Origin of the sequence: Corynebacterium sp. 212_CJEI, from assembly GCF_001055915.1 — a bacterium.
Taxonomy (GTDB): domain Bacteria; phylum Actinomycetota; class Actinomycetes; order Mycobacteriales; family Mycobacteriaceae; genus Corynebacterium; species Corynebacterium jeikeium_D.
In genome coordinates this window covers 1-112,275 of record NZ_JVPT01000050.1, presented here as the reverse complement: position 1 = coordinate 112,275, position 112,275 = coordinate 1, and the positions used below count along the sequence as shown (strand labels likewise).

Below are 112,275 nucleotides of genomic sequence, written 5' to 3'. Positions count from 1 at the left end.
CACTCGGGAGGGTGTGGGAGAGTAGGTCGCCGCCGGCATAAAAAATTTATTGTGTGGGTCGTGGTAGCCAGTTCCCGTGTGGGGTGGGCTGCTGCGGCCTACTTTTTGTTACCCACGAGTAAACAACATTCAACGACGGTTGTTGTGGTAAGGCGTGGCTCTATACCAGATACTTCTGGCGCAATTGGTTGATGTCAGCGTCGGAAAGCCCGATGCCTTGTCGGACGAAGTTGTCGAAAGTACCGTAGTTCTCTTCGATAGCGTCCCACGACATCTTGAGCCACTTTTTGTCTACCGCGTCTTCACGATTGAGGTAAGCGTTGCTGGCAAGGAAGTCCTGCTCGATTGCTTCGTAACTAACTCCCAAGATGGCCAAGAGGAACGCGGCACCGAGGCCGGTTCGGTCTTTGCCAGCACTGCAGTGGAAAACGACGGCGCCGTCTTCATATGCGAGTGCTTGGAGAAGATCCTTCCAAGCGGTTCGCGGTGCTTCTCCGGTAATCATCAATTCATAGCCGAGCAGTTGGCCGAAGTATTTCACTTCATCGTCGAAAATCTCTGCATCACGCGCTTTGATGCTGTCTCCCGCTGCTTCGTAGAACTCGGGCGCGTGGCCGTAAAGCTGCTCGCCAGTAGTTGCGACAGGACTCTTCACGAAGCCTAAGCCATTGCGAACATCGATGATGTCCGCTACCTGGTAAGTCACGCCGTCGGGCAAGACGTCTGGGCCTTCGCTGCGCTCTTTAATGTTTCGCAAATCGACGACGCGTGTCACGCCTGCCTGCGTCATGCGGGCAAGATCTTCGTCGCTTGGCTCCCGTAAGGCGTTTGACCTGTATGCGAGGCCTTGGCGGATGCGGCGACCGTCCTCGGTCGTGATTAGGTTGGCGCTACTGCCCGCTACATCGCGGAAGTTGCTGAGTGAGGATAGTGAGCCGGACTCGATAGGGGTTGGAGATCCGGTTGGTGCCGTGGCGGTAGTAGTCTGACCGGCGTCCTGTGTTTCGGTCGCGCTAATCCCTGGTGTGACTGCATTAAACAACGCGGTGTCAGGGCTAGCCAACGCGGGCGATGGGGCAATAGTGCCGAGTGGTAGCAGAAGGGCCGCGGTTAGGGCAGAGACTTTAGCGCGATGATTCGCGCGGCTTAGGTTAGTTGGATTCACGGGTATTGAGGTTAGTGTGCTTCAGGTTTTCGGCAACTTATAAGAAAAGCTCTTTCCTGCATAGTCTTGCCCGCGCGCCCGCATAGCCATGCCCGCGCAATAGGCCCCTCTGGAACGCGGTAAGAACGTAACGGGGGTACCTGGCTGCACTACTCGGAAAAGGTCCGCTACCAGTCCAAATTAGCCAACACTAAGACAAGTTCGAAACATGCCCTAAATATTGCGCAATTTCATAACGTATTTACTTGTTAAATAGGGAACCCTAAGCTAATGTCTCACAGGTAATGATTACCTAAGTAAGTGATTGGGTAACGGCGTCTAAGTCGCGTTTGTTTAACAATCCTACTGTGACCGAAGGGATGCCTTTAAGTGGCGCGTTCTAACTCCGGCCGTATTCGCAATATCGTAGTTGCATCTGTTGCGAGCCTTGGACTTGTTCTTGGTGCATGTTCTACTGATGCCGGTAACGAGGATAAGTCTGCAGCTGCAGGCAACGGGTCTACTATTACCGTTACTGATAATCATGGTGAGCAGACCGTACCTGCCGAGATTGACTCTGTTGTGGCGACGGATAACCGTTCCTTCGAGATGCTCGATCAGTGGGGTATTAAGCTGGCTGCAGCTCCTAAACCGATTATCCCGTTCACGGTTTCCGACTACAAGGACAATCCTGACGTTCAGGACATCGGCAATCACCGCGAGCCGAATCTCGAAATTGTTGCTGCTGCTGACCCGGACCTGATTGTGAACGGTCAGCGTTTCGGCAAGTACTACGATGACCTGAAGAAGCTCGCTCCGAACTCCGCGATTGTGGAGTTTGAGCCGCGCGAGGGCAAGCCGCTGGACGAGGAGCTCAAGCGCCACGCTAAGGGCCTGGGCACCATCTTCGGTAAGGAGAAGGAAGCCGATCAGCTCATCGCAGACTTTGACAAGGCTCTGGAGCGCGCTCGCAAGGCTTACAACCCGGACGTGAAGGTCATGGCGCTGAACTCGTCGGGCGGCACCCTCGGTTACATTGCTCCGACTGTTGGTCGTACCTTCGGCCCGCTGTTCGACCTGATTGGCATGAAGCCGGCGCTGGAGGTCGACAAGGCCAGCGATGACCACCAGGGTGATGAGATTTCCGCCGAGTCCATCGCTGAGGCAAACCCGGACTTCATCATGGTGCTTGACCGCGATGCTGGCACCTCTGTCCGCGGTACCGATGAGTACCGTTCGGCACAGTCTGTGGTCGAGGAAGCCGCTCCGCTGAAGAACGTGAAGGCAGTCAAGGAGGGCAAGATCTACTACGCCCCAGAGGACACTTACACCAACGAGTCCATCATCACGTACACGGAGATTCTGAACGGGCTTGCCGACGCCTTCGAGCAGGCCTAATAGTTCTCTGACCAGTCACAGGAGTACCTCACCAACTCTATGCAGAAGTTACTGGATTCCCGACTAGCCATCGGGATTGCCTTTGTGGCAGTCCTGGTGGCTATGTCGCTGTTTGTAGGCCAATACGACATCCTGGGCGCCGACGACGGCTGGGAGATGTTCGCCACTACGCGTATACCGCGCACCATTGCACTAGTGCTCTCGGGTGCCGCGATGGCGATGTGTGGCTTGGTCATGCAGCTACTTACGCGCAACAAGTTTGTCGAACCCACCACCACGGGAACCACGGAGTGGGCTGGTCTCGGCCTGATTTTCGTGATGTATTTCTTTCCTTCGGCCTCGATGCTTGGCCGGATGGGTGGGGCAATCATCTTCGCTTTCATCGGCACGGCAGTGTTCTTCCTGTTCTTGCGCCGTGTCGCTTTGAAGTCAAGTCTGGTTGTGCCCATCGTGGGCATCATGTTGGGTGCGGTAGTCAGTTCGATTTCGACTTTCTTTGCGTTGCAGACGGACATGCTGCAGTCGCTAGGCGTGTGGTTCGCAGGCTCTTTTACTGCCATTTATAAAGGGCAGTACGAATTCCTGTGGCTGGTCGTCATCGTGGTTGCAATCGTCTTCGTATTCAGCGATCGGTTAACGGTTGCGGGGCTTGGTGAGGACATTGCCACCAACGTCGGTCTGAACTACAAGCGAATCGTGTTCCTGGGAACGGGGCTGATTGCAATCGCAACAGGTTTGGTCACCGTCGTGGTGGGCAACCTCCCATTCCTGGGGCTCATCGTCCCGAATATCGTCTCCATGTTCCGTGGCGATGATCTGCGCTCCAATCTGCCCTGGGTATGCCTGGTGGGCATTGCCATTGTGACGGTCGTGGACCTGATTGGCCGCGTCATTATCGCCCCGTTCGAGATTCCAGTATCGGTGATTCTCGGCATCCTGGGTGCTGCCATTTTCGTCTATCTGATTGTGGAGCGGCGTCGTGCTTAATCTCAGTTCAACTCATACGGTGGCCGACCCGGCTGGGGCGCAAACGACGTCGTTTAGCACGGGTGCAGCGGCGCGCAGGTACTGGATTATCATTGCTGTGCTGGCGGGCTTGGCGACGTTGTTTACCGCGGGTCTGCTTGCATGGGACAATCCGTTGCCGTTTGGTACGGACGGCTTTTGGCTGATCGCGCGTCGGCGCCTTGATGCGGTCATTGCGATGATCGTGGTTGCCTGCTGCCATGCCGTCGCGACGGTGGCGTTCCAGTCGATTGCGAATAACCGAATTATTACGCCGTCGATTATGGGTTTTGAGGCGCTGTACGTGGCTATCAGTACCGCTGCAGTGTACTTCTTCGGTGCGACCGGCCTGATGAAAGCTGGCTCGGTTGGCGCGTTTGTGCTGCAGCTCGCGCTGATGGTGGGGCTGTCGCTGGTGCTGTATGCGTGGCTGCTGACCGGGCAGGGCGCGGATATGCACAGCATGCTGCTGGTGGGCATTGTCATCGGTGGCGGACTGGCTTCGCTGTCGACGTTCATGCAGCGCATGCTCACGCCTTCGGATTTTGACCTGCTGACGGCGCGGCTGTTCGGCTCTGTCAACAACGCTGACCCGGAGTTTTTCCCGGTGGCGATTCCGCTCGTGATAGGGGCGATCGTGGTGATCGCGTTGCATTCGCGGGCCCTCAACGTCATGTCGCTCGGCCGCGAAGTCGCGACGAATCTGGGTGTGAACTACCAGGTTCGGTCCATCACTGTGCTGGTCGCGGTGTCGGTGCTGATGGCCGTATCGACGGCCATGGTCGGCCCGATGACCTTCCTCGGCTTCCTGGTCGCGACCATTGCGTACCAGGCTGCGGATACCTATGACCATCGCTTTGTGCTGCCGATGGCGGCGCTGATCGGCTACGTCACCTTGGCCGGTGCGTATTTCATTCTCAATCACGTTTTCTATGCCCAGGGCGTGGTGTCCATCATTATCGAGCTGGTTGGCGGTTCGATCTTCCTCTACGTCGTTTTGAAGAAGGGACGGCTATGATTCTCCTCGACAGTGTAAGCAAGAGCTATACCAGTGAGGTGTCGATTGGCCCCGTTGACCTGGAAATTCCAAACAACGCGATCACGGCGCTGATCGGACCGAACGGTGCGGGCAAGTCCACGCTCTTGACTATGATTGGCCGCCTTCTGGCCGTCGATTCCGGCGACATCAACGTCGGCCCGTACAACGTGGGCAAGACCAAGTCGAAGGATCTGGCGAAGGTGCTGTCGATTCTGCGCCAGGACAACCACTTCGTCACGCGTCTCACCGTGCGCCAGCTGGTCAGCTTCGGCCGCTTCCCGTACAGCCAGGGGCGCCTGACCGCCGAGGATGAGCGCATCATCTCTCAGTACATCGAGTTCCTCAACCTCGAGTCGCTCCAGGGCCGCTACCTCGACGAGCTCTCGGGCGGTCAGCGTCAGCGCGCGTATGTCGCAATGGTGCTCTGTCAGGAGACGGATTACGTGCTTCTCGACGAGCCGTTGAACAACCTAGACATTTCTCATTCGGTCGACATCATGTCGTACCTGCGCACTGCAGTGCGCGAGTTGGGGCGCACGATGGTGGTGGTGTTGCATGACATCAATTTCGCGGCTCGCTACGCCAATTACATTTGTGCGGTGAAAGACGGCCAGATTGTTGAGCACGGCCCAACCTCAGAGCTGATGCGTTCGGAGGTGCTGAGCCCAATCTTCAACACTCAGATTGACATCGTCGAGGGCCCGCACGGCCCGGTCGCCTGCTACGGCTCTTAAGCCAATTCCAGGCCGGGTCCACGCAGCCGATACAATCTAGCCTCATGACTATTACTGCTGCCGTTGACGGTTCCGCCCTCCACAATCCCGGACCTGCCGGGTGGTGCTGGTATATCGACGACAGCTGCTGGGCCGCCGGCGGATGGAAAGAGGGAACCAACAACCGCGGGGAGCTCACCGCTCTTGCCGAGCTGCTCCGCGCCACCGCTCACATCCCCGATGAGCCACTGTTCGTCCTGTGCGATTCGCAGTACGTGATTAACTCCGTTACCAAGTGGATGCCGGGATGGAAGCGCAAGGGCTGGAAGAAGCGCGACGGCAAACCCGTCCTCAACGTGGACATCTTGCAGGGCATCGACCAGCTGCTCATTGGTCGCAACATTCATCTCGAATGGGTCAAGGGCCACTCTGGCCACGACATGAACGAAGCTGCAGATCAGCGCGCCCGAGCCGCCGCCACCGCGTATCAGAAGGGCACCGCCGTACCCGAGGGGCCAGGGTTCGCTGGCGCGGGTAGTCGCGCGCAGACGAAGACTGCGCCGACAAAAACCGCGCCCGCCGCGCCTAGTTCCGAGCCCAAGACGCCCAAGGCCGCAACCTTCGAGCAAGAAGGCCTCTTTGACCTCGCCGTCGACACCACCGTGACACCCGAGGATGCCGCCAAGGAAGCGCTCACCATTTTCCGCCGCGCCGCACATCGCGCTGAACAGGGCAATGCCCGCGCACTCAAGGCATTGCTTAACGACGCGCTGGGCGCCAACCTCGACGTGCCAGACGGACTTTCGGATGCCGAGCATGAGCTCCGCGTCGAGGGAACCACCGCCACCGCGCAGTTCACCACCGACGACTGGGTGGGCCTGGCTGTCTGGGATTTGTCCCAGGCAGTGGGGAAGGCCACAGGTTCCGCACGTTTGCTGGGCTGGAATGTGGGCAGGTCTTAGCGGTAGTATGAAAGTTTGGTCTTTTAGGTAGACCACCAGGCAATCCGGGGTTACTGGTAGCCTGAAAACACATAAATTCTTTTACTCATTACTTATAAGGAGCTCCGACTTCATGGCTGAGCACGAAGGTCCTCGTTCCGGCGAAGGCCGAGGAAATCGCGGAAACCGCGGGTCTAACCGTTCCCATGGTCGTGGCGAGGGCGGCTTTAACGGGCGCAACCGCAACGATCGTCGTGGACAGGGTGGTGGCCCAGGTGGTCGTGGCCGTGGTGGTCACGGTGGTCATGGCGGTAACCGCGATTCCCGTGGTTCGCGGGGCTTCCGTCGTGATGATCGCGATGATCGTGACTTTAACCGCGGCGACCGCAATGAGCGCGGTGGCCGTGGCGGTCGTGGTTACAATCGCGATGACCGCAATGATCGTCGCGGCCCGGGCGGACGCGGTGGCCAGGAAGGTCGCAACTTCGACCGTCGTGGTGGCAAGCCACGTCGCTCCAACCGTGGTGGCCGCTTCCAGGATGAGAAGCGTACGCACCGCACCGGTCCGCAGCGCCCAGGCTTCCGCGAGGAGCGCATTGAGGCCCGCAAGAACGAGCCGAAGCTGCCAGATGACATTCGTGCAGATGAGCTCGACCCGAGCGTGCGCCAGGATCTGAAGAGCCTGGCTAAGGACAACGCCGACAAGGTCGCTCGTCACATGATCATGTCCGCAATCCTGATGGCTGAAGACCCGCAGCGTGCCCTGGAGCACGCCCGCGCAGCGAAGGACCGCGCAGGTCGCGTCGGTGTCGTTCGTGAGACCGCTGGTGTTGCCGCCTACCACGCAGGTGAGTGGAAGGAAGCCCTGGCTGAGCTGCGTGCGGCTCGCCGCATCTCCGGTGGCCCGGGCATGCTCGCGGTCATGGCGGACTGTGAGCGCGGCCTCGGCCGCCCAGAGAAGGCCATCGAGCTGGCTCGCTCCGAGGAAGCCAAGCAGCTGGACAACGAGTCCAAGACTGAGCTGGCTATCGTCGCCGCAGGTGCTCGCCGTGATATGGGCCAGATCGATGAGGCTCTGGTCGAGCTGGAGACCCAGGATCTGAACCCGGACCGCGAGGACTTCGAAGCAGCTCGTCTGTTCTACGCCTACGCCGATGCGCTGGCGGAGGCCGGTCGTAAAGACGATGCCAAGGTGTGGTTTACCCGCTGCGCCAAGATCGATGTGGACCAGATGCTCGATGCTCGCGAGCGCATCGAAGAGCTGAGCAAGTAATCAGCCCAGCTGCCCGGCTCGCAAAACCAGTCACCGCTGGCGCAATCGGGCTGCGCATCTACAATTCGTCGTAAAGCGTTCCCATTTCGTAACGTTCCCATTTCGTAAAAGGAGAAATGAACCCACATGGCTTCTGTCGCTTCTTCCTATGATGCCGCTCTGCTGGATTTGGATGGCACGATTTACGAGGGCGGCGCGGCGATTCCGAACGCGCTGGAGGGGCTGACTGAGGCGGTGCTGCCGATGGTGTTTATTACGAACAACGCTTCGCGCGCGCCGCAGACGGTGGCGGATCAGCTCAATGGGCTGGGCTATGACGTTCACGCGGACGATGTGATGACGTCGGCGCAGGCGGCCATTGAGATGGCGGCGGAGGTCATTGAGCCGGGCTCGAACGTTTTTGTGTTGGGTGCGGACTCGTTTAAGCAGTTGGCTCGTGAGGCGGGGTACACCGTGGTGGATTCCGCTGATGACAACCCTGCGGCGGTGTTCCAGGGACTCAACCGTGAGATGACGTGGAAGCAGATGTCGGAGGCGGCGCTGGCGGTGTCGCGAGGTGCGCGCTTCCTGGTGTCGAATTTGGATACGACGCTGCCGTCGGAGCGCGGTTTCCTGGTTGGCAATGGTTCGGTCGCTGCGGCGATTTCGACGACCACGGGCGTGGCGCCGCTGTCGGCGGGCAAGCCGAAGCCGCCGATGTTCATTAAGGCGGCGGAGCGTGTGGGTGCGAAGAATCCGCTGGCGATCGGTGACCGTCTGGATACCGACATCGCGGGCGGAAATGCGGCAAAGATGGACACGTTTATGGTGGTTACGGGCGTTTCCACGCATATGGACGTCGTCGCAGCGCCGCCTGAGCACCGCCCGACGCTCATCGGTGCTGACATGACCGCCCTGAATCGTGAGCTGGATCAGGCACGTCCGGCTCCGCAGGCTGGTTTCACCGCGCGTTACGACGACTCGGAGGCCGGTGTCATCGTTCTTTCTGGCGGTGACATGGAAGATCCTCGGTTGGCGAACCCGGCGGAGGCCGCGGTGGCGGCGCTGCTGACGGTCGTGGATGTGGTGTGGAACTCTGAGGCTGGTCGTGCTGGCGCAGTCGAGGTAGCGCAGGTCCGCGCGGAGGGCCCGGCTGCTGAGGCGGCGCTGGCTGCCTGGCGGAAGTGATAGCCGATGAGTGAGGTTGCACCGAAGCCGGGGCAGGGGCTGGGGCAGGGCGCTGGTCCTGTGCCGGGGCCGAAACCCGGCCCTGCATCTGTACCGAGCCCTGCGCCTAGCCCGGCGGCGATGCCCGGTGCGCGCGAGGTAACTCCGGAGGACGTCCGCGAGCAGGTGGCGGCCGCACTGTCGGCGCCCGCGCCGACTCCGCAGGAGAGAGTCGCGCAGTTCGAGCGGGCGCATGAGATTTTGTATGAGGCCCTGGGCTCGTCACGCAGGGAAGGAAAGTGAACGCGGTGGCAAAGAAAGCTCCTAAGCGCAGGCTCGATGCGGAGCTGGTGCGAAGGAAGATTGCTCGCTCCCGTGAGGCGGCAGTGGACATGATTAAAGCCGGTCGAGTAGAGGTCGGTGGTTTTGTCGCCTCCAAACCTGCGACTGCGGTGACAGGCGATGTGTCCATTCGCGTCAGTGGTCTGGAAGAAGACGAGAACTGGGCTTCGCGCGGTGCACACAAGCTGCTCGGCGCGCTGGAAGCTTTCGAGCCGCAGGGCCTGGACTTGAAGGGCCGGAAGGTGCTGGATGCCGGTGCCTCCACAGGCGGTTTCACCGATGTGTGCCTGCGCCGCGATGTCGATACCGTCTACGCCGTCGATGTCGGCTACGGTCAGCTGATTTGGCGCCTGCAGGATGACCCGCGGGTGGCTGTGCTCGACCGAACTAACGTCCGCACGCTGACCCCGGAGATCCTCGGTGGCACGGCCGATGTCATGGTTGGCGACCTGTCGTTTATTTCTTTGAAGCTGGTCCTGCCCGCGATTGTCTCCTGCCTGGACGAAGGCGCTGACCTGCTGCCGATGGTCAAGCCGCAGTTCGAGGTGGGCAAGGAGCGCCTTGGCTCCGGTGGTGTCGTGCGCAGCGATGCGCTGCGCCAGGAAGTCGTCCAGGAAGTCGCCGAGTACGCCCGCACGCTGGGGCTGTCCTTCCGCGCAGCCGTGGCCAGTCCGCTGCCGGGTCCGAGCGGCAACGTGGAGTTCTTCCTGTGGCTAGTGAAAGACGGCGGCGCCAGCGATATTGGTGATGAGGCTATGGCTGCGGCCATCGCCAAGGCTGTTGAGGAGGGGCCGCACAATGACTAGCTCACGGACTAGCTCACGGACTAGCTCACCGACCAGCACCAAAACGAGCTTACGGGATAGAAAGCCCAAGACCAGCGCCGGCAAGCGTGAGATTCTGCTGGTTCCACACACCGGCCGTAGCGCAAACCTGGAAATGGCCGCCGAGGCTGCAGAGCTGCTTGAGGCCGCGGGTATCGATATCCGCGTCCTGGCCGGTAAGAACCCGGAGGCACTGGCCGCGCACCCAACGCTCGGCAAGTACCCGCGCTACTGGCATTCGCCGCAGGCTGCGTCGGGATGCGAACTCGTCCTCGTCCTCGGCGGCGACGGCACCTTCCTGCGTGCCGCTGATATTGCACACTCGGCTGACCTGCCGGTGCTCGGCATCAACATGGGACACGTGGGCTTCCTCGCCGAGTGGGAGCAGGAGTCCATGACGGAGGCGATTAGTCGCGTCATCAAGCGTTCCTGGCGTATTGAAGACCGCATGACCATCCGCGTCACCGTCCGTGACACCACCGGCCGCGTCATTGGCTCGGGCTGGGCGCTGAACGAAGTCAGCATCGAAAATGTCAACCGCCGTGGCGTGCTGGACGTCATCTTGGAAGTCGATGGTCGCCCGGTGAGTTCCTACGGTTGCGATGGTGTGCTAATTTCCACGCCGACCGGCTCCACCGCGTACGCCTTCTCCGCAGGTGGTCCCGTACTCTGGCCGGAGCTCGACGCTATGCTCGTCGTGCCCAACAACGCCCACGCGCTGTTCTCCCGCCCGCTGGTGATCTCACCGCATTCGACTATCGCGATTGAGACCAACCACGACACCGCCGAGGCCATCGCGGTGCTCGACGGCTTCCGCAACATCACCATGCCGCCGGGTAGCCGCATCGAAATCGAGCGCGGCGCGCAGCCGGTTCGCTGGGTGCGTCTGGACGATCAGCCGTTCGCCGATCGTCTGGTGCACAAGTTCCGCTTGCCGACGTCCGGGTGGCGCGGCCCCGCCGAAGCCCAATAGCCTCCAAACACGGCAGACAAGACCCCACACTTCAAGGGAAGGACTGATTGCAGGCGCCATGCTGACTGAGATTTCCATCCGCGACCTCGGCGTTATCCCGGACGCGACGCTTGAATTCAGCCCAGGCCTGACCGTACTGACAGGTGAAACCGGTGCGGGTAAGACCATGGTGGTCACAAGCCTCAAGTTGCTCTGTGGCGCGCGTGCCGACGCCGGCCGCGTGCGCACCGGCGCAGACAAGGCGTTGGTGGAAGGTCGCGTGTCCACCGAGCACCTCTCGGAGGAAGAGTCAGCGACCATCGATGCTGTGGTTTCTGAACTCGGCGGCGAACGCGATGAGAATGACGAGTACCTGCTTGCCCGTCAGGTCTCCGCGAAGGGACGCTCCCGGGCGTGGGTTGGCGGTCGCAGTGCGTCGGCTGCGGCGTTGGCGGATGTCTCCACCCGTCTGGTTGCCATTCATGGCCAGAATGATCAGCTGCGCTTGCAAAGCGCTGATGAGCAGCGTGCGGCCATCGACCGCATGGATGCCGACACCATCGCACCAACGCTGGAAACCTACCGGCAGCAGCGTGCACACTGGCGCGCCCTGGTCAAGGAACTGGAAGAGAAGACCTCCAAGCGCCGCGAGCTGGCCATGCGTGCCGACCAGCTCAGCTTCGCCATCGAAGAAATCGATGCGGTCTCACCCGAACCGGACGAAGACCAGGACCTGGCCTCCCAGATCCGCCGCATGCAGGATCTGGACGGCCTCCGCGATGCAGCAGCCGTGGCGCTGGCCGCCATCGATGGCGCCGCCGCCGTGAGCACGACCGGCATGGATGCCGCCACCGGAGACTCCGGTGCCGCCGAACTCCTCGGCGCCGCCGCGAATGAGCTCGCTGCCGCAGACGACGAAGAACTCACCGAGTTTTCCAACCAACTCAATGAACTGACCAGCCAGCTCTCCGAGATCTCCGCTGGCCTCGGCGCGTTTCTCTCCGGCCTGCCGGAGGAAACCGAGTCCTTGGACAAGCTCATGCAGCGCCAGGTGGAGATCAAGAACCTCACCCGCAAGTACGCCCCGGACATCGCAGGTGTCTTGGCCTGGCGGGATAAGGCGGAGCGCAAGCTCGCCACGCTGGATGTCTCCGGCGAAGCGCTGGACAAGCTCACCGCGGAGATTAAGACCGCGGAGAAGAAGCTCGGCACGACCGCGCGGAAGCTCTCGAAGGCCCGCGCAAAAGCCGCAAAGCGCCTGGAACAGGCCGTGACCAAGGAACTCAAGGGCTTGGCCATGCCGCACACTTCGCTGGTGGTGGAGATTACCAAGGCCGAGACCTTTGGCCCCGCTGGCGTGGACAACATCGAGTTCAAGCTCCGTGCCCACGAAGGTGCCGAGCCGCGCCCGCTGGCCTCATCCGCATCCGGCGGTGAGCTCTCCCGCATCATGCTGGCATTGGAAGTTGTCCTCGCCGAAGGACAGGCCGGGCACACGATGGTTTTCGATGAGGTCGATGCCGGTGTTGGTGGGCGCGCGGCTGTGGAAATTGGCAAGCGCCTGAAGCAGTTGGCGGTGAATAACCAGGTGATCGTCGTCACGCACTTGCCTCAGGTGGCGGCGTTTGCGGATACCCACTTGGTGGTCAGTAAGGATGCCCGTTCGGGCGCGGTGTCGTCGAAGGTGACGAGCTTGGGCGATGAGGAGCGGATTGACGAGCTCGCGCGGATGATGGCGGGCTTGGACGATTCGGACTCCGGACGCGCGCACGCGCAAGATCTTCTGGATCAAGCTCGGCGCGCCTTCGCGGCCAAGTAGCTGCACTTATGTTTGACTAAGTGCCATGAGTCTGTTCTCTCGGAACGAAAAAGATCTTCCTGGCATTTCGGGGACTGTGCGGGACGGTTCCCGCCTGGAGCGTGCGCTCAAGCGCATGGGCGAAGGCGACATCGTGGTGATTGATGCGCCGGATATCTCGCGTCCACTGGCACAGCAGTTGATTGATGCCAAGGTCGCCGCAGTGGTGAACACCGGCGCGTTTACCACGGGTTTTGTGCCGAATTACGGCCCGCAGATGATGCGCGATGCCGACATTGCGATGGTGCAGAACGCCGGCGCCGAGGTCTTCGAGAAGCTCAAGGACGGCAAGAACGCAAGGCTTCACGACGGCAAGCTCTACCACGGTGACCGCCTGATTGGGCAGGGCGACGAGGTCGACCAGGACGAGCTCGAGCGCGCCTTCGATGAGGGCCGCACCAGCATGGTCGACCGCCTGGAGGCGCTCTCCGGCAACTTGGTGGAGTTCGCCAAGACCGAGTCTCCGCTCTACATCGATGGCTTGGGCATTCCGGACGAGACAGAGCCACTGCACGGCCGCAAGGTCGTTGTGGTCAGCCCCGGTGAGGGACACCGCAAGACGCTGGAAGATCTAAAGAATTTCATCCGCGAGTACGAGCCGCTGCTCATCGGCGTCGATGCAGGTGCCGACACGCTCTTCGACCTGAAGTACGAGCCGGACTACATCATCGGTGATCCGGAGAACATCAACTCGGAGGCGCTGCGGTCCGCTGGTTGCGTGATTCTGCCCGCTGACCCGGACGGTCACGCGGTGGGCCTTGAGCGCATTCAGGACCTCGGCATTGGCGCCATGACATTCCCGGCGCTGTCCGATTCCGCCACTGACTTGGCGCTGGTCTTCGCCGCGCATCACGACGCCGACATGGTCGTCTCCGTCGGCGCCCCGCAGAACATCGACAGCATCTACCACGCTGAGAATCAAAGCGGTGTGCCGTCGGCGTTGCTGTCGCGTTTGAAGGTCGGGGAGAAGCTTGTCGACGGTCGCATGGTCGCCGACCTCTACCAGGTCAATAGCCGTGGTTTCGGTGTGGCCTGGGCAATCCTGGCTATCTTTGTCGCCGTTGCGGTGATCTTCGCTATCGCTGGTACCTCCGGTGATGGTTCTGTCAGTGAGAATCTGATTGATACGTGGAACTCCATTGCACTGTGGTTCCAGGGGCTGTTTAAGTAGTTTTAGCGGTATTCGAGCACTAGGAGCGCCTAAAAGTTTTCGGCTGTCAGAGCTGATTGAGGCGTCGGCGAAAGGAAAAGGGACGGGCGATGGGGAAGAAGCGCAGGAGCGGGAAGTTCACAGCTGGTGTGACAGGTGCTGCCCTCGGTGTTGCGGCAGGTGCTGCGCTGGGTGCTTATGTGCTGAACCCCGCTGGTGCAGGCATTGATTTCGGCACGGGTGCCGCGTCCGAGCGCGATGAGGCTGTCGCGCGTGCCGATGCGCAGCAAGCGCGTGCCGATGAAGCAAACCGCATCATCGAGCCCATCGTCGGCGAGATTGTTAAGGACTCGTTGCAGGATGTTCCCGTCCTTGTTGTCGCCACTCCTGATGCCACGGATGAGCAGCTGGCAGGGGTTTCCGAGACCCTGCGCGCTGCTGGCGCCCCGGATGCGGGCGTGCTGAAGCTGACCGATAAGTTCCTCTCTTCCGCTGGTGCGGACGAGCTGAAGGACACGGTTTCTACCTCGCTGCCGGCTGATGTCCAGCTGGACCCGGAGCGCCGCGAGCCAGGCCGCCAGGCTGGTCAGGCGCTGGCTCCGGTGTTGGAGCTGGATAAGGATGGGGGAGAGAGGGCTTCCGCTGCTGACCGAAAGCTGTTACTGGAGGCCCTGAAGGGCGGCGGGTTCGTCGAATATGAGGAGGGGACGCTGCGCCCGGCTGCTGGCATTGTGATTGTTGGTAATCACGGCACTGTGTCGCGCGCTGCGATTGATAAGGGCGAGGACCCGGAGTTCGGTGCTGGCCTGGTGGCGGATCTGGCTGTGGCACTTGCTGAAGGCTTTGGCGCTGGTGAGGATGCTGCTGGTCACGTTGTGGTGGGGACGGACGGCTTCGGTAAGAAGGGCATCAGTGCTCTGCCTGATGAGCGCTGGGGTGCTGACCCCGCCGTGAAGCGTGTGGATGCTGTGTCGGATGCTGCGGGGCAGGTTGGGGTTGTTGGGGAAGGATTAGCGACCTCTAAAACTAAGTGACTTTAGCTATAGATTTCGTTTTAGGGCTGGAGATAAAGCGATATGGCACGAAAAGCTCATCCTAATTATGAAAAACAGTACAGACATTGTTTGATGTAAAAACCTATTCGGAAAGGAAACTGTTAAATCATGGATCAACTAAAAGACATCTTCCTCGAAATTAATTCAGTGGAAAGCGATTGCATTGAAAAGACATTTAATAGTAAACGGAGAGAATTTGGTGAAATTAACCTAATTGACCACAGTCTAAGTAGTTGGCTTCCATTTTTAAATGAGTATGCAAAAGAAGACTTAATCACTTCTCGTAAAGAGTTTGCACTTGCTCAGTATTGTGCTGCATCTGGCTTGTATCGACAGGCATATTCGAGTTTACGGACATTTCTCGAGTTAGGTTTCGCCTCAGTATACTTTTCTGCAAACGAACTGGAGTATAGAGAGTGGAAAAATAATCGAATAGATTACCATTGGTCTGCGGGGGTTTTAGGTGACAAGGGAGTTCTTTCTTCTAGATTCATAAATGCATTTAATCCCAAACTGAGATCGGCCTCTAAGTGCTACGCTGATTCTGTTGGAGACGTCTATCGTACATGTTCAGAATTTGTGCATGCAAAGGCGGCATTTACTTCATTGTTGCCTGAGAATATTGTTTATTCAGAAAAAAATATTGACGATTGGTGTAAACGTGCCTTGGATGCCGGAAAGGGATTGCTATTTGCCTTGCTGGTAAGGTATGGCGAAGGTATAATAAGTGAAATATATTCAGTGCAAAGGCATAATAGAAATCAAGAACCTATTTTGGATGCCGTGTTGGATGATATTCAACATTATTTTTCTCATATTCCAGAAGTGCGTGAGATGATTGGAGTAGCAAGTGATCAATAAGACAGAGTTCCGTTTTCGAACTGAAGACTTTCAAGATGACGAGCTTGTCAACTGTTATGTTGGCACAGATACATTGGAAGACATAGTTGACGAGTTGTGTTCTGCGTCTACGATCCTTTTGCGCGGCAGCCGCGGCGTTGGAAAGTCGTTTTTGATTAGAATTGCTCAGGAGCGTTTGCGGAAATCGTTACACAATAGAGATGAAGAATCCGTATTACCTGTATATATTTCATTTGCCAGGTCTGGTTTAATGTGGAATGTCGAAGATAAATTTATTCCATGGATGTTGAGTAAGATTTCCCGGAGTATTAAAAACGAGGTCGCCAAAAATGGACTCCGGGTTTCGGATAAAAGCGCTCTATACTCTCTTACTGGTGATGACAAGAAAGTTGTAAAGGCTTACGAACTTTTTGGTGGCAAAGGGGTTGATATTGATACAATTCTCAGCGCACCGGATGTTGAAGATTTGAAGGAGTTTGCTGAGAGGCTTTGTAAGGATTGTAATCTGTCTAGAATTAATCTCTATATCGACGAAGCTGCACACGCGTTCATGCCGCCGCAGCAGCGTCAGTTTTTCACCTTAATGCGGGACCTGCGGAGTCCGTTTCTTTCTGTGAAAGCCGCGGTTTACCCAGGAACAACTTCCTATGGAGATACATTTGAACCAAGTCATGATGCCTCAATAATTGATGTTGAGCGTAACATCAGTGCCGATGGTTACATTGATCAGATGAAGGAAATTTTAATTAAGCAAGACGTTGGCTTAAAACCAGTGGTTGATCGCCAAAGGGAATACTTCAAAGTCCTTGCTTTCGCTTCGATGGGGAATCCCCGAATTCTTTTGAAGCTATTTTCAAATATGGAAAAGTGGAACAGCACTAGTTTGAATAGAGTTGTTAAACAATATTTCCGTGAAACATTGTGGGCTGATTTTATGGCGTTAGCTGATCGATATCCCGGACACTCAGAACTGATCATGTGGGGACGAGATTTTATTGAGAGGGACGTTTTACCCAAGCTGCTAGCCCGTAATGAAGAGAAAGATGATAAGGCCGGCGCGTTCTGGGTTCACCGGGCCGCCCCTAAATCAGTCCGTGCGGCATTAAATTTGCTTTCCTATAGTGGTATTGTCATAGAGGATCAATCGGGTATCCGAGCAACTAGGCGCGAGATTGGTACTCGGTATCTTGTTAACTTCGGAATGCTCTTTGCTAGTAATGATAATATCGTTCCTTACGGTCAAGAATTTGCATCTCACTTCAGTATAAAGCGAATGATTGAATTCGGTGCAAACCATCCTTGCTATGAAACAATTCAAAGGATTTCGCCCGATGAGCTTGACACATCTAATAATGAGGCGTTGAAGAGCCGGTTTGAAGAAAGTACGTCGATTCTGGAACTTACTGGCTTTCTTCGGTCTGCTCTCGACGAACTTGGGTTATTGACTGTTGGTGACGTACTTAGAACGTCTGAGGAAGATTTTCAAACCGTTAGGAATATCGGTGAGAAACGAGCACGTCGTATTAAAAATGCGGCGGAGACTGCGGTAATTGAATATGTGTCTGGTTAATTATTCTGGTGCTTAACAAACCGCCTGGGTCTCGATCTAAAGTCAGAACGGAGTGATTGACACGTGTAAACTGACTCTGAGGTTGATAATCTTATGGAATGAATCATTCTCAAATGTATCTGCTAACTGGAGGCGATGTAAGCGCCACCGTCGGGTCTTCTTGTCCGCCGGGGAGATGGTTACGGAGCAACCTCAGGAACTGATTGAAGAACTATATCGTTCTCTCGCCTGAGGCATGCAGATTGAAGCGGCTTTTGACGTACAGTTATCGGAGTCAGCATTGAAAGAGACCGAAGGTCAAGTTGCGGAGCTTGTTATGGATGTGTGAGGTTTTAGCGATACTCGTTATTCAGCTGTCGAGCTATCGGGCGGGCTGGGTTTTTGCCGAATAGCGGACTGCGGGGTTTTCGCGCAAAGAAAGCGCTGGTTCACGCGGCTGCTGGTGAATAGTTGCGTTCTGTCCAAGAGGTTAGGAGAGACGAGAATTGTCCCGCCTCGCGTGAAGACTGCTTGACGTCAGCAGTCAGTTGTTACCCGCTCGCTATCGCCGATGAACGGATTAATTTACGCTTTGCATTTGGCACGCTGATTCCCTGCAGATTTAACCTGTTGTTACACGCATGTAACCATACTTCAGTCGTGGATATACTGATGTGACCGATTTAAAACTAACAGGTAAAGGGTACTGCATCATGGATAAACGACAACTCGCATCGCGCATCTGGGAATCTGCGAACACCATGCGCTCCAAAATTGAGGCGCAGGAGTACAAGGACTACATTCTTGGCTTCATCTTCTATAAGTTCCTCTCCGATCAGGTCGAGCAGCTGATGTACGCCAATGATGTGGAACCCGATGAGCTTGCTGCGGTTCTCGTCGAAGACGACCCCGAAATTGTCGAGTTCGTACAGCACCGCCTGGGCTACTTCATCGCTTACAACAACCTCCACTCCACGTGGCGCGCTGCAGGCAGTGACTTCGGTGTTGCTGATGTGCGTGATGCGCTAGCGGCATTTGACCGTCTCATCCTGTCGAGCCGCAGTCATGTCTTCAAAGACATCTTCCGCACTCTTGAGACGGGACTGTCGAAGCTGGGTAGCAACGCCACGTCGCAGACCAAGGCTATTAAGGACCTGCTGGACCTTATTAACGACATCCCGACTGATGGCACACAAGGCTACGATGTGCTTGGGTTCATCTACGAGTTCTTGATCTCGAAATTTGCGGCTAATGCGGGAAAAAAGGCGGGAGAGTTTTACACCCCGCATGAGGTCTCTGAGATCATGAGCCGCATCGTTGCAGCACACACCCAAGGCCGCGAGACCTTGACCATTTACGACCCGACCTCTGGCTCTGGTTCACTGCTGCTAAATATCGGCCAAGCTGTTGCACGTCATATGGGTGACCCAGACGCGATTAAGTACTTCGCTCAAGAGCTTAAGGACAATACTTTTAACCTCACGCGCATGAACTTGGTGATGCGAGGGGTTAAAACGGACAACATTGTCGCGCGCAACGGCGACAGCCTTAAGCACGACTGGCCAATGTTCGACGAGTCTGACCCGGAAAACACCTACTCCCCGCTGTTTGTTGATGCTGTTGTGTCGAACCCTCCCTATTCACAGAAGTGGGAGCCGGAGGGTATGGAGACCGATCCGCGCTTTACTCAGTATGGGCTAGCCCCCGAAACCAAGGCTGATTATGCCTTCTTGCTGCATGAGCTTTTCCACGTCAAGCCGGATGGCATTATGACCATCGTTCTGCCGCACGGTGTGCTCTTTCGGGGTGGCACAGAAGAAACGATCCGTGCCCGCCTTATCGAGGCCAACAACATCGACACCATCATTGGCCTGCCGGGATCAATCTTCTACGGCACCGGTATCCCAACCATCATCATGGTGTTGAAAAAGCAGCGCTCTAGTGATGACGTGCTGTTCATCGACGCTTCCCAAGGCTTTGTAAAGGACGGCAAAAACAACCTGCTGCGTGCCCGAGATATTGAGCGCATCGTTGATACTGTTCATGAACGTCAAGACGTCGAGCACTTCGCACGGGTTGTGTCTCGTGATGAGATCCGCGAGAACGACTACAACCTGAACATCCCGCGCTACGTCTCGGCATCGCTGCCGCCAGAGCCTGTGGACTTCTTCGCCACCATCAACGGCGGTGTCCCTGTAAGCGAGATCGACACTCTCGCTGAGTACTGGAACGTGCTGCCGGGCCTGCGTGAAACGCTGTTTGATGAAGATAGCAACGGGTATGCAACCATCCGCACCGACGATATTCGCAAGACTGTCCTTGAACACAGCGCTGCCAAAGCACTGGCAGACACGATGAACACGGCTCTAGACGGTTTTGCTGAGTCTTTGGAAGCAGACCTCATCGACAACGCAATGGCTGTTCCAGTCAACACCGCCGAGGATGCGATTAAGGCTGACCTGTTTACGCGTCTGGCGCCTGTTTCACTGGTTAACGAGTACCAGGGATATCAGCTGCTGCATGAGAAGTGGCTTACCATTGCCAACGATCTGACGATCCTGCAGACCGAGGGCTGGGACGCAATGCGGGTCATTGACCCGGTCATGGAATGGAAAACCAAGGACAAGAAGAAGGTCTACGAGTGTGTGGGACATGAAGGCCGCGTTGCGACCTTTGAGGTCATCCGCGACCTGTACCTGCCCGAGCTTAAGCGTCAAGTATCTGACTTGACCGATGAGCGCGACAGCATTGACGCTGAGCTGTCAGCTCTTATTGAGGGCTTAGGCGAAGAAGACAAGGCCGACCTAGCTGATGTGCTCAACGCTAAGGAAGATGGCTTCCGCAAGGGCGACCTCAACAAGGCAGTCAAAGCACTTCCGAAGGATCAGCAGTGGTCAGAAGGCAGTGTTGAGGCTATTCAAATCGAAGCGAAGCAGTTGCTTGATCGCCTGACAAAGGCGAAATCGCAGCTCAAGAAGACCGACGAAGAGCTTGAGGCCAAGACACACGAGACTGTTGAGAACCTTACCGACGATCAAGTCGTAGAGGTGCTCTCGATGAAGTGGGTTGCAGCGCTCATGGTCCAGCTCGCGCTGCTGCCATCGCTTGCGTTGCGTGAACTCGCTGACCAGGTACTGCACTTGCAGGATAAGTACGCCACGCCACTGACTGAGTTGGATGAGAAGATCGCTACCACTGAACGCAGCTTGCTTACATCGCTGGACAAGCTCACTGGCTCGAATGCGGACCTGCAGGCTGTCGCAGCACTGAAGCAGATGCTGGGAGGTGGTCAGCGTGACTAGAAACAACACCCCGGCACTGCGGTTTGATGGATTCGATGGTGAGTGGCGTTGGGCCAAATTAGGCGATTTTGGACGCGTGGGGATGAATAAACGCATCTTCAAACACCAAACTGCTCCTACTGGCGACATTCCTTTTTATAAAATCGGGACATTCGGTAAAGCACCGGACGCCTTTATTCCGCAGTCTCTTTATGACGCTTACAGAGCCAAATACCCGCACCCATCTGTAGGCGCCGTCCTAATTTCTGCGTCAGGAAGTATTGGTAGGACCCTTGTCTACAACGGACAACCTGCATACTTCCAAGACTCCAACATTATCTGGCTTGACCACAATGGGGGGTTGCTTAACTCCTATCTCGAACAGTTCTATTCAATAACCGATTGGAATGGGATTGAAGGGACGACGATTCGACGTCTTTATAACGAACAGTTCCTTGCAGTACCGATTCCAGTGCCTCCTGCCATTGAAGAACAACGCGCCATCGGTGAACTCCTCTCTGATCTTGATGTGCTTATCGAGCATCGCCGCGACAAGCACGCGAACCTGAATCAGACCAAGACTGCGCTGTTGCAGCGGATGTTCCCGCAAGACGGTGCCGATGAGCCGGAGTTACGGCTCGGTGGGTTCAGCGGGGCGTGGGAAGCGAAGCCGCTTAAGAACCTTGGGTCGTCCTACGGCGGACTAACTGGGAAAACCAAGGAAGACTTCGGCCACGGCGATGCTCGCTACATCACGTACCTTGACGTTTTCGAGCGTGCACTTATTACCGATGCAAGCCGGTTAGGCACAACCGATATCGACAATCGCCAGAACGAGGTAAAGATCGGTGACGTGCTTTTCACCGTGTCTTCTGAGGTTCCAGAAGAGGTCGGTATGAGTGCTGTTTGGCTAGGCCAAGGCCGAAGCATTTACCTCAATAGCTTCTGCTTTGGTTTCCGGCCAATTGCAGAGCTGGACAGCAAATTCCTTGCCTATGTTCTGCGGTCTCCTGATTTCCGCAAAAAGATGACCCTGCTGGCACAAGGAATCTCCCGGTTCAACATATCGAAGACAAGGGCGATGGAACTTGAGATCTCGTTCCCCACCCTCGAAGAACAGCGTGCTATCGGTGAGGTCTTCGCTGATCTCGATGCGCTTATCGCAGCTGAGCGCCGCTACATCACACAACTGGTTCAAGCGAAGACTGCGCTGCTGCAGCGCATGTTCGTCTAAGGAGTACTCACCATGACTACACCACTGACGTATACACACGAGGCCCGTTTTGAGGACGACGTTGTCGCTATGCTGCGCCGTCACGGCTGGGATGAGGTACTTGACCGTCCCACTGAGCGCCAGCTCATCGAGAATTGGGCTGAGATTCTTTACAACAACAACCGTGACCAGGACCGGCTAGGTGATGTGCCGTTGACATCGACTGAGATGGACCAGATCATCGAGCAGATCACTGAGCTGCGCACGCCGCTGCGACTCAACGAGTTCATTAACGGGCGTAGTGTGGCTATTACTCGTGATGCTCCTGAGGCGCACAACCTGGGCAAAGAAGTCTCGCTTAAAATCTACGACCGCCGCGAGATCGCTGGTGGTCAGTCCTGTTATCAGATCGCACGGCAGCCGAAGTTCTCTACGGCAGCCCACAAGCTTATGCCGGAGCGGCGCGGCGACCTTATGCTCTTGATCAACGGCATGCCGGTGATCCACCTTGAGTTGAAGCGCTCTGGTGTTCCTGTCTCGCAGGCTACGAACCAGATCATCAAGTACGCCCATGAGGGTGTCTACACTGGCCTGTTCTCGCTGGTGCAAATCTTCGTTGCGATGACGCCGACTGAATCGCTGTACTTTGCTAACCCTGGCCCCGGGGGCAAGTTCAACCCTGATTTCTTCTTCAACTGGGCTGATTTCAACAACGAGCCGATCAACGACTGGCCGGCGGTTGTCACTTCACTGCTGTCGATCCCCATGGCTCACCAACTCATCGGCTTCTACACGGTCACTGACCTCGCAGCCGGGGTGCTCATGGTCATGCGCTCATACCAGTACTTTGCAGCACACCGCATCGCTGACCGAGTAGAAAGCCACGAGTGGGGCAGCGACAACAAGGGCGGCTACATCTGGCATACCACCGGCTCTGGCAAGACCATCACTAGCTTTAAGACCGCGCAGCTTATCGCTGACTCTAAGAACGCCGACAAGGTTGTGTTCCTGCTTGACCGTGTGGAGCTGGGCACGCAGTCGCTGGCGAACTACCGCAGCTACGGCGGAGATACCATCGACGTTGCAGACACCGCTAGCGCTGATGAGCTGCTGCGGCTGCTGACAAACGACACGTCAGTGCTGATTGTGACATCACTGCAGAAGTTCCATCACTTGCAGGCTGAGACCCTGCGCGCGCCAGTCCTGAAGAAGCTGCGTGAGAAGCGCATCGTCTTCATCGTTGATGAGGCACATCGCTCCACCTTCGGAGACATGCTGCTGGGCATCAAGACCACGCTGCCAGACGCGCTGCTCTTTGGCTTTACAGGTACTCCGATCCACGACGAAAACCAGAAGGTGCATTCCACCACTGCCACTATCTTCGGCAATGAGCTGCACCGCTATTCCATTGCCGACGGTATTCGTGACGGCAATGTGCTCGGCTTCGATCCCGAGATGGTCGAAACCTTTCGCGCGCATGATGTTCGTGAAACCATTGCTTTGGAACGAGCGAAGGCTACCAATGAGCAAGATGCTTTTAGCGACCCAAAGAAAGAAAAGGTCTTCCTCAAGTTCATGGACAAGGCGCAGGTCCCGATGGCCGGTGTGCGCCATGATGACGGCTCCTACGACAAAGGCATCGAAGACTACCTGCCAATGTCGCAGTACAACCAGCCTGAGCACCGTGCTGCTGTCGCTGCCGACATCGCGAAGCACTGGGGGCACCTCAGCCGAAACAACACTTTCCATGCAATTCTTGCCACTCACTCTATTCCTGAGGCAATCGAGTACTTCCGTATCTTCCGTGATACCTACCCGCAGTTGAACGTTACGGCGCTGTTCGATCCGAACATCGACAACACCGGGGATACACAGCTCGCTAAAGAAGACGGCCTCATCGAAGTGCTTGAGCATTACAACGCCAAGTTTGACCAGCACTTCACCATGCCGACGCACGACGCTTTCAAGCGCGATATTGCTGCGCGGCTGGCGCACAAGGCGCCGTACAACACGCCGACGTTTACACACGATAAGCAGATTGACCTGCTCATTGTCGTCGATCAGATGCTCACTGGCTTCGATTCCAAGTGGTTAAACACCCTGTATCTGGACAAGGTCATCGCCTACGAGAACATCATTCAGGCATTTTCGCGTACTAACCGCGTCTTTGGCCCAGAGAAGCCCTTCGGCTCTATCCGCTACTACCGCAAGCCGTACACGATGCAACGCAACATTGACGCCGCAGTCAAGCTCTACTCTGGTGATAAACCCTTTGGGCTGTTTGTCGATCGGCTCGACGAGCACTTAATTCAGATTAATCAGTGCTTTACCGTTATTAAGCGACTCTTTGCTGGCATCGATGACTTCTCTCGATTGCCGGACGATGAAGCTGATCGCCTTGAGTTCGCCAAGGTGCTTCCCGAACTATACGAGCATCTCCAAGCAGCACAGGTCCAGGGCTTTACCTGGGAGCAAGACACGTACCAGTTTGCCGACACCGAGATTACAGTCGAACTGACTGAGTCGGTGTACATCGCGCTGCTGTCGCGCTACAAGGAACTTGACCGTTCTGGCGGTGAACCCGAACCGGAACCAGGCGGGGGAGGCGAGGATGACCGCCCGCCGTACGACATCAACGTTCACATCACACACATCGACACTGCACGTATTGACGCTGACTACCTCAATGCGAAGTACACGAAGTACTTACGCGCTATTGAGGCTGGCCTGCCGCAGTCTGAACTCGATGAACTGCTTTCAGACCTGCACGCGGGCTTTGCCCGCTTAAGCGCTGACGACCAGGTCTTTGCGAACCGCTGGCTCCATGACATCCAATCCGGCGATGCTGTTCTTGAGCCTGGTAAGGCCGTACAGGACTACATCAACGAGTACAAACTCTCACAGCAAGACCGCGAGATTGATCAGCTTGTGCGCGCTATCGGTGTTGATCCTGAACTGCTGCGAATAATCCTCGCCGCGCACGTGGATGAGGCTCATATCAACGAATACGGCCGTTTCGATGGTGTCATTAGCTCTGTTGACCTGGATGCTGCTGCCGATTACTTCCATCAACAGACCGGTAAGAAGCTCCCGCGTTTTAAGATCCGCATGGCCACCGACAAGCTCTTGCGCGGATACGTTCTGCACCACAGTCTTCCTGCGGACCTCGAAGAAGCAGCGGCAGAAACAGCGGAGGTATAACCGTGCTTATCGGATACACCCGTGACTCCACATCCAAGCAGCGGGGGGGGGATCGCTCGACCCCAGCGAGAGACGTGTATCGACGCTGGCTACGATTCGAACCACATTTACACTGGCAGGATTTAGGACGCGAAGAGGCAGCGGCCAGGGGGGGGGGGGGAGATGACGCGTTAGCGTACATGCGCTCTGACGACACATTCGCTGTTACGCGCTTAGAAGGCTGGAGCCAGCCGGGTAGAGACGGGCGTCACCACCGCTAGCTTCGGTGAGTGTGAGATCAATACAGCGGAGTAGCAGATCCGAAGACAATGCTTAGCAATTAGCAAACTTAAGTTGCGGAGAAATTCATCAATAGCGGGAAGGGCATCAGTGTCGTGGCCGTATTTAAGCATATTGCGGCTAACGATTTACAGAGCAATCCGGCGCATCCTTTACTGTTACCAGGTCATCGACAATGCCTCCGGCCTAGTCCATGACGCAAATGATGGGGTCGACGAGGTGGGCAAGCCACGCTACATCGTGGAGCTCATCGGGCGTGTGGTCCGTGTGGTGATGGAGACAGAGCGAATTGTGAAGGATTTATCTTCTTTAGGCGAGGACAGTTGCATTATCTTATTTCATTTTTTAATTGGTGGACAACAAGTCGAACAGAGGCTCTCATCTCATTTGCGGCTTTGATGGTTGCAACAATTTCGGTAGTAGTTGCTCTTTTGAATTTTCGACAAATCCGAGATTCTCAAATTGAATCAACGCGTCCTATCATGCAGGCGACTCTGCTTCCGCCCATAAAACCAGAAGATGACTTAAGTATTGAAATTACGAATTCTGGCAAAACAGAAGCTAATAATATTCAGTTTAGGTTCATTCCACCGCTACCTACTCCTGTTTCTTTGAAAGAATTAAATAGTAGATGTCCTAGCGGACGGCATTATTCAATGCGGCCGCTGGATCTTTTAAAGCAGGGATTGTTGCAAAAAGACTATAAAGCATGGTTGCCAGGATTTAAGGCTTCATTTCCATATTGGACTACTGCTGAAGAATCAAAACTTGAGATTTCGAGTGAAGGAGTATTAGCGAGTACAGTTCTTGAAATCTCCTATGAGGATCACAAAGGGCGGAAATATTCGAGCGAGTTCTCTTTAGATCCGTCAATCTATCGTGGCAAGATTTTTAGTCCCACGGAAATGGAGAGAATTGTTAAAGAGCTAAAGTCCATTCGGAGTGAGATTAAGAAAGGAAATGCTAACTGAGATCTTGGTAGTATGCTTCGTTTAATTTTCGGCTAAACGAGAGCTTCGAGATGCTGAGTGGTGATTGTTGTTTCCTACTGTGAATATTGATGCCTCGCCGGGTGTGACCTGTCGTTGCGGGGTTACTTGAGTGGGCTTCAGGTCTTATGCAATCGGGAGACTGTTTTTACGTAAATAGGACGCCCGATGCGGACACTCAGTTTCTTCAACAACAAGGGTGGAGTGGGGAAGACCACGCTTTCCACCAATGTCGCCCATTATTTCGCTCGTCAGGGTAAACGAGTACTCTATGTAGATTGCGATCCGCAGTGTAATGCCACACAGCTCATGCTGACTGAAGAACAGCACGCGAAAATCTACCTGAGCAGTAAGAATGTTGAGCAAGCCGAGCGGGACTCGCTGGCTAATACCGTCTACGCGTTGTTCATTCCGCTACGGGAGGGCGAGACCGATATCGAACCTGACATCCGACCGGTGCGGTCCGAACGGTTTGGTGTCGATGTTCTGCCAGGGCACCCGGCTCTTTCCAACCTTGAAGTGACGCATGGCAGTCATCGCTAGCCAAGAAAACTGGTGATTTTCGGCGAATCCACTGGGCCGGGCAGTTGGCTGTGGCTATGGAGGATGAGGATCGGTACGACTACATCTTCTACGACGTGGGACCGTCGTTAGGCCCGTTCAATCGCACCGTACTTCCGGGCTGCGACGCCTTCGTTACTCCGACGTCAACCGACCTGTTTAGCTTTCACGCCTTTGGAAACCTCGCCAAGTGGTTTAACGACTGGGTGACTGAGTACAGCGAAATTTCCGAGGGGAATCTTGCTCAGTGGAGGAACTACTCGCCAGATATTTCGAAGAAAACTCGAAAGCTTCGGCTGCTCGGACACGATGGGCGTGGGCTTCAGTATCTTGGCTACGCAACGCTGGAATACGTGAAGCGGCGCTCGAACGGTAAAGAGCAGCTGGTCGGAGCGTTTGAACGATTCCGCGGCAAGTTTGACGACGAAGCAAAGCGAATCGGCGATAACCTCGGGCATTCGTGTGACCAGAACCTGATTGGGCATGTGCCGCACATGTACTCCATGCCGGCGGCCGCCCAGGACAGTCATTCACCAATTGCAGACCTGCAAGCAACCGATGGCGTGCGGGGAACTCAGCTGAACCAGCGCACTGGCTATGCAGAGAAAATTGATGAAGTCGCTGCGCTGGTTCTAGAGCGGTTGGAGAGTTAGGTGCTGTTGGTCTTGGTTCCCTAGCATGTCTTTGACGCTTAGCGTTGGCGTGTAGGTGAGGCCGTTTTCGTACGTGCGAGCAATCCTGGCGTGGAAAGTATTTCCAGAAGTGAGTAGTGCTCAAATGCAAGGAATGTGTTCCCTAAACGCCAAGAGAATTCGTGTAACTGTGGAACAATTATCGGCATGAGCATGTACGCCGTGAACCAGCACACAGTCGAAACGCTGCTTGGATGGATTGAGAGCGACACTATCGCTATCCCCGAAATGCAGCGACCATTTGTATGGAACAGTACAAAAGTTCGCGATTTGATGGACTCGCTGTATCGCGGGTTCCCGGTGGGGTTCCTCATTACTTGGCAAAGTCAACAGGTACCGGTTAAAGGCGGCGGCCATGCCGGTTATCAGCAGATTCTGATTGATGGTCAACAGCGCATTACTGCTTTGCGTGCTGCCGTTGCCGGGCAGCCGGTGATGGGCAAGGACTTTAAGACCAAGCGGATTGTTATCTGCTTCAATCCGCAAACTGAGGAATTTGCGACTGCAACACCAGTGCTGAAGAAGCAACCGGAGTGGATCTACGACATCTCGGAGTTCCTGCGGTCGAACAATGTTTATCGGCCGATGAACGAGTACATGGCGAAGAACCCTGAAGCCGACGGCGAAGTAGTTGCGACTGCGCTGGAAAAGCTGATGGGAATCAAGAAAGCCCCAATTGGAATCATTGCACTGAGCGATGAGCTCGATATCGAGACTGTTGCCGAAATTTTTGTGCGCATCAACTCCAAGGGCGTAGCACTGTCTAGCGCCGACTTCGTCATGAGCAAGATTAGTTCCTACGGAGATCAAGGGCGCAACCTGCGGAAGCTCATTGACTACTTCGCACATCTAGCAGTAAGTCCGCATGATTACGGCGAGCTCCGTAATGATGAAGAGTTTGTGCAGACTCAATACTGGCGGGAGATTGAGTGGCTTAAAGATGACACCGAGGATCTCTACGATCCGTCGTATGTAGACCTTATTCGTGTCGCGTCGATGGTCGCGTTTCGGCGTGGTCGGGTTTCATTCGTTGTTCGTGAACTCAGCGGCCTCGATCCTGAAACCAGAAAGTTTTACCCTGAGCGAATTCCGGAAGCGTACAACAAGTTCGAACAAGCGCTACTCCGCGTCGTTAACAAGTATGAGTTCAAGAAGTTCTTGGTAATTCTGCGATCGACAGGCTTTATCAAGAAAAACATGATTACCTCAAGCAACGCGGTCAACTTTGCGTACGCGCTGTTCCTCATCATGCGTGCGGACGGCCGGCCGGATCCGGAGGTTAGTAGCGTCGTTAGGCGATGGTTTGTAATGACGCAGTTGACCAGTAGAGCGTCAGGTAGTTTTGAGTCGACTTTTGAACGAGATTTGCGTGCAATTGACCGAGTCGGGCCGGTCGCAGCGTTGAAGGAGCTTGAAGAAGGCGAGCTGGGAGAGAGCTTCTGGACGGTAACACTGCCTCAGCGTTTCGATTCGTCGAGCGTGAGTAATCCGCAATTCCGCGCCTTTATGGCTTCGCAGGTTAAGGCGCAGGCAACGGCGTTCTTAAGTAAGCACGCGCTAGTAAGCTCGATGATTGAAGTCCAAGGCGATATTCATCACCTAGTTCCGAAAGACTATCTTCGCAAAAGTGGGGTCAACGATAAGCGCGACTACAACCAGGTAGCCAACTACGCGTTCGCAGAGACTGCGGTAAATATTCGAATCGGCAACCGTATGCCCTCTGAATATTTGGGCGAGGTGTTCTCCCAAATTGAGTCCGGTGAGTCGACGCTCGGTGAGATTACGTCGCGTGAGGATCTTGACCGTAACTTCGAAATCAACGCCATTCCGCAGTCGCTGGTTGACACAACTGTTGAGAACTACCACGAGTTCCTGCAGAAGCGTCGCTCTTTGATGGCAGTGAAGCTTCGCGAATACTACAGGGATTTGTAGATTTACTTGTGGAGTATGACTCCCACAGATTGAAAAAGGTCCAAAGAATCTCGTGGGAATCGCGGAATAATCAGCTGACGGCTGTTACGCAAGCACGCAGTTACCGATTAGCCGGTCAATTGCACGGACATCGAGGCCGCGGCCAATTTTAATTTTGATTTTGCCCGCACGAGTCCACAGCTCGATTTCAGCGTTGAAATCCAGAGTGCCTGCGTTTTCTGTGGACCACATGTTGATGGAGCTGTACGGAAGCGAATACATCTCCACCTTTTTGCCGGTCAATCCCTGCGCATCTCGTACGATTAAACGCTTATTGGTGAAGATTGCAGAGTCTCGGAATGTCTTGAATGCCACGTAGGGCTGTTCGCCTTGAACCATCAGCTCCTGTGCGTCCTTAGGAATTGGGGTCTCTTCGACAAAAGTCCAACTAGTGATTTCTGCAGCTTCCACGGGATCCTCCAAGGGAAGTAAAAGTAATTTTCGGCTGCATAATTTTACGATTAATTCGTTAGTTAATGAAAAATATTTTTATCGGGTGTACCTGGGCTAACTCCTGAATTGGTGCTTGAGCAGGTGCTTGCGCCTGCAAGTATCGAGATATTTGCAGCCGCTGTCAGTGCAGCGTGCACAGGAATGGGGCGGGTGCGCGCTTCTGTTTCACCCGATGGCCGACATCACTTTAAAAGCCTGCAGAACTGGGGGGGGATAGTATTATAGTTATATTTAGTTCACATTTTATTAACCCTGTTTAGGGGCTTTGGTTGGTCGCCTATCAGAGTACGATAACGATTCATAGCCTGTAATTTTTGGCTCTTGCCCATGCCGTAGTTCTTATTGGAAGCGTTTTGCTATTCACTGTTCTACGCAAGGAGTAATCATGGGCACTCATCGAGCATTTTCGAAGCTGGCACGGTCGGCCACAGCACTGGTAGCCGCAGCTGGTGTCGCTATGGCAGCGGCTCCTATCGCGGCTGCCGCACCGGCTTCGGCAACTGGTAATGATCAGGTCCTGTCCTGGACCGAAATGGGCGAGTGGGGCCCAAAGGCAAATGATTTCCCCACCGTCATGGTCAATCAGGGGATGACGGAAAACATCAGTCCAGAGGGCACAAATGTGCACTGTGTTCCTGCTCCTGGAGAGAATCCGGTGGTCATGATTCACGGGATGAACTCGAACTCGTACCAGACCTATGCGCGCATGGCACCGGAGCTAAAGGCAATGGGTAAGTGTCTGTACGCATTTAACGTCGGCAAGCTAGGTCCTGACGAGTTTTCGGTGCTGGGCTCTATTCCAACCATGCGCAACATGACCCCGCTCGACACCGCTTTGGCTGAGCTGACTGCAAAGATTGACACCCTCAAGGCTGAAACTGGTGCTACCGCCGTCGATATTGTTGGTCACTCTGCTGGTGGCACCTTGGCTGCCGCTTACGCCAAGCAGGAGCAGGGCCGGGGTATAGGCACGGTAGTGTCCCTGGCGGGCGTCCTGCACGGCACATCGCTGCTCGGTATCTCCTATGGTTTGGAGCAGCTCGACCAGTTCGACAACGCTGGCAATAAGGCTGCGGGGTACATTGTCAGCCCGAGCCTGGTGGATCTGCTGCAGCATAGCGAGTTCATGGCCAAGATGAATGAGGGCGGCTTGGAGCAGCCGGGTGTCAACTATGTTGCAATTTCTACCCAGGTTGATGAAGCCGTCACTCCCATGGCTGCAAGTCAGTGGCAGGCACCAACGTCCAACAATATCCTCCTGCAGGATGGGTGCTCTGCCGATCTGTCGGGCCACATCGGACTGACTTTCTCGCCGCGGGCAATTGCGCTGGTAGCTAATGCGCTGGGGCGCAATGTTGAGGTTCCATGTGTACCGGTAACTGGCTTTGTGGAAGGCGGCATCAATGACAATGCCGGTGTTCGCCCTGAACATGTCAATGCCGTTTCTGATGGCATCACGGAAATCGACGGACGCATCGCGCAGGCTGCGGGTACGTCGCAGCCGCGATAGTAGCCGGCGGTAGAACCGGACAAGGGTTAGGGTGCGTTGTCGGCAGTAGCTACTAGCTGTCGGAACGCGCCTTTTTCGCCATCAAATCCAGGGCAATGGCGGCACCAATAATCGCGGCGCGTAGCTGTGGCGGCAAATCATCCTTGAGCTGCAGTACATAGCGCTCATTGCCGGTTAGCATATTTGTAAAACCCGACCACTTGCGGGACATCTGTGCAACTTCGATGTCATTAATCTTGAAGGTTGCGTCGTAATGCCAAACGTCGCCGTCGACCTCGCAATTGGCAAAACCGGGGATGGAAATTTCCAGCCGCCGCTTAAAGAACGCAAACTTCTGCTGAATAGTTGCCAATAGGCGCGAAGCCTCTGCTCCAGTCTGCTGCTTGCCTTCAGAGGATGTCGCCTGCGGGTCGGGGTAGTAGACCTCGTAGCTGTCAAGGGCGAAATCGGTCGGATCGGTAATAACGAATACCGGAGTGCGGTCTGGCTCGGACACTGTCAGACGACGAGAGCCCATAAACATTCGGCTCAGCGTGCCGCCAGTAGTTTCAATCTTGCCGATGCAATTGCCCTCGGTATCCAGGATGTCGAAATCATCCGCCATGAAGTTTCGAATCTGCTGGATAACGATAGTGTTGTGCGAGAGCAATCCCTGGTAGTGCCCTTGCTGTGGCGGAAGCTGTTCAGGTGCGGGAAGTTGCTGCTCCGGCGTGGAAGGCTGCCGGGGTTCGGAAGGCTGCTCGGGCGCGGACGGCTGCTGCGCGGAAGCCTCTTCCGCATCATTTTGTGGAATCTGATTCCACAGTGACTTTGGATTATCCCAATATGAAGTCATGGCAACAGCCTTCCTTTGATGAGTCTTGGGGCAGGCGAGTGGGTTAGAAGTTCTCTACGAGCGCCTTGTTGAAAGCCTCAAGATCAGCCGGGGTGCGAGAGGAAATCAGGTTGCCGTCAACGACAACTTCCTCGTCGACCCAGTTGGCGCCAGCGTTCACCAGGTCGGTCTTGACGCTGATGTAGGAGGTAATCGTGCGGCCCTTCAGTGCATCCGCATCGGTGAGAATCCAACCGCCGTGGCAAATCACGCCGATAGGCTTGTCGGCTGCGGTGAATCCCTTCACCAGGGCCACGGCATCCTTATCGATGCGAATCTGGTCAGCATTCACGGTGCCGCCCGGCAGAATCAGAGCATCGTAATCATCAGCAGAAACGCTGCTGGTCAGCTTATCGACGTCCACCTTCGTACCATTCTTGCCCTCAATGGAGCCTTCTTCGGTGGAGATAACGTGCACGGTCGCACCGGCATCCTTTACGGCCTCAGCCGGGCTAGTCAGCTCGGAGTCCTCGAATCCGTCAGTGGCCAAAACTGCAATGGTCTTATTCGTTAAATCAGTCATAGCCCCGAGGGTAACGACGTGATCGCATTTATGCATCCGCCCGAGTATTGTTTTGCATGCAATATTGAAAAATTATCTTGATGGAGGGCGAAAAATGCCTCACTATGAAGTTCTTCAGGTGGTTCTGAAGGAAAAGTTCATCGGTACCGGCTCGGCTAACTTGACGGAGCTTGAGCGGGTAATCAACGACAAGGCTTCGCAGGGCTTCCGGCTGCACACGATTACTACTGCCTCTTCAGGCAGTAAGGGACTGATGGGTGGTGACCGCATCCAGGCGACGATGATCTTCGAGAGTCTTACCTAGTTGCGTAATCAATATCCGCCATTATGAAAAGTCGCTTGCGCTCACACCCGCGCAAGCGATATTCTGAAGTCCCGTGGTTACGAAATACATCATCGTTACAGGAGGCGTAGCCTCCTCCCTCGGCAAAGGCTTAACTGCGGCTTCGCTCGGCCGCCTGCTCACCTCGCGTGGTCTGAAAGTGACTATGCAGAAGCTCGATCCCTACCTCAACGTGGATCCGGGCACCATGAATCCCTTCCAGCACGGCGAGGTCTTCGTCACCGAAGACGGCGCAGAAACCGACCTCGACCTGGGTCATTACGAGCGTTTCCTCGATCGCAATCTCTCCGCCGGCGGTAACGTCACCACCGGCAAGGTCTATTCCTCGGTCATCGCCAAGGAGCGTCGCGGCGAATTCCTTGGACAGACAGTCCAGGTCATCCCGCACATCACCGATGAAATCAAATCCCGCATCGTCGCTATGGGCAATGCCGACGCAAACGGCGAAAAGCCCGACGTGGTCATCACCGAAATCGGAGGCACTGTCGGCGATATCGAATCGCAGCCCTTCCTGGAAGCCGCGCGTCAAGTGCGTCACGACGTCGGCCGCGAGAATGTCTTCTACTTGCACGTTTCGCTGGTTCCATACCTCGGCCCCTCCAAGGAACTGAAGACCAAGCCCACCCAGCATTCGGTGGCCGAACTTCGCTCGATTGGACTGGTTCCCGATGCCGTCGTTTTGCGATGCGACCGCGACGTCCCCGACTCCCTCAAAAACAAGATTGCGCTGATGTGCGACATCGACCGCGAGGGCGTGGTGTCCTGCCCGGATGCGCCGAGCATCTACGACATCCCGAAGGTCCTCTACGACGAGCACCTGGACACTTTCATTATCCGCCGCCTCAACCTGCCGTTCCGCGACATGGATTGGGCCGTGTGGGGAGACCTCCTCGAGCGGGTCCACAATCCGAAGGGGGAGGTTACGGTGGCGCTCGTCGGCAAGTACATTGACCTGCCGGATGCCTACCTGTCCGTCGCGGAAGCCGTGCGGGCCGCCGGTTTCGCCCACCGGGTGAAGGCGAATATCCGCTGGGTCGCCTCCGATGACTGCGAAACCCCCGAGGGGCTGAAAGAAAATATGGCCGGCGTTGACGCGATTGTCATCCCCGGTGGCTTCGGCGGGCGCGGCATCGAAGGCAAGATCGCGACCATCCGCTACGCCAAGGAAACCGGCACGCCGCTGCTGGGAATCTGCCTGGGTATGCAGTGTGTCGTCATTGAGGCGGCACGCACCGCAGGCGTTGAGGGCGCGTCATCCACCGAGTTCGATGAGAACGCGGCCGAGCCGGTCATCGCCACGATGGAGGAACAGCTCCAGGCCGTCTCCGGTGAGGCTGACCTGGGCGGATCCATGCGCCTGGGTTCCTACCCGGCGAAGCTCGCCGAAGGCTCCGTCGTCGCCGGTCTCTATGGCACCACCGATGTCACCGAGCGCCACCGCCACCGCTACGAGGTCAACAACGCCTACCGCGCCCAGCTCGAAGAAGCAGGCCTGGTCATCTCCGGCACCTCGCCGGACGGCAAGCTCGTCGAATTCGTCGAATACCCCACAGACGTGCACCCATACCTCGTGGCCACGCAGGCGCACCCGGAGCTGAAGTCACGCCCCACCAACGCCCATCCGCTTTTCGACGGCCTCATCGCCGCAGCCCTCAAGCGCAACTAGCCTCGGCTCCGCGAGGGCGAATCCGGCCTACCTATTAGAGTAAATCTCATGGCGCATCAATTTGACGTTGTTGATTCCGAGATTGTTCTCGAGGCACCTATCATCGCAGTTCGTCGCGACCAGGTGCGAATGCCGGGTGGGAAAGTGTCCGCCCGCGAGATCGTAGAGCACTTCGGCGCTGTTGCAGTCGTTGCCGCAGATGAGGATAACCGCCTCTACCTGCTCAATCAGTGGCGGCAGGCAGCGGGGCAGCGCCTGGTGGAGTTACCGGCCGGGCTTCTCGATGTCGCGGACGAAGACCCGCTGGAGGCCGCCAAGCGCGAGTTAGTGGAGGAAGCCGGACTGGAGGCCGAGTCCTGGTCCCTGCTTACCGATATGTTCAGCTCGCCCGGCTTTGCAGAGGAAGCGGTTCGGATCTATCTGGCCAGGGGGCTCCGTGCCGTCGATAAGCCGGAAGCCCACGATGAGGAAGCGGACATGACTGCGTCGTGGATTGGCGTGGAGGACGCGGTGGCGATGGCGCTGCGCGGAGAGATCCTCAACGGCATCGCGCTGTCCGGCATTTTGCTGGCGGCGGAGGTGCTGCTGCGGGGTGCGACGCCGCGCTCGGTCGTGGAGCCGTTCGACATTCGGCCGACGGCCCTGGCCAAGCGTCGAACCGAGCAGCTCGGCGCCGGCGCGGATCTGAAACGCATCCGATGAGTTCGATCGATCCGCTTGTCGACGCCTTCGTCACCTACCTCGCGGTGGAAAAGGGGCTGTCGGCGAATACGCTCGCCAGTTATAAGCGCGACTTGGAGAAGTACCGCACCTATCTGCGGGAGATTGGGCGTACGGAATTGGCGCAGGTCACCGAGCAGGATGTGTCAGAGTTCCTGGCGTATCTGGCGCGGGGAGATAAGTCGGCGGGAAGGCCAGCGCTGGCCCCGACCTCGGTGACGCGGTCGCTGTCGGCCGTGCGGAGCTTCCACAAGTTCGCGGTGGGTGAAGGCGCGTTGGATGCGGATGTCGCCAAGCGGGTGGCGCCGCCGAAGCAGCCCTCGCGGTATCCGAAGGCGCTCAGCATTGATGAGGTCACCCGGCTTATCGAGTCCATCCCCGACGATGAGACCGCCGACGTGACGGATTTGCGCAACCGTGCACTGGTGGAGTTTCTGTATTCGACGGGGGCTCGTGTTTCGGAGGTCACCGGCCTGGATATCGATGACGTGGACCGCGAAACCAACCTGGTGTTGCTGCGTGGTAAGGGCGGCAAGGAGCGCATCGTGCCCGTGGGATCGCCGGCCATGGCGGCGCTGGATGCGTGGCTGACACGCGGGCGGCCGAGCTGGGTGCGGGCAAACTCTGGGCCGGCACTGTTTATCAACTCGCTGGGGCGCAGACTGTCTCGGCAATCGGCAGGAAATACACTGGCGGAGCTGGGTGAGCGCGCCGGGCTGAAGGTGAAAATTTCCCCGCACACCCTGCGCCACAGTTTCGGTACACACCTCATCGAAGGCGGTGCTGATGTGCGCGTTGTCCAAGAGCTGCTGGGGCACGCCTCGGTGACGACGACCCAGATTTACACCATGATTACCGCGGAGAATATGCGACGAGTCTGGGCGGGGGCTCACCCACGGGCTGAATACTCGCGGTAATATATCGCGCAGTAGAATTGATGAGAAATCTTCAAGGAAGAGGGATTGACTGTGGCTGAAGAAGGGTTGTTTGAGGCCGATCGAGTTGAACTCGGTCTCACCGGTCGTCCGGCACGTGAGCTGCCGGAACCCGCACCCCTGAACAGTCACGGCCCCGCAGTCATCCTGGCAATGTGTAACCAGAAGGGCGGCGTGGGTAAGACCACCTCGACCATTAACCTGGGCGCAGCGCTGGCAGAGTTCGGCCGTAAAGTCCTGCTCGTTGACTTGGACCCGCAAGGCGCACTATCCGCCGGTCTTGGTGTTCCTCATGAGGAACTCGACCTGACGGTCTACAACCTCATCGTCGACGACACCACCGATGTCCGCGATGCCATTCATCACACCAAGGTCTCCGGCCTGGACCTCGTTCCGGCCAACATCGACCTGTCGGCGGCGGAAATCCAGCTTGTCAACGAAGTCGGCCGCGAGCAGGCCCTCGGACGCGCGCTGCGCCCAGTGATGAATGACTACGACTTCATCATCATTGACTGCCAGCCGTCGCTAGGCCTGCTGACCGTCAATGCGCTGACCATCTCCGAGGGCGTCATCATCCCAATGGTGGCGGAGTACTTCTCCCTGCGCGGTCTGGCACTGCTCACCGACACGGTGGCCAAGGTCCGCGACCGCCTGAACTTCAACCTGGAAGTCTCCGGCATCCTGGTCACCATGTTCGACCGCCGCACGCGCCACGCCAAGGAAGTCATGGAACGCCTCATCGAGGTCTTCGGGGACAAGGTCTTCGACACGGTCATCACTCGTACCGTCCGCTTCCCGGAAACCTCCGTCGCCGGCGAGCCCATCACCACCTGGGCACCGAACACCCCAGCTGCGGCGCAGTACCGCAACCTGGCCCGCGAGGTCATCGAGCGCAAAGGCCGCAAATAATAGGTGACTTCCCCGGATAGTTACACTCCCGAACCGTCGTCAAGCGAGGGCGTGCAGGAAGAGATCACCGGCTTCCGCGTTGCGCTCGCGAACTTCAACGGGCCATTTGACCTGCTGCTGCAGCTCATCAGCAGCAAAAAGATGGACGTCACCGAGGTCGCGCTGGCGGCCGTGACGGACGAGTTCATCTCGTACACGCGCAGCCTCGACGCAGTCAGCGACCTCGATGAGATTACTGAATTCCTCGTCGTGGCAGCGACGCTGCTCGACCTCAAGACCGCACGGCTTCTGCCGCGTGGCGACGTCGACAGCGAAGAAGACCTCGAACTGCTAGAAGCGCGCGACCTGCTGTTCGCCCGACTGCTGCAATACCAGGCGTATGGCAAGGTAGCCGACCAATTCGAGGAGTGGCAGAAGACCGCGCCGCGGCGCTATCCGCGAGCTGTGGGGCCGGACAAGCAGTTCGAGGAGCTGCTGCCGCCCGTGCGCCTGGGCATGTCGCTCGGGGAGTTTGCCGAGTTTGCGGCCGTCGTGATGCGGCCGAAGCCGCCGGAGGAAGTCGGCGTCGGGCACATCCACGGTGTGCCCGTGTCCGTGCCGGAGCAGGCGGGCAAAATTCTGGACTCGCTGCGGCTGGCCGGCGAGGGGACCTGGTTGACGTTTACGCAGCTGACCTCGGAGTGCCGCGTGTCCATGGAGGTTGTCGGGCGGTTCCTGGCGCTGCTGGAGCTCTACCGAGCCAAGGCGATCGGTGTGGAGCAGGAGGAGGCGCTGGAGGAAATCCACGTGGCCTGGACCGGGCTGGACGTGGACCCGGCCGTCGTGGCGGCGGCGAACTGGGAGTAGGTGGCTGGGCTGCGTTGGGGCTGGCTGTTGGGGCTGGGCTGTTGGGACTTGGCTGTTGGGCGTGGGCTTGGTCGGGCGTGGGCTTGGTTGGGCTGGCGCTAACAGCTGATTAGCGCCCGGCCAATTAGCGCCCGGCGCGGGAGGTTGCGTAATCTGACGCGCATGAGCGAAACCAGTTCCGCACCATCCGAGCAGGCCGTGGAGCCCGTGTCTGCTTCTTCGGCGCAATTGCCGCCCATTGACCCGTTGCGAGCAGGCGTGGAGTCGATTCTGCTGGTAGTCGATACGCCGGTGGCGGCGGAGGATATGGCGCGGGCGCTGGATGTTTCCGCAAGTGATGTCCGTGACGTGCTTCGCGAGATCGAGTACGAATACCGTGCACGTCGCAGCGGCATTGAGCTGCGTGAAACGGATGAGGGCTGGCGCTTCTACACGGCTCCCGCGCACGCCAGCGCGGTGGAGCGATTCTTGCTGGATGGCTCGCAGTCGAAGCTCTCACGTGCAGCTATGGAGACGCTGGCAGTGGTGGCTTACCGACAGCCGGCCACGCGTGCGCAGGTCTCCGGTGTACGCGGTGTCAATGTCGATGGGGTGATGCGCACGCTGGTCGCGCGCGGTCTGATTGCGGAGTCCGGAGAGGACCCGGCAACCGGCGCGCATTTGTACGTTACGACGACGCTGTTCCTGGAGCTTTTGGGGATTGATTCGCTGGACCAGCTGCCTGATTTGGCTCCGCTGCTGCCTGAAGTCGACTTGATCGACGAGCCGTTGGACTAGGTGGGGTTCTGGGGCGGTTGGACAGGGGGCCTAGCTGGGCCGCGGGGCTGCGGGGCTGCGGGGCTCGCTCCATCGGCTAACCCACTTCACGACACGCGTGTCACCTCATGCCACCTCCACAGCTGCCACGAGGTGACGTGGGTGTCGTGAAGTCGCATTCCGGGCTGGGTATGCTGCTCGCTACAGCTCACTGCGAGCCTTTGCACCCACCACACCCACACCGCACACCACACCCACCACACGCATTGTGGATAACTCCCGAAAACTGCAAACTATCCACAGTCGACGCCAAATTGACGCCTTCTGAGCCTCCGTGTGAGCCCAAAAATGAGAACGTAGCACTCACCAACACTCGCAAACACTCACAAACACACAAACCCACAAACACTCACACCCCGCCACCCACCCACCAGCAGTTGCCTGGACCTCAGGAGCGCAATCCGATGCCGCAGTGGAACTACGACGCCGACGACATCATCCGTACCGGCCAGCAGCGCGAATGCGCCCGCCCCAGCACATTCGCAATCTCCCGAATCGGCCAGCACTCCGACCGAGATCTCCTCCGGCGGGCCAAAAGCGGCAGCCTCCTGTGGCTCGCACACGGCGCGTACGTGCCTGTCGACAGGTGGCTCACCCTAAACAGCACCGAACGCTACGTCCTGGAAATCAAAGCGCTCGTCCATCGCGACACCGCCACCGTAGTCACCCGCGATGCCGCCGCTGCTCTCCACGGTTTACCTCTACTCACGCACAACACTCCCATCGCGATAGCCAACTCCGGCCGCACGCGCGGGCAATCGCGAAGCACGCCGAATGGCCCGTACCAGCCGCACAAACGCCTCATCCGCGTCTCCGGCCGGATTCTCCCCGAGGACATCGTAGAAATCGATGGCCGCCTCGTCACCGATGTCCCAAAGTCCGTCATCGACGTCTGCCGTTCCCGCACCCCGCACAATGCACTAGTGCTTGCCGACGCCGCCCTCCAGCGCCACACCGACACCGAGGAACTGTTGGCCACGTTGGATGCATATCCGCGTGCTCCGGGAAATGCACAGGCCAGGAGGTTGTTGCGGCAGGCGACAGCGTCGTCGGAAAGCATTGGGGAATCGCTCACTAAAGAAGCAATCGTCCAGGCGGGGCTAGCTGCTGTCGACGATTCTCGGGCTCCGTTGCTTCAGCAGGTTTCCTTTCGGGATGATCGTGGCTTCATCGCACGCGTGGACTTTTACCTGCCCGAACTTGGGCTGGTCGTCGAGTTCGACGGCCGTATGAAATACACCGACGGTGGAGTCGCGGACACGCAGGTGGCAATCGCAAAGGAGCTGGAGCGCGAAAAGCGCCTGAAGAACCTCGGGTTGAATGTCATCCGGATCGTCTGGTCACAGCTTTTCGACGGCTCCGCCGTAGCCACCTTGCGGCAAGCAGCCGCGGAAATCCGGCGTCACCTAGCAAATGGTGGTAGTTGCTATCGCGGTAACTACGCCTTCGCGCGGCAGCCCATCACGATCACAGGTAAGGCGGCCGAGTTGGCCATGCGTCGCCGACGGGTGTGGAGCCAGGCGGGGCGGCTGTACTAGCTGGCTGGCTCATCGGGCCACCCCAACCTCACTTCACGACACAGGTGTCACCTCATGCCACCTCCACAGCTGCCACGAGGTGACATGGGTGTCGTAAAGTCACTGAGACTGTCTGTAATCCTTGCGAGAAGCTCCACCACCAACCCCGAACGGCGTTCAAGTCTGGCGCTGTACAGGTATTATGCTGAGTATCATGACAGCCTCGGAAACCGCCCAGCCGCACACCCCGCAGCACTCCCAACCACCCGCCCAACCACACACCCAGCCAGCCATCGCCGACCTCGCCCAATTCGACGCCGACCACATCTGGCACCCATACGGCCCCATCCCGTCGCCGGTCGCGCCCAAGCTGGTCGAGTCCGCCGAGGGCGTCAACCTCCACCTCGCCGACGGCCGCACCCTCATCGACGGCATGAGCAGCTGGTGGGCCGCTTGCCACGGCCACTCGCACCCGAAGCTGGTCGCAGCCGCGAAGAAGCAGGCCACCACGATGTCGCATGTCATGTTCGGCGGACTCACGCACCGTCCGGCCATTGAGCTGGCGGAGAAGCTCCTAAAGCTCGCAGGCCCCGGCTTCGATGCCATTTTCTACTCCGACTCGGGTTCGGTCTCCGTCGAAGTGGCGATTAAAATGGCGCTGCAGTACCAGCAGGCCAAAGGCCATCCCGAGCGCACCCGCCTGGCCACTTGGCGCGGCGGCTATCACGGCGACACTCGCGCGCCCATGACCGTCTGCGACCCCGAGGGCGGCATGCATTCGCTGTGGACGGGGCAGTGGACTCCGCAGGTCTTCGCCGACAAACCACCCGCCCGCGGCGCAACCGAGGAGGAACGCGCACGCTATCTCGCGCACTTCGATTCGCTTATCGACGACTCCGTCGCCGGCATCATCATTGAACCGGTAGTCCAAGGCGCTGGTGGCATGCGGTTCCATGACCACGAGCTGCTTGTGGGGCTCCGGAAGCTGTGTGACAAGCACGGGATTCTGCTCATCGCGGATGAGATCGCCACCGGCTTCGGCCGGGCCGGTGACCTGTTCACGACGCAGGCGGCCGGGATTGTGCCGGATATTATGTGTGTCGGCAAGGCGCTGACCGGCGGCTTTATGAGCTTCGCAGCCACCCTCACCACCGCCGACGTGGCTCGCACCATTTCCAGTGGTGCAGGCGGAGGTATCATGCACGGCCCCACCTTCATGGGAAACCCCTTGGCCTGTGCGGTGGCCTGCGCGCAGCTCGACCTGATTGCAGAGGGGCAGTGGCGTGAGGATGTCCCGCGCATCGAGTCCCGACTTCGCAACCAGCTCCAGCCCCTAGCCAGCAGCGATGCTGTGGCCGACGTGCGTGTCCTTGGCGCAATCGGTGTCGTGGAGATGCAGCGTCCAGTGGACATGGGCCTGGCCACCGCAGCGGCCGTCGATGCCGGGGTGTGGCTGCGGCCATTCGGCAAATTGGTGTACACCATGCCGCCGTACATCAGCACCAATGACGAGGTCGACCGTATCTGCGAGGCCATCGCCGCCATCGTCGCCGCCGAGGAAGAACGCAAGTAGCGCAACCAAAAGGAGCACCAACCACCATGAGCATCGTCCTTGTCACCGGCACCGGTACCGATATTGGAAAGACCATCGGCACGGCAGCCCTGGCGGCGGCACTACGCGAAGAGGGCAGGCAGGTGCACGTCGTCAAGCCGATTCAGACCGGTTTCCCGGGCCCAAATGGCGGCGATTTGGACACTGTCGCAGAGCTGACGGGGATCGATAACCTGCATGGTTTCGAGCGTTACCCCGAGCCGATGGCGCCGTTGGCGGCGGCGCAGCGCGCGGGAATGCGCCTGCCGAACGCCACGGAGATCGCGGAGAAGATCAAGCTTATCGACGGGCCGAACCGCGTTGTCCTCGTGGAGGGCGCGGGCGGCTTGCTGGTGCGGCTCGGCGAGGACTGGGCGCTGCCGGAGCTGGCGGCGTTGTTGCCGGGTAGTCAGATGGTGGTCGTGACGCGGTTGGACCTGGGTTGCCTGAACGAGGCGGAGCTCACCGTCGAGGTGGCGCGGGGCCGTGGAGTCAATGTCACGGCGCTGGTGGGCGGTTCGTTGCCGGCGGAGGTCGACCCGATCATTGAGACGAACCTGGAGGAACTGCCGCGCATCACCGGGGTGCCGCTGCTGGGGTCGGTGCAGGCGGGAGCTGGCGCGCTGGACCGGCAGGAGTTTGTGGCGAAAGCTACGCAGTGGCTGCCGGGCGTGCGAGAGTGGGCCGCAACGCTGTAAAAGGCGCTGTAGGTGGAGGCCGCGCGGGACATCGTTAAGCTGGCGTTTTGCGAAAAACGTGCTAAGGTGGCTAGACGACAAGGCGCGAGGCTTTCTCTGTAATTCTCTTTATTAACCTGCTTCCACCGGCCATTTTGGGCCCACGGGGGAGAGAACAGCGTCGCCTGGCGCTGACGTTCTAACAAACAGAACATTCTCCAACGCTTGAAAAGGATGTAGGTCAAGTGGCTAAACCCGCTCGCCGAGAAGGCACACCGGCACACAAGAACCGTAAGAATCAATCCAACCGCGGCTCCACTAACGCCCAGCGCAACCGCAGCCGTCGCGACAGCGGCGCGAAGATGGAGACCTCCAACGTCCACGCGAAGGACATCTACGTATCCAACGCTCGCCCGGCGCGCCACCAGCACGTGGACTCCGACCGCCGCGGCTCGGGCAAGCGCGTGCACAGCGAAGCAGGTGAAGGCGTACGTCTGCAGAAGGTCCTGGCACAGGCAGGCGTGGCGTCGCGTCGTATGGCGGAAAAGCTTATCGACGAAGGCCGCGTCGAGGTCGACGGCAAGATTGTGACGCGGCAGGGCGTGCGGGTGGACCCGAACACGTCTGTGATTCGCGTTGATGGTTCCCGCGTCATCGTCAATGAGGACATGCAGTACTTCGTCCTGAACAAGCCGCGTGGCGTGCAGTCGACCATGCACGATGACATGGGCCGCCCGTGTGTGGGCGACATCATCGGTGAGAAGATCAGCGCTGGTCAGCGACTCTTCCACGTGGGGCGCCTGGATGCGCCCACCGAGGGTCTGCTGCTGCTCACCAACGATGGTGAGCTGGCCAACCGCCTGATGCACCCGAGTTACGAGGTCACCAAGACCTACATGGCCACCGTTGTCGGTGAGGTCGATGCCAAGGTCATGCGTGAGCTGGAAAAGGGCATTGAGCTCGATGATGGCATCGCTAAGGCGGACATGGCGCAGATTATTGACATCTGGCAGGGCCGCTCTATCGTCCGCATCGAGCTGCATGAGGGCCGCAAGCACATCGTGCGCCGAATGCTCAAGACTGCGGGCTTCCCGGTCGAGCGCCTGGTGCGCACTAAGATTCACACTGTCCAGCTGGGCGAGCAGACCCCGGGCGCTCTCCGCGCACTCAACCGCGCTGAGCTGACCTCCCTCTACAACGCGGTGGGGCTGTAAATGGCACTAGTGAAGAAGAACGAAGAAAACCAAGGAGCTGAAGGAGCCCACATGAGCGAGCAGAACACTGACGACATGCTGTTGGTTGCCATCGACGGCCCTTCCGGCACTGGCAAGTCGACTGTCTCCCGGATGGTCGCAACCGAGCTGGGTGCAAAGTACCTGGACACCGGCGCTATGTACCGCGTTGCCACCCTGTGGGTGCTGCGCCAGGGCATCGACCCGACCGACGAGGAAGCCGTGGCCAAGGCGACGGCCGCCCTGCCGCTGGAAGTCTCCGATGACCCGAACTCCACCGCCGTCCTCCTCGACGGCGAGGATGTTTCCGGCGAGATTCGCGGCCCGGAGGTCACCCGCAACGTGTCGGCGGTCTCCGCGATTCCGGCTGTGCGCACCAACCTGGTCGCACTCCAGCGTTCGCTGGCCGCATCGGCTGTGCGCTGTGTGGTGGAAGGCCGCGACATCGGCACGGTCGTTCTCCCGGACGTCCCTGCGAAGATCTTCATGACCGCCTCCGCAGAGGTCCGCGCTCGCCGCCGCTACGACCAGGACATCGCTGCTGGTCGTGAGGCCGACTTCGACACCGTGCTTGCCGACGTCATCCGCCGCGACGAACTCGACAGCAACCGTGCGACCTCTCCGCTGAAGCCAGCCGAGGATGCGTTCATTCTGGACACCTCTGAGATGGACATTGAAGAGGTCGTGGAAAACGTCCTCGATGTCGTTGAGGCCGGCTACCCGGGGTCCACTATGGACTGGGACGATGTCGACAACGAGGAGTTCGAGGGCTCCTTCGAGGACGCTGACGGCGCCGAAGACGATACCGCTGGACACCTGGTCGCAAACGTGGAGAGCGAAAACGCGCCGGGCACCGCAGGTAGCCACACCAGCGCAGACGAGTTCATCGACCGCACAATCGCTGACCACGAGACGATTATCTCCGAAGCCATCGAGCGCGCCGAAACCGGCCAGATTGACGACGATGCCGACTGGGAAGAACTGGAAAACGCCTTCGCAGCGCTTGGCGTGAGCGACGAGGAGGAAGAAGCTCTTCCGACCGTGGCCATTGTGGGACGACCGAATGTTGGTAAGTCCACCATGGTTAACAGGTTCATTGGCCGTCGTGAAGCAGTTGTCGAAGACTTCCCGGGCGTGACCCGCGACCGCATCTCCTACCTGGGTGAATGGGGCGGACGTCGCTTCTGGGTGCAGGACACCGGCGGCTGGGATCCGGATGCCAAGGGTATGCATGCGGCGATTGCTCGTCAGGCGGAGACCGCCATGGAGACCGCCGATGTGATTGTCATGGTTGTCGACACCACCGTCGGCATCACCGCCACGGAAGAGGTCATGGCCCGCCGCCTGCAGCGCGCGGAGCAGCCAGTTATTCTCGCCGCCAACAAGTTTGAGTCGGATTCGCAGCTTGGCGACGTCGCGGAGTTCTGGGCCCTCGGGCTCGGTGAGCCGCACCCAACCTCGGCCCTCCACGGTCGTGGCAATGCCGACGTGATGGACGAAGTGGTGGCTTCCTTCCCGGAGGTGCCGCGTGCGAAGTCGCTACCGACCGGACCGCGCCGCGTGGCGCTGGTGGGCAAGCCGAACGTGGGCAAGTCTTCGCTGCTGAACAAGCTCTCCGGTGAAGATCGCGCAGTGGTCAGCGACGTGGCCGGTACCACGGTTGACCCGGTGGACTCGCTGGTGCAGATGGACGAGGCGCTGTGGCGTTTTGTGGATACCGCTGGTATCCGCAAGAAGACCAAGACCGCCAAGGGCCACGAGTTCTACGCCTCGCTGCGTACCCGTTCGACGATTGACAACGCCGAGGTCGTGATTTTCCTGGTCGATGCCTCCGAGCAGATTACCGAGCAGGACCAGCGCGTGCTGCGCATGATTCTCGACTCCGGTCGGGCACTTGTGGTCGCCTACAACAAGTGGGACCTCATGGATGAGGACCGTCGCGATTTGCTTGAGCGCGAAATTGAAGAGCAGCTAGCACACGTGCCGTGGGCTCGTCGGGTGAACATCTCCGCCAAGACTGGTCGCGCTGTGCAGAAGCTGGAGCCGGCCATGCTGGAGGCCGTGGAGTCGTGGGATAAGCGTATCTCCACTGGTCGCCTGAACACTTGGTTGCGTGCGATTATGCAGCAGAACCCGCCACCGCTGCGTGGTGGCCGCCAGCCGCGCGTGTTGTTTGCCACCCAGGCATCCTCGCGCCCGCCGGTGATTGTGCTGTTTACAACTGGCTTCCTGGAGCACGGCTACCGTCGCTTCCTGGAGCGCAAGCTGCGTGAAGAATTTGGTTTCGAGGGCTCACCGGTGCGCATCGCGGTGCGTGTCCGCGAGAAGAAGAAGCGCCGCTAGGACCTGCTAGGAAGCGCCGTCAGGTAGTTCCGTTCAGGACTGCTAGTCGCTCGAATTGAGCCGAGAAAAGCCCAAAATGTGATTTAGGCAATTGCATTTTGGGCTTTTCGTTGGCATTTTAGAGTTTCAGTAAATTAGCGATAAGGAGAACTGACAATGGTCAGGCGCGGCAATAACCGTGACGGCTCTCAGCACGATGGCCGAGACAACAGCTACGGACGCGATTCCTCAAGCTCATACGGCGATGACTCCGCGACTCGCTACATTCCGCGGGACGAGGGATACCGCGGATACAACCCGGATGCCGACTTCGCGGGTGAGCAGCCGACCGAATACTTCGGCGGCGACTCCTCTGAGACGCAGTTCCTGCAGCGTGGCGATGAAACACGATTTGATAACCCGCGAGGTGCCGGGGCCGGGGCGCAAGGTGCTGGCGCACAGGGCAGCGGCGCTCAGGGTAGCGGCCAGTACTGGGCCCCGCTTTCTGAAGAAGAACGCGGCTATGGCCAGGCGAGCCAGCAAGCAGGTGCAACCCAACAGTATGCTGCAGGTGGCGCAGGCGGTTACGGCGACCCGCACAACGGCAACAACCGCGGTAATAACCGTGGCAACAGCGGCGGCGATGACTCCAAGAAGGGCTGGGGTAAGCCTGTCGCCATCGTGGCCATTGCCGCGATGGTGGCCGTAGTCGCGCTGGTAGCCCTGGTTTTGTCCTTTACTTCCGGAACCGAGGACAAAAATGACAATACGGCGGCGCCGACGCAGGAGACGTCGTCAAGCCCGACGCCAACGACAACCTCGCCGGAAGAAACCACGACAAGCCCTACCGATCGCTTGGACCCGTCGGGCACGATTAATGACACCCGTGAACGCCTTGAGCAGGAGCTCGACCAACTTCGCGAGTCGCCGCCAGCTATCCCTGGCCCCGGTGAGCGCAGCAGCGGCTGGGGTACCATCCCGCAGGGCGTGGTCGGCAAGAGCCCGGCCTCGGTCGAGGTGGAGCTGCGTACCAACGGCTACCAGAACGTGACCGTCGTCGACGCAGAGGGCAACCAGACCAATTCTGTGGCCGCGATTATGGGCAAGGTTGCCTCGATCGATCCGCCGGAGGGGCAGATGGCGGAGACATCCACGCCTGTGACCATCTACCTGCAGTAACGCGGCAGGCAGGGCAGGGACCAGGGGCGATTTCCGCTAGCAAACACCAATGATGTAACCTATAGCTCGTTGCACTTTCGTGCATGCGGGCTGTAGCGCAGTTTGGTAGCGCACCTCACTGGGGGTGAGGGGGTCGTCGGTTCAAATCCGGTCAGCCCGACAAAATAACCGCCGTCTTCTGGAAGATTCCGGGAGGCGGCGGTTATTTTTGCGGCTATTGCTTTACGGTTTCGTTTGCCGTCTAGCGCACGATGCTACTAGCGCACGACAATACCGTCGGAGTCAGCGTAGAGCGTCTCGCCCGGAACGAAGTCAATGCCGCCGAAGGAGACAACGACGTCGCGCTCGCCCTCGCCGGTCTTGGTGGACTTGCGCGGGTTGGTGCCAAGCGCCTTGCAGCCGAAGTCCATCTCACCAATCAGCTTGGAGTCACGGATCGCGCCGTTGACGACCACACCAGCCCAGCCATTGTCCTTGCCGAGCCCCGCAATAACGTCACCGACCAGCGCCGTGTGGACCGAAGCATCACCGTCGATGACAAGCACGCCGCCCTCAGACGGCTCGGAGAGGACCTTCTTCAGTAGCGCGTTGTCCTGGAAGCACTTGACCGTGGAGATCTTGCCGCAGAACTCCACGCGACCGCCGAGGTTGCGCATCTGGGTATCGCAGGAACGCACGTCCGGGCCGATCTCATCAACCAGGTCAGCGGTGGGGATGAATTCGATTGCCATAGGGGATTCAAGTCCTTCCGAAATTACTCGCATCAAGTGTTAACTCCATTGTTTCAAACTCAAGATGTGACCAAAGACATATGGTGCAAATTCGCTGGCAGCGATTGACACTCCGAAGGCCGGTCCAGATTGATTACTCTGGTGAGTCAGAACGCGCCGACAACCACACGTGCGCAGGAAGGGTAGGAGATGGCTGGGTTTAATTGGTTTTGGAAGGCTCTTGGCGGCAAGCAAGGGCGCAACCAAAAACGCAGCGTAGGGCTGGTGGCGCGCGCCGCTGAGCTCGAGCCNGGCGCTTTCCGACGCCGACCTCGCCGACTTCGCCCGCCAACACGCCACCGACGCACCGGAGCTTTTAGCCGCACTCCGCGAAGTCTCCCAGCGCACCCTGTCCATGCGCCCCTTCGATGTGCAGCTGCAAGGCGCACTGGCGCTCATGGAGGGAGACGTTATCCAGATGGCCACCGGTGAGGGTAAGACTCTTTCCGGCGCCTTGGCTGCAGCCGGGTTCGCGCTGCGTGGCCACCGCGTGCATTCGGTGACCGTCAACGACTACCTCGCAGGCCGCGATGCGCAATGGATGCAACCGCTGTTCGGGTTCCTTGGGCTCTCGGTGGCGGCTATTTCGCCGCAGGATGGTCCGGGGGAGCGTCGTAAAGCATATGCGGCAGACATCGTCTACGCCGCCGTCAACGAACTCGGCTTCGACGTCCTGCGCGACCGTTGCGCGCCGACCATTGCAGACCGCGTGCAGTCGCCCGCTGATGTCGCCATCATCGACGAGGCCGACTCCGTGCTGGTGGATGAAGCGCTAGTCCCGCTTGTGCTCGCCGGCAATGAGCCGGGCACCGCACCGACCGGACAGATTACCGACGTGGTGCGCCGCCTGCAGCTCGGCGACGACTACACCGTCGACGAAGGTCGTCGCAACGTCTTCCTCACCGATACCGGCGCCGCACGCGTCGAACGGCTGCTTGGCATCGGCTCACTGTACGACGCCGAGCACGTCGGCACCACTCTGGTTCAGGTCAACGTTGCACTGCACGCCCACGAGCTGCTGCAGCGCGATGTCGACTACATCGTGCGCGACGGCAAGGTCCAGCTCATCGACGCTTCGAAGGGACGCGTGGCGGAACTGCAGCGCTGGCCGGACGGTCTACAGGCGGCGGTAGAAGCCAAGGAGGGCCTGCAGGTCTCTGAGGGCGGTCGCATCCTCGACTCCATGACCATCCAGCAACTCGTCGGCCGCTATGACATCACCTGCGGCATGACCGGCACCGCCACCTCCGCAGGAGACCAGTTCCGCGAGTTCTACGGACTTCACGTCTCCGTCATCGAACCCAACGTCCCATGCATTCGTGACGACGAGCCCGACCGCATCTACGCCACCACCGACGACGCGTTCGCCGCGCTTGTCGACGAGGTCGTGGAACTCAACGGCACTGGTCGACCAATACTCGTAGGCACCCGTGACGTGGCGGAATCGGAACGACTAGCCGATGCGCTGGTCCTGCGCGGCATCGAATCCTCGGTGCTGAACGCGAAAAATGACGAGCTGGAGGCCCAGGTCATCGCCAATGCTGGCGATATTGGCCGTGTCACGGTGTCCACTCAGATGGCCGGGCGAGGAACCGACATCCGTCTCGGCGGGGCAGATGAATCCAACCGCGATGCGGTCGTTGAGCGCGGTGGACTATGCGTCATTGGCCTGGGGAAGCACCGCACTGACCGACTGGACAATCAGCTGCGTGGCCGCGCCGGGCGCCAGGGCGATCCGGGCTCGTCGGTGTTCTTTGTCTCCCTGGATGATCCGGTGATTTCCGAGGGCGCTGCTGGCGAGACGCTGAGCGTGCTTCCCGAGGACGATGGCCGCGTTCGCGATAAGAGGGCCTATCAGTTCATCGACCGCGCACAGCGAGTGACAGAGGCGACCATGCTGTCGATTCATGCGACGACATGGAAGTACAACAAGCTCATCGGTGACCAGCGCGAGATTCTGGATGAGCGCAGGGAGAAACTGCTGACTACTAATGCTGCCTGGGAAGAACTGTCCAAGTTGGCATCGGCGCGGGCGAGGGAAGTCGAAGCCGCAGCCGGGCGCGATGTCGCCGAGGATGCTGCCCGGGAAATCATGCTGAGCCACCTGGATCGCGGATGGTCAGACCACCTGGCGGATCTGGATGACCTTCGGGAGTCGATTCACCTGCGCGCGCTGGCTAAGGAAAGCCCCATTGATGAGTTCCACCGCGCCGCCATCGGCGCCTTTAAGAGCCTGGTGAACAATGCCGTTACCGAGTCGGTGCAGACCTTCCAAGAGGTCGAAATCGACAGCGAAGGCGCACATCTAGAGGACACGGGTCTTGCTCGCCCGAGCTCGACGTGGACGTACATGGTCAACGACAACCCATTGAGCAATGGTGGCGGCTCGGTCGTCGGCTCAATTGCAGCGATGTTTAGGTAAGCCGTAACCACAGGTTTGGTAACAATTTGAAAATATTTCTCAGGTGACCGGCCTAGGTACACCCACAGAGAAAGCTCTCAGATGTCGGTATTTACGCATATCAATCATGTTGTACATACCCTGCTGGTGAGCTGCGTCACAACATGGTTGGGATTAGATAACAACACGAAAGCGGTTGGGGCGCTATTATCTAAAAAGTAACGAGTAAATCGCCCAAGGTTATCCCGGAGGGAAAGATATGACTAGCAATAGCGGCCAGCCAGAGGCATCGGTCGAGACCACCTCGGTCTTCCGTGCAGATTTGCTGAAGGAAATGGAGTCCAGCTCTAACACGGACTCCACGGTCTCCGGTGTTGAAGGACTTCCGGCGGGCTCGGCACTCTTGGTTGTCAAGCGGGGGCCAAACGCAGGTTCGCGTTTCCTGCTCGATCAGGCAGTCACCACCGCTGGTCGTCACCCGGACAGCGACATCTTCCTCGATGATGTGACTGTTTCCCGTCGTCACGCAGAGTTCCGCAAGAACGGTGACTCCTACGAGGTCGTCGACGTGGGATCGCTGAACGGTACCTACGTTAACCGCGAGCCGAAGAACTCCGCGGTTCTGGCTAATGGTGACGAGGTTCAGGTCGGTAAGTTCCGCCTCGTCTTCCTGATCGGTAACTAATTCGACATCGGTTAATGTCGACGCCTGTCGGCATTAACCCCTTATTTTTGTAAAGGCTCGGAAAAGACCAGTGGCAGCAGTACGCAAATCAGCAGTTTCGCAGCCGACTTCGTCGGAAAGCACTGCGAAGCAAGCACGCTCGGTGGGCAAGAAGAAGACCATCGGTGCTGTGCTGAAGGAAGTCAAGGTTGAGTTCCCTGATGTAACGCTGTCCAAGATTCGTTTTCTCGAGTCGGAGGGGCTGCTGTGCCCGTCGCGTAGCTCCTCGGGTTATCGTCGCTACAGCCAGGCGGACATTGACCGCCTGCGCTACATTCTCACAGTTCAGCGCGATAACTACTTGCCGCTGAAGGTTATTAAAGAGCAGCTCGACGAAATTGATGCGGGCAACGCTGGCGGCGACGGGCTGGCATCGGTCACTCCGCTGGTGACGGCGGATCAGTTCCGCGAAGCCGCAGTGGTCTCGCTGACGCAGGCGGAGCTGGCAGAGCGCACCGGCGCTAGCGAGAAGTTCATCACTGAACTGGTTCGAGTCGGCCTGATTACTCCGGACACGCTGAACATGTTCGATGGCGATGACCTGCTCATCACTGAGACGGCGGTCAAGCTGGCTGAGTTTGGCCTGGATGCCCGCCACCTCAAAACTGTGCGTACCGCTGCGGCCCGTGAGGCAGATTTGGTGTCGCTCGCTGCTAGTCCGCTGAGTAAGTCGCGTGCGGCTAGCGGCAAGCAGAAGGCTGTGGAGATGGGCCGTGAGATGACTGCGCTGATGGTCACGCTGCACGGCACTTTGGTCAAGCGCCAGGTCAACAAGGACCTGGGGAAGTAGTCGGTAGTCCCGCGTAAATAGCGGCTCGCTACAATTATCGCTGTTATGGACGAAAAACTCGTAGAAGTCAAGTTTCTAGACTGGATGGCGCATCCTCCTGAGGACGATCCAGTGCTGCTCCTGCATGCCGAAGAGACCAATCGGATTATCCCGATTTGGATTGATTTGGCGACGGCGACGGAGTACTCCGCCCGTGAGACCGGCGCTACGCAGCGTCGCCCAGGCATGCATGAGGTCTTCGTCGATACGCTGGACATGGTGGGGCAGAGCGCCCTGCGCGGCCAGATTACGGGCGTGCACGAGGGCGTTTTCATCGCCAGCCTGGTGCTCGAAGGTGGCGCAGAGATTGATATGCGGCCCTCCGACCTCATCCTTATCGCTAGCGAGCTTGAGGTTCCGCTGTATGTCGCGCGTGATGTGTTCGACGCCACGTCGGTAGCGGCGCGTCTCGTCGCAACCAATGGCGGTTCGCTTGCCGACGAGTCGGAGACCGACTCCGTCGAGGCATCGGTGTCGGAGTTTGCGGAATTCCTCGACAGCATTGATGCTGACTACTTCGCCGAGCCGCATGGTGATGCGGAGGACAAGAAGTCTGATGGTGAAGCCGACGGTGGCGCCGATTCAGCTTCCGATGGCGACCGTTAAACGTGTGACTGGAGTGAATAACCGGTTACTTTTGAGGTAGTTGTGACGCTTATTTCCTCCGGCGTGTCGCTGAATGACCCCATAAAAGGGGTAACTTTTCGTAAGTTATAGTTTCATCCCGTCCTGCGGTTTTGCTCCCGGGTCGTGCTTGAGCTGGGGAAACTGTGACTCCAAACTCTAAACCTTAACTTTAGGTTTAGAGATTCGGCGTGTCGTCCTGTGATGTATTGACAGCCGATTAACCTTGGCGAAAGATAAATAACGGCAGTGAAACTACCTCGGGAGAATTTATATGGTCGACGACAACAGCGGTTCGCTCTTTGGCGACAATGAGCTCCGTGCGTCGGACTCGCAAGAGCCGCGCGCGGTTCAGGAATCCCTGTTCGACATGGGACCGGACGAGCAGGTTGGCTACCGCGTTCCCATCGCATGTCAGGTAGCGGGCATTTCTTACCGCCAGCTGGACTACTGGGCACGCACCAAGCTGGTGGAGCCTTCTATCCGTACCGCCAAGGGGTCGGGTACCCAGCGTCTGTACTCCTTCCGTGACATCCTCGTTTTGAAGATTGTCCGCGGACTGCTGGACACCGGTATTTCCCTGCAGAACATCCGTCTGGCTGTCGACCGCCTGCGCGACCTCGGCGTCGATGACCTGGCTACCATCACTCTGGTTTCCGACGGTCGCACCGTCTACCAGTGTCGCTCCAATGAAGAGGTCATCGACCTGCTCAACGGTGGCCAGGGAGTGTTCGGCATTGCTGTCCCGGGCATTATGAAGGAACTGACTGGCACCATCGCCTCCTTCCCGTCCGAGCGTATCGACGGTACTCAGGAGAACCCAGGCACTGGCATCGACGAGCTGGCTGAGCGTCGTCGCCGTCGCATCTCCTAACAGCCAACAGATACGGTAACCGCCAACGATACGGCTGGACAGCGGCGTCGCTGCTACGGCCGCCGCTCAAATAGCCGAAACAAACTAAACGAAAACCGCCTTCCACAACTGGTTCCGTCTTACCTCTCCCGAGGTTGGACCAGATGGAGGCGGTTTTTTCTACTTACTCCGTACCGATAGCCGCAGCCAACTGAGAGGCCAGGCCATCGCCGTAGTCAGCCGCAATGCGCAGAGAGCCAGTGGTCATATTTGCCACTTCCTGCAGCTCGGGGCTGGAGCTGTCCCCGTCGGGAAGCACGATGACCTCAATCGTTACCGGGCGGTCCGGGCTAATGAGTTCCTTGATCCTCTCGACAGACTCGGCGGCATCGGCGCCCGAGGCATCGCGACCCGAGGTGAGCACGACGAGACGGTTCGGCTTGTCAGGGGAGTAGGTGTCGCGGGCGGCCTGGTAGGCATCGATAAGCGCTGGCCAGAACTGTGCCCCACCACCAGCCGGAAGTTCGGCCAGCGAACCCTTTACGGCGTCCGCGCCGTTGTTGGCCTCGTCGTCGGGCGCGGGAAGTTCCGCGAGGCGGTTCACCTCGGGTGCGAATGTCCACAGGCCGTAGCGGCCAGCAGGTGCCGCATCGATAGCGCCGGAAAGTGCCGCAGACAGCGCCCCAACATCGACGCCCTCGGAGGTGTCAGCGAGCAGGAGCGCCGAACCCACCGCAGTTGCGGGCTGTTGCGCGTCCGGCTGCTCCAATGCTGGTGGCAGCGCAAAAGAGTCCGTCTGAATCTGCGAGAGCAGCCCAAAGTTCTCCGCTACTTCAGGGCTGAAAGTGCTCTCAGCAGCTTCGCCGTCGGCGCCATGATCTGCTGCGAAGTTCCGGAAGTCCTCGGCCGCGCGAGCCGTGTTCTCGTCGATCTTGCCGCCGGAGCCAAAGGTGACAACTGGCGCGTGCAACTGGGGTGCATCCGCAGGGGAGACCAGCTTCAGCCCTTCGCCGGCCATCTGCAGCATGGGCTGGGTCGCGGCCACGCCGTCGAAGTCAGCGACGTTCTGGCTGAGCATGGTCAGCAGGGTATTGGAGGTGTAGACCTCACCCAAGCCCGCGCGTTCGCGAGCGACATCCGGGCCACCGCCAAGTCGAGCACTAATCACGGCCGACAGTGCCGCATCGGAGCCACCTGGGGCGGCCACGCGCAATCCTGCAAGCTCTTCCCAGGTGGCGTTGTTCAGCTGGTCAGTACGATTGGTTGTGAAGGCCACGCCGCTGGCAATCGGCGGCAACCACGTCTTGGGGTTGTTGACCTTGACCTTGTCTGAGTTCTTCGCCTGGTCCACAAAAGAGATATCGGCGGGAATCCAGACGCCTGGAGTCATAATTCCGGTACCGGCTTCATCCGCAGCGGGGTCCTCCGGAGCTCCCTCACCAGCTTCAGCACCGCCAGCCTCAGACAGGGCGTTCACAACCTCCTGCGAGCCCGCCACCGTAATCTGTGGCCGCACACAGAAGTCCCTCACCACGGGATTCGACTCGCCATAGTCCTGCACAAGTTTCTGTGCCGAGCCCACCGCAGCAGGATCAGCGGTCACCACCAGCGTCAGGTCACCCTTCGTACACCGTGCACGGTCAGCATCAATCGACGAATCGTTGCTCTTGCGCAGATTAACCCAGGCAAAAACCGCAGCCACCAGAACAATTACGACCAAGACGGCGATAAAAGGCCCCTTAGCCACTCGATAGTTGTTCTCACCCGAGGCGTGTCGTCCCATGTCGTTCTAGCCCTTTCTATGCTGAGTGTGCTCGGCACTGTCGACTCGCAGCAGACCTCGTCGTAAAGCACAAACGCGCACGTAACTCCTGCCAACTTTACTGCGTGGACAAGGCGACATCTACCACTTCGAGAAGACGGCCGCGCAGAACATCGGCACGCGCGCTGAGCTCACGCTGGCGGCGGACGTACTCGGCCTTGCCTTCGGGCGTTTCGATGCGAATAGGCGCAAAACCCCAATCCCTCAGATCGTAGGGAGCGGCGCGCATATCCAACTCACGGGCACTGCACGCGAGCTCGAAAGTATCCAGCCACAGGTCGCCGGGGACCGCCTCGCCGAGCTTGGTCGCCCATTTATACAAGTCCATGTTGGCGTGCAGACAACCCATCTGCTCACAGTGCGGCTGCGTCTCGCGCGTCGGGGCAAACTCGTTGAGCGGCACGGCGTCGGGCGTGAAGAAACGGAAGGCATCGAAGTGCGTACACCGAACCGTGTGGGCCTCGACGACCTCGTCCGTGCCTGCCTGACCCAGCCGCAGGGGCTCCGGGTGACGATGCTCGGGCTGGCGATACACCATCGCCCATTCATGCAGGCCAAAGCAGTCAAAGTGCGCCGGATTCGCGCGCGTCGAACGCAACAGATTGCCGATGTACGCCACCGTCGTACCTCGCTTATCGACGTACGCCGAAACATCCATGCGCGCCGTCCCCGAGGCGGTATCGGTGGGGTCCTTGCTGGAGGGACTGTCGGTAGCGCTGCCCGTGTCGAGGGTAAAGAACTTCAGGTGACTGATGTCCTTGGCCGTCGCACCGGGAAGATCTACGCCGATGCCCGGTGACCAGCGGCGGAGTTGGCCGGGTTTAACGGGGTAGTACTCGAAGATGAAGTCCCAGACCGGGTGGCGCTGGCCGCGACTGCGACGGGACAGGTGGTCGCGGGTCAGGACATCGACGCGGGCGATATGCCTTGCTTTGGCTTCACGCCAATCGAAAGACGAATCGGGCGTAGGTGTCACTGCTGTCGTCCCTGCGTGGTGCTCGGTCGGGTCCGGGGCTGGTTCACGGTCGAGTGCTGCTTTGGCGCACCGCTGCGACGCGGGGAGACCTCGTGGGTCCAGTCGCGCACGACACCGACCTGCTCCTCAATGAGGTCCTCCAGAGCCACGATGCCGATCTGCTCCGCGCCGGAGAAAGCACCGGTCTTCGGAGCGATGCTTGCCGGGGCGTTTGCGCGCAGGTGCGGCTTTGGCATGCGAGCGCGTACAGCCACTGCCATGTGGGCGCTGTAGCGGCGCATGATGCGCAATCCCTCATCCAGCGTGGCATCGATCGGAATCTCGATCATCGGGCGAATCTCGTCATCGGGGATGGCTGTCTCTGGGCCGGAGGCAGGATCCATGACGCGGTCGAGGACATCTTTCACGTGAACATAGCCGCGGTACTCGTTGGGCTCATTGTTGGCCGCAGCGACGGGGAACCGGGAGAAACCAGTTTCGGTGACCGCCGTCTCTAGATCGCCCACAGTCGGTGCGGTGGGGAGGCACCGAATCTGCTCATGCGGAATCAGCACCTCCTCAATGGTGCGCGTGGCCGAAGCCAGCGTGCGACGAAGGCGGACGTGCTCCTCACTGTCAAGGAGCCCCTCTTGACGAGACTCCGCAATCATCGATGCCAACTCAGTGGAATCGACAGTGGTGTCGAGCTCATCGCGCTGCTCAATGCCGAACAGCTTAAGCGTATGGCGAGCCATCCAGTTAAACAGCAGCAACAGCGGCTTGGTCAAGCGGTAGAAGACCATGTGAACAGGAATAAGCAGCATGGCCATCGTTTCCGGTCCTGCCAGCGCGATATTCTTCGGCACCATCTCACCGAGCATGATGTGCAGCACTGACACCAGCATCAATGCGATGGCAAAGCTCAGCGGGTGCAGCAGCGACTCCGGAATACCCATGGCGTGGAAAGGAGCTTCCAGCAGATGTGCCAGCGCCGGTTCAGAGACCTTACCCAGCAGTAGCGAGGCAATGGTGATGCCCAGCTGTGCGGCGGCGAGCATCATCGACAGGTGCTCAGAAGCATTGATAACTGTGCGTGCGCGCTTCTTTCCCTGAGCCAGCAGCGCTTCCAAACGGTCACGGCGCGCAGCAATAAGTGAGAACTCCGCGCCCACGAAAAACGCGTTGACCAACAACAAGAAGAAAGTCAGGAGGATTCCAAACCAGTCACTCATAGGTTGAACATCTCCTTAGCGCGCTCGTTGGTCACAGGAATCAAAATGGCACGGTCCACGCGGCGGTCATCCATCGCCAGAATGCGGGCGTACCAGCGTCCGGCGATACCCGATTCGAACTCGTCCATGAAATCGCGTTCGGTCTCTGGCAGCAGAACGACGTCACCGACCTCCGGGATGCGACCGAGCGCAAACATAATCAAGCCACCGAGCGTTTCGAAGCTACCTTCTGGGGCGAAGTATCCGACCTTGGTCGGCAGCTCGTCGGTACGCACCAGGCCAGAGCAGTTCCACCCTTCGATCGCGCGTTTGACTTCCTGCTCGGACTCCTTGTCGTCGTACTCATCCCAGACCTCGCCAAGAATTTCCTCGACGACATCCTCGATGGTGACAATGCCGGCGATACCGCCGTACTCGTCCGCGACCAGCGCAATCTGCGAACCGGCCGAACGCACGGCCTCCAGTACGGCATCGCCGTCCAGCGACTGCGGCAGCGTCGGCACAGGCCGTGCAATCTCCCGCATGGTGGTGGTTGAGCGCTTCGCCGCAGGCACCGCAAATGCGTCCTTGACGTGGACAACACCGACAGTGGCATCGAGGTCCCCGTCAGTAATGGGGAAGCGGGAATGCCCCGATTCGATAGCGACAGCCAGCAGATCCAGCGCCGTGTCATCGACATCGAGGGAGGTGATCGTCGACCGCGGCGTCATTAGATCCTCCGCCGTCGTTTCGCCAAAGCGTAACGACGACTCGAGTACAGCGGCCTTCGACTCATCCAATGCACCCTGCTCCGCAGAATTGCGCACCAGTGCTTCCAGCTCCTGCGGGGAACGCGCCGAAGCCAGCTCATCCGCCGGTTCAATACCGAGCTTGCGCACCAGCCAGTTCGCCGTGGCATTCAGCGAATGGATGAAGTAGTGGAACACCCAGTTAAACGCCATCACCGGACGAGCCGTAACTCGCGCTACTGCCAGCGGCTCTGTAATCGCGACATTCTTTGGCACCAATTCGCCGTAGACCATCGACAACATCGTGGCCACAATGAGCGCAAGAATCAGCGCGGTCGGTCCCGCTGCAGACTCGCTGAGCCCCATCCAATGCAACATCGGCGTGAAGTACTGCGCCAGCACCGGTTCCGCGAGGAAACCAGTTGCCAGCGTGGTCAACGTAATGCCCAGCTGTGCACCGGAGAGGTGGAAGGACAGTCGATTATGCGCCTTGTGAACGGCCTCAGCAGGCGCATCCGCTGAACGGGCGCGGTCGGCGTCAATCGTAGACCGCTCCAGTCCCGTCAGCGCGAATTCAAACGCCACAAAGAGGCCGGTGCCAGCGGTTAGCGCGATAAATCCGACAACCGCGACAATATTGAGAACAATATCCACTGATTATCTCTTCTTCTTTTTCCCTCGCTTGGGGCGGTGTACGCGACCGCCAGCACGATTCTTTCCGCTTGCCGACGGACCGCCGCGCCCGCGGTAACCGGCACCACTAGCACCGCCTGCCGATTGGCTCTGATCTTGACGAGCCCGGCGCGGACGTCGTGCGCCCAGTTCCTTGACAAATCGCGGCAGTCCCGGAGCGGCACGCAGCTCTTCAGCTTCAACGCCGGCCCCTGACAGCAGTTCGCGGGCCTGATCAACCTGGCGGTCACGCACAATCATCGCTACCGTGCCGGAAGCACCTGCACGAGCCGTCCGACCCGAGCGGTGAATATACGTCGCGGAATCCCTTGGCGGATCCGCGTGCACAACCAAGTCAAGAGCATCGATATCAATGCCACGAGCGGCCACATCCGTGGTGACGAGGACGTTGATTTCACCGTCGGCAAAGGCCTTGAGGACTGCGCGGCGAGTTGCCTGGCCGCGATCGCCGTGGAGGAAGCCTAACTTGATGTCATAGAACTGTAGAAACTTAGCCAGCTGCACGACACGCGCCTTAGAGTTGGCGAAGATGACGCACTGATCCTTGCGGGAGGCAATCCAGGCGACCACTTCGTCGGCTTCGTTGTTGTCCTCCACCCGAAGTAACAGATGCCGCATATTGCGCATGGTCAACCGGGAGGCAGTGACCTTGTGCTTCGCAACTTCAGTGCTACTTGCGCGACGATCGCGGATAAGCCCCGCGGCGTCGTCGTTAATCGTGGCGGAAAAGACCATGCGTTGTGCCGACTTCGGGCACGCACGGACCAGGCCCAGAACATCGGGCAGAAAGCCCATGTCAGCGAGCATGTCCGCTTCGTCGACGACGACAGCGAGGACGTGCTCAAGGCTGAGTAGACCGCGGCGGCGCAAATCGTGTGCGCGACCCGGTGTGACCACAGCGATATCGACTGGTGCCGCGAGCAGAGTCTGCTGCTTGGCCACGGAATCACCGCCGACCAAGCTCAAGACACGCAGACCTGCAGCGGCACCGATGTCAGCGAGGACATCAGCAATCTGATCTGCGAGTTCGCGCGTTGGCGAAATAATGAGCGCGCGCGGGTAGCCGGGAAGCGCTGGAGAGGCGTTATTGAGTAACGCGACCAGCGGAATGCCGAATGCGAGCGTTTTGCCCGAGCCTGTGGGTGCCTGTGCAAGAACGTCCTTGCCAGCGAAAGCATCTGGCAAAGTCGCCACCTGCACGGCGGTGGGCGAAGTTATGTGCTGGGCACGCAGAATACTCACAATTGCTTCCGGCGTGCCCAACTGTCTGAAATCACTGGACTCAGCAGGAGGGGGCATGCTTGTTAGAATACCGCTATCCACGGACTGCCATGCAATAGGCACGTCCGGTGAACTGGAAAACTACCAGCCCATGAGATTTACCAACCGCGACCCGGTTGCGCATAGGCCTCGCGCTCAAGCACAGCGGCTCGACGGAAGATGTTGCGGATAGATTTGAGCTCCGCATCGCTGGCCGTGGACATATTCTCTTCAAGAACCTCGAGAGCCTGCTGAACACTGTCAACATACTCGGGGTCGGAATACACCTCCACCCAGTTCGCGATCGCGGAATCCCCATCAACCAGCGATTTTCCTTGCAGAGTCAATTCGGTTGCAATCCACATTTCGGCGACGATACTGGTTACGGCGACCCGATATGGATTGAAAGCGCTACAGGAAGAATGCACATCCAGCAAAAGCTGTGTGATGGTTGTCGGCTCGATGTCCTCGAGCGCCGAAGAAGTCTCTTCCAGCGCGTTATTGCTCAATTCCAACGCACGTACCAGGGCTTCCTGTGCGAGTGACGACCACAGAACCTGTTCCTTAGCGCAGGGTGCTTTGGTTGCCAGATGCGACAGGACTGGGAAAACCTGGTGCAAGTACCAGGCCTCTTGCGCTACGAAGAAGTTGGTTTCTTCCGAGGAAAGGTCGCCGCGGAGCATCGTGGGGACGCTGAACGTTCCGCCAATCTCGGCAACGATGTCCTCGATGTCCTGCCACAGCTGGGAAGTAAAGGGGCCCGCCGGCGCAATCTGGAGTGAGTGGCCGAAGAAAGATTCCAGCTCCTTCGGCGGCTGCTCAGTGTCAGTGCCTTCGATGGCCTCCGGGTAAAAACTGGAGTTCAGATGCACTGGTTGCATTCGGCGAAGCGCGACCTTTTCCAGGCGGCGAGCCCTGTGGCCGTGGTCAATGGGGCCGTGCCCCTGGCCGACGTTGAGGTTATCCGCGAAACGAATGGACTCGCTGAGCCAGCGTGTAGTCCAGCGCAGGGCATCATTAATCGCAGAGCCCCCACCAATCCGTGTGGCAAGAGCTGCGGACAGCGAACAACCCGTGCCATGGGTGTTCTCAGTGTGAATGCGGGGAGAAGAGCTGAAGAAAACCTGGCCATCGGGGAAGGCCACGGCATTGCCGGCTTCCTCATCACTTAAGTGACCAGTCTTTGCAATCACGATGACATCGTTTTTGCTCGCGAACTCCAGTGCCTGCTCAATCAGCTCAGTGAAGTCGCTGGCCTCCGGGGCGTCGGCAAGCAATGCCAGTTCGGGAACATTCGGCGTGATGACGGTGGCTTCCGCGACCAAGTCGCGCATTGCGTCCATGGCATCTTCGTCAAGCAGACGGTCGCCAGAGGTGGCGACCATAACCGGATCGAGAACAACCACGGCTGGCTTGGTCTCCCGAACCCAGTTGGTGACGGCCTGCGTGAGTTCGCGTGAACCCAACATGCCAATCTTCACCGCGTCGATGGTGACATCCTCAGTCACAGCAGCCAGCTGCTCGACGAGGAAGTCAACAGGTGGGGTGTGGACGGCACGAACGCCCACGGTGTTCTGAGATACCAAAGCGGTGACCACGCCCATGCCATAACCACCGGCGGCGGCGATTGATTTTAAATCGGCATGGAGCCCAGCACCACCTGTTGGGTCTGTGCCGGCGATGGAAAGAACTCGTGGCACAAGATCAGGCTTTGCCTTCTTGGGAAATGGCATCTCAGACCCCTTTAAACTTCAAGAGCGTGAAGCGACAGACTTCAAGACTACGCTTCAATCTCGGAGCGGTCGCCAGACCAGAGGGTGTGGAAGGCCCCCTCGCGGTCAACACGCTGGTAAGTGTGCGCACCGAAGTAGTCACGCTGCCCCTGAACCAGCGCTGCCGGCAGGCGCTCCGCACGCAGGCCGTCGTAGTACGCCAGCGAAGAGGAGAACACCGGAGCCGGGATACCCATCTGTGCGGCAGTGACGACAACGTCGCGCCACGCGTCGAGGCACTCGGTGACCTGGTCACGGAAGTACTCGTCGAGTACCAGCGCCGGCAGCTCCGGATTGCGGTCGTACGCTTCCTTGATGCGGTTCAGGAACTGTGCGCGGATGATGCAGCCACCACGCCAGATGGTCGCCAGCGCACCGCGGTCAATCTCCCAGCCGTACTCCTTGGCACCAGCGTTAATCTCATCGAAGCCCTGCGAGTAGGCAATGATCTTGGAAGCGTAGAGCGCCTTACGGACGCGCTCCACAAAAGCATCGCGATCTTCCGGTGCCTTAGCCAGGCTTCCCGACGGCAAGTTGCGCGCAGCCTCACGCTGAGCAAGGGAAGACGACAGGGCGCGAGCGAACACGGCCTCGCCAATACCAGTTACTGGAATGCCCAAGTCCAAAGCGGCCTTGACCGTCCAACGGCCGGTACCCTTCTGACCAGCAGCATCAACGATGACATCCACCAGCGGCTTGCCTGTCTTCTCATCGACCTGAGAGAGAACCTCAGCGGTAATCTCGACCAGGTAGGAATCCAGGTCGCCCTTATTCCACTCGCGGAAGATATCTGCAATCTCGGCAGGGGTGAGGCCAGCGGCCTCACGCAGCAGGTGGTAGGCCTCGCCAATGACCTGCATATCCGCGTACTCGATGCCGTTGTGGACCATCTTTACAAAGTGGCCAGCGCCATCGGAGGAAATGTGAGTACAGCACGGAACGCCATCAACGTGAGCGGAGATGGACTCCAGCAGCGGGCCGAGGGACTCGTAGGACTCTTTCGTTCCACCCGGCATAATGGATGGGCCAGTCAGAGCACCTTCTTCACCACCGGAAATACCAGTGCCAACGTAGTGCAGGCCACGGGCGCGAATAGCCTTCTCGCGACGGATGGTGTCCGTGTAAAGAGAGTTACCGCCATCAATGATGATGTCGCCGGGCTCCATCACGTCGGCAAGCTGATCGATGACCGCATCAGTAGCGGCACCTGCCTGAACCATGATCAGAGCGCGACGCGGGCGCTCCAGCGAAGCGACGAACTCTTCAATGGTCTCGGACGGGATGAATGAGCCTTCATCACCGTGTTCAGCGATGAGGGTGCGAGTTTTCTCCGGGCTGCGGTTGTACACGGCAACGGTGTGTCCCTTGTGGGCGAAGTTGCGTGCGATATTCGAGCCCATGACGGCGAGCCCGACGACACCAATTTGTGCGAGTTCATTGTTATCGGTCATGCCCACCATCTTAAAGCCTGGCCGGGGTTCGTTGTATCTGGGACTCAGAAATTGTTACTGCTTTTAACGTTGAAACTGCCACGAGTGATGGCGTGCGCTGGCACAATGTTTGGCATGACTGACGAGACTATTGCGAATAATGGCAGTTCACAGGACTCGAACTCTGCAGCTTCTTCCGCCGAGCAGGCGAAGAGGAAGGCGCTGCGCGATTATATGACACTGGCGACGAAGGCGAGCCAGGAAGCGCTGAGCGATGAGGAGCTGGCTGTTTTTAACAGCACCTTGGGCGATAACGGAATCGGCGGTCTAGATACCTTGCTGGGCACGAAGTTTGTCCATGTCGGGCCGGAGCGAATTCAGATGGAGCTCGAGGTCGGGCCCGACCACCTGCAACCGTGGGGCCTAGCCAATGGCGGTGTTTATTGCTCGCTAGGTGAGACTGCTGGCTCTATTGCTGGTTTCGTTGCCTGCGGTGCGAAGAAGCCGGTCGTCGGTGTGAACAACAACACCGATTTTTACCGCTCCGCCCGAGCTGGCGAGGTAATCGTTACCACGGCGGAGCCAGAGTACCTGGGGCGCACCATGCAACTGTGGCGTATTGAGCACACCCGCAAGGCAGATGAAAAACTGCTGGCCCGCACCAACCTACGAATTGCGGTACTCGACAAGCCGCTGTAGCAAATCGTTATAGGTGGTAACGGGCCTGGTAGGAAGCTCGCAGGTGGCTTGTCGTGATTAGCTGTTTTCTAATCTGGCCACCTGCAAGTTAACTACTTGTTCCTTTTTGCGCGGTGCTCGCGGCGAGTGTCGCGAACCTCCAGCGGCAGATCCTGCTCAGCCTTGTCCTTGTTGAACTCGGCCAGGCGGTCGATGGCGTTGCGTGCGTACATCTGCTGGCGGGTGGAAACCATCTGCCAACGGTTGCGGTCCAGGACGTTCAGGCCCCAGCTGACGCAGGAGACGAGGCGGTTGCGGAAGCCCACCAGGAACATCAGGTGGACGGCCAGCCACAGAATCCAGCCGATGAAGCCGGTGACCTCAACCTTGCCCATCTTCACCACTGCGGAGAAGCGGGAGACGGTTGCCATGGAGCCCTTATCGAAGTACTCGAACGGCTGACGCTCTGCGACATCGCGGCCGTCGGCCTCAGCTGCAATGTTGGCGGCGACGTACTCGCCACCCTGAATAGCAACCTGAGCAACACCCGGCAGGTTCTCGCGGTTGGACATGTCGCCCACGACGTAGACGTTCTTGTAGTCACCAGCTGTCATGTCCTCGTTGACAACGACACGGCCAGCGCGGTCGGTCTCGGCGCCAGTCTGCTCGGCAATCATCTTGCCCAGCGGGGAAGCGGACACGCCGGCGGACCAAATCTTGCAGAACGACGGGATGAACTCCTCGGTTCCATCCTTCATGTTCTTGTAGGTGACTCCCTCTTCATTGACGTCAGTCACCATCGCGCCCAGCTTGACGATGACGCCCATCTTCTCCAGGGACTTCTGAGCCTTGCGGCCCAGACGCTTGCCAAACGGCGGCAGAACCTGCGGTGCGCCGTCGAGCAGGACGACGCGTGCAGCGTGCGGGTTGTAGCTGCGGTAGGACGATGCGAGGGTGCGGTTAGCCAGCTCGGCCAGCTGGCCAGCAAGCTCAACACCGGTCGGACCAGCGCCGACAACAACGAAGGTCAGCAGGCGCTCGCGCTCAGCCGGATCGTTGGTCAGCTCGGCGCGCTCAAACGCGCCGATGATGCGGGCACGGATTTCGAGTGCGTCGTCGATGTTCTTCATGCCCGGAGCAAACTCGGCAAAGTGATCATTGCCGAAGTAGGACTGGCCAGCGCCAGCGGCAACCAGGAGGTGATCGTATTCCCACTTGGAAGTCTGGTGACCCAGTTCCGAAGTCACAACCTGCTTTTCGACGTCGATGTCGGTGACATCGCCCTTGACAACACGAACGTTCTGAACACCGTCGAAGATCGTACGAGTGGACGGAGCGATTTCGCCCGAGGACAGGATGCCCGTTGCTACCTGGTAGAGCAGTGGCTGGAACAGGTGGTGGTTAGTGCGGTCGATGAGAGTGACGTCGACCTCGGCGCCCTGCAACTTCTTCGCCGCGAACAAGCCACCGAAACCCGAACCGATGACGACCACGTGCGGGCGTCCGGAGTGCGGGCGGTACGGAGTCTCGGTCATGTATTTTCTCCTCACAGACTTGAAAGTTCTCGAAGTTTTAGATTCGGCTTTTAGCCGGCAAGCCACAATAGTAATCCTCTCGGTGCGCCACCGCCTATTCTGGGTCCCTGCGCGGTAGGCTGCGAGAGCAAACTCAGTTCGTTATTCGTACCTTTATGCGGCGCGATTGTTAGGAGGTTCGGGCAGGGTGAATTCGGCAAGCCGGCAGGCAATTGACGCAGAGCGATGGCCTCGGGTTGCGCGTATTCCAGAGGGGCGTTTTCTAGCGAAACGTGCCGAAATGATGGAACGCTCTTTTGAGCGACTCTGCCAGGATAACGGCATTGAACTGGTTGAATCCGGTGAGTTTGTCGGGGAGTCTTTCATTACTCGGTCGACGGGTGACGCCGATTTGGCTATCGACGGAGTCGGTGGTGCCAGCTCTAGCGGCGGCAGTGAATCTCCCACTAGTTCTGAATCGTTTTGTCCAGTCGTTTTCAGCGTCATTGATCCTGTTTTCTATTCTCGACTAGCTGATTCAGAATGGCTCGGATTGGGGGAGGCCTATCTCGCGGGCGAATGGTCCAGTGATGATTTGCCAGAGCTTCTCAGCCGACTGCTCAGCGCCGAGCTTGATATTGCTTCGTTGGGGCCGCTGGCACGTGGTCTGATGAAAGTCGCGCGTTCACGTCCGCGTCTCGATGGGCCAGATATGGCGGGAGAGTTGCCGACCTCATTGCTCGAGCTCTATTCCGGCGAATTGCTGATGGGCGGTTCCGGCCTGTTCGCCTCCGGAGTGCGAACCTCGTCGCGGGAACAGATTCAAAACTATGCCCGTGGTGCTGGCAAGGGTGGGGTTCCCTCGCACTGGTCAGTTGACGTGACTTATGTCGATGCCCCGAAATCCGTCGCGCGTGCCGATTTTCTGCATGCCCAGGTGCGCAATATTGAGCACATCCTCGATCTTGCTCGAGTCCGGGCCGGAGACCGTGTCGCCGAATGGCCGTCGGCAGGCGGAGAAATTTCCCTTCGGGCTGCAGAAAGAGGAGCGGGCGCGGAGGTTATTACCGTCTCTGATGACCACACCGAAACGGTGCTGGAACGGGTGGAAAAAGCCGGATTGCGCGGCGCGGTCGATGTGATCCAGATGGATCGCAACATTCCGTCGCCACGCGAATTCGAGTCCGACTTCGAGGCGGTTATCAACGTCGGGCGTCTGGAGACCTTCGGTCGTGCAGGTGCGCTGCGCTGGCTGAAGAGCGCCGAGCGTCTGCTTGTCGACCGCGGCACCATCGTCGTCCAAATGGTGGTAGCGACGGACAAATTCGATGCGCTCGCCGAGCGCAGCTTGGACCTCGTACGCGCTTATGTGTGGCCGCAGCTGCAGCTTTTCACCATGGAAGAGCTGCGCAAGATGGTGGACCGGGAAACCGGCCTGCGCATCGCGGCGGAAGAGTACATTCCGGCGCACTTCGCGACGACCTTGCAGCTCCAGCGAGATTTCTTTGCGGCGCATGCGCGCGAAGCCGCTGGTATCGGCTACGACAGAGTGTTCCGGAGGATGTGGAATTACTATCTGTCGCTGTTTGAAGCGCTCGTGCGCGCAGAGAAAGTCACGCTCGTACAGGTCGAGCTCGTGCATGCGCCACGCAGGCCTCACTAGCAGTGGGCGGCTCCGGGCGCGTTGGAAATTCGCCAGATAAATAATGCCTGTAAAAATAAATCACGTTTTTAGGCAAAACCACCTCAAAGGTGATGTTTAGGGTCTAAAAACGAAACTATGAACGCACAGAGCACCACACGTACTGCAGACATTGTTGTCGTCGGCGCCGGACTTGCCGGATTGGTCGCGACGTATGAGGCCACGCAGGCCGGCAAGAAGGTCATCCTTGTCGATCAGGAGAATGCCAACAACCTCGGCGGACAGGCTTTCTGGTCGCTGGGAGGAATCTTTCTCGTCGACTCGCCAGAGCAGCGCCGCCTCGGAGTCAAGGACAACCGCGAGCTCGCTGAAGCTGACTGGTTCAACTCCGCGCAGTTCGACCGCGAGGAAGACAACTGGGGACGCAAGTGGGCCAAGGCCTACCTGAACTTCGCGGCAGGGGAGAAGCGTGACTACCTCCGCAATCTCGGCGTGAAGTTCCTGCCTGTCGTCGGGTGGGCTGAGCGCGGTGAAGGGCGTGCCGACGGTCACGGTAACTCGGTACCCCGATTCCACCTCACCTGGGGCACAGGCCCCGAAATCGTCCGCGTATTCGCAGAGCCGGTCGCTGAAGCTGCGAAGAAGGGGCTGGTGGAATACTGCCATCGCCACCGCGTTGACGAGGTGATTGTCGAAGATGGCCGCGCCGTCGGCGTGCGTGGCAAGATTCTGGTTCCCTGTGAATCTTTAGAGCGAGGAGTGGCGTCGTCACGTGAGGAAACAGGGGAGGACTTTGAGATCCTCGGGTCGGCCGTGTGCATTGCGACGGGCGGTGTTGGCGGCAACCTGGAAGCCGTGCGTAAGTGCTGGCCGACCGAGCGCCTGGGCGAGATGCCGAAGGACATGGTCTGCGGTGTGCCAGAGCATGTTGACGGCCGTGGTATCGAGATTGCAGAGCAGGCCGGCGCAAACCTCGTCAACCGTGACCGCATGTGGCATTACACCGAGGGCATGAAGAACTGGAATCCCGTGTGGCCGAATCACGGTATCCGTATCATCCCGGGGCCGTCGGCCATGTGGTTTGACGCAGAAGGAAATCGCCTGCCAGCGCCATATATTCCGGGTGCAGATACTGTCGGCACGATGAAGCACATTCTGGCTACCGGACACTCTTACTCCTGGTTTGTGCTGAATAAGAACATCGTGGCCAAGGAGTTCATTTTCTCTGGCTCAGAACAGAATCCGGATCTGACCGACAAGGAGATCAAGAAGCTGATTGGCAAGGTGACCTCTGGTGTTGCCGCACCGATTCAGGCATTCATGGATAACGGCGAAGACTGGGTGGTTGCCGACGACCTGCCAAAGCTGGTCGAGGGGATGAACGAGATTGTGGAGGCGAGCTCGGGCGGGGAGTCCGGAGCCGCAGCGCCGAAGATTGACCTGGAGAAGCTCGAGGAACAGATTCGTCAGCGCGACATGCAGACCGGTAATCCCTTCTCTAAGGACTACCAGGTCAATTACGTCAACGTGGCCCGGAACTTCCTCGGGGACAAGATCATCCGCTCCGTGCCGCCATCACCGATTTTGGATCCGAAGAACGGCCCACTGATTGCTATTCGTCTGCGCATGCTGACCCGCAAGACGCTCGGTGGCATCGAGACCACCCTCGACGGCCAGTGCTTGCACCCGGACGGAACACCCTTCGAGGGGCTCTACGCCGCAGGCGAGGCCTCTGGCTTCGGTGGCGGCGGCGTCCACGGCAACAACGCGCTGGAAGGTACATTCCTGGGCGGCTGTATTTTCAGTGGCCGCCAGGCAGGCCGCGCGATGGCGGAAGTGGTTAAGTAGCTCCCGCATACCGCACGGCTCGGTGGAAGAAACCGCGCCTACTCCAGCCCGATGGAGAATGCACTTTCCAGGTCGTGCTGAGAGTAGGTGCGGAAAGCCAGCTGAGTCTGGGTGCGAATAACACCGTCGACCTTGCTGATGAGATTTGGAATGATTTCCGCCAAATCATCGTGATTAGTTGCGCGCACCACGACGACCAAGTCCCAGTCACCAGTAACGGAGTAGACCTCAGTCACGCCGTCGATCTCGACGATGGTCTCGGCGGCCTCCGGAATCTTGTCAGCTTCGACATCGATGGACACAATTGCGGTAATCAAACTCATGGCTGCCTTTCCTCGGAGTTTAAACGTGGGGCCCGCTTGAATAGCGTGGCCCGGACCGCAAGGTACGCAAGATTGCTCAAGATACTGCGGCCCGGAATTTCATTTCTGTCACGATTCTACTGATTTCCAGAAAACAGCCTGGAGGATCCGGACGAAAGGCGGTAAAAAGGGCGCTATGACACAAACCGCATTTCAGTCCAACCCAGTCCAGCTTTCCGGAGACCTGCCCGAGGTGGGCAACAAGGCTCCGGAGTTTACCCTCACCGGTGGCGACCTCGGGGAGGTCACCAACGAGACCTTCGCTGGTAAGAAGGTCGTCTACAACATCTTCCCGTCGGTAGACACCGGTGTTTGTGCAGCTTCGGTGCGTCACTTCAACGAGGACGCTGCTGGGCTGGACAACACCGTCGTGGTTAATGTTTCGCGTGACCTGCCGTTCGCTCTCGGCCGCTTCTGCGCTGCAGAAGGCCTGGACAACGTTGAGGTTGCCTCGGACTTCCGCCACGGCTTCGGCGAAGCCTTCGGTGTTGTCCAGCAGGATGGCCCGCTCGCTGGCCTGCTTGCTCGTGCCGTAGTCGTCACTGACGAAGAGGGCAAGGTCATTTACAACCAGCTGGTCGATGAGATCACCACGGAGCCGGACTACGACTCCGCACTGGCTGCACTGAAGTAATTAGCTAACTAGCTTTCAGCAGCAAGTAACCAGCTGGAATCGACGGGGCTCGTCGGCGCACTCGCTAGGCTGTTGCCTGGCGGACTTCGCCGACGAGCTCTTCTAGTACGTCCTCCAGCGCAACGATTCCGTTGACAGAGCTCTCCGAAGTACTATTTTCCTCCGTCACCAAGGCGAAGTGAGCCTGCTCGCGCTGCATCAGCCGCATGACCGTCTGGAGCTTGGCATCCGGGCTGACGCTTGCAAAGGTGCGAATCAGATTCCGCGGGAAGGGTCGGTCGCGGTGACCGTCGTCAAGCGAGAGCAAATCCTTGACATGAAGGTAGCCGATGAAGCTGCTGTCGGCATCGGTGATGGGGAAGCGGGAAAAGCGCGTGCGTGCGCTGAGCTCTTCGATGTCGGCGACGGTGGCGTCGGAGCCAATGGTGACGAGGGTGTCGAGTTGCATAGTGACATCCGCGGCGGTGAGATGCTCGAAGCCGAGAGCTTTGTGGAGGAGCGCGAGCTCGTCATTGTCGAGAAGGCCCTGACGCCCGGACTCGGCGACGAAATCCTGCACCTGACTAGCGGTGAAGGAGGAATCGACCTCGTCCTTCGGAGTGGCGCGAAGAACCTTGCGAACCACGATGTTCGCCGTCGTATTCATCGCCCAGATAACCGGATTGAGCACCCGCACAATCACATACAGCGGAATAGCCACGAACTTCGCCGTCGGGCTGGGAGCCGCAATAGCGATGTTCTTCGGCACCATTTCGCCGACAACCATGTGTAAGAAAGTGACAATCAGCAGCGCCAACGCCAGCGCAACCACGTGGGCGGTGCCCGCGGGGAGTCCCAGCGCTGTCATGTAGGGCTCGAAGAAGTGCGCAATCGCAGGCTCGCCGACGGCACCGATGAGCAGGGAACAGGCGGTAATGCCCAGCTGTGTTGCCGCCAGGGAGACCGACACGTTTTCGATACCGCGCAGCGCGTACTTTGCGCTGGTAGAGCCGCTGACGGCATCCGGTTCAATTTGATCGCGGCGAGCCGAGACCATCGCAAATTCAGCGGCGACAAACCAGGCATTGAGGGCCAACAGCAAAATAAGAGTAAGTAGTGGCATGTTCTAGCCCTCCTTTTCGCTGTTGTGCTCGACGTGGTTGTGACTGGTGCCGTCCTGGTCAGCGCCTTCATCCGTGCGCGTGACCTTGTTGCCGGCGAGGTCCACCTGGACACGAATACGGCCAACGCGGTGACGCGCCATGCGCTCGACTCGAAAAGCAACTTCAGCGGTGGTAGGCAAGTTCTCCTCATCGAGGTTTTCGTGGTCGGTGGCTTCGACCGTAATCGTGTCGCCGAAGCGAGGCATGCGATCCAAGCGTTCGGTGATAAATCCACCAATAGTGTCGGATTCTTCGCCCTCCGGCAGGACCAGGTTTAGGATCTCTCCCAACTCATCAGGGCGCATGAGACCGGAAACAATCACCGTATTGGGGCTAATCCGGCTGTAGAGCAACGAACGATCGTCCTGTTCATCGTCAATTTCACCGACGATTTCCTCGACGAGATCCTCCAACGTCACAATGCCGTCCGTGCCGCCGTACTCATCGACAACCACCGCGAACTGGTATGCATCCTCACGCAGTTGACGCATCAGCGGATCAAGTGTGGTCGAGTCGTTTACCACGAGTACATCTTTGGCCAGGCTCGCAGCCGACGTCGTCAAGCGTTGTGCGTGTGGCACGCTGAGCAGGTCGGTGTAATGCACCACGCCGCGAATGTCGTCGACGCTATTGCCAACGACGGGGAAGCGTGCATGTCCAGAATCTGCGACGACCGTCAGCATCTCTGCGACGCTCTGATTTTCGATAAAGATAATCTGCGTGCGTGGCGTCATCACATCAGCCGCCGTGCGCTCGCCGAACTCAATCGATCGCGCCACCAACTCGGCGGTCTGCGGGTTAATCTTTCCTTCATCGCTAGAGCGCGTGACGACGGCACGGAGTTCCTCCGCGGTCCTGGCACTGGCAACCTCTTCCTCAGGGGAAAAGCCGAGCCGTTTTAACACCCAATTAGCCGCGCTGTTAAGTAGCCAGACCAGCCAGCCGAATGCGAACATGAAGGCATTCTGTGGTCTGACCACGAGGTTTGCGACTTTAGTGGGCTCGGCGATGGCCCAGTTTTTGGGGACGAGTTCGCCAAAGACCATTTGAGTGAAGGTCGCGATAATGAAAGCGCCCGTAGTGCTGATTGCAGTGACGGTGGCGGGAGAGATGCTTGTGCCACCAAATGCGGCTTCGAGGAGGACGCCGAGGGAAGGCCCGGTCAGGAAACCAGCGACGAGGCTGGTGACCGTAATTCCCAGCTGTGCGCCGGAGAGGTTAGTAGAGGTGCGTGATAGAGCACGGTCTACTAAATATGCGGACCTTGAGCCGGCGTTTGCGGCGTTCTTGACGTCGTTTCTATTAACCGTGAGGTAGGAAAACTCGACAGCAACGAAAATTGCGTTGGCGAAAACGAGGAATAGAAAGACCGCTAAGACGATGAGTGCGGATACAATCACGCGGCATCACCTGAAGTGTTCGCTGCGTTCGCTGGGGATGCTGCGGCGTTCGCTGGGGATGCTGCGGCGGTTGCTGCGGTGATTGCGCTTACTGCGGCTACAGAGAGCCCGTCAACGTTGGCGCGAGGCTCTGGGTCGTCGGACGAGCCAGAGCTATCTGATGTGTCGGACGCATTGGGTCTGTCTGAGCTGCTGGATGTGTCTGAGAGTTCAGGCATGCGAGAAATCTTACTAAAAATTCCTTAGACCTGACGGTAATGGCGCATCGGCGGTAATGGGGAGGACGGGATCCTAAGGGCAAAATGTCATAATGTATATTATCGGACAAATATTGAAAGGGGTTAGCCCTGGGGGTTTCTGAATTTCCAGGGCTGCCGCTTTTTCCGCCGCCGCCTTTTCTGCTGCTGTGTTCTACCTTGGCGCTTGATCCATGCCGTCGGGTTTATTGCTCATTGTCCTTGGCGTTCGCTGCAAGCTCATCCGCGTTGCGGACGGCAATCTCTTCCCGCAGTCGCTTGTTCTGCCATAGCGTCATGCCAATCAGGAGTATGCCGACAGCCACGAGCCACCACACGCCCTTGTAGGCCACGAATGCAATGAAGATAATCAGAAGTACCATTCGCACCTTTCGTGCGAGCAACATTGCTTCGTAGGTGTTCATATCGTTGCGACTCCCAACTGGCCTACCAAAATTGTTTTTGGCAGGACTTCTGTGGTGTGTGACTAAATGGCTTTATTTCGTCACAGTGACGAATCGAGGTGTATTTTCGCTGGCTAGAAGTCTCTTTGGATTAACGCTACTGCGATTCTCTTTAGATGGCTGTGTCTGCCAGCCGCGAAACCTACGCGTCCTACGCGTCCTGCTTCTCTGCGACAATGCGCAGATTGAGTTCGCCGTTCTCCTCGATGGATGCAGCTACAAACTGTGGCAGGCGCACGTTGTAATCCAGGCGGTTGATTGGCAAAGTGCCCGACAACAAAACCAAGTTTTCGGTACGAGCGGCCTTCATTGGTACGGTGACATCATTGGTGACACCGCGGATGGTCAGGCGTCCCGGAATCTCGATATTCGCCCACTGGCCGTTATCTGGAATGCTCGAAATATCGAGTGGTTCTGCAAGCTCAAACTTAGCTTCTGGGTACTGATCAACACTGAAGATATTGTTGCGGACATTGATGTCACGACGTTCAATATCGCTAGTCAGAGTTGCCATGTCAACAACAACGGATGCGTCCTCAAGATTGTTGTCAGCAACCTTCAGCTCACCGGTGACATCGTGAGTGGAACCGGACGTCGTCCGCCTGCTGCCCGGCAGTACCTCGTTAAAAGTAAAACCAACGGAGGTGTTCTGTGAGTTATCGCCACCGACAATCTTCCAGGTGCCATTCGCATCAGTCGTTGCTGCAGGCAGCTCCGTGGCCTCGAAATCTCCTGTACGCACCCCTTCATGCGTGAAAACGCGATACAAAACTGGCCCCACAATAACAATTGCGAGCGCAACAACTGCAACGGCTATCAAAGTAATAATTGACTTACGGACACCAGAATTCATAGTGCTCATCCTATCCTTTTAATCCGCTATGGGATAAACCGTTCCACCTCACGCGTTTTCATAATCAATTCCTGCGTAATCTCCTGCAGGACGGCGGTCTCCATGCCGTCGTCAAGCGCGGTGCGCAAGTCTTCGGCGAGACAACGTACTTCGAAGAGCCCGTCCCCTATTCGCTTTACGACGTCATCGCCCGCCGGCCTGCTCGTGGCATCGGTGGCGGTCTTCAGTGTGAGATCCGAATTGATTCGCTCGGCAATCGGCCTGGAGGCGCCTTTTGCTACGCCGGTGCGTTTTTCATACGCGCGCTGCCGGCAGGCTTGGCTGCAGAACTTGCGACGGCGACCGCGGATAGCGACCTCCATTTCGCGGCCACACCACTGGCAATTGGCGGTAGTTGTGCTCGGCTTTTGATCTGACACAGAAGTCAATTATGGCATGAATACAGATTAAGGCGTTATAATGTGTGGTCTAGTATTTCTACCAAAGGGGGCACGTTCCACATGGCAGATCGAGTTCTTCGTGGCAGTCGCATGGGCGCCGTTTCGTATGAGACCGATCGCGATCATGACCTCGCGCCGCGAATGATGGTCCGCTACCGCACTGAATCCGGTGAGATCTTCGAGGTCCCATTCGCGGATGACGCGGAAATTCCAGGTGAATGGCTGTGCAAGAATGGCCAGATTGGTGAGCTGGTTGAAGGCGAAGGCACTGAAGCCAAGCCGGTGAAGCCGCCGAGGACTCACTGGGACATGCTCCGTGAGCGCCGCTCCATCGAGGAGCTCGACGTGCTGCTGGATGAGCGTGTTGACTTGCTGCGCAAGCGTCGTCGTAACGCCGCTCGCCTGCTGAAGGCTCAGAAGGAAGCCGAAGAAGCAGAGAAGAACGCTTAAGGTTTGAGCTGGCTTGCGCTAGTGAGCTTTAGAGCTTTGTAGCCGTCAATCAAACACTGAAATTCGGATCCGGATAAGGTCTTGCTCCTTATTCGGGCCCGTTTTTCGTTGGTGCCTGGCTGCGGCGGGCCGAACCGAGTTACTGACTGCGTTTATGACAAAAATGGCCTGAAAAATGGCTTGAAACTGTCATAAACTAAGACAGTTTCACATTTGCAGCCCCCATTCATACAGGCACGCCGTCTCCACACGGGAAGGCCGCAATCTTTGGGGCTGCCCTAGCCCTACTTGCGGAATCGCTGCTTAAACTCGTGACCAGCCAGGCGACCAATCTCCGACCCCAGGTTTTTTACCTGCTGCGAGCGGTGCTTGAATCCCCACTTGGTGACCTGCAGCAGTGACTGCTTCACAAAGCTGCCATCCATCTTGGACTCGCCGTACTCGCGCTCAGTAAAAGTGATCGGAACCTCTTCCACCAAGAAGCCAGCCTGTACAGCCTCAAAGGCGAGCTCGGTCTGGAACAGGTACGCAGCCTTGCCAATGTTCTCGAGATCGAGGGTTTCGAGAACTTCCCGTCGATAAGCACGGTAGCCAGCGGTGATATCCGAGATGCCCGCGCCGAGCGCCAGCGAGATGTAGAGGTTGCCGCCGCGGGAGAGAACCTGACGGCTCATTGGCCAGTTGACGGTCTTGCCGCCCGGAATGTAGCGGGAACCGATGACGACATCGGCACCGTCCTCGAGCTTCTCCAGCAGCAGATGGAACTGCTCTGGTGCGTGGGAGCCGTCGGCATCCATCTCGCAGAGAACCTCGTAGTCGCGCTCGAGACCCCAAGCGAAGCCCGCGCGGTACGCACCCCAGAGACCGCCCTTGCCCTCGCGGTGCAGGACGTAGATGTGTTCTTCGCCGTTGTCCGACTTGTCAGCGGCAGCGATTTCATCGGCGAGCTCACCGGTGCCGTCTGGTGAAGAGTCATCGACAACCAAAATGTCGACGCGAGGCTCCGCTGCGCGCAGGCGTGCAATCACGCCCGGCAGGTTTTCCCGCTCGTTGAAAGTGGGAATGACAACCAGCGTCGACTCATTTAGGGCAGTCACTCGTGATTCTCCTTAGTGCATGTTCTGCTCAGTATCCCGGCCATCAACTTCATCTGCGCCTGCCCTGGCATCTCCGCCACGGCGACGCAGGACGGCACCAACCACACAAAGAATACCGAATGCGGTCAGTAGACCTTCAATCCACGTCTCGAAGCGGGCTGCAAAAGTCAGGTGGGCGTACTGAGGCAGAGTTTCAGTGAGTACCTTCTGCTCGAAGATTTTGCTCTGCTTTACGACGTCTCCGTGCGCATCCACAATCGCGCTCACACCGCTGGTTGCGGCGACGGCCGTGGAGCGTTGGAACTCCATGGCTCGCATGCGGCTCATGGCCAGCTGTTGGTAGGTCATGTCGGTGAAACCGAAGGTGGCGTTATTTGTGGGCGTGGCCAGCATGGTTGCGCCGTGGTTGACCGCGTTGCGGAAGGCGCCATCGAAGACCACTTCGTAACAGGTGGCCACGCCTAGATTGACCTTCTTTAAACCATCTGTGCCTGGCGTTGTGACCACGGCATCGCCGTTGCCCGGAGTCATGTCTCCGGCGTGAGCGACCATGTCGGAAAAGTGGCGCAGTAGCTCGCGGAATGGCATGGTTTCGCCGAAGGGCTGGAGATAGATTTTCTCGTGCTGGTCGCCGGGGCCGGTCTGCGGATCCCAGACCACCATGGTGTTTTGCACCCCATCGGTGTAGGTAAAGGTGCCGACCACGATGGGAGCGCCAATATTCATCGCGGCGTTTTCGATAATGCGTGCCGCTTCCCCATCCGTAAACGGGCTGACATCGGAGGAGTTTTCGGGCCAGATGACGATATCCGGTTGCTGTTCCTTACCTTGGTGGACACGTCGTGCCAGCTCATTGGTGGCATCGGCGTGGTTTTGCAGGACTGCGCGGCGCTGGGCATTGAACTCTAAACCGAGGCGCGGAACATTGCCCTGGATAACCGCGACACGGGTGTTGTCAGCGGCCGTAGGCTCAGGCAGCGGTTGGGTCCACGCAGGAAGAACCCAGCCGACGAATAACGCTCCCACCAAAAGCGCAGCGGAGGTTGCATAGGAACGTAGCGTGAGCGCGACCAGTCCCGCACCAACGCAAGCAGCGAGGAAAGTGACCAATGCAGTGCTGCCGATTGCCACTGCTGGGGCCAGCGGGCCGTCGACCTGCCCCCAGGCAACGCGGAGCCAGGGGAAGCCTCCGAAAGGCCAGCGGGCTAGCAGCGCCTCCCCTGCCACGAGCGCAGCGGCCATGCCAGGGAGCTTCAGCGCGAGGGGGAAACTGGATTGGGCAATCAGCCACATCGCAAGCGCCGCCGGAATTGCGAGCAGTCCCAGCACAATTGAGAGCGCCACGTAGGGGCCAATGCCGACGAAGGAGCCGATCCACGGCAGTGAGAAAAGAGCCGTCGCTGTTGCCCAGCTGAAGCCCACCACTACGCTGGATTTCCAATCGGCTGCGCAGAAGAAGGCAAAAATGAGCAGGGCGAGGCCGATCCAGGCCGTCCACCACCAGCTCATGGGCGCATAGCTTAAGAACTGCAATCCACCAGCGAGGATTGCAATGAAGGCGAGAACGAGGCGCTGCTTTAGTGGGGTAAGCGCGCGAAAGCGCGCCTGCCAGCGATTCGGATTCTCCAGAATGTCTTTCGAAGCGTCTTTCTGAGCGACGTTCCCGTGCTCGCTGGAGCGCGCTTGGCGGTTAGTGTGCACTTGTATAAGAGAACTCTCTACGTTTGCGAGTTTTTGAGTTAGCGCTTGTCGCTGTCGTCCTGGTCATCATCCCAGGCGTTGTCCGGTGCCGGTGGGACGATTTTATCCTGTGGGAAAGCCTTGCCATCCGCACCCGGGAAACCACCAGAGAATCCAGGGAAACCCGAAAAACCGCCAGCACCAGCGCCAGTTCCTGGAGCACCGGGGTTCATGCCGTACTGAGAGACCACCATCATGCTGCGGTCACTGAAGTTGCGGAGTCCGTTGAGCAGCGCCACCGATCCGCTCTTACGAATCAGCCAGCGAGTCGGCGGTAGCACCATGAGGAAACCAACAACGGTGGTGACGACGCCCGGCAGGGCAATCAGCCAAGAGCCAACCAACAGAATTGCCGAGTCAGCCACAAAGTGTCCCGCGCCCTTTGCCGAGCGCTTGATTGCCTCCTCTGGATGCTTCTGTCCGTACTCGGTAAGAGTACGAGAAGTATCCAGCAATAACTTCTGGTAGATGCGCTTGAACTCGATGGCGGCGAAGACCAACCCCACAATGAACAGGCCCAAAACCAATAGGACGGTCCAGCCGTAGCCGATCCATTCACCGAGTGCGATAAAGGCCGCAATCTCGGCGATGAGGTAAATAATTGTGAACCACTTGCTCATAGTTCCCCAGTGTAACCGCCACTAGATGAGCAAGTGGTTACGGCTATCGGCCGGTTAGACGACGACTAGCGGTCGCCTATCATTCGCCTACCGGTCAGCGCGCTCCTCCAAGTCGCCCTCTGTATCCAGGTAGGTCTGGCGCAGCAGATCCATGCGTTCCTGGTCGGGGTTTTCCCACATACCGCGCTCGGCGGCCTCCATCAGGCGCTCGGAAATATCGTGCAAAGCCCACGGATTCGACTGTTCAAAGAACTCGCGGTTTTCCGGGTTCGCAACGTACTCGTCGGTAAGCGTTTCGTACATCCAGTCATCCATGACCTGCGCCGTCGCGTCGTAACCGAAGAGGTAGTCGACGGTTGCGGCCATTTCGAAGGCACCCTTGTAGCCGTGGTTACGCATTGCCTGCATCCAGCGTGGGTTGACCACGCGGGCACGGAAGACGCGTCGCGTCTCCTCGTGCAGGGTGCGGGTGCGCACGGCGTCCGGGCGCGTGGAATCTCCCACATACGCTTCTGGAGCGGAACCCGTCAGTGCACGGACCGTGGCGATCATGCCGCCGTGGAACTGGAAGTAGTCATCGGAGTCGGCGATATCGTGCTCACGGGTATCGGCATTCTTCGCGGCAACCTGAATACGGCGGTAGGCCGTCTTCATGTCGTCAGCGGCCTCTTCCCCGTCGACGCCGCGGCCATAGGCGTAGCCGCCCCAGGTTGTGTAGACCTTCGCCAGGTCCGCGTCATCGCGCCAGGAACCGGAATCGATAAGTTGCAGCAGGCCAGCTCCATAGGTGCCCGGCTTGGAACCGAAGATACGGCGCGGGCGCTCCTGCTGGTCGGCCTTCGCATGGGCGCGCACGTAGTTGTCTTCATCGGATTCATCAAGCTTGACGACGAGCTGAAACGCGTCATCCAAAAGGTCGATAACATGCGGAAACGCATCACGGAAGAAGCCGGAAATACGGACGGTCACGTCAATGCGCGGTCGGCCCAGCTCCTCCAGCGGAATCGGCTCAAGGCCGACAATACGGCGAGATGCGTCATCCCACACCGGATGCACACCAATCAACGCGAGCACCTCGGCGATGTCATCGCCCGAGGTACGCATGGCGGAAGTGCCCCATACCGACAAGCCAACCGACTTCGGGTACTCGCCGTGGTCGGCGCGGTAGCGTTCAATCAGGCCATCGGCGAGGTTGACACCGGTTTCCCAAGCCAGGCGCGACGGCACCGCCTTGGGGTCAACCGAGTAGAAGTTGCGGGCAGTCGGCAGTACATTGACCAGGCCACGCAGTGGTGAACCGGAGGGGCCAGCTGGAACAAATTCGCCATCGAGAGCGGAAAGAATACGCGGGATCTCCTCGCTGGTAGCGGCCAGGCGCGGGAGAATTTCGTCGCGGGTGAACTGCAGTAGCTCGACAACCTGATCCAGGCCATTAGGTGCCGCGATATCGACAAATTCCTCGGAGCCGAGCACATCAGCCGCGATCTGTGCCACTGGTTGGTCTGAATTCTTCACCACGGCGGTTACCAGTGCCGTAGCCAGTGCATCGATAGAGTCCACAGCGTGGCGTTCATCGGTGCCGTCCTCGGCCAGGCCGAGAGCTTCGCGCAGGCCCGGCAGGGTCTGCTTGCCGCCCCACAGCTGGCGGGCGCGCAACATGGTGGTCACAGTGCCGATCAGGGATTCGTCTTCCGGGGCCTGGCTGAGCACGTGGAGGCCACCGCGGATGGCGACATCCTTAATCTCGCAGAGCCAGCCGTCGACATGCATGAGCATGTCATCGAAGACCTCCTCGTCCGGGCGCTCGTCCCAGCCGAGGTCGCGGTCCATCTTCGCGGCAGTCAGCAGCGTCCAAATCTCCTGGCGGATGGCCGGCAGCTTGGCCGGATCCATGGCGGAGATGTTCTGGTGCTCGTCGAGAAGCTGTTCCAGACGGGTGATGTCGCCGTAGGATTCGGCGCGGGCCATCGGCGGAATGAGGTGGTCGACAAGCGTGGCGTGAGCACGGCGTTTGGCCTGTGTGCCTTCGCCCGGGTCGTTGACCAAGAAGGGGTAGATCATTGGCAGCTCGCCGATGGCAGCATCCGGGCCGCAAGAAGCGGAAAGGCCGACGGTCTTGCCCGGCAGCCACTCCAGGTTGCCGTGCTTGCCCATGTGAACCACGGCATCAGCGCCGAAACCGCCCTGCGCCTGCGACAGCGACAGGAAGCGGTAGCAAGCCAGATAATGGTGCGTCGGCGGCAGATCCGGGTCGTGGTAGATACCCACCGGGTTGTCACCGAAACCGCGCGGTGGCTGCACCATGACCACGACATTGCCGAAGGTCAGGCCCGCAATGTAGATGTCCTGGGTATCCGGGTGGACGTACAGGGTGCCCGGCGCGGCACCCCACTTGTCCTGCATGTCGGAGCGAAGTTCTTCCGGCAAGGTAGCGAAGAACTTCTCGTAGGTGGCAGCGGGCAGGCGGAGTTCGGCTGCCTCCATAACCTCTTCGGTCAGCCAGTCCGGGTCCTGGCCGCCGGCCTCGATGATGGCGTGCATGAACGCATCTGGTTGATCGGCACCATCCTCGGCGGTGGCATATCCGGGGATTTTGGTGGTGTCGCCGAGGTTGTATCCGGCGTCGGCAAGCGCGTGCAGCACCTTCAACGTCGATGCCGGCGTGTCCAGACCGACGGCGTTGCCGATGCGGGCGTGCTTGGTCGGGTACGCAGAGAGCATGACGGCGACGCGCTTGTCAGCGTTGTCGATGTGGCGGAGCGCGGCGTAACGGGTGGCGATGCCGGCGAGGCGGTCGCAGCGCTCGAGATCTGGGACGTAGGAAATGAGCTCGTCGGAGTCGATTTCCTTAAACGAGAACGCGACCGAGATGATGCGGCCGTCGAATTCGGGGACGGCGACCTGCGTTGCGACGTCCAGCGGTGACAGGCCCTCGTCGTTGTCCTCCCATGCCGTCTTGGACGAAGTCAGGGCCAAACCCTGGATGATGGGGATGTTCAGGTCTGCGAGTGCGGCGACATCCCAGCCGTCATCGTCCTGGCCAGCCTGCGCGAGTGCCGGGCGGTTGCCGCCAGCGGCGAGCACCGTGGTGATGAGCGCGTCGCAGGAAGCTAGCTCTGCCAGCAGTTCATCGCTGGCGGTGCGCAGGGACGCGGCGAAGATAGGCTTCGCGACGTAGCCGCGAGCCTCGACAGCGTCAGCGAGAGCCTCAATGTAGTGCGTATTTCCCGCCAGGTGCTGGGCGCGGTAGTAAATAATGCCGACGGTGCCGCGGGAATCCTCCGTGGCCACCTTGGAGTCGCGCTCCAGGAAACCCCAGGCCGGCATGCGAGCTGGTTCTTCAAAGCCAAGACCGGTCAAAAGCAGTGTGTCCGACAGGAAATTGTGCAGCTGTGCGAGGTTTTTCGCGCCGCCTTCCGCCAGGTAGATGTGCGTTTGCGTGGCGACGTTTGCGGGAACTGTCGAGTACTCGGTGAGTTCGGCATCGGGCGCCTGCTCGCCCGAGACGAGGACGGTGGGAATACCGGAGTTCACAAAGTAGTCAATGCCGGATTCCCAGGCGCGGCGGCCACCGAGAAGTCGGATGATGACGACATCGGCGCCGTCGGCAAGCGTGGGCAAATCATCGTCGAGCAGACGCGCCGGGTTTGCCCAACGGTAGGACACCTCCGGGTTGGCCTGAGCGGCCGCGCGGGCGGACAGAAGGTCGGTATCCGAGGTCGACAGCAGCAGAATCACGGTGTAGTCATTCACTTCCTGGGGAGCAACGCGTCCCCGGTCGGCGGGAGTCTGCCTTTTAGCCGATGACGAGGTCTGACTGTGACAGTGGCGCGACCGTGCGGATTTTCACCGAGCTTCTCGTCAGTGGCATGGCAGTGGATTTCTCCATCACTCTACTGCAGCGTCTATTGCTAGAGTTCCAGCGACTGCTCCGCCGGCTGATCTGGGAAGTGGGACCAGAGGAAGTCCGTGGCATTAGTCAGTTCCGCGAGCATCGGAACGATATGGTTAATGCCCGTCTTCGGTAGCACCGGTGAAGTCGTGTTTTCGACGTACTCCAGATCGGTGAAGCCGAGATTCAGCCAGGCATCGCGCAGCTTGCGAACCTGGTTGATGGGGATGATGTCATCATGCTCACCCGAGTAGAGGTACACCGGCGCATTGGGGACGAAGTTGCCGACGCGCTGGCGTGCGAGTTCCTTCTGCACCGGCTCGTAGCGCTTAATCATCTCGCTGAGCGACTCACCGCTAGTCGTGTACTGGTCAGTGGTTTCAAAGGAGTGATGGAAACCCAAGCCACCCGCGCAGTAGTTGCCTACGTTGTCCAGCAGTTCTTTGCCTTCGGGGCTGATTTCTTCCTTGAGGACTCGGCGCAGCTCCGGATCCTTATCCAGGACAGAATTGATTGCCAGTGCAATCGCGGCGGTCAGCGTAGTGCCATCAATCTGGTCGAGGACGTTTGCGAGATCGGACGGCGGGCCGCCGGCGGCAGATGCGGCGACGTTGAGCTCTGGAGCGTAGACACCTGCACGCTCAGCGGCTGCAGCGGCTGCGGAGCCACCCTGGGAGTAGCCATAAATTCCCACGGGCGCATTTTTGTCCACGCCGAGCTCGTGTGAGGCAGACACGGCATCAAACAGCGACTGTGCTGAGGCGATGTTGTCGACATAGTCCTGATTACCCTGGGAATTGCGGTGGTGGTCGATCATCACGACAGTCGCGCCTCGCTTCAAGTTCGCGACCATCGGGATTGTCTCGTATGGAGCAATAATGTCCAACGGACCGAACTCAATCTTTAGGCCGGTCTGCGAGGATACCGAGGGGTCGCACTTTTCCGCGCCACCCTGCGTGCCCGGCGCGATTGCGACGACCGGACGCGGACCGCTGCCCTTCCACTCCGTCTTCGGCGTCACCACAAGGGCTGTGTCCACACTGGGATTTCCGAGGGAATCCGTGGAGTTGTAGTGAATACGCTTGGCATCCACATTCCACAGCTTGTCGTTCACCATCATCTCGGCATCCTCGCTGCTGACCAGCGTGCCGGCATTTGCCGTGCGCGACGGGGTCAGCGGCAGAGAATTCAGCGGAGAGGCTGCGGCCACGCGAGCCTGTTCCGGGGTCAGCTGCCTGCCTGCGCCCTCGCTACCAGACTCCTCATCGTCTTTCTCGATGCCGAGCAGCCTCTCCATATTCGGGTTCGGTACATGGCCGAAACCAGGCAGTTCGCGGTTTGCGCTTGACGACGACACCTTATCCGCCAGCCCACTATCCGATAGGCCCGGGATGTTTAGTGGCTGTGCGTTTGCAGGTGTAGCCAGGCCGATGGTCATAAGACCTGCTAGCGCTACCCCGATTCCCGTTCGGATTGTGCGACGGTTTCGTCGTGAAGCAGAGCGTGTCTGTGTCGAGGCACGGCCGGTGCCGACGGTGTCGTGTGCCTCGTGCGTGAGTGCTTCAGCGTCGTGATGTGGCATGAAATCTCCTGAATAACCCCAGATTGAAAACCCAATGAAAACTTCCCTTAAATTCAGAGGAAGTTAGGTTATGAAAACAATAAGGTTTTAAAAAGGTAAATCGGTGGATTTTCAGTGAAGAATTTGTATGTTTTTCGCGGAGGGGTATGAAAACTCCACTTCAGGATGGTTTCGTTGGGCTGGAAAGGGGCTGGATAATGTGCCCCTGTTTTCGGGGGCTCAGCTCTGTGTGTGTTTGCGTATTCTTGAGAGTATGACTGCATCTGATCAAGGAACCCGCACTCGTCAGGACGGTTGCCCCGGCAGCCGCAAGGTTCATATCGCAGCTGATGGCGCAATTGGTCGTCTGCGCTTCCCCGGAGGCTTTCTCCCCGCGCCGGGCTTCGCCGTACTCGCCGATTTGGCCGAGAATTTCGGCGACGGTGATATTCACTTCACCTCCCGCGGCAATGTTCAGATCCGTGGCATCACCAACACCGGCGCATTCGCCGATGCCGCGGAAGAAGAGAAGCTGGTTCCCTCCACCAGCCACGACCGCGTACGCAACGTTCTTCAGTCGCCGCTGTCCGGTCGCGTCGGCGGTAAAGCTGATGTGCGTGACCTGGTTCAAGAGTTCGACAAGGCTCTCATCGCGGAGCCGTCGCTGGCAACACTGCCAGGTCGCACACTCATGGCTTTCGACGACGGCCGCGGTGACGTGCTCGGTGAGCGCCCCGACTTCGGCGTTGTCGCCCATGATGAGAACACGTTTGAACTCATCATTGGCGGCGCGACCTCGGGGATTGTCGTCCCGCGTGACGACGTCGTGGAGGCTCTCATCACCACAGCGAAGGTGTGGAATGACAGCCGTGGTTCAGCCTGGCGCATCGCGGAAGCCAATGCGGCCGAGCGCATTGCCGATGCCGTAATCGAGGAATTGGGCGCCCGAGTCCGTCGCCAGGAGCCGACCCCGGCTGAGAGCTTTGATGCCACCGCCGGGCTGTCCCGCCAGATCGGTTGGATTGACCAGCCGGATGGCCTGGTTAGCCTGGCCGCTGGCCTGCGCTTTGGCGTCCTCCCGGCGCGTCTGGCCCGTGCGATTTCGCATACGCAAGTTCCTGTGCACGTCACTCCGTGGTACTCGCTGATTCTGCACGATTTGGAAGAGGAAGTTGCCGAACAGGTCGTCAAGGTATTGGCGCCCAATGGCCTGATCTTCGACCGGAAGTCCACCTGGCTGCGCGTCAGCGCCTGCACCGGACGCCCCGGCTGCAAAAAGTCTCTGGCTGACACCCGCGGCGATGCTTCTCACGCAATTGCTGATGGCCGACTGCCCGAGGGGCGCGTGCACTTCTCCGGTTGTGAGCGTCGCTGCGGCAAGCCCAAGGGCGGTTACTTCGACTATCTCGCCACCGGGGACGGAGAATACGAAGTCGCTGCTGTGGACTAGGCTTTAAGCCTATGAAGCGCTTTGAGTACAACACCGACGGTGCGGATATTTACCGTAACTCGTTTGCCATCATTCGCGAAGAAAGCGATCTTTCCCGCTTCGATGCCGATGAGGAAACCGTCGCTGTCAGAATGATTCACGCAGCAGGTCAGACCGACCTGACCAAGGACATCGTCTTTTCCACGGGAGCTGTGCGCGCAGCTCGCCAGGCTCTCGAGGAAGGCGCTCCTATCTTCACCGATGTCAACATGATCGCCTCGGGTGTTACCCGCAAGCGCTTACCTGCTGACAACGAGGTCATCTGCCTGCTGCGTGATGAGCGCGTCCCCGAACTGGCTCAAGAACTCGGCACCACTCGCACTGCTGCCGCCGTGGAGCTGTGGAAGCCACGCCTAGAGGGTGCGGTTGTCGCCATCGGCAACGCTCCCACCGCCCTCTTCCACCTGCTCAACCGCATTAATGAGGGCTCCTTCCCCATGCCCGCTGCCATTTTGGCCATGCCAGTGGGCTTCGTCGGTGCCGCGGAATCAAAGCAGGCCACTATCGACTCCGGTGCCGAAAACCCAGAGCTGAAGTACATCACCGTCACCGGCCGTCGCGGTGGCTCGGCTATCACCTGTGCTGCCCTCAATGCCATTGCGACCGCAAAGGAGATTATCTAAACCATGTCCGGCTCCTACAGTGCTCAGCCTGGTCATCTCTACGGCGTCGGACTCGGTCCCGGCGACGCAGGTCTCATTACACTCCGCGGTGCCGACATCATCCGCACAGCCGATGTCATCGCCTACCATGCCGGCACTCACGGACGTTCCACGGCGCGCTCAATCGCCGCCGAACTGATTGACGCGCGTGACGACGCTGCCGTGGAAGAGCAATTGCAATACCCGGTGACCACCGGGCGCCCCGCCGACTACCGCGAGCAGCTCGCCGGTTTCTATGCAGAGGCCACTGCTCGCCTGCACAAGCACTTGGCCGAGGGACGAAGTGTTGCAGTTCTTTCGCTCGGTGACCCGATGCTCTATAGCTCGTACCAGCATCTGCATCACGCCCTCAACGAGGACTTTCCCACTGAGATTGTCCCTGGAGTGGCCAGCATTACTGCGGCGGCAGCAGAGATTGGTCAGCCGCTCGGCGAGGCTACCGAAATCGTCAGCGTTGTCCCAGCCACCGCCGATTCCGAGCGCATCGCTGCGGTTCTTGACGCCTCAGACTGTGTAGTCATTATGAAGCTGGGGAAAAACGTTGAGAAGGTTCGTACAGCGTTGCAGTCCGCAGGCATGCTCGAGCGCGCCTACGTTGTCGAGCGAGCAACCATGAATGAGCACACCAGCTACCCGCTGGCCGATGCAGACCCGGAGAAAGTTCCGTACTTCGCAGTAGCCGTCGTGCCTTCCGCTGTCTACGGAACTGAACGGAGTGTTTCTGGGGCGCCTGAGCCAGCTAATGATGCGGCGAGCGATACAGTCACCGATACGGCGACTGAGTCGGCTGCCCCAGCAGTTGGTGAAGTCGTCGTTGTCGGCCTAGGCCCGGGTGCGGAGCGCTGGACCACCCCAGAAGTCACCGAGGAACTGGCCCGAGCCACGGATCTGGTGGGCTACTCCACCTACATCAACCGGGTTCCTGAGCGCGCCGGGCAACGCCGCCACCTCTCAGACAACCGCGTAGAGGCAGAGAGAGCCACTATGGCGCTGGATATCGCCAAACGTGGCGGCCGCGTCGCGGTGGTCAGCTCCGGTGACCCGGGAGTCTTCGCCATGGCGGCCGCAGTGCTGGAAGTCGCTGATGACGATATGTGGCGAGACATTCCAGTTCGAGTCGTGCCAGGCATGACTGCGGCTCAGGCTGTCGCAAGTCGAGTGGGCGCTCCCCTTGGCCATGACTTTGCGATGCTCAGTCTCTCCGACAGGTTGAAGCCCTGGGAGGTCGTCGTTAAGCGAGTGCGTGCCGTAGCCGGAGCAGACATGGCATTTGCTGTCTACAACCCGGCATCCAAGTCGCGGAGATGGCAGATCCGAGAGCTACGAGCCTTGGCTTTGGAATACCGCGAGCCGACAACGCCTGTGATTGTGGCACGGGCAGTTGGCTCGGAGCAGGAAAACGTTACCGTGACCACGTTGGCGGAGTTCGATCCGGATGTCGTCGATATGCGAACCATGGTGATTATCGGTTCGTCGTCGACGAAGGCGTATCGTGCCGGCAAGACCACTCGGGTCTACACCGCACGTCACTACGGTGAGGGCGGCACCAGCGGAACTGGCGAGTTGCTGCCCTAGCCGCTACGCCCGGCGGATGACGGCGTTGTACGCCTCATCCACAGTTGTGGCGACGGTGGCGATATCCGCGCCGGGCAGCTGCGGACGCTGCACGATAACGACCGGCTTCTTTAGGTCGCGGGCTGCCTCAATCTTTGCGTAGGTAGCAGCACCACCGGAGTTTTTGGTCACCACGCAGTCCACGGCGTAATCCCGCATGAGCTTGCGCTCCGCTGCGACATCGTAAGGCCCACGGCTGAGAATAATCTTCCGATTCTTCGGCAGCGGCGGCGCGGGCTGTTCCACACAGCGAATGAGGTAACGGCCGTTGGAGTCACCGGCAAATGGAGCAAGCTGCTGACGGCCAATAGTGAGAAACGGGCTGTAGAAACGGTCGGCAACAACGTCCGCGGCCTCCTGCATGGAGGACACCTCAACCCAGTTGTCGCCTGGCTGCTTCTCCCACGCAGGGCGATGCAGCGCCACGAGCGGAATACCGGTGGCTCGGGCAGCTTCAGCAGCAGATTCGCTGATCTGTTCTGCATACGGATGCGTGGCATCGATGATGACTTCAGTGGCATCGGAGATTAGCCATCGAGTCAGTCCTGCGGGACCGCCAAAACCGCCGATACGGACATTGCCGACGGGCAGCTTGGGGTTGGAAACGCGACCGGCCAGTGACGAGGTGACAAACCAGCCCTCGCCCACTAGGCGCTTGGCCAGGGCGCGGGCTTCAGCAGTTCCACCCAGTATTAGTGCACGCATGGGATGGTCCGTCCGTATTCATCGCGTGGGCGATCATCGCTGTAGAGGTAGCTATCCGGGAACGCCTCGGCGGTGAGCACCTTGCCGACAATGATGACAGCCGTACGAGTCACACCTGCATCCTTGACCTGCTGCGCAATATCAGCCAGCGTGCCGCGGAGAATAACCTGTTCCGGACGGGATGCGAAAGCTACCACTGCCACCGGGCCGTGCTCACCATAATGCGGGGTGAGCTCCTCAACCACACGGTCAATATCGTGGGCGGCCAAGTGAATGCACAGGGTCGCGCCCGTGCGACCGAAGTTCTCCAAGGTTTCGCCCTCCGGCATCTTGGAAGCGCGCCCGGAGATACGAGTCAGCACCACTGACTGACCAACGGTTGGCACCGTGAGCTCGTGGCCCAGAGCGGCCGCCGCCGCGGAAAATGCCGGCACACCCGGAACGATTTCGTAGTCAATGCCGAGCTCGCTGAGACGACGGACCTGTTCTGCCAGCGCCGACCACACCGACGGGTCGCCGGACTGCAGGCGTGCGACATCCTTGCCCGCCGCATGTGCCGCCTGAATGGTCTCGATGATGGTATCCAGCGGCATACGCGCGGTATTGATAATCTCTGCGCCTTCGGGGCAGTTTTCCAGCACCTCAGGCGGGACAATCGATCCCGCGTAAAGACACACTGGGCAGGAGCGAATAAGCCGGTCCGCGCGCAGCGTCAGCAAATCCGCTGCCCCCGGGCCTGCACCGATGAAATACACAGTCATTGTGAGTTACAGAGTCCTCAATATTTTCTAGACAGAGATATTACGTCTATGGTAGCGCAGGCGCTACTGGCTTCTCCGCCACCCACTGCACCACCGGCAACGCAGGGCGCCACGCAGTGAAACTGCCGACTGCACCTGCGCGCTCCACGGAAAGCCGGGTGACATCCCCGCCATAGTCGCGACGCGCCTGCCACAGCAAAGCCTCCGACTCCAGCGTCACGGTGTTTGCGACGATGGTGCCTCCCGGGGCAAGGCGTTGCCAACAGGTTTCAATCATTCCGTCAGCAGTGAGACCTCCGCCGATGAAAATGGCATCTGGGCGAAGATTCGAGTCAGCCAAAACCCCCGGCGCTGCGCCGTGGTGGACGGTCACATTGCCAGACAGAGCCGCCACATTCTTAGCAATTCGCTCTGCACGAACAGCATCGCGCTCGAAAATTTCCGCACGTCCGCCGTGCCGAGCCCACTCAATGCCAATCGACCCCGTGCCACCGCCGACATCCCACAGCAGAGCTCCCGGCCGCGGATCCAATGCAGCGACCGTCATTTGGCGAATCGGCGCCTTCGTCAGCTGACCATCCGAATCAAAGTCACCGTCGCGCAGCCAGCCGCGCGCGCTTCCCGACGGCTCCACCGCCAGCACCGTGAGGTTGCCAGCTGGAACTGGTGGGTTCGCCACCGTGCCTGCGGCAACGGACTCCGGCAGCCCTGTAGCTTCCGTGCCGCCGAGATTGGTCAGCGCGGTGAGCTTGGTGTCTGGGCGGTCGGCTAAAACCGTAGCGACCTCTTTCACTGAGTCCGCGTTTCGGCACAGCACCAGGAAGGGCCGTAGTGAATCCGCTACCGGTACCACACGCGCGGCTCCAGGTAGCCCCGGCTCCCCTGTCACCAGCGAAATCACCGGAGTGTCATGCAAGGGCCAGCCGAGGTAGGCGCAGGCCAATGAGGCTGACGATGGCGCTGGAATAACCTCCACGGCGCCACGGCCGAGCTCCCGAACCAGGGACGCGCCGACACCGTGGAACATGGGGTCGCCACTGGCGAGGATGACATCGACTGCGGGGTCAATATCTGCCAGGGTGGCCTGCCAGTCCTTCCAGAAGCCACCTGGCCAAGGTGAGAGGTCGGCGTCCAGGTTGACGTCGGCAAGCAAATGGAGCTGACGGGGAGAGCCAATGATGCGGCGAGCCGACGACAACGCCTCGACAGCGCGGGCGGATAGACCAGGGTACCCGTCGCAGCCGATGCCGACGACGCGAAGCTTTGGGCTCATCGGGGCATCTTGCGCCAAATCCAGCGCGGAGTCAGATGTGTGGCGCGTGCGAGCAATGCCAATTTACGCGGCACCCAGACGTGGGGCTTCCGACCGTCGAAAGCAGTGACGGCGGCCTCCGCGACCTCGGCGGGGCGCGAGGACATCGGCGCTGGCTTCATGCCTTCGGTCATGCGGCCGATGACGAAGCCCGGCCGGACAATCGTCAGCTGAATATGGCTCCCGTGGAGGCGGTCCTGCATGCCCTGGAGGAAACCATCGAGACCGGCCTTCGCCGAACCGTAGACGTAGTTGGCGCGGCGCACGCGGGCACCTGCGATAGAGGAAAAGGCCATGATGCGGCCCGCGACCTTATCGCGCACAGGCAGCGTGCCGGAGGCGATGTCGGACTCCATGCGCGCGACAAGCTCAGTGAGAATCGATGCCTGTGCTGTGAAGTCGGTATGAATGACTGCCGCAGCAGCCTCGCCGGACTCCTCACACTTCCGCTGATCACCGAGGATACCGAACGCGACAATCACCGTGTCGATGGGACCGTGCTGCCAGGCGTGCTCGACGAACTGGCGGTGTGCCGCGATGTCATCGGCATCAAAGTGGATGCGGTGCACCGCGACGGCACCGGAGTCGATGAGCCGACCGGCAATGCCGTCGAGCGCCTCAGTGCGGCGCGCAGCGAGCGTGAAGGTGTTGTGGTTGGCCAGTCGCGCGGCAACTTCCCCGCCAATCTCGCTGGTGGCACCAAGAACGAGTACGTGTCCCATGCGCTAGAAAATACCTTTCCTCTAAACCTCGATTAGACGGTAATTAAATCGTGCGGACCATTATTGACCGATTCTCCGCCGTCTTCGGTGACAACGATGATGTCTTCCAGCCGCATACCGAACTCACCCGGCAGGTACACACCCGGCTCCACCGAAAACGCCATGCCAGGCTCGAGCTTGAGCTCATTGCCAGCCATAATGAACGGCTCTTCATGCGTGGACAGGCCAATGCCATGACCAGTGCGGTGGATGAAGTACTCGCCGTAGCCCGCAGCGGTGAGGCTATTGCGCGCAATCGCATCGATCTCTGCAGCCGTTATACCGGGGCGCACCGCCGCCACGGCAGCTTCCTGCGCCTTGCGCAGAGCCGTCCACGCTGCAGCTTCCTTCTCCCCCGGCTTGCCGACGACATAGGTGCGCGTGCAATCGGAGTGGTAGCCAAGCGGCAAGGTGCCTCCGATATCGACGACCACCACGTCGCCTTCCTCGATGACGCGGTCGGAGAAATCGTGGTGCGGATTCGCGCCATTTTCAGCGGAGCCGACAATGACGAAGTCAATGGCGACGTGCCCCTCCTCCAGGATGGCAGCCGAGATCTCGTCGGCGACCTCGCGCTCAGTGCGACCTGCGCGCAGCATGCCCGGCACTCGAGCGTGAACGCGGTCAATAGCGGCGCCGGCCTCGCGCAACTGATCAATCTCAGCGGCGTCCTTGCGCATGAACAGTTCCTTCAGAAGGTCTCCGGCCAACACAGTCTTGGCTCCGGTGAGATCCTGGATAGGAATCAAGTGGTCAGCGGTCAAAGAGGCTCCCACTGCGAGGGTGCCCACGTGGCCCACCAAGTCGGCGACAATGCGGTGCGGATTCTCTCCGTCTTCCCACAACACCACATCGGCGTTGAGATCACCGATAGCGCACAGCGGCAGATCCCCGCGCTCCACGGCGGGCAGTACCAGTGTGGTGGTGCCGGATGCAGTGACCACCAGCGCGGTCAGGCGTTCATGCGAAGTGACCGCAGAACCAATGAGATACTGCAGGTCAGCGCCGGTTCCAAAGACTGCAGCGTCCGCATCGCGGCTGCGGAGAAGCTCCGCAGTGCGATCCAGACGCTGCTGATAGATGTCAAAGCTAAAGATACCGTTGCTCATAGTTGCCAACTGTACCCGTCGGCCTGTGCCCGTCGCCGGTTGAGTGGCCTCGGGGCGACGAGGCTTCGGCTGACCAACGTAACCGGCAACTAATTGTTCAGCGCCACTACGCCCCTGCGAATTGCCTGAATAGCCTCGGCGGACTTGTCGCGAATGTCCGTGGAGTAGCCCGTCTTCTTGATCTGCTGCAGCAGGTCAATGACCTGACGGCACCAGCGGACAAAGTCACCTGGAGTCAGCTCCGCGCCACTCTCGGCGGCGGCTTGCAGGCAGTACCCCAGCGGTGCACCCGCAGTCCACTGATGAATTGCCGTAGCAAAAGCCATATCCGGCAAGTCCGTTACCGGCAGCCGGTAACGGCGCTCATCCTCCGACAGTTCCTCCCAGATGCGGTAGGTGTTCCCCAGCGCCTTGGCCAGCGGCTCGGTAGGCACCTCGTCACTGCCTTGACTGGCCTTGCGGTTTTCAAAGACCAAGCTCGACACCGCACCGGCCAGTTCCGCGGGGTCCAGGTCATCCCAAATACCGCGGCGCAGACACGTGGCCACCAGCAAATCCGAGCCGTTGTGAATCTGCGCCAGCCGCAGGCCTTCCTCGGTAATTGTCGGCTCCGCGCCCTCCCGCCATTCCACGTAGTCCATTTGTGTTAGCAACTGCAGCATGCGGTCGAATGTGCGCGCCAATGTATCCGAGGCGGAATCGACGCGCTTTTGCAGCTTGGCCACATGCGCCTCGGCCTGCCGCAGCGTATCGGCGTGACGAGCCATCGTCTCCACCGCAGGATCGCCATGTAGCGGATGCTCGCGCAGCTCCTGGCGCAACTTCCTCACCGCCGGCGAGTTGCCACCAGTGCGACGCTTCAGCCTCTTTGGTCCCTTTAGCCCCTTGCGGCCAATCTCTGCGCGCACAATTCCGAGCGCACGTCGCGGATGCCGGTCCGCATCCCGAGGCAGCTTAATCGCGCCGACCGTCTGCGGCGCCGCTGGGAAGATATGCGGCTCCACACGCCCCACGAACCCGCCGACACTGATGACACCGGGACGTGGATTCGACTTCGAATGGTCCTCTCGGTACACCACCGCCAACTGCACCTTCTTACCCTTCGGCAGCGGAATAACCTCGCCTCGACGGAGTCTGCGCAGCGCGGTCACTGTTTCCGTGTGGCGGTCTTCAATATTGCGGCGCTTGGCGTTCTTCTCCTCCTGGGTCAGCTTCGCGCGCAGATCCAGGTATTCAAGCATCTGGGTTAGGCGCTCGTCGTCACGCGAACTGCCTTCCTCGCTTGACGACGACCCCTCAGCCTCCGCCCCTTCAGCGTGCGCATCGGCTCCCCTGCCGAGCAATTCCGCACGCAGGGCCGCGGCTTCCTGCTTGGCCTTGGACAGTTCGGCGGCGACTCCGACGATGTCGCCATCCGCCTGGAACTGTGCGAATGAGCGCTCCATGACGCGCTTCGAGCCGTCGTAACCGAGCGTCTGCAGGAGGTTGACGCTCATGTTGTAGCTCGGCGCGAAGGTGGAAATCAGCGGGTATGTGCGCGTAGATGCCAGCCCTGCGACAGCCTTCGGATCCATTGCCGGGGCCCACTGCACCACTGCATTGCCGACAGTGTCAATACCGCGGCGGCCAGCGCGACCGGTCATCTGCGTGTACTGACCCGGCGTGAGATCCACATGTGCTTCGCCGTTGAACTTGACCAGCTTCTCCAGCACGACCGTGCGGGCAGGCATGTTGATGCCCAGCGCAAGCGTCTCGGTGGCGAAGACAACCTTGACCAGGCCTTCGTTAAAGAGCTCTTCCACAATGTGCCGGAACGCAGGCAGCATGCCCGCATGGTGCGCCGCAAAACCACGGATGAGAATGCGGCGCCAGCGCAGGAAACCGAGAACCTGCAGATCTTCCTTCGGAATGTGTGCAACACCGTCATCGATAATCTTGGCGATGCGCTCCTGCTCATCCCGGTCAGTGAGCTCTGCGCGCGTAGCACCGACCTGCGCCAGCGCGCCTTCGCAGCCCGCGCGGGAGAAGATGAAAACGATCGCGGGCAGCATGTTCATGGAGCCGAGCATGCGGATAACATCGCCGCGCTTCGGCGGACGGAACTTGCGCTGCCCCTTATCGCCCCAGCTATACGAGCGCCCACCGCCCTTGTGCTTTTTGTACTGGTAGCGCTCCCTGGCCCCAGCGTCGCCGTAGCCGAACTCGGCACGACGGCACGCCTCCAACAGGTCCTGATTGACCTTGTCCGACTTCGCCTCGAAGAGTGGATAGAGCCGGTTTCCCACCAGCATGTGCTGATGCAGCGGAACCGGGCGCAGATCCGTGACAATAACGTCCGTGTGCCCGCGCACCGTGGAAAGCCAGCGACCGAACTCCTCGGAGTTGGACACCGTCGCCGACAAACCGATGACGGCCACGGATTGGTCGAGGTTCAAAATAACCTCTTCCCACACAGCGCCGCGCTCGCGGTCAGCGAGGTAGTGAATCTCATCCATCACCACATGCGTGAGCTTCTTCAGCGTCGGCGAGTTCGCGTAAATCATATTGCGCAGCACCTCGGTGGTCATCACCACGATGTCCGCGTCGCCGTTAATCGAAGTGTCGCCAGTGAGCAGGCCCACGCGGTCTTCGCCGTAGTCCTCGACTAGGTCGTGGTACTTCTGGTTGCTCAACGCCTTGATAGGTGTGGTGTAAAAGCACTTGCCGCCACGCTCAAGAGCTGCATAAATAGCGAATTCGCCAACAATAGTCTTGCCCGCGCCGGTGGGTGCACAGACGACAACGCCCCGCCCTGCCTCAATTGATTGGCAGGCGCGGAGCTGAAAGTCGTCAAGATCGAAATCCTGTTGGCTGACGAAATCGCCGAGAAGAGTCATGCCTCTAGAGTGTCATAAACCGCGCTAGAGAACATCATCAAAGTCGCTCGTCGGACGATTTCGCAAGTCCTGCGTCGGCATCGGAGTCTCCGGAATCATGCCCTGTGGCCGTGGTGGACGCGAATTGCGAGTAGGACGCATCTGGGATGCCCGCGTCGGCGTCGGCGCGTTCACTGGCGTGGGACCAGAGACCGGAGAGGTCGTCGGGGCCGCTGATGCCGTCGGCATGCCGCCCGGCTGAATCGACGTCGGCGCACTTACTGAAGTCGGGGCGTCAATGCCGCCCACGTCACCGATACCGCCGGCGGAGCCAATCGGGCCGGACGCTGTAATGGGTCCGGAGCCTTGCTCGTCATCGACGTCCAACCAATCAGGTCGCTCATTTGCTTTACGACGGTCATGGAGACGACAAATCTGGATTGCGATTTCCACCAGCAACGTCAGTGCCGTTGCCATTGCGACCATGGATATTGGTTCCTGCCCCGGAGTCATGAAGGCCGCAAAGATGAACAGCGACATAATGATGATGCTGCGCTTGTCCTTGATGCTCTCGTAGGTAACGACACCGGCCATGTTCAGCATGACCAGGAAAAGCGGAACCTCAAAGCTCACGCCAAAGCAGACGATGAGCGCCAAGAGGAAACCGAAGTATTGCGAACCGGTGAGTGCAGAAATTTGCGTCTCTTCACCAATCTGGAGCAAGAACTCCAGACCGATGGCGACAACGTAGTAGGCCAGGACGGAACCCATGACAAACAGCAGCGCGGCGGCAGTCACAACTCTGCGCGTGGTGCGGCGTTCCTTCCGAACCAAGCCGGGAGTGATGTAGGCCCAAATCTGGTAGAGCCACCATGGCGACGACATCACCAGACCGGCCAGCGCACCGACCTTCAGACGCAGCATGAACATTTCAAACGGACTGGTCGCCAGCAGACGACACTCCGCGCCCTCACCGCCGCCGAGACGCATCTCGGGTGGAAGCTGACAGTACGGATCCTTGAGCAACTCACCCAGGGACTTAAAGTGCACAGGGCCAACATTGACCGAGGTAAGCGGTATGCGGAACTGACCAATGGTAAAGGCTGTCTGATACCAGATAAAGCCCACAACAGTGCCAACGGCAATACCAGCGAGGGCGAGAACGAGGCGACGCCGGAGCTCTTGAATGTGCTCGACAATAGTCATCACGCCCTCGGGATTGCGCCTACGCTGGCGCTTCCGAGGACGTGATGTGGATGTAGCTGAAGTCACGCTTCAACCGGCCTTCTACTACTGCTGCGGCTGGCCAGGGTTGTTCTGGCCAGGCTGCGGCTGGTACGGCTGCTGCGGCTGAGCCTGCGGTGCCGGCTGCTGGTACTGCTGCTGCGGCTGGTACGGCTGCTGTGGCTGGGCTTGCGGAGCCTGCTGAATTGCAGCCTGCTCCTGGTGCTCGTCATCGTTGCGCATTTCCTTGACTTCGGACTTGAAGATACGCATGGAGCGGCCGAGCGAACGTGCGGCATCCGGCAACTTCTTTGCACCAAAGAGCAAGACAAGAACGACCAGGATAATGATGATTTCCCAGGGACCTAGGTTCGGCATCCGCTTAGAGACCTTTCGAATGAATACAAATACAAGTGGCAAGTTGCCACATCGTGCGCGATTAAAGCTTTGATTTAAGCCTTGTCGTTTCGACCATACTCTGCCAAAGCTTCGCGGGCTCGCGCAACAACGGCGTTTTTCAATTTTAAGGGCTCAGCGACCGTTACGCTCGGTGAACGGCGGAGCACAAAGGAGACTGTTGCGGCCAAGTCGGACATCGGCACGTCAGCGACATATTCCGACTGCCCTAAGCCTTGGTCAGAGACCAGTTCGGTATCCTCTTCTTCTCCCTCATCTTCGGTAAAGAAGACCGGTTCATAGTCTGCGATCCAGGTGGCGTCGGCGTCGATAAGCACACTTGCCCATTCGGACGTTCCCGTTTCCGCACCAAAGGCGTGGGGATCACGGATATCGAAAGGCTCGGGGCGGTGGAAACCGGCGGGAGTGTCGAGGACCTCGGCGGCCTCCAGGCGGTCGACGCGGAAGCTCTTCTGGCGACGGTCTTCCTGCGCACGGTCCACAGCGCGGAGGTACGTCGTGGATTCAACTGTATAAACGTTGACACAGTCAAGCTCACGGACTGTAATCTGCCCTGAGGCATTCCGGTAGCGCACCTTCAACACCTTGCGCTGATGCAGCGCGGAATAAATCTGCTCAGAAAAGGAAAAGGCCTTGCCATTTTCCGCAGCGGTCGAGTCAATGATGGGGACGTTTATTCCCAGAGCACTGCGTAGTTTTGTCGCGGCCGTCTGCGCGGCCTCGGAGGAAGTGGTGGCTGCGGAGTCCTCGATGGTTTCCAGGATGAGCAGCAAGGTCGCGGTTTCTTCGGCTGTGAGCGCACGTGGCTGGCTGAGCACCGTTGCCTGAGGCCGAATGCGGACATCAAAGCTGTTGCGGTAATCAACTTCAAAAGCCCGCACTCCGAGGAGTCCCGGCTGGTCGATGTCGGCAATCTGCTCCACGATTGCCCGAATTCGGGCAAAAGGTATGGCCAGCTCGGTAGCGGCCTCTGTCATTGAACGGTGCTGCGAAAAGTACGGTACGACCGCCAACAACTCGTCGACACTGACATTCGCGTCAAGTTCCCGGGCTGCATGCACTGTCATTAGTTGCCCTCCAAAGCGTTCTTCGCACCATTCGATCCGCCATGGCGAGCGAGTACCTGCTCCAACCGAGCAATAATCTCCGACCGTGCCTCTTCAGGTGATTCCACAATCAAATCCGGTGCGTAACTCAAACCTGTGGACACAATCTCACTCACAGGTGCCGCTGGCAGCTCGTAGCGCCCATCCCCCAACGCGGTCGCTTTCATCACCACATCAGCGCAGGTATTCGGAGCGATACGAACAACCGCCTGATAGGTCTTGCCACCGCGGTGCAACATGTTTTCCGCAATCTGTTGCAAGTCACCATCGGGCATTGGCTGGGTCGCCGACGTCCCTGTATCCGACACATCGCGGATACGGCTGAGCCGGAACATACGCGCGGCCTCACGCTGCGGATCAAAGCCCAACACATAAAAGCGCCCGCGCAGGTTAATCAGACCCCACGGCTCCAGCATGCGCAGTTCATCATCCACGCCGTACTGGCGGGAGTACCACATCTCCACTGTCCGGCGCGGCGAGGTCATCGCGGTCAGCAGTGTGCTGAAATCCACTCGACTCATATCCACCGCATCGGCCACCACCACCGACTCATCCGGCTTCGCAATGGCGCTGCGCTGCGCAAACGATGCGAGCTTCCGCCACGCCGCCACAGCCGTCGAGCTCAGCTCCTCCGAACCAAACGCCGCATTCGCCGCCTGGAAAACCACCGAAGCCTCCGCTTCAGTGAACTCGGGGTCGTGCTGGGGCCACCGTAGTCTGTTCAGGCGCAGACGTTTGACCTTATCGCCCGCGCTTGACGACGAAACCTCCACCGGGACCCCGGCTGCCAGGAGTGCCGCGGTGTCCGCACGTAAATAACGAGCCCGGGAATCCTCGGAAACACGGGAGTAACCCTCGACATGTTTGGAGATCCACGACTCGCTGACCCACCCGGTGTCGTCGGCAAGCGCCAACAGCAGCTGAACCTGACGTTGGTTCTCACTGATCGCAGCGGATCCGGGGTTTTCCGATACAGGTGAGACAGACACGACTGTGGGGCTCCTTTTCCTGGGGCAGTTTCCGGGGACGGAACTAGTTATTCGAATCCGTATCCGAGGTCTTCTTCGCGGCCGTCAGAATCTCGATCATCTCATTGACCTCATCGTTTTCCGTGGCAAAGGGGTCGCCGAGCATAGTGGAGATGGGATCGTCGCCGGAGATTTTCAGGTGTGTCCAGTCCACTACGGTCTTCAAACTGGAGTCTTCGGCTGCAACGAGGAAATCACCGCGCAGCTTCGCACGAGTAGTTGGCGGTGCGATGCGGACCGCCTCAGCGACCTGCTCATCGGTAATCCACCGCGAGGCAATACCACGGGCTTCCAGCGCGCGGAAGATGCCTCGGCCGGGACGGATGTCGTGGTAGGCCAAGTCGATTTGATGAAGCTTGGGGTCCTCCAGCGTTAGACCGCGGTCCAGGTAGCGCTTCATGAGCGAGTACTTAATGGCCCAGTCAATGTCGTGCTCAATGAGAGACCAGTCACCGGTTTCCACGGCATCGAGCGCGCGACCCCACAGCTCGACAATGCGGCTCATTTCTTCGTTGGACGTGCCGGCACCGGCAATGCCCTTGTCCTCGTTGACCATGTTTTCTTCGCGGACCTTCAGCCACTCCGTCGCAGCGTCCAGGAACTCGCGTTGAATCTGCAGTGCGGTGGCAGTTTCGCCACTGCGCAGTGGAATCTCGGCCTTGCCGGTCATATCGCGGCTCACCGCACGGATGGACTTGATTTCGTTGGCGACTTCGAAGTCCGGCAACTTCACGCCGGCTTCAATCATCTCCAGTACCAGCTGAGTGGAGCCAATTTTGAGCGCAGTCGTCGTCTCACTCATGTTGGAGTCGCCCACGATGACGTGCAAGCGGCGGAATCGGTTGGAGTCCGCGTGTGGCTCATCGCGAGTGTTAATAATCGGCCGGGAGCGCGTCGTTGCACTGGAGACGCCCTCCCACACATGATCCGCGCGCTGCGAGAAGCAGTACTGAATCGGATCGTTGTGATACGGCGAGGTTGGGTACGGCAGGAAAATCTTCCCCGCGCCACAGATGAGCTGTCGCGTAACCAAGAAAGGTAGCAGCAGCTTGGACAGGGACTTCAGTCCCAGTTCACGTCCAACCAGGTAGTTTTCGTGACAACCGTAGGAGTTACCGACGGTATCAACGTTGTTCTTCAGCAGGTAGACCTTGCCACCGATGCCCTCGTCGGCAAGCTCTGCTTCAGCCTTTTCAGCGAGTTCATTCAAGATGACCTCGCCCGAGCGGTCGTACGCTACCAGCTGCGAGACCGAATCGCACTCAGCGGTAGCGTACTCCGGGTGGCTTCCGACATCGAGGTACATACGACCAGCATTGGGGGTGAAAATGTTGGTTGCCCCGTACTTAGCGATCACCGGGCGGAACATGTAGCGGGCAATCTCATCCGGTCCCAGACGGCGCGAGCCATCCAGCGTCAGAGTGATGCCGAACTCGGTCTCAATACCGGTGATGCGTCGGGTCAACGCCTGTGCCGGTACCGGTGTCGGCGTTGCTTCCGGCTCCTGCTGCCCTACCTGCTGGTCAGTCACTTTTTACTGGCCACCCTTCTGGACATACGAACGCACGAACTCCTCGGCGTTGTTCTCCAGCAGACCATCAATTTCATCCAGCAGGTCGTCAGCAGCTGCAACGTGCTCCTGAGCCTGACCGCCGCCAGCGACCTCGCCGAACTCTTCCTCGTCGCCTCCGCCGGAACCGCCGCCGAAAACCTGAGTGTTACCAGCCATGATATTGCTCCTTAAAAATGAACTTTTGAGTATTACTGCTCTATTACTGCACTATGTGTGCCTATTGTTCGCGGATAGCCCCGAGAGTACGCAGATGCTCAACCACCTTGGCCACTGTCTCCGCAGACTCCAACACGTCACCGCATTCTGCGGCAGTGAAACGGTCAACTTCATCCAGCGTAATGTAGGCCAGCGTAATTCCAGGCGACTCCACGTCACGAGTGCTCCGATACACCCCCGCGGTGTCCACCACCAAGCTGGTCCAACTGCCCGCGACGACATCCTTGCCAAAGCGGCGCAGAATGCCACCGCGTACATACGCACGCGTAGACTCCGGTGCGTATTCAACCGCTCGGTCGACTTCTTCCTCGGTCACGAGTGTGCGCATCGAACCGCGGCGCACCAGCGCATGGTACAGCCCACGAGCAGGGTCAATATCCGAGTACTGAATATCAATCAACGCCAACTTCGGGTGGTCCCAGCCCGCGCCCAGGCGGGTACGCAGGCCCTCCATGAGGTTGTATTTCGCCACCCAATCCAGCAGATGGGCTGCCTTGCGGGGGTCGTCGGAAAGCACGTCGAGCACTTCACGCCAGAGCTTGACGACGTCGCCCTGCTGGTCGTAGCTCTCCACGCGACGCAGGTACTCGTACTGCATTTCCACTGCGGACATCCACGTGACATGGTCTGCCAGCTGCAGCTTCTCGGTGCAAGTCAAGTCTCGGGAGACCTTATGGACGGCCTCGACGGGGTTGCGGAGCTGCAGGTCGTCGAAACGCACGCCGTCCTCGATGGCGTCGATGACCAAACCTGTGGTGCCCAGCTTGAGGAAGGTGGCGACCTCGCTCATGTTGGCATCACCGATGATGACGTGCAGGCGGCGGAAGCGATCGGAGTCTGCGTGTGGTTCATCGCGGGTGTTGATGATGCCGCGGTTCAAAGTGGTCTCCAGCGAGACTTCAGTCTCGATGTAGTCCGCGCGCTGCGAAATCTGGAAACCCGACTCCTGCCCCGTCTGTCCCAGACCCACGCGACCAGCGCCCGTGAACACCTGGCGGGTGACGAAAAACGGCGTCAGACCGGCGACGATGTCATCGAACTCGGTTTCTCGGGAGAAAAGGTAGTTCTCGTGGGCACCATACGAGGCGCCCTTGCCATCGACATTGTTGCGGTAGAGCTTCAGCATCGGACCTGGATTGCCCTCAGCATCGGTGGCTTCGGCGGCAAGCTGAGCTGCGCGCAGCATAATCTTGTCACCTGCGCGGTCAGCGATAACCGCCTCGCGGGCGGTTGCCGTCTCCGGTGAGGAGTACTCCGGGTGCGCGTGATCGACGTAGAAACGGGCACCATTTTGCACCAGCAGGTTTGCAGCGCCGACGGCATTCGGGTCAACAATCGGTGGCTGGTGGTAACGGCGCAGGTCGAAACCACGGCTGTCGCGCAGTGGCGACTCTGGTGCGTAATCCCAGCGGATGCGCCCCGACAGGCCCTCCTCCTGCTCATGCGCGAAAGCGAGCACGGCTTGCGTGGAGGTGAGAATTGGGCTGACATCCGGGTTGTCCGGGCTGGAAATGCCGTACTCAATCTCCGTGCCGAAGAAGCGGTTCGACTGTGCAGAACTGGCGGCGGATTTAGCCATGGCGAATCACCTCGACCGAGGCAACGCGCGCCGCTGGACGACCGGAGATGCGAGCCCACTCATCCGGGTTCGAGGTATTCGGCAGGTCCTCGTTCTGCGCGAACTCCTCCGCCACGGCGGACAGCAGATGGTCCAAGCTAATGCCCGCCTCGCCACCGGCGATAACCGACTTGATGGCGGACTTCTTCGCGCGGTCGACGATGTTGGAAATCATCGCGCCGGAGTTGAAATCGCGGTAGTACATGACCTCGCTGGTGCCATCTGCATAGCGGATCCGCACATACTCGTTTTCTGCCGTCTTGGCGTACATTCGCTCAACGACCTGATCAATGAGGTGTGCCACATTCTGTTCCACCCCACCGTGAGCCTCTACCTCAGCCGCGTTGTACGGCAGCTCCGGGGTCAAGTACTTGCGGAAGATATCCTTCGCCGCAGCCTCATTCGGGCGCTCAATGCGGATCTTCACATCCAGGCGTCCCGGGCGCAGAATTGCCGGGTCGATCATCTCCTCGCGGTTGGTGGCACCAATCACGATGACGTTTTCCAGCCCCTCTACACCGTCAAGTTCACTGAGCAGCTGCGGGACCACAGTGTTTTCCATATCCGAGGAGATACCCGAACCACGAGTGCGGAAAATCGAGTCCATCTCATCGAAAAAGACAATAACCGGCTTGCCGTCCTCAGCGATGTCGCGAGCGCGGTCGAATATCAGGCGAATCTGACGCTCCGTCTCGCCCACGAACTTGTTCAGCAACTCCGGGCCCTTGACATTCAAGAAGTACGATTGAGCTCGCTGCGCCTCCGCCTCGGTCTTACCTCGGGATAGCGCAATCTTGCGTGCCAACGAATTAGCCACAGCCTTGGCAATCAGCGTCTTACCATTGCCGGGAGGACCGTAGAGCAGCACACCCTTCGGCGGACGCAGGTTGTACTGCTCAAACAGTTCGGGCTGCAGGAACGGCATCTCCACGGCGTCGTGAATCTGCTCAATCTGACTGTCCAGACCACCGATATCCGTGTAGGTGACATCCGGTACCTCTTCCAGCACCAGGTTTTCCACCTCGGACTTCGGAATGACCTCAAACGCATAGCCCGACTTGCGATCAATCATCACCGAGTCCCCCGGCTTCGGCGACAAATCCCCCGCCAGAGACACCACGAATTCCTCACCGTGAGTATCCGAGGCCAAAATGCGCTCCCGATCCGGCAGCACCTCACGAACATTGGCGATGTCGCCGCTTTCCGGATAACCGCAGTCCTCCACGATTATCGAGCCCTCATTCAGACGCACCTGCGCACCCGGCCGAAGCGCCCGCTCATTAATCTCCGGCTGCACCCGCAGGCGCATCCGTCGATTTCCGGTAAAAACCTCTGCGGTGCCTTTCTCCGGCCCCGGCTTAAGGAAAATACCGTACGTGCTAGGCGGCTCCAGCATATCCTCCATGTCTTGGCGCAGTAGCTCTAGCTTGTTACGGGAGTCCCGCAACAGCTCAACCAGGCGATTATTACGAATGCCGAGGTTGTAGTTCTTCTGCTCAAGATCACGGATTTTGTCAGACGGCGTTGTCATGTATCCCAGATTACCCATAGGGCCAGATGCCGTTGTTGCTTGGTCGATTTAGACCGTGTGTCGCATCACGCTTTACGACGGCTACACCTCCCAGCGCGAAGCGGCGGGTCTAGAGCTTCTTTTGATTTCGTCGCTGTGGGCGCGGAGGCACCGTGCCGTCGGCAAGCCTGCGTGCCCACACCAGGAATGCGGTATGCGCCTGCATACGGTGCGCCGGGCGGACGGAGAGATCCTGAACATTCCAGTCGCGGACCAGGGATTCCCAGGCGCGTGGTTCGGTGAAGCACTTCTGCGCGCGGATGCCCTCCATGACTTTCATTAGCTGCGGAACAGTGGCGACATAGACCATGAGCACGCCGCCAGGCTGAAGCACCTTCGAAACGGTGTCCAGGCATTCCCATGGAGCGAGCATGTCCAGAATGACTCGGTCGACCGGGCCGCCGAGCGACTCGACGGAGGCCTCGTTGAGATCGCCCAGGCGCAAGTCCCAGTTGTCGGGCTTGTGACCCATGAAGTCGACAACGTTGCGTTCCGCGTGCTCGATGTGATCCTCGCGGACCTCGTAGGAAATAAGCTGCCCGTCAGCGCCGATGGCGCGGAGCAGGTTGAGGCTGAGCGCGCCGGAGCCAGCGCCGGCCTCCAACACGCGCGCACCTGGGAAGATGTCGCCCTCGACGATGATCTGTGCAGCATCCTTCGGGTAAATCACCGCAGCACCGCGCGGCATGGACAGGACGTAATCGACCAGCAAGTGACGCATGGCCAGGTAGACGGTGCCTTCGCTGGAGGTGACGGTGGTGCCTTCCTTGGCGCCGATGAGGTCGTCGTGGAGGATGGTGCCGCGGTGAGTGAAGAACTTGCCACCCTCCTCGAGGATGACGGTGAAGTGGCGATTCTTCGAGTCAGTCAGCTGGACTCGGTCGCCGACTTGGAATGGTCCGCTCAATGCCATAGGTGTGTGGGCTCCTTTTGGGGTTTGGTTGGGTCGGGTCATGTCGGGTGCAGCCAAATCCGGGCGGTACTCTAACCTGGCTAGTATGCCCGACAATGCCCAAAGTTCTAAGTCAGCTGTTCAGCCTTCCCGCCGCTCTAAGTTGGCGCTGTCGCCGTCGAGAGCTAATGACTACCGCCAGTGCCCGCTGAAGTACCGGTTCCGTGCGATTGACAAGATTCCGGAGCCGTCGACTGTCGCGCAGGTCAAGGGCACGTTGGTACATGCTGTGCTCGAACAGATGCATGCCTGGCCCCGTGAAGAACGCACTTACCCCGCAGCGGTGAAATGGCTGAAGCCGACCTGGGAGGACATGTGTGCAAAGGACGAGGAACTGATTGAGCTAGTTCCGGAGGATGATTACTACGACTTCCTGGTCGAATGCCGCGGCCTGCTCAAGGGGTATTTCATGATGGAAAACCCCATGGGCTTCGATGCGGCCGAGATGGAAAAGTTCGTTCAGCTGGTTATCGATCCGGATGCGGATCAGACTGTGCCATTGTCAGTGCCACTTCGTGGTTTTATCGACCGCGTCGATATTGCCCCGACCGGTGAGGTCCGGATTGTCGACTACAAGACGGGCAAGAAGCCCTCTCCTCGCTTCCAGGATGAGGCGCTCTTCCAGATGCGGTTTTACGCGCTGGTGTGGTGGCGGCTCACCGGTCGTATCCCGGAACAGCTGCGGTTGATGTACCTGAAGGTTGCCGATGACCTGGTGCTGAGTCCCAACGCGACAGAATTAGAGGCCTTCCAAGCGGAGATTGCCGACTTGTGGTCGGCGATCGTGCGCGACGGTGAAAACGGTGACTTTGTACCGAAGAAGTCCAAGCTCTGCGGGTGGTGTTCTTTCCAGGAGATGTGCCCTGCCTATGGCGGGGTCACACCGGAGTACCCCGGTTGGCCGGGTGCTGTCGGCGATGGCGGCACTGAGTAAAAGCTGCGGATGGGGTGGCTCTCGCGGCGAACTTAGCTTTCGCGGGGTGCCACCGTCGGCGGTAACGGTGTCAGTACAAGTTACTGACTAGGTTTATGACAGGTGAATGGACTTAACCGCTTCGATTTTGTCATAAACCTAGTCAGTTTCTCTATGCGGTGTTCTAGGTAGCCCCCCACTACAGCAGTGCGCTGCCGAAGGCGAAACCGAACGCGACGGACAGGGCAATACATAAGGTGCCTGGGATGATGAACGAGTGGTTAAACACGTATTTGCCAATTCGGGTTGTGCCAGTGTCGTCCATCTCCACCGCGGCAAGGAGCGTCGGGTAAGTAGGCAGTACGAATAGCGCGGAAGTCGCTGCGAAGGAAGCAATCGCAGTGATGGGAGAAACTCCCACCGCGAGTGCAGCGGGCATGATGGCCTTTGCCGTGGCCGCCTGCGAGTACAGCAATGCGGCCGCAAAGAAGAGCACGATTGCCAGCATCCACGGCATTGTGGTCAGTAGGCTGCCGGACGCGGCCTTAATGTCGTCGATGTAGTGGTTGATAATTGTGGTTCCCAGCCACGCCACACCGAGAACGCAGACGCTGGCGGACATGCCCGATTTGAACACCGGGGTGTTCAAAATGGTTGCCGCGTCCAACTTGCAGGCCAGCACGATAACGGTGGCGGCGGTCAGCATGATTGACATGATCGCCTCGTTTCGTGGGAGCGTGGGATCAGCGATGAAGCCGACCTGTTCAGTGCTGATGGTCGCGTAGACCATTACCGCGAGAATCGAGAGTAGGAAAATCGCCACAGACCACTTGGCCGACTTGGTTGGCACGTATTCGCTCATCTGGTCACGTGGCTTGGAGACTAACCCCTTTTCCAAGCGGCTTTGATACTCCGGATCGTCGTCAAGCTCTTTGCCTAAGTGATTCGTGACAAAGGCGGTCGGAAGGATGGCGAGGAACGTCGAAGGAATGACAATCGCCAGGAGTGTGAGATAACCAACGCCGCGAGGTTCCATGAGCGAAGCCATGAGCACCACAGCCGCTGAGATGGGTGATGCCGTAATCGCCAACTGAGATGCGATGACCGCCACGGACAGCGGGCGGGACGGGCGAACGCCTCCCTTCTTGGATACTTCGGCGATAACTGGGAGGGTGGAAAATGCGGTGTGGCCGGTGCCGGCGAGCAGGGTCATCAGGTAGGTGACAACCGGGGCCCAGTAGGTGATGTGTCGCGGATTTTTGCGCAGCAACCGTTCGGCAATGTGGACGAGATAGTCCATGCCTCCGGCCTTCTGCATAGCGGCAATTGCCGCGATTACCGACATAATGATGCCGATGACATCGAACGGAATGTCGTCTTTGGTGACCGGAACCCCGGTGATGCCCAGCGCCAAAACGCCCAGCCCACCGGCGAATCCGATAGCAATTGAACCAAGACGCGCGCCAAGGACGATCGCTGCTAGAACGATAAAGATTTGGACGGCAACTAACATGTGTATCTCCGAAAAGTCACTCGTTAGACTTGTTGCCGCTTAGGACAAATCGTCGAGGCGAGACTCCCCTGCCACGTAGCGCTTCCCCCGGTATTCCGGGTGCATGAGGTTCTCGGTGCTCAGGACCTGGTTGAGCTCCTTCTCGTCCATCAGCCCGCGTTCGAGGACAATGTCCCGGACGGAGCGGCCAGTGCGAGCGGCTTCCTTGCCAATCATATCGCCCTCGTGGTGGCCAATGACCGGATTCAGGTAGGTCACGATACCGATGGAGTTTTCCACATAGCCGCGGCAGACTTCCGGGTTAGCGGTGATGCCGGTAATGCACTTGTCGCGCAGAGTGTCGGTAGCACTGCGCAGCAGTTCAATCGACTCGAAGAGGCATGCGCCGATGACAGGCTCCATCACGTTTAGCTGCAACTGGCCAGCCTCGGCTGCCCAGGTCAGGGTCACGTCGTTGCCGAAGACCTTGAAGCAGGCCTGGTTCGCGACCTCTGGGATTACCGGGTTAACCTTTGCCGGCATAATCGAAGACCCAGCGGCGCGCTCCGGAAGGTTGATTTCATTCAGTCCGGCTCGTGGACCCGATGCCAGCAGGCGCAGGTCGTTGCACATCTTGGAAATCTTCATGGCCGCGCGCTTCAGGGATGCATGCACGCTGACGTAGGCGCCGGTATCGCTGGTGGCTTCGATTAGGTCCTTCGCAGAGGTCACCTTAAAGCCACTGACCTCACGCAGCGCCTGGGTCACGGCCTCGCGGTAGCCTGCCGGCGCATTTACACCGGTACCGATAGCGGTTGCTCCCAGGTTGATTTGCAGCAGGCGTGCCGACGCAGTTGCGATGGACTCCTGCTCTTCCTCAAGGTTGTGGGCAAATGCGTGGAAAGCCTGTCCCAGGGTCATGGGAACGGCATCCTGCAGCTGCGTGCGCCCCATTGTGATGATGTCGTTGAATTCATCACCCTTGGCGTGTAGAGCCTCAACCAGGGAGTCGAAGTGCTTCTGCAGGCTCAGCAGCGACATGTGGATGGCAAGACGGAAACCTGTTGGGTAGGCATCGTTGGTTGACTGGCACTGGTTGACATCATCGTTGGGGTGAATGACGTCGTATCGGCCCTTTTCCAGGCCGAGCAGTTCTAGAGCGAGGTTAGCGATGACCTCGTTGGTGTTCATGTTGAGACTGGTGCCAGCTCCACCCTGGAAGACATCGATTGGAAACTGATCCATGCAGCGTCCCTTTTCCAGGATTTCATCACATGCGGCGACGATGATGTCTGCAACATCGCTGGGCAGCGTGTGGACGCGCTGGTTGGCAATGGCCGTGGCCTTCTTCACCATCACCATGCCACGAATGAATTCGGGCACGTCGTTGATGGTCTTGGCTGAGATTTGGTAGTTGTCGATTGCGCGCAGGGTGTGGATGCCGTAGTAAGCCTCTGCCGGGACCTCCATAGAGCCAAGCAGGTCGACCTCGGTACGTGTTGCGGACATGTGGAAGCAATCCCTTCTAGCCTTTTAGCAGACCTAGTAGACGCAGCCTTGTGGGCCACATTTAGTGGCGATGATTGGTTACACCGCCAAAACTACAGTGCTGGCGTATGTGCCGCATGTACAGGCATAAAGTTACTGCTTCGGTCCGGCTAACGCCGTGCGCACTCTTAGTGTCAATATTACTACCTACGCTAGCGTAGGTAAAGGGTGGATTCAGCTAGGAAGCTCCCACTGGATAGCGTGTAAGGTTCGCGTGACTTAAATACGCGCGATACGGATATTCGAGGCCAAAATCGCCTCGGCACCAATCTTCGCCAGGGCATCCATGAGCGGGTTGGCCTCTGCCTTCGGAACTAGCGCGCGAACTGCTACCCAATCCTCGTTAGCCAGCGGCGACACGGTCGGACCAGACAGGCCCGGGGTGAGCTTGGATGCCTCTTCCAGCGCGGACGCACGGATGTTGTAGTCAATCATCAAGTACGTCTTGGCATGCAGAATGCCGGTCATGCGACGTAGGAACACCTGCTGCTCCTCGGTGACCTCTACACCCTTGCGTCCGACAACAACTGCCTCAGAGCTGACCAAAACATCGCCGAATGGCTTCAATCCCTGCTTGCGCAGGGTGCGACCGGTGGAGACAACATCGGCGATAACGTCGGCAACTCCCAAGCGGATGGAAATCTCCACTGCACCATCAAGGCGAATGACGGTGGCGTTAATGCCACGAGCCTTCAGATCCTCGCGCACCAGATTCGGGTACGAGGTGGCAATGCGCTTGCCCTCCAGAGCTTCTACGGTCCACTCCTCATCGGCCGGAGCGGCGTAGCGGAAGGTCGAGGCGCCGAAGCCCAGATTCAGAACCTCATCGACCGGAGCCAGCGAGTCAGCGGCCAGGTCGCGGCCGGTGATGCCCAAATCCAGATGGCCGTTGCCAACGTAGATAGGAATATCCTTCGGGCGGAGGAAGAAAAACTCAATGTCGTTGGCTTCGTCGTGGATGGTCAGGCTCTTGGAGTCGCCTCGACCCGGGTAGCCAGCTTCCTTCAGGATTTCGACTGCCGCCTCGGACAGCGATCCCTTGTTGGGCACGGCAATACGCAGCATGGTGTTGATTTCTCCTACAGGTACTTGTAAACATCCTCGGGGCTCAGCCCGCGACCGACCATGACCACCTGCAGCCAGTACAACAGCTGCGAAATCTCCTCTGCGAGGGCTTCGTCAGATTCGTGCTCAGCTGCAAGCCAGACCTCACCGGCCTCTTCGACAATTTTCTTGCCCTGGAAATGCACACCAGCGTCCAGCGCCTTGACTGTGCCCGATCCCTCGGGGCGCGACTGTGCTTTTTCCTTCAGCTCTGCAAACAGGTCATCAAAGTTCTTCACCCGGTCTATTGTTCCATGTCGTCTACTCGCCCGCGAAAGCAGCCCGCAATAAGCCCAAATTCGAGGTATCCAAATTGCCCGAAATGAAGCGCGCCGGGGGTACTAACGTCTCCACATCAGCCTGCGAAACGCTCACATCCGGCATTGGATTCCACACCACCGTGCATCCCGCAGCGAGTGCAGAGCGCACCCCCGTTGAGGAATCTTCGATAGCCAGGCAGTCCTCTGGCGCAAATCCGGCTAGCTCTGCGCCACGCAAGTACGGATCCGGTGCCGGTTTGCCGTTGGCCACCTCATCGCTACACACTGTTGCGGCGAAGTGCTGCTCCCCCATGACATCAATGCAGGGTTGCGCCACGTGCCGACGGGTATTGGTCACCAACACCACCGGAATGTCAGCAGCCCGGGCCTGGTCCAAAATCGCCGGCACACCCGGGCGCCACTCCACCCCATGTTCTAGAACCAATTCAGTGAAGCGACCTTCGACGAATTGGGAGCCCGAGGCAAACAGCTCGTCGTCAAGCGTGCGTCCCGCATGATCAGCACAAATCGACAGCGTGTCCCAGAGCGTGTTGCCGACGCATTGCAAGCGCAACTCCGGAGTCAGGCGGCGGCCTACGAATTCCGAGAGGTCGTACGTGGCAATCTCCCACAGAGGTTCCGTGTTGATGAGGCTGCCGTCCATGTCCCACAAAATTGCTTTCACACCATGCGACTATGCCAGGCAATCAAGCATTTAGCGATTATGTCAGCAAAACCGTCGGATGAAGGTTTAGAGTTTCAGGAAGGAAAGTATGTTGCGGTGCTGCATGAAACCACCGCATGAACGTGTCCCGCGTGAATGAAAGGCATCGACTCGCTATGACAACCACTGAAGATTCGCTCGCCCAGGCTATCGACCAACCCGAGGCATATTTCATTCCGCTAGGGACGGTCACCGAAGGCGAGCTCAGCTACGAGCGCTTCATGCCCACCAGCTTCACTTATGGGGCGTGGGGGCCGTTTCAGCACGGTGCGCCGCCGTCGGCGCTGCTGACGCGCATGTTGGAGCGCCGCCGTCTGGAAAGCGAGGGGATGCGTATTACTCGCATCGCCGTGGATCTGTTGTCGGCTGTACCGTACACGGAGCTCCGCGCGCGCTCATGGGTCTCGCGCTCGGGGCGGCAGATCGCCAAGGTCGAAGCCGAATTGCTTGCCGACGTCAAGGGTGCCTGGCGGCCAGTTGCCACGGCGTCCGCATGGATGATGGCCACTGCGGATACGCGGGATATTGAGCGTGCATTCGACAAGCAGGTGCCCGGGCCGGAGGAATGCAGCGCCGAGTACATTCCGCTTACCGACGATTGGAGTGGCGGCTACATCGAATCAATTGAAGCCCGCGCCGGCGCGACGGAAGAGCTGGCCGAGACGCAAATTCACTGGGTTCGCGCGCAGTACCCAATCGTGCTCGGGGAGGAGCCGACTGCGGTGGAGCGAGTCATGCAGGTAGCTGATACCGCCAACGGTATCGGGGCCACGCTGAGCCCGCACCAGTGGGCGTTTATGAATACCGACTTAGTGGTTCACCTGCACCGACTCCCCCAGCTCGGCGCCTCGGAGAAGTCGGCGGAATCGGAGTTGCAGTCGGAAGACGGCGGCTGGGTGGGCATCGCCGCCCGCGGTTCCATTGGGCCGGACGGAATCGGCATGACCGCGGGCGAGCTCTACGATGTGCACGGCCCCATCGGCCGCAGCATGCAGACCTTGCTGGTGCGACCGCAGGGATAGCGCGAAGCTACACGTTAAAGTACT

Annotated in this window: 93 protein-coding genes, 1 tRNA gene and 2 pseudogenes; 52 read left to right on the top strand and 44 right to left on the bottom strand. The window is 58.9% G+C overall.

What is annotated here, in order from left to right:
• Nucleotides 1–160 precede the first annotated feature (160 nt).
• On the bottom strand, nucleotides 161–1,165 hold the full coding sequence (locus ADB02_RS11145) for a tyrosine-protein phosphatase (RefSeq protein WP_065421719.1): 1,005 nt from the start codon (nucleotides 1,163–1,165) through the stop codon (nucleotides 161–163).
• Nucleotides 1,166–1,534: 369 nt separating this feature from the next.
• Between ADB02_RS11145 and ADB02_RS05600 the strand changes: the two genes are divergently transcribed.
• The 21 genes and pseudogenes from ADB02_RS05600 to ADB02_RS05505 all read left to right on the top strand — a co-directional run bounded on the left by ADB02_RS05600 (nucleotide 1,535) and on the right by ADB02_RS05505 (nucleotide 29,398).
• Nucleotides 1,535–2,542 (top strand): siderophore ABC transporter substrate-binding protein, encoded by a 1,008-nt coding sequence (locus ADB02_RS05600; protein ID WP_049189966.1) that lies wholly within the window; start codon nucleotides 1,535–1,537, stop codon nucleotides 2,540–2,542.
• 39 nt (nucleotides 2,543–2,581) lie between these two features.
• Nucleotides 2,582–3,529: an ABC transporter permease gene (locus tag ADB02_RS05595; RefSeq protein WP_049189965.1), complete on the top strand. Its 948-nt coding sequence runs from the start codon at nucleotides 2,582–2,584 to the stop codon at nucleotides 3,527–3,529.
• The gene (locus tag ADB02_RS05590; RefSeq protein ID WP_053087279.1) at nucleotides 3,522–4,565 is read left to right on the top strand and encodes an iron chelate uptake ABC transporter family permease subunit; all 1,044 of its coding nucleotides are present in this window, start codon (nucleotides 3,522–3,524) and stop codon (nucleotides 4,563–4,565) included. Before ADB02_RS05595 ends, ADB02_RS05590 begins: the two co-directional genes overlap by 8 nt.
• On the top strand, nucleotides 4,562–5,320 hold the full coding sequence (locus tag ADB02_RS05585; RefSeq protein ID WP_049189962.1) for an ABC transporter ATP-binding protein: 759 nt from the start codon (nucleotides 4,562–4,564) through the stop codon (nucleotides 5,318–5,320). Before ADB02_RS05590 ends, ADB02_RS05585 begins: the two co-directional genes overlap by 4 nt.
• A 44-nt stretch (nucleotides 5,321–5,364) precedes the next feature.
• Complete coding sequence (locus ADB02_RS05580) at nucleotides 5,365–6,261, top strand: RNase H family protein (protein ID WP_049189961.1); 897 nt, start codon at nucleotides 5,365–5,367, stop codon at nucleotides 6,259–6,261.
• A 94-nt stretch (nucleotides 6,262–6,355) separates the two neighbouring features.
• On the top strand, nucleotides 6,356–7,513 hold the full coding sequence (locus ADB02_RS05575) for a hypothetical protein (RefSeq protein WP_414630086.1): 1,158 nt from the start codon (nucleotides 6,356–6,358) through the stop codon (nucleotides 7,511–7,513).
• A gap of 126 nt (nucleotides 7,514–7,639) precedes the next feature.
• Nucleotides 7,640–8,680: an HAD-IIA family hydrolase gene (locus ADB02_RS05570; RefSeq protein ID WP_049189959.1), complete on the top strand. Its 1,041-nt coding sequence runs from the start codon at nucleotides 7,640–7,642 to the stop codon at nucleotides 8,678–8,680.
• Between the two features lie 6 nt (nucleotides 8,681–8,686).
• Complete coding sequence (locus tag ADB02_RS05565) at nucleotides 8,687–8,962, top strand: hypothetical protein (protein ID WP_049189958.1); 276 nt, start codon at nucleotides 8,687–8,689, stop codon at nucleotides 8,960–8,962.
• Nucleotides 8,963–8,967: 5 nt separating this feature from the next.
• On the top strand, nucleotides 8,968–9,807 hold the full coding sequence (locus ADB02_RS05560; protein ID WP_049189979.1) for a TlyA family RNA methyltransferase: 840 nt from the start codon (nucleotides 8,968–8,970) through the stop codon (nucleotides 9,805–9,807).
• Nucleotides 9,800–10,798 carry an NAD kinase gene (locus ADB02_RS05555; protein WP_152682033.1) on the top strand — a complete coding sequence of 333 codons (999 nt, stop codon included), beginning with the start codon at nucleotides 9,800–9,802 and terminating at the stop codon, nucleotides 10,796–10,798. The genes ADB02_RS05560 and ADB02_RS05555 overlap by 8 nt, the downstream gene beginning before the upstream one ends.
• A 58-nt stretch (nucleotides 10,799–10,856) precedes the next feature.
• The gene (recN, locus tag ADB02_RS05550) at nucleotides 10,857–12,596 is read left to right on the top strand and encodes a DNA repair protein RecN (protein ID WP_049189957.1); all 1,740 of its coding nucleotides are present in this window, start codon (nucleotides 10,857–10,859) and stop codon (nucleotides 12,594–12,596) included.
• Nucleotides 12,597–12,621: 25 nt separating this feature from the next.
• Nucleotides 12,622–13,806, top strand: a complete 1,185-nt coding sequence (gene steA / locus ADB02_RS05545; RefSeq protein WP_049189956.1) for a putative cytokinetic ring protein SteA — start codon at nucleotides 12,622–12,624, stop codon at nucleotides 13,804–13,806.
• An 89-nt stretch (nucleotides 13,807–13,895) separates the two neighbouring features.
• Entirely contained in the window at nucleotides 13,896–14,819 is a 924-nt protein-coding gene (locus ADB02_RS05540; RefSeq protein WP_049189955.1) for a copper transporter, read from the top strand.
• Nucleotides 14,820–14,948: 129 nt separating this feature from the next.
• Nucleotides 14,949–15,701, top strand: a complete 753-nt coding sequence (locus ADB02_RS11495) for a hypothetical protein (protein ID WP_152682032.1) — start codon at nucleotides 14,949–14,951, stop codon at nucleotides 15,699–15,701.
• The gene (locus tag ADB02_RS05535) at nucleotides 15,691–17,271 is read left to right on the top strand and encodes a hypothetical protein (RefSeq protein ID WP_049189954.1); all 1,581 of its coding nucleotides are present in this window, start codon (nucleotides 15,691–15,693) and stop codon (nucleotides 17,269–17,271) included. The genes ADB02_RS11495 and ADB02_RS05535 overlap by 11 nt, the downstream gene beginning before the upstream one ends.
• 692 nt (nucleotides 17,272–17,963) lie before the next feature.
• The gene (locus tag ADB02_RS05530; protein ID WP_049189953.1) at nucleotides 17,964–20,552 is read left to right on the top strand and encodes a type I restriction-modification system subunit M; all 2,589 of its coding nucleotides are present in this window, start codon (nucleotides 17,964–17,966) and stop codon (nucleotides 20,550–20,552) included.
• Nucleotides 20,545–21,765, top strand: coding sequence for a restriction endonuclease subunit S (locus ADB02_RS11105; RefSeq protein WP_152682031.1), 1,221 nt, complete (start codon nucleotides 20,545–20,547; stop codon nucleotides 21,763–21,765). The genes ADB02_RS05530 and ADB02_RS11105 overlap by 8 nt, the downstream gene beginning before the upstream one ends.
• A 12-nt stretch (nucleotides 21,766–21,777) precedes the next feature.
• The gene (locus ADB02_RS05520) at nucleotides 21,778–24,945 is read left to right on the top strand and encodes a type I restriction endonuclease subunit R, EcoR124 family (protein ID WP_049189952.1); all 3,168 of its coding nucleotides are present in this window, start codon (nucleotides 21,778–21,780) and stop codon (nucleotides 24,943–24,945) included.
• A gap of 602 nt (nucleotides 24,946–25,547) precedes the next feature.
• Nucleotides 25,548–26,195 (top strand): hypothetical protein, encoded by a 648-nt coding sequence (locus tag ADB02_RS11490; RefSeq protein WP_152682030.1) that lies wholly within the window; start codon nucleotides 25,548–25,550, stop codon nucleotides 26,193–26,195.
• Nucleotides 26,196–26,381: 186 nt separating this feature from the next.
• Nucleotides 26,382–27,427, top strand: a pseudogene (locus ADB02_RS11815) (ParA family protein).
• A gap of 186 nt (nucleotides 27,428–27,613) precedes the next feature.
• Complete coding sequence (locus ADB02_RS05505; RefSeq protein ID WP_049189949.1) at nucleotides 27,614–29,398, top strand: GmrSD restriction endonuclease domain-containing protein; 1,785 nt, start codon at nucleotides 27,614–27,616, stop codon at nucleotides 29,396–29,398.
• A gap of 84 nt (nucleotides 29,399–29,482) precedes the next feature.
• Here the strand turns inward: ADB02_RS05505 and ADB02_RS05500 are convergent, their stop codons facing one another.
• Nucleotides 29,483–29,848, bottom strand: a complete 366-nt coding sequence (locus ADB02_RS05500; protein ID WP_049189974.1) for a PH domain-containing protein — start codon at nucleotides 29,846–29,848, stop codon at nucleotides 29,483–29,485.
• Nucleotides 29,849–30,275: 427 nt separating this feature from the next.
• On the opposite strand from ADB02_RS05500, the gene ADB02_RS05495 reads away from it, so the two are divergent.
• Nucleotides 30,276–31,400: an esterase/lipase family protein gene (locus ADB02_RS05495; protein ID WP_049189948.1), complete on the top strand. Its 1,125-nt coding sequence runs from the start codon at nucleotides 30,276–30,278 to the stop codon at nucleotides 31,398–31,400.
• Nucleotides 31,401–31,452: 52 nt separating this feature from the next.
• On the opposite strand, the gene ADB02_RS05490 is transcribed toward ADB02_RS05495, so the two are convergent.
• Together ADB02_RS05490 and ADB02_RS05485 are read right to left on the bottom strand one after the other, a co-directional pair.
• Nucleotides 31,453–32,235 (bottom strand): LURP-one-related/scramblase family protein, encoded by a 783-nt coding sequence (locus ADB02_RS05490; protein ID WP_049189946.1) that lies wholly within the window; start codon nucleotides 32,233–32,235, stop codon nucleotides 31,453–31,455.
• 43 nt (nucleotides 32,236–32,278) lie between these two features.
• Nucleotides 32,279–32,797: a type 1 glutamine amidotransferase domain-containing protein gene (locus ADB02_RS05485; protein WP_049189945.1), complete on the bottom strand. Its 519-nt coding sequence runs from the start codon at nucleotides 32,795–32,797 to the stop codon at nucleotides 32,279–32,281.
• Nucleotides 32,798–32,891: 94 nt separating this feature from the next.
• Here ADB02_RS05485 and ADB02_RS05480 point away from each other — a divergent pair, with 94 nt between their 5' ends.
• The 14 genes from ADB02_RS05480 (at nucleotide 32,892) to ADB02_RS05415 (ending at nucleotide 47,710) form a co-directional block, all read left to right on the top strand.
• Nucleotides 32,892–33,101 (top strand): DUF4177 domain-containing protein, encoded by a 210-nt coding sequence (locus ADB02_RS05480; protein ID WP_038625583.1) that lies wholly within the window; start codon nucleotides 32,892–32,894, stop codon nucleotides 33,099–33,101.
• Nucleotides 33,102–33,174: 73 nt separating this feature from the next.
• Nucleotides 33,175–34,806, top strand: coding sequence for a CTP synthase (locus tag ADB02_RS05475; RefSeq protein ID WP_049189944.1), 1,632 nt, complete (start codon nucleotides 33,175–33,177; stop codon nucleotides 34,804–34,806).
• 48 nt (nucleotides 34,807–34,854) lie between these two features.
• Nucleotides 34,855–35,508, top strand: coding sequence for an NUDIX domain-containing protein (locus ADB02_RS05470; RefSeq protein WP_049189943.1), 654 nt, complete (start codon nucleotides 34,855–34,857; stop codon nucleotides 35,506–35,508).
• Entirely contained in the window at nucleotides 35,505–36,443 is a 939-nt protein-coding gene (locus ADB02_RS05465) for a site-specific tyrosine recombinase XerD (protein ID WP_049189942.1), read from the top strand. The genes ADB02_RS05470 and ADB02_RS05465 overlap by 4 nt, the downstream gene beginning before the upstream one ends.
• 51 nt (nucleotides 36,444–36,494) lie before the next feature.
• Complete coding sequence (locus tag ADB02_RS05460; RefSeq protein ID WP_049189940.1) at nucleotides 36,495–37,370, top strand: ParA family protein; 876 nt, start codon at nucleotides 36,495–36,497, stop codon at nucleotides 37,368–37,370.
• A gap of 3 nt (nucleotides 37,371–37,373) precedes the next feature.
• Entirely contained in the window at nucleotides 37,374–38,216 is an 843-nt protein-coding gene (locus ADB02_RS05455) for a segregation and condensation protein A (protein WP_187271199.1), read from the top strand.
• Nucleotides 38,217–38,378: 162 nt separating this feature from the next.
• Nucleotides 38,379–38,993, top strand: coding sequence for an SMC-Scp complex subunit ScpB (gene scpB, locus ADB02_RS05450; protein WP_049189939.1), 615 nt, complete (start codon nucleotides 38,379–38,381; stop codon nucleotides 38,991–38,993).
• 443 nt (nucleotides 38,994–39,436) lie between these two features.
• Nucleotides 39,437–40,570, top strand: a complete 1,134-nt coding sequence (locus ADB02_RS05445) for a hypothetical protein (RefSeq protein ID WP_049189937.1) — start codon at nucleotides 39,437–39,439, stop codon at nucleotides 40,568–40,570.
• A gap of 193 nt (nucleotides 40,571–40,763) precedes the next feature.
• A complete protein-coding gene (locus ADB02_RS05440; RefSeq protein ID WP_241482412.1) occupies nucleotides 40,764–42,122 on the top strand; it encodes an adenosylmethionine--8-amino-7-oxononanoate transaminase in 1,359 nt (452 codons plus the stop codon).
• A 26-nt stretch (nucleotides 42,123–42,148) separates the two neighbouring features.
• Nucleotides 42,149–42,838, top strand: a complete 690-nt coding sequence (bioD, locus tag ADB02_RS05435) for a dethiobiotin synthase (protein ID WP_049189936.1) — start codon at nucleotides 42,149–42,151, stop codon at nucleotides 42,836–42,838.
• Nucleotides 42,839–43,179: 341 nt separating this feature from the next.
• Nucleotides 43,180–44,031: a pseudouridine synthase gene (locus ADB02_RS05430; protein ID WP_049189972.1), complete on the top strand. Its 852-nt coding sequence runs from the start codon at nucleotides 43,180–43,182 to the stop codon at nucleotides 44,029–44,031.
• Nucleotides 44,032–44,082: 51 nt separating this feature from the next.
• Nucleotides 44,083–46,392, top strand: a complete 2,310-nt coding sequence (der, locus tag ADB02_RS05425) for a bifunctional cytidylate kinase/GTPase Der (protein WP_049189971.1) — start codon at nucleotides 44,083–44,085, stop codon at nucleotides 46,390–46,392.
• Nucleotides 46,393–46,548: 156 nt separating this feature from the next.
• Nucleotides 46,549–47,550 (top strand): PASTA domain-containing protein, encoded by a 1,002-nt coding sequence (locus tag ADB02_RS05420; RefSeq protein ID WP_049189935.1) that lies wholly within the window; start codon nucleotides 46,549–46,551, stop codon nucleotides 47,548–47,550.
• Between the two features lie 86 nt (nucleotides 47,551–47,636).
• Nucleotides 47,637–47,710, top strand: a tRNA-Pro gene (locus ADB02_RS05415).
• A gap of 97 nt (nucleotides 47,711–47,807) precedes the next feature.
• On the opposite strand, the gene rraA is transcribed toward ADB02_RS05415, so the two are convergent.
• The gene (gene rraA, locus ADB02_RS05410; RefSeq protein WP_016422839.1) at nucleotides 47,808–48,281 is read right to left on the bottom strand and encodes a ribonuclease E activity regulator RraA; all 474 of its coding nucleotides are present in this window, start codon (nucleotides 48,279–48,281) and stop codon (nucleotides 47,808–47,810) included.
• Nucleotides 48,282–48,470: 189 nt separating this feature from the next.
• On the opposite strand from rraA, the pseudogene secA2 reads away from it, so the two are divergent.
• The 5 genes and pseudogenes from secA2 to ADB02_RS05385 all read left to right on the top strand — a co-directional run bounded on the left by secA2 (nucleotide 48,471) and on the right by ADB02_RS05385 (nucleotide 53,772).
• A pseudogene (gene secA2, locus ADB02_RS05405) lies at nucleotides 48,471–50,742 on the top strand (accessory Sec system translocase SecA2).
• A gap of 238 nt (nucleotides 50,743–50,980) precedes the next feature.
• On the top strand, nucleotides 50,981–51,406 hold the full coding sequence (gene odhI, locus ADB02_RS05400) for an oxoglutarate dehydrogenase inhibitor Odhl (protein WP_005511304.1): 426 nt from the start codon (nucleotides 50,981–50,983) through the stop codon (nucleotides 51,404–51,406).
• Nucleotides 51,407–51,476: 70 nt separating this feature from the next.
• Nucleotides 51,477–52,235 (top strand): MerR family transcriptional regulator, encoded by a 759-nt coding sequence (locus ADB02_RS05395; protein WP_016422836.1) that lies wholly within the window; start codon nucleotides 51,477–51,479, stop codon nucleotides 52,233–52,235.
• Between the two features lie 45 nt (nucleotides 52,236–52,280).
• Entirely contained in the window at nucleotides 52,281–52,880 is a 600-nt protein-coding gene (locus tag ADB02_RS05390; RefSeq protein ID WP_049189932.1) for a bifunctional nuclease family protein, read from the top strand.
• A 388-nt stretch (nucleotides 52,881–53,268) separates the two neighbouring features.
• Entirely contained in the window at nucleotides 53,269–53,772 is a 504-nt protein-coding gene (locus ADB02_RS05385; protein ID WP_172620271.1) for a MerR family transcriptional regulator, read from the top strand.
• A 163-nt stretch (nucleotides 53,773–53,935) separates the two neighbouring features.
• On the opposite strand, the gene ADB02_RS05380 is transcribed toward ADB02_RS05385, so the two are convergent.
• The 7 genes from ADB02_RS05380 to gndA all read right to left on the bottom strand — a co-directional run bounded on the left by ADB02_RS05380 (nucleotide 53,936) and on the right by gndA (nucleotide 63,673).
• On the bottom strand, nucleotides 53,936–55,534 hold the full coding sequence (locus ADB02_RS05380; RefSeq protein ID WP_049189931.1) for a hypothetical protein: 1,599 nt from the start codon (nucleotides 55,532–55,534) through the stop codon (nucleotides 53,936–53,938).
• Nucleotides 55,535–55,631: 97 nt separating this feature from the next.
• Complete coding sequence (locus ADB02_RS05375; RefSeq protein WP_049189930.1) at nucleotides 55,632–56,549, bottom strand: hypothetical protein; 918 nt, start codon at nucleotides 56,547–56,549, stop codon at nucleotides 55,632–55,634.
• Complete coding sequence (locus ADB02_RS05370; RefSeq protein ID WP_049189927.1) at nucleotides 56,546–57,760, bottom strand: hemolysin family protein; 1,215 nt, start codon at nucleotides 57,758–57,760, stop codon at nucleotides 56,546–56,548. Before ADB02_RS05370 ends, ADB02_RS05375 begins: the two co-directional genes overlap by 4 nt.
• Nucleotides 57,757–59,142 carry a hemolysin family protein gene (locus ADB02_RS05365; protein WP_016422831.1) on the bottom strand — a complete coding sequence of 462 codons (1,386 nt, stop codon included), beginning with the start codon at nucleotides 59,140–59,142 and terminating at the stop codon, nucleotides 57,757–57,759. Before ADB02_RS05365 ends, ADB02_RS05370 begins: the two co-directional genes overlap by 4 nt.
• Before the next feature lie 3 nt (nucleotides 59,143–59,145).
• Nucleotides 59,146–60,480 carry a DEAD/DEAH box helicase gene (locus ADB02_RS05360; RefSeq protein ID WP_241482410.1) on the bottom strand — a complete coding sequence of 445 codons (1,335 nt, stop codon included), beginning with the start codon at nucleotides 60,478–60,480 and terminating at the stop codon, nucleotides 59,146–59,148.
• Between the two features lie 80 nt (nucleotides 60,481–60,560).
• Nucleotides 60,561–62,174: a bifunctional hydroxymethylpyrimidine kinase/phosphomethylpyrimidine kinase gene (locus ADB02_RS05355; protein ID WP_049189924.1), complete on the bottom strand. Its 1,614-nt coding sequence runs from the start codon at nucleotides 62,172–62,174 to the stop codon at nucleotides 60,561–60,563.
• Between the two features lie 47 nt (nucleotides 62,175–62,221).
• Nucleotides 62,222–63,673: an NADP-dependent phosphogluconate dehydrogenase gene (gene gndA / locus ADB02_RS05350; protein WP_049189923.1), complete on the bottom strand. Its 1,452-nt coding sequence runs from the start codon at nucleotides 63,671–63,673 to the stop codon at nucleotides 62,222–62,224.
• Nucleotides 63,674–63,778: 105 nt separating this feature from the next.
• On the opposite strand from gndA, the gene ADB02_RS05345 reads away from it, so the two are divergent.
• A complete protein-coding gene (locus ADB02_RS05345; RefSeq protein ID WP_231367197.1) occupies nucleotides 63,779–64,342 on the top strand; it encodes a PaaI family thioesterase in 564 nt (187 codons plus the stop codon).
• 92 nt (nucleotides 64,343–64,434) lie between these two features.
• On the opposite strand, the gene ADB02_RS05340 is transcribed toward ADB02_RS05345, so the two are convergent.
• Entirely contained in the window at nucleotides 64,435–65,856 is a 1,422-nt protein-coding gene (locus ADB02_RS05340) for an NAD(P)/FAD-dependent oxidoreductase (RefSeq protein WP_016422826.1), read from the bottom strand.
• Between the two features lie 187 nt (nucleotides 65,857–66,043).
• On the opposite strand from ADB02_RS05340, the gene ADB02_RS05335 reads away from it, so the two are divergent.
• A complete protein-coding gene (locus ADB02_RS05335; RefSeq protein WP_049189920.1) occupies nucleotides 66,044–67,498 on the top strand; it encodes a class I SAM-dependent methyltransferase in 1,455 nt (484 codons plus the stop codon).
• A 117-nt stretch (nucleotides 67,499–67,615) separates the two neighbouring features.
• The gene (locus tag ADB02_RS05330; protein ID WP_049189919.1) at nucleotides 67,616–69,325 is read left to right on the top strand and encodes an FAD-binding dehydrogenase; all 1,710 of its coding nucleotides are present in this window, start codon (nucleotides 67,616–67,618) and stop codon (nucleotides 69,323–69,325) included.
• Nucleotides 69,326–69,363: 38 nt separating this feature from the next.
• Here ADB02_RS05330 and ADB02_RS05325 read toward each other — a convergent pair whose 3' ends face one another.
• Nucleotides 69,364–69,648, bottom strand: a complete 285-nt coding sequence (locus tag ADB02_RS05325; protein WP_005511316.1) for an Lrp/AsnC family transcriptional regulator — start codon at nucleotides 69,646–69,648, stop codon at nucleotides 69,364–69,366.
• Between the two features lie 175 nt (nucleotides 69,649–69,823).
• On the opposite strand from ADB02_RS05325, the gene tpx reads away from it, so the two are divergent.
• Complete coding sequence (gene tpx, locus ADB02_RS05320) at nucleotides 69,824–70,321, top strand: thiol peroxidase (protein WP_049170506.1); 498 nt, start codon at nucleotides 69,824–69,826, stop codon at nucleotides 70,319–70,321.
• A 64-nt stretch (nucleotides 70,322–70,385) separates the two neighbouring features.
• Here tpx and ADB02_RS05315 read toward each other — a convergent pair whose 3' ends face one another.
• Both ADB02_RS05315 and ADB02_RS05310 read right to left on the bottom strand, forming a co-directional pair.
• Complete coding sequence (locus tag ADB02_RS05315; protein ID WP_049170509.1) at nucleotides 70,386–71,423, bottom strand: hemolysin family protein; 1,038 nt, start codon at nucleotides 71,421–71,423, stop codon at nucleotides 70,386–70,388.
• 3 nt (nucleotides 71,424–71,426) lie between these two features.
• Entirely contained in the window at nucleotides 71,427–72,863 is a 1,437-nt protein-coding gene (locus ADB02_RS05310; protein WP_049189918.1) for a hemolysin family protein, read from the bottom strand.
• A gap of 15 nt (nucleotides 72,864–72,878) precedes the next feature.
• Here ADB02_RS05310 and ADB02_RS11485 point away from each other — a divergent pair, with 15 nt between their 5' ends.
• The gene (locus tag ADB02_RS11485) at nucleotides 72,879–73,109 is read left to right on the top strand and encodes a hypothetical protein (RefSeq protein ID WP_141753117.1); all 231 of its coding nucleotides are present in this window, start codon (nucleotides 72,879–72,881) and stop codon (nucleotides 73,107–73,109) included.
• 196 nt (nucleotides 73,110–73,305) lie between these two features.
• On the opposite strand, the gene ADB02_RS05305 is transcribed toward ADB02_RS11485, so the two are convergent.
• From ADB02_RS05305 to ADB02_RS05295, 3 genes are all read right to left on the bottom strand, one after another.
• A complete protein-coding gene (locus tag ADB02_RS05305; RefSeq protein WP_016422819.1) occupies nucleotides 73,306–73,524 on the bottom strand; it encodes a hypothetical protein in 219 nt (72 codons plus the stop codon).
• A 190-nt stretch (nucleotides 73,525–73,714) separates the two neighbouring features.
• Complete coding sequence (locus tag ADB02_RS05300; protein ID WP_049189915.1) at nucleotides 73,715–74,425, bottom strand: YceI family protein; 711 nt, start codon at nucleotides 74,423–74,425, stop codon at nucleotides 73,715–73,717.
• Nucleotides 74,426–74,442: 17 nt separating this feature from the next.
• Nucleotides 74,443–74,835, bottom strand: coding sequence for a hypothetical protein (locus ADB02_RS05295; protein ID WP_224783748.1), 393 nt, complete (start codon nucleotides 74,833–74,835; stop codon nucleotides 74,443–74,445).
• 81 nt (nucleotides 74,836–74,916) lie between these two features.
• Between ADB02_RS05295 and ADB02_RS05290 the strand changes: the two genes are divergently transcribed.
• Nucleotides 74,917–75,306, top strand: a complete 390-nt coding sequence (locus ADB02_RS05290; protein ID WP_005511311.1) for an RNA polymerase-binding protein RbpA — start codon at nucleotides 74,917–74,919, stop codon at nucleotides 75,304–75,306.
• Nucleotides 75,307–75,590: 284 nt separating this feature from the next.
• Here the strand turns inward: ADB02_RS05290 and ADB02_RS05285 are convergent, their stop codons facing one another.
• The 5 genes from ADB02_RS05285 to ADB02_RS05265 form a co-directional block, all read right to left on the bottom strand.
• Nucleotides 75,591–76,403: a polyprenol monophosphomannose synthase gene (locus ADB02_RS05285; protein ID WP_016422816.1), complete on the bottom strand. Its 813-nt coding sequence runs from the start codon at nucleotides 76,401–76,403 to the stop codon at nucleotides 75,591–75,593.
• A 12-nt stretch (nucleotides 76,404–76,415) separates the two neighbouring features.
• Entirely contained in the window at nucleotides 76,416–78,104 is a 1,689-nt protein-coding gene (gene lnt, locus ADB02_RS05280) for an apolipoprotein N-acyltransferase (protein ID WP_049189914.1), read from the bottom strand.
• 38 nt (nucleotides 78,105–78,142) lie between these two features.
• Complete coding sequence (locus ADB02_RS05275; protein ID WP_049189912.1) at nucleotides 78,143–78,763, bottom strand: FxsA family protein; 621 nt, start codon at nucleotides 78,761–78,763, stop codon at nucleotides 78,143–78,145.
• 87 nt (nucleotides 78,764–78,850) lie between these two features.
• On the bottom strand, nucleotides 78,851–82,501 hold the full coding sequence (cobN, locus tag ADB02_RS05270) for a cobaltochelatase subunit CobN (protein ID WP_049189911.1): 3,651 nt from the start codon (nucleotides 82,499–82,501) through the stop codon (nucleotides 78,851–78,853).
• A gap of 173 nt (nucleotides 82,502–82,674) precedes the next feature.
• On the bottom strand, nucleotides 82,675–84,237 hold the full coding sequence (locus ADB02_RS05265) for a lipase family protein (RefSeq protein WP_049189909.1): 1,563 nt from the start codon (nucleotides 84,235–84,237) through the stop codon (nucleotides 82,675–82,677).
• A 253-nt stretch (nucleotides 84,238–84,490) separates the two neighbouring features.
• On the opposite strand from ADB02_RS05265, the gene cobG reads away from it, so the two are divergent.
• Genes cobG through cobJ form a run of 3 tightly spaced genes read left to right on the top strand, consistent with a single transcriptional unit; the run spans nucleotide 84,491 to nucleotide 87,942 of the window.
• A complete protein-coding gene (cobG, locus tag ADB02_RS05260) occupies nucleotides 84,491–85,666 on the top strand; it encodes a precorrin-3B synthase (RefSeq protein WP_065421717.1) in 1,176 nt (391 codons plus the stop codon).
• Between the two features lie 11 nt (nucleotides 85,667–85,677).
• Complete coding sequence (locus ADB02_RS05255) at nucleotides 85,678–86,328, top strand: precorrin-8X methylmutase (RefSeq protein ID WP_049189905.1); 651 nt, start codon at nucleotides 85,678–85,680, stop codon at nucleotides 86,326–86,328.
• Between the two features lie 3 nt (nucleotides 86,329–86,331).
• Nucleotides 86,332–87,942, top strand: coding sequence for a precorrin-3B C(17)-methyltransferase (cobJ, locus tag ADB02_RS05250; RefSeq protein ID WP_049189903.1), 1,611 nt, complete (start codon nucleotides 86,332–86,334; stop codon nucleotides 87,940–87,942).
• A 3-nt stretch (nucleotides 87,943–87,945) separates the two neighbouring features.
• On the opposite strand, the gene ADB02_RS05245 is transcribed toward cobJ, so the two are convergent.
• From ADB02_RS05245 to ADB02_RS05175, 15 genes are all read right to left on the bottom strand, one after another.
• A complete protein-coding gene (locus tag ADB02_RS05245; RefSeq protein WP_048734066.1) occupies nucleotides 87,946–88,686 on the bottom strand; it encodes a cobalt-precorrin-6A reductase in 741 nt (246 codons plus the stop codon).
• On the bottom strand, nucleotides 88,674–89,447 hold the full coding sequence (cobM, locus tag ADB02_RS05240) for a precorrin-4 C(11)-methyltransferase (protein WP_048734069.1): 774 nt from the start codon (nucleotides 89,445–89,447) through the stop codon (nucleotides 88,674–88,676). Before cobM ends, ADB02_RS05245 begins: the two co-directional genes overlap by 13 nt.
• 46 nt (nucleotides 89,448–89,493) lie before the next feature.
• Nucleotides 89,494–90,720, bottom strand: coding sequence for a precorrin-6y C5,15-methyltransferase (decarboxylating) subunit CbiE (gene cbiE, locus ADB02_RS05235; RefSeq protein ID WP_049189902.1), 1,227 nt, complete (start codon nucleotides 90,718–90,720; stop codon nucleotides 89,494–89,496).
• A complete protein-coding gene (locus ADB02_RS05230) occupies nucleotides 90,717–91,481 on the bottom strand; it encodes an SDR family NAD(P)-dependent oxidoreductase (RefSeq protein ID WP_048734074.1) in 765 nt (254 codons plus the stop codon). The genes cbiE and ADB02_RS05230 overlap by 4 nt, the downstream gene beginning before the upstream one ends.
• Before the next feature lie 32 nt (nucleotides 91,482–91,513).
• Nucleotides 91,514–92,629, bottom strand: a complete 1,116-nt coding sequence (locus ADB02_RS05225) for a M24 family metallopeptidase (protein ID WP_053087277.1) — start codon at nucleotides 92,627–92,629, stop codon at nucleotides 91,514–91,516.
• An 89-nt stretch (nucleotides 92,630–92,718) separates the two neighbouring features.
• A complete protein-coding gene (locus tag ADB02_RS05220; protein WP_049189900.1) occupies nucleotides 92,719–95,505 on the bottom strand; it encodes a DEAD/DEAH box helicase in 2,787 nt (928 codons plus the stop codon).
• Between the two features lie 24 nt (nucleotides 95,506–95,529).
• Nucleotides 95,530–96,756 (bottom strand): twin-arginine translocase subunit TatC, encoded by a 1,227-nt coding sequence (tatC, locus tag ADB02_RS05215; RefSeq protein WP_065421716.1) that lies wholly within the window; start codon nucleotides 96,754–96,756, stop codon nucleotides 95,530–95,532.
• An 18-nt stretch (nucleotides 96,757–96,774) separates the two neighbouring features.
• The gene (gene tatA, locus ADB02_RS05210; protein ID WP_048734080.1) at nucleotides 96,775–97,086 is read right to left on the bottom strand and encodes a Sec-independent protein translocase subunit TatA; all 312 of its coding nucleotides are present in this window, start codon (nucleotides 97,084–97,086) and stop codon (nucleotides 96,775–96,777) included.
• Nucleotides 97,087–97,160: 74 nt separating this feature from the next.
• A complete protein-coding gene (locus ADB02_RS05205; RefSeq protein WP_049189895.1) occupies nucleotides 97,161–98,192 on the bottom strand; it encodes a helix-turn-helix transcriptional regulator in 1,032 nt (343 codons plus the stop codon).
• On the bottom strand, nucleotides 98,192–99,220 hold the full coding sequence (locus ADB02_RS05200) for a helix-turn-helix transcriptional regulator (protein ID WP_049189894.1): 1,029 nt from the start codon (nucleotides 99,218–99,220) through the stop codon (nucleotides 98,192–98,194). Before ADB02_RS05200 ends, ADB02_RS05205 begins: the two co-directional genes overlap by 1 nt.
• A 43-nt stretch (nucleotides 99,221–99,263) precedes the next feature.
• Nucleotides 99,264–100,724: a Pup--protein ligase gene (gene pafA / locus ADB02_RS05195; protein WP_049189969.1), complete on the bottom strand. Its 1,461-nt coding sequence runs from the start codon at nucleotides 100,722–100,724 to the stop codon at nucleotides 99,264–99,266.
• 69 nt (nucleotides 100,725–100,793) lie between these two features.
• The gene (locus ADB02_RS05190; RefSeq protein ID WP_005510795.1) at nucleotides 100,794–100,988 is read right to left on the bottom strand and encodes a ubiquitin-like protein Pup; all 195 of its coding nucleotides are present in this window, start codon (nucleotides 100,986–100,988) and stop codon (nucleotides 100,794–100,796) included.
• 61 nt (nucleotides 100,989–101,049) lie between these two features.
• A complete protein-coding gene (gene dop / locus ADB02_RS05185) occupies nucleotides 101,050–102,627 on the bottom strand; it encodes a depupylase/deamidase Dop (RefSeq protein ID WP_049170549.1) in 1,578 nt (525 codons plus the stop codon).
• Nucleotides 102,620–104,197: a proteasome ATPase gene (gene arc / locus ADB02_RS05180; protein ID WP_241482408.1), complete on the bottom strand. Its 1,578-nt coding sequence runs from the start codon at nucleotides 104,195–104,197 to the stop codon at nucleotides 102,620–102,622. Before arc ends, dop begins: the two co-directional genes overlap by 8 nt.
• Nucleotides 104,198–104,306: 109 nt before the next feature.
• The gene (locus ADB02_RS05175; protein WP_049170556.1) at nucleotides 104,307–105,149 is read right to left on the bottom strand and encodes a tRNA (adenine-N1)-methyltransferase; all 843 of its coding nucleotides are present in this window, start codon (nucleotides 105,147–105,149) and stop codon (nucleotides 104,307–104,309) included.
• 85 nt (nucleotides 105,150–105,234) lie between these two features.
• Here ADB02_RS05175 and ADB02_RS05170 point away from each other — a divergent pair, with 85 nt between their 5' ends.
• Nucleotides 105,235–106,122, top strand: a complete 888-nt coding sequence (locus ADB02_RS05170; protein WP_049189891.1) for a RecB family exonuclease — start codon at nucleotides 105,235–105,237, stop codon at nucleotides 106,120–106,122.
• A gap of 178 nt (nucleotides 106,123–106,300) precedes the next feature.
• On the opposite strand, the gene ADB02_RS05165 is transcribed toward ADB02_RS05170, so the two are convergent.
• The 5 genes from ADB02_RS05165 to ADB02_RS05145 form a co-directional block, all read right to left on the bottom strand.
• Entirely contained in the window at nucleotides 106,301–107,614 is a 1,314-nt protein-coding gene (locus ADB02_RS05165; protein WP_049189890.1) for an anaerobic C4-dicarboxylate transporter, read from the bottom strand.
• A gap of 39 nt (nucleotides 107,615–107,653) precedes the next feature.
• Entirely contained in the window at nucleotides 107,654–109,102 is a 1,449-nt protein-coding gene (aspA, locus tag ADB02_RS05160) for an aspartate ammonia-lyase (RefSeq protein ID WP_016422793.1), read from the bottom strand.
• Between the two features lie 258 nt (nucleotides 109,103–109,360).
• Nucleotides 109,361–110,206 (bottom strand): ATP phosphoribosyltransferase, encoded by an 846-nt coding sequence (gene hisG, locus ADB02_RS05155; protein WP_016422792.1) that lies wholly within the window; start codon nucleotides 110,204–110,206, stop codon nucleotides 109,361–109,363.
• A 14-nt stretch (nucleotides 110,207–110,220) separates the two neighbouring features.
• Entirely contained in the window at nucleotides 110,221–110,484 is a 264-nt protein-coding gene (locus ADB02_RS05150) for a phosphoribosyl-ATP diphosphatase (RefSeq protein WP_005510825.1), read from the bottom strand.
• Nucleotides 110,485–110,506: 22 nt separating this feature from the next.
• Nucleotides 110,507–111,190 (bottom strand): HAD family hydrolase, encoded by a 684-nt coding sequence (locus ADB02_RS05145; RefSeq protein ID WP_080969580.1) that lies wholly within the window; start codon nucleotides 111,188–111,190, stop codon nucleotides 110,507–110,509.
• A gap of 155 nt (nucleotides 111,191–111,345) precedes the next feature.
• Here ADB02_RS05145 and ADB02_RS05140 point away from each other — a divergent pair, with 155 nt between their 5' ends.
• Nucleotides 111,346–112,251, top strand: coding sequence for a thioesterase family protein (locus ADB02_RS05140; RefSeq protein WP_049189887.1), 906 nt, complete (start codon nucleotides 111,346–111,348; stop codon nucleotides 112,249–112,251).
• The last annotated feature ends 24 nt before the right edge of the window (nucleotides 112,252–112,275 follow it).

Coding starts and splice junctions, on each gene's coding strand:
- ADB02_RS05595 (WP_049189965.1), top strand. CDS start 2,582: ATGCAGAAGTTACTGGATTCCCGACTAGCCATCGGGATTGCCTTTGTG.
- ADB02_RS05585 (WP_049189962.1), top strand. CDS start 4,562: ATGATTCTCCTCGACAGTGTAAGCAAGAGCTATACCAGTGAGGTGTCG.
- ADB02_RS05580 (WP_049189961.1), top strand. CDS start 5,365: ATGACTATTACTGCTGCCGTTGACGGTTCCGCCCTCCACAATCCCGGA.
- ADB02_RS05570 (WP_049189959.1), top strand. CDS start 7,640: ATGGCTTCTGTCGCTTCTTCCTATGATGCCGCTCTGCTGGATTTGGAT.
- ADB02_RS05565 (WP_049189958.1), top strand. CDS start 8,687: ATGAGTGAGGTTGCACCGAAGCCGGGGCAGGGGCTGGGGCAGGGCGCT.
- ADB02_RS05555 (WP_152682033.1), top strand. CDS start 9,800: ATGACTAGCTCACGGACTAGCTCACGGACTAGCTCACCGACCAGCACC.
- recN (WP_049189957.1), top strand. CDS start 10,857: ATGCTGACTGAGATTTCCATCCGCGACCTCGGCGTTATCCCGGACGCG.
- steA (WP_049189956.1), top strand. CDS start 12,622: ATGAGTCTGTTCTCTCGGAACGAAAAAGATCTTCCTGGCATTTCGGGG.
- ADB02_RS05540 (WP_049189955.1), top strand. CDS start 13,896: ATGGGGAAGAAGCGCAGGAGCGGGAAGTTCACAGCTGGTGTGACAGGT.
- ADB02_RS11495 (WP_152682032.1), top strand. CDS start 14,949: ATGGATCAACTAAAAGACATCTTCCTCGAAATTAATTCAGTGGAAAGC.
- ADB02_RS05530 (WP_049189953.1), top strand. CDS start 17,964: ATGGATAAACGACAACTCGCATCGCGCATCTGGGAATCTGCGAACACC.
- ADB02_RS05520 (WP_049189952.1), top strand. CDS start 21,778: ATGACTACACCACTGACGTATACACACGAGGCCCGTTTTGAGGACGAC.
- ADB02_RS05505 (WP_049189949.1), top strand. CDS start 27,614: ATGAGCATGTACGCCGTGAACCAGCACACAGTCGAAACGCTGCTTGGA.
- ADB02_RS05495 (WP_049189948.1), top strand. CDS start 30,276: ATGGGCACTCATCGAGCATTTTCGAAGCTGGCACGGTCGGCCACAGCA.
- ADB02_RS05490 (WP_049189946.1), bottom strand. CDS start 32,235: ATGACTTCATATTGGGATAATCCAAAGTCACTGTGGAATCAGATTCCA.
- ADB02_RS05485 (WP_049189945.1), bottom strand. CDS start 32,797: ATGACTGATTTAACGAATAAGACCATTGCAGTTTTGGCCACTGACGGA.
- ADB02_RS05480 (WP_038625583.1), top strand. CDS start 32,892: ATGCCTCACTATGAAGTTCTTCAGGTGGTTCTGAAGGAAAAGTTCATC.
- ADB02_RS05470 (WP_049189943.1), top strand. CDS start 34,855: ATGGCGCATCAATTTGACGTTGTTGATTCCGAGATTGTTCTCGAGGCA.
- ADB02_RS05465 (WP_049189942.1), top strand. CDS start 35,505: ATGAGTTCGATCGATCCGCTTGTCGACGCCTTCGTCACCTACCTCGCG.
- scpB (WP_049189939.1), top strand. CDS start 38,379: ATGAGCGAAACCAGTTCCGCACCATCCGAGCAGGCCGTGGAGCCCGTG.
- ADB02_RS05445 (WP_049189937.1), top strand. CDS start 39,437: ATGCCGCAGTGGAACTACGACGCCGACGACATCATCCGTACCGGCCAG.
- ADB02_RS05440 (WP_241482412.1), top strand. CDS start 40,764: ATGACAGCCTCGGAAACCGCCCAGCCGCACACCCCGCAGCACTCCCAA.
- bioD (WP_049189936.1), top strand. CDS start 42,149: ATGAGCATCGTCCTTGTCACCGGCACCGGTACCGATATTGGAAAGACC.
- ADB02_RS05430 (WP_049189972.1), top strand. CDS start 43,180: ATGGAGACCTCCAACGTCCACGCGAAGGACATCTACGTATCCAACGCT.
- der (WP_049189971.1), top strand. CDS start 44,083: ATGAGCGAGCAGAACACTGACGACATGCTGTTGGTTGCCATCGACGGC.
- ADB02_RS05420 (WP_049189935.1), top strand. CDS start 46,549: ATGGTCAGGCGCGGCAATAACCGTGACGGCTCTCAGCACGATGGCCGA.
- rraA (WP_016422839.1), bottom strand. CDS start 48,281: ATGGCAATCGAATTCATCCCCACCGCTGACCTGGTTGATGAGATCGGC.
- odhI (WP_005511304.1), top strand. CDS start 50,981: ATGACTAGCAATAGCGGCCAGCCAGAGGCATCGGTCGAGACCACCTCG.
- ADB02_RS05390 (WP_049189932.1), top strand. CDS start 52,281: ATGGACGAAAAACTCGTAGAAGTCAAGTTTCTAGACTGGATGGCGCAT.
- ADB02_RS05385 (WP_172620271.1), top strand. CDS start 53,269: ATGGGACCGGACGAGCAGGTTGGCTACCGCGTTCCCATCGCATGTCAG.
- ADB02_RS05380 (WP_049189931.1), bottom strand. CDS start 55,534: ATGGGACGACACGCCTCGGGTGAGAACAACTATCGAGTGGCTAAGGGG.
- ADB02_RS05370 (WP_049189927.1), bottom strand. CDS start 57,760: ATGAGTGACTGGTTTGGAATCCTCCTGACTTTCTTCTTGTTGTTGGTC.
- ADB02_RS05360 (WP_241482410.1), bottom strand. CDS start 60,480: ATGCCCCCTCCTGCTGAGTCCAGTGATTTCAGACAGTTGGGCACGCCG.
- ADB02_RS05355 (WP_049189924.1), bottom strand. CDS start 62,174: ATGCCATTTCCCAAGAAGGCAAAGCCTGATCTTGTGCCACGAGTTCTT.
- gndA (WP_049189923.1), bottom strand. CDS start 63,673: ATGGTGGGCATGACCGATAACAATGAACTCGCACAAATTGGTGTCGTC.
- ADB02_RS05345 (WP_231367197.1), top strand. CDS start 63,779: ATGACTGACGAGACTATTGCGAATAATGGCAGTTCACAGGACTCGAAC.
- ADB02_RS05340 (WP_016422826.1), bottom strand. CDS start 65,856: ATGACCGAGACTCCGTACCGCCCGCACTCCGGACGCCCGCACGTGGTC.
- ADB02_RS05330 (WP_049189919.1), top strand. CDS start 67,616: ATGAACGCACAGAGCACCACACGTACTGCAGACATTGTTGTCGTCGGC.
- ADB02_RS05325 (WP_005511316.1), bottom strand. CDS start 69,648: ATGAGTTTGATTACCGCAATTGTGTCCATCGATGTCGAAGCTGACAAG.
- tpx (WP_049170506.1), top strand. CDS start 69,824: ATGACACAAACCGCATTTCAGTCCAACCCAGTCCAGCTTTCCGGAGAC.
- ADB02_RS05315 (WP_049170509.1), bottom strand. CDS start 71,423: ATGCCACTACTTACTCTTATTTTGCTGTTGGCCCTCAATGCCTGGTTT.
- ADB02_RS05305 (WP_016422819.1), bottom strand. CDS start 73,524: ATGAACACCTACGAAGCAATGTTGCTCGCACGAAAGGTGCGAATGGTA.
- ADB02_RS05300 (WP_049189915.1), bottom strand. CDS start 74,425: ATGAGCACTATGAATTCTGGTGTCCGTAAGTCAATTATTACTTTGATA.
- ADB02_RS05290 (WP_005511311.1), top strand. CDS start 74,917: ATGGCAGATCGAGTTCTTCGTGGCAGTCGCATGGGCGCCGTTTCGTAT.
- ADB02_RS05275 (WP_049189912.1), bottom strand. CDS start 78,763: ATGAGCAAGTGGTTCACAATTATTTACCTCATCGCCGAGATTGCGGCC.
- ADB02_RS05265 (WP_049189909.1), bottom strand. CDS start 84,237: ATGCCACATCACGACGCTGAAGCACTCACGCACGAGGCACACGACACC.
- cobG (WP_065421717.1), top strand. CDS start 84,491: ATGACTGCATCTGATCAAGGAACCCGCACTCGTCAGGACGGTTGCCCC.
- ADB02_RS05255 (WP_049189905.1), top strand. CDS start 85,678: ATGAAGCGCTTTGAGTACAACACCGACGGTGCGGATATTTACCGTAAC.
- cobJ (WP_049189903.1), top strand. CDS start 86,332: ATGTCCGGCTCCTACAGTGCTCAGCCTGGTCATCTCTACGGCGTCGGA.
- ADB02_RS05245 (WP_048734066.1), bottom strand. CDS start 88,686: ATGCGTGCACTAATACTGGGTGGAACTGCTGAAGCCCGCGCCCTGGCC.
- cobM (WP_048734069.1), bottom strand. CDS start 89,447: ATGACTGTGTATTTCATCGGTGCAGGCCCGGGGGCAGCGGATTTGCTG.
- cbiE (WP_049189902.1), bottom strand. CDS start 90,720: ATGAGCCCAAAGCTTCGCGTCGTCGGCATCGGCTGCGACGGGTACCCT.
- ADB02_RS05230 (WP_048734074.1), bottom strand. CDS start 91,481: ATGGGACACGTACTCGTTCTTGGTGCCACCAGCGAGATTGGCGGGGAA.
- ADB02_RS05225 (WP_053087277.1), bottom strand. CDS start 92,629: ATGAGCAACGGTATCTTTAGCTTTGACATCTATCAGCAGCGTCTGGAT.
- ADB02_RS05220 (WP_049189900.1), bottom strand. CDS start 95,505: ATGACTCTTCTCGGCGATTTCGTCAGCCAACAGGATTTCGATCTTGAC.
- tatA (WP_048734080.1), bottom strand. CDS start 97,086: ATGCCGAACCTAGGTCCCTGGGAAATCATCATTATCCTGGTCGTTCTT.
- ADB02_RS05205 (WP_049189895.1), bottom strand. CDS start 98,192: ATGACAGTGCATGCAGCCCGGGAACTTGACGCGAATGTCAGTGTCGAC.
- ADB02_RS05190 (WP_005510795.1), bottom strand. CDS start 100,988: ATGGCTGGTAACACTCAGGTTTTCGGCGGCGGTTCCGGCGGAGGCGAC.
- dop (WP_049170549.1), bottom strand. CDS start 102,627: ATGGCTAAATCCGCCGCCAGTTCTGCACAGTCGAACCGCTTCTTCGGC.
- arc (WP_241482408.1), bottom strand. CDS start 104,197: ATGACAACGCCGTCTGACAAAATCCGTGATCTTGAGCAGAAGAACTAC.
- ADB02_RS05175 (WP_049170556.1), bottom strand. CDS start 105,149: ATGGCATTGAGCGGACCATTCCAAGTCGGCGACCGAGTCCAGCTGACT.
- ADB02_RS05170 (WP_049189891.1), top strand. CDS start 105,235: ATGCCCGACAATGCCCAAAGTTCTAAGTCAGCTGTTCAGCCTTCCCGC.
- ADB02_RS05165 (WP_049189890.1), bottom strand. CDS start 107,614: ATGTTAGTTGCCGTCCAAATCTTTATCGTTCTAGCAGCGATCGTCCTT.
- aspA (WP_016422793.1), bottom strand. CDS start 109,102: ATGTCCGCAACACGTACCGAGGTCGACCTGCTTGGCTCTATGGAGGTC.
- hisG (WP_016422792.1), bottom strand. CDS start 110,206: ATGCTGCGTATTGCCGTGCCCAACAAGGGATCGCTGTCCGAGGCGGCA.
- ADB02_RS05140 (WP_049189887.1), top strand. CDS start 111,346: ATGACAACCACTGAAGATTCGCTCGCCCAGGCTATCGACCAACCCGAG.